At 50.7% G+C, this 115,002-nt stretch carries 106 protein-coding genes, 4 tRNA genes and 1 pseudogene (1 of these 111 only partly in view); 70 read left to right on the plus strand and 41 right to left on the minus strand.

The window, feature by feature from the left end; all coding sequences use genetic code 11:
- From BM185_RS14665 to BM185_RS09625, 6 genes are all read left to right on the plus strand, one after another.
- Positions 1 to 4,306: hypothetical protein (locus tag BM185_RS14665; protein ID WP_177203525.1), on the plus strand; the 4,306-nt coding region annotated here is incomplete at its 5' end.
- A gap of 1 nt (position 4,307) precedes the next feature.
- Entirely contained in the window at positions 4,308 to 4,877 is a 570-nt protein-coding gene (locus BM185_RS09605) for a hypothetical protein (RefSeq protein WP_143089509.1), read from the plus strand.
- Between the two features lie 29 nt (positions 4,878 to 4,906).
- A complete protein-coding gene (locus tag BM185_RS09610; RefSeq protein WP_091962780.1) occupies positions 4,907 to 5,821 on the plus strand; it encodes an adenylate/guanylate cyclase domain-containing protein in 915 nt (304 codons plus the stop codon).
- A gap of 9 nt (positions 5,822 to 5,830) precedes the next feature.
- Positions 5,831 to 6,577, plus strand: coding sequence for a PP2C family protein-serine/threonine phosphatase (locus tag BM185_RS09615; protein WP_218149427.1), 747 nt, complete (start codon positions 5,831 to 5,833; stop codon positions 6,575 to 6,577).
- 15 nt (positions 6,578 to 6,592) lie between these two features.
- Positions 6,593 to 11,017, plus strand: coding sequence for a bifunctional serine/threonine-protein kinase/formylglycine-generating enzyme family protein (locus BM185_RS09620; protein WP_091962786.1), 4,425 nt, complete (start codon positions 6,593 to 6,595; stop codon positions 11,015 to 11,017).
- A 33-nt stretch (positions 11,018 to 11,050) separates the two neighbouring features.
- Positions 11,051 to 11,359, plus strand: a complete 309-nt coding sequence (locus BM185_RS09625; RefSeq protein ID WP_091962789.1) for an SHOCT domain-containing protein — start codon at positions 11,051 to 11,053, stop codon at positions 11,357 to 11,359.
- A 1-nt stretch (position 11,360) separates the two neighbouring features.
- On the opposite strand, the gene BM185_RS09630 is transcribed toward BM185_RS09625, so the two are convergent.
- Entirely contained in the window at positions 11,361 to 12,155 is a 795-nt protein-coding gene (locus BM185_RS09630) for an enoyl-CoA hydratase (protein WP_091962792.1), read from the minus strand.
- A gap of 41 nt (positions 12,156 to 12,196) precedes the next feature.
- Here BM185_RS09630 and BM185_RS09635 point away from each other — a divergent pair, with 41 nt between their 5' ends.
- Positions 12,197 to 12,598, plus strand: a complete 402-nt coding sequence (locus BM185_RS09635) for a CoA-binding protein (RefSeq protein ID WP_091962794.1) — start codon at positions 12,197 to 12,199, stop codon at positions 12,596 to 12,598.
- Here the strand turns inward: BM185_RS09635 and BM185_RS09640 are convergent.
- Positions 12,580 to 13,506, minus strand: a complete 927-nt coding sequence (locus tag BM185_RS09640) for an AEC family transporter (protein WP_091962797.1) — start codon at positions 13,504 to 13,506, stop codon at positions 12,580 to 12,582. The genes BM185_RS09635 and BM185_RS09640 overlap by 19 nt on opposite strands.
- A gap of 110 nt (positions 13,507 to 13,616) precedes the next feature.
- Between BM185_RS09640 and BM185_RS09645 the strand changes: the two genes are divergently transcribed.
- On the plus strand, positions 13,617 to 14,141 hold the full coding sequence (locus BM185_RS09645) for a hypothetical protein (protein WP_091962800.1): 525 nt from the start codon (positions 13,617 to 13,619) through the stop codon (positions 14,139 to 14,141).
- Here the strand turns inward: BM185_RS09645 and BM185_RS09650 are convergent.
- From BM185_RS09650 to metX, 6 genes are read right to left on the minus strand one after another with little or no spacing between them, the layout of a single operon-like run.
- A complete protein-coding gene (locus BM185_RS09650) occupies positions 14,113 to 15,144 on the minus strand; it encodes an extracellular catalytic domain type 2 short-chain-length polyhydroxyalkanoate depolymerase (protein WP_091962803.1) in 1,032 nt (343 codons plus the stop codon). The two genes, BM185_RS09645 and BM185_RS09650, sit on opposite strands and share 29 nt — an antisense overlap.
- Positions 15,141 to 16,349 (minus strand): radical SAM family heme chaperone HemW, encoded by a 1,209-nt coding sequence (gene hemW / locus BM185_RS09655; RefSeq protein ID WP_245751746.1) that lies wholly within the window; start codon positions 16,347 to 16,349, stop codon positions 15,141 to 15,143. The genes BM185_RS09650 and hemW overlap by 4 nt, the downstream gene beginning before the upstream one ends.
- On the minus strand, positions 16,346 to 16,948 hold the full coding sequence (gene rdgB, locus BM185_RS09660; RefSeq protein ID WP_091962806.1) for an RdgB/HAM1 family non-canonical purine NTP pyrophosphatase: 603 nt from the start codon (positions 16,946 to 16,948) through the stop codon (positions 16,346 to 16,348). The genes hemW and rdgB overlap by 4 nt, the downstream gene beginning before the upstream one ends.
- Before the next feature lie 7 nt (positions 16,949 to 16,955).
- Positions 16,956 to 17,411 (minus strand): DUF4426 domain-containing protein, encoded by a 456-nt coding sequence (locus tag BM185_RS09665; RefSeq protein WP_091962809.1) that lies wholly within the window; start codon positions 17,409 to 17,411, stop codon positions 16,956 to 16,958.
- A gap of 18 nt (positions 17,412 to 17,429) precedes the next feature.
- Positions 17,430 to 18,020, minus strand: coding sequence for a methionine biosynthesis protein MetW (metW, locus tag BM185_RS09670; protein WP_091962813.1), 591 nt, complete (start codon positions 18,018 to 18,020; stop codon positions 17,430 to 17,432).
- The gene (gene metX, locus BM185_RS09675) at positions 18,020 to 19,201 is read right to left on the minus strand and encodes a homoserine O-succinyltransferase MetX (RefSeq protein ID WP_091963865.1); all 1,182 of its coding nucleotides are present in this window, start codon (positions 19,199 to 19,201) and stop codon (positions 18,020 to 18,022) included. Before metX ends, metW begins: the two co-directional genes overlap by 1 nt.
- Before the next feature lie 183 nt (positions 19,202 to 19,384).
- Between metX and guaB the strand changes: the two genes are divergently transcribed.
- The 4 genes from guaB to tadA are packed head-to-tail and all read left to right on the plus strand — an operon-like array spanning position 19,385 to position 23,346.
- Positions 19,385 to 20,854 carry an IMP dehydrogenase gene (guaB, locus tag BM185_RS09680; protein ID WP_091962816.1) on the plus strand — a complete coding sequence of 490 codons (1,470 nt, stop codon included), beginning with the start codon at positions 19,385 to 19,387 and terminating at the stop codon, positions 20,852 to 20,854.
- A gap of 12 nt (positions 20,855 to 20,866) precedes the next feature.
- A complete protein-coding gene (gene guaA / locus BM185_RS09685; RefSeq protein ID WP_091962819.1) occupies positions 20,867 to 22,441 on the plus strand; it encodes a glutamine-hydrolyzing GMP synthase in 1,575 nt (524 codons plus the stop codon).
- Between the two features lie 4 nt (positions 22,442 to 22,445).
- Complete coding sequence (locus BM185_RS09690; protein WP_091962822.1) at positions 22,446 to 22,901, plus strand: hypothetical protein; 456 nt, start codon at positions 22,446 to 22,448, stop codon at positions 22,899 to 22,901.
- Positions 22,885 to 23,346: a tRNA adenosine(34) deaminase TadA gene (gene tadA, locus BM185_RS09695; protein WP_342713692.1), complete on the plus strand. Its 462-nt coding sequence runs from the start codon at positions 22,885 to 22,887 to the stop codon at positions 23,344 to 23,346. Before BM185_RS09690 ends, tadA begins: the two co-directional genes overlap by 17 nt.
- Positions 23,347 to 23,348: 2 nt before the next feature.
- Here tadA and BM185_RS09700 read toward each other — a convergent pair whose 3' ends face one another.
- Positions 23,349 to 24,542, minus strand: a complete 1,194-nt coding sequence (locus tag BM185_RS09700) for a GGDEF domain-containing protein (protein ID WP_177203526.1) — start codon at positions 24,540 to 24,542, stop codon at positions 23,349 to 23,351.
- Positions 24,543 to 24,895: 353 nt separating this feature from the next.
- Between BM185_RS09700 and mutY the strand changes: the two genes are divergently transcribed.
- From mutY to BM185_RS09730, 6 genes are all read left to right on the plus strand, one after another.
- Complete coding sequence (gene mutY / locus BM185_RS09705; RefSeq protein WP_091962827.1) at positions 24,896 to 25,975, plus strand: A/G-specific adenine glycosylase; 1,080 nt, start codon at positions 24,896 to 24,898, stop codon at positions 25,973 to 25,975.
- The gene (locus BM185_RS09710) at positions 25,972 to 26,247 is read left to right on the plus strand and encodes an oxidative damage protection protein (RefSeq protein WP_091962829.1); all 276 of its coding nucleotides are present in this window, start codon (positions 25,972 to 25,974) and stop codon (positions 26,245 to 26,247) included. The genes mutY and BM185_RS09710 overlap by 4 nt, the downstream gene beginning before the upstream one ends.
- 78 nt (positions 26,248 to 26,325) lie before the next feature.
- Positions 26,326 to 26,401 (plus strand) — tRNA-Phe (locus BM185_RS09715).
- Between the two features lie 18 nt (positions 26,402 to 26,419).
- A tRNA-Gln gene (locus BM185_RS09720) sits at positions 26,420 to 26,494 on the plus strand.
- A 14-nt stretch (positions 26,495 to 26,508) separates the two neighbouring features.
- Positions 26,509 to 26,584: transfer RNA gene (locus tag BM185_RS09725), tRNA-Thr, on the plus strand.
- Between the two features lie 152 nt (positions 26,585 to 26,736).
- On the plus strand, positions 26,737 to 27,171 hold the full coding sequence (locus BM185_RS09730; protein ID WP_091962832.1) for an OsmC family protein: 435 nt from the start codon (positions 26,737 to 26,739) through the stop codon (positions 27,169 to 27,171).
- Between the two features lie 43 nt (positions 27,172 to 27,214).
- On the opposite strand, the pseudogene BM185_RS09735 reads toward BM185_RS09730, so the two are convergent.
- The 4 genes and pseudogenes from BM185_RS09735 to dsbG all read right to left on the minus strand — a co-directional run bounded on the left by BM185_RS09735 (position 27,215) and on the right by dsbG (position 30,252).
- Positions 27,215 to 28,215 (minus strand): annotated as a pseudogene (locus tag BM185_RS09735) (IS3 family transposase).
- A 189-nt stretch (positions 28,216 to 28,404) separates the two neighbouring features.
- A tRNA-Arg gene (locus BM185_RS09745) sits at positions 28,405 to 28,481 on the minus strand.
- Between the two features lie 67 nt (positions 28,482 to 28,548).
- Positions 28,549 to 29,355 (minus strand): TlpA disulfide reductase family protein, encoded by an 807-nt coding sequence (locus BM185_RS09750; RefSeq protein WP_091962837.1) that lies wholly within the window; start codon positions 29,353 to 29,355, stop codon positions 28,549 to 28,551.
- A 12-nt stretch (positions 29,356 to 29,367) separates the two neighbouring features.
- Complete coding sequence (dsbG, locus tag BM185_RS09755; RefSeq protein WP_091962840.1) at positions 29,368 to 30,252, minus strand: thiol:disulfide interchange protein DsbG; 885 nt, start codon at positions 30,250 to 30,252, stop codon at positions 29,368 to 29,370.
- 93 nt (positions 30,253 to 30,345) lie between these two features.
- Between dsbG and BM185_RS09760 the strand changes: the two genes are divergently transcribed.
- Positions 30,346 to 30,594 (plus strand): hypothetical protein, encoded by a 249-nt coding sequence (locus BM185_RS09760; protein WP_091962843.1) that lies wholly within the window; start codon positions 30,346 to 30,348, stop codon positions 30,592 to 30,594.
- Here BM185_RS09760 and BM185_RS09765 read toward each other — a convergent pair.
- The 7 genes from BM185_RS09765 to BM185_RS09795 all read right to left on the minus strand — a co-directional run bounded on the left by BM185_RS09765 (position 30,555) and on the right by BM185_RS09795 (position 35,922).
- Positions 30,555 to 31,712, minus strand: coding sequence for an NnrS family protein (locus BM185_RS09765; protein WP_091962846.1), 1,158 nt, complete (start codon positions 31,710 to 31,712; stop codon positions 30,555 to 30,557). The two genes, BM185_RS09760 and BM185_RS09765, sit on opposite strands and share 40 nt — an antisense overlap.
- The gene (locus tag BM185_RS09770) at positions 31,709 to 32,212 is read right to left on the minus strand and encodes a hemerythrin domain-containing protein (protein WP_091962849.1); all 504 of its coding nucleotides are present in this window, start codon (positions 32,210 to 32,212) and stop codon (positions 31,709 to 31,711) included. Before BM185_RS09770 ends, BM185_RS09765 begins: the two co-directional genes overlap by 4 nt.
- Positions 32,213 to 32,371: 159 nt before the next feature.
- Positions 32,372 to 32,998 carry a hypothetical protein gene (locus tag BM185_RS09775; protein WP_091962851.1) on the minus strand — a complete coding sequence of 209 codons (627 nt, stop codon included), beginning with the start codon at positions 32,996 to 32,998 and terminating at the stop codon, positions 32,372 to 32,374.
- A 69-nt stretch (positions 32,999 to 33,067) separates the two neighbouring features.
- Positions 33,068 to 33,559 (minus strand): GNAT family N-acetyltransferase, encoded by a 492-nt coding sequence (locus tag BM185_RS09780; protein ID WP_091962854.1) that lies wholly within the window; start codon positions 33,557 to 33,559, stop codon positions 33,068 to 33,070.
- Between the two features lie 4 nt (positions 33,560 to 33,563).
- Positions 33,564 to 34,346, minus strand: a complete 783-nt coding sequence (locus BM185_RS09785) for a thermonuclease family protein (protein ID WP_091962856.1) — start codon at positions 34,344 to 34,346, stop codon at positions 33,564 to 33,566.
- A 3-nt stretch (positions 34,347 to 34,349) separates the two neighbouring features.
- Positions 34,350 to 34,709 carry an SCP2 sterol-binding domain-containing protein gene (locus tag BM185_RS09790; RefSeq protein WP_091962859.1) on the minus strand — a complete coding sequence of 120 codons (360 nt, stop codon included), beginning with the start codon at positions 34,707 to 34,709 and terminating at the stop codon, positions 34,350 to 34,352.
- A 58-nt stretch (positions 34,710 to 34,767) separates the two neighbouring features.
- Positions 34,768 to 35,922, minus strand: a complete 1,155-nt coding sequence (locus BM185_RS09795; protein ID WP_091962861.1) for an FAD-dependent oxidoreductase — start codon at positions 35,920 to 35,922, stop codon at positions 34,768 to 34,770.
- 70 nt (positions 35,923 to 35,992) lie between these two features.
- Here BM185_RS09795 and BM185_RS09800 point away from each other — a divergent pair, with 70 nt between their 5' ends.
- The 4 genes from BM185_RS09800 to phoR all read left to right on the plus strand — a co-directional run bounded on the left by BM185_RS09800 (position 35,993) and on the right by phoR (position 39,526).
- Positions 35,993 to 36,562 (plus strand): chorismate--pyruvate lyase family protein, encoded by a 570-nt coding sequence (locus BM185_RS09800; RefSeq protein ID WP_091962864.1) that lies wholly within the window; start codon positions 35,993 to 35,995, stop codon positions 36,560 to 36,562.
- Positions 36,563 to 36,566: 4 nt separating this feature from the next.
- Positions 36,567 to 37,448: a 4-hydroxybenzoate octaprenyltransferase gene (ubiA, locus tag BM185_RS09805; protein ID WP_091962866.1), complete on the plus strand. Its 882-nt coding sequence runs from the start codon at positions 36,567 to 36,569 to the stop codon at positions 37,446 to 37,448.
- Positions 37,449 to 37,522: 74 nt separating this feature from the next.
- Positions 37,523 to 38,212, plus strand: coding sequence for a phosphate regulon transcriptional regulator PhoB (gene phoB / locus BM185_RS09810; protein ID WP_091963870.1), 690 nt, complete (start codon positions 37,523 to 37,525; stop codon positions 38,210 to 38,212).
- 18 nt (positions 38,213 to 38,230) lie between these two features.
- Positions 38,231 to 39,526, plus strand: a complete 1,296-nt coding sequence (gene phoR, locus BM185_RS09815) for a phosphate regulon sensor histidine kinase PhoR (protein WP_091962869.1) — start codon at positions 38,231 to 38,233, stop codon at positions 39,524 to 39,526.
- Here the strand turns inward: phoR and BM185_RS09820 are convergent.
- Positions 39,523 to 40,338, minus strand: coding sequence for a response regulator (locus BM185_RS09820; RefSeq protein ID WP_091962871.1), 816 nt, complete (start codon positions 40,336 to 40,338; stop codon positions 39,523 to 39,525). The two genes, phoR and BM185_RS09820, sit on opposite strands and share 4 nt — an antisense overlap.
- Before the next feature lie 198 nt (positions 40,339 to 40,536).
- On the opposite strand from BM185_RS09820, the gene BM185_RS09825 reads away from it, so the two are divergent.
- Positions 40,537 to 41,079, plus strand: a complete 543-nt coding sequence (locus BM185_RS09825) for a hypothetical protein (protein ID WP_091962873.1) — start codon at positions 40,537 to 40,539, stop codon at positions 41,077 to 41,079.
- A 155-nt stretch (positions 41,080 to 41,234) separates the two neighbouring features.
- Positions 41,235 to 43,193 (plus strand): methyl-accepting chemotaxis protein, encoded by a 1,959-nt coding sequence (locus BM185_RS09830; RefSeq protein WP_091962876.1) that lies wholly within the window; start codon positions 41,235 to 41,237, stop codon positions 43,191 to 43,193.
- A gap of 7 nt (positions 43,194 to 43,200) precedes the next feature.
- Here BM185_RS09830 and BM185_RS09835 read toward each other — a convergent pair whose 3' ends face one another.
- The gene (locus BM185_RS09835; RefSeq protein ID WP_091962878.1) at positions 43,201 to 44,901 is read right to left on the minus strand and encodes an HD domain-containing phosphohydrolase; all 1,701 of its coding nucleotides are present in this window, start codon (positions 44,899 to 44,901) and stop codon (positions 43,201 to 43,203) included.
- A 76-nt stretch (positions 44,902 to 44,977) separates the two neighbouring features.
- On the opposite strand from BM185_RS09835, the gene BM185_RS09840 reads away from it, so the two are divergent.
- The 4 genes from BM185_RS09840 (at position 44,978) to BM185_RS09855 (ending at position 51,050) form a co-directional block, all read left to right on the plus strand.
- The gene (locus BM185_RS09840) at positions 44,978 to 45,592 is read left to right on the plus strand and encodes a response regulator transcription factor (RefSeq protein WP_091962881.1); all 615 of its coding nucleotides are present in this window, start codon (positions 44,978 to 44,980) and stop codon (positions 45,590 to 45,592) included.
- A 98-nt stretch (positions 45,593 to 45,690) separates the two neighbouring features.
- The gene (locus BM185_RS09845; protein ID WP_091962884.1) at positions 45,691 to 48,354 is read left to right on the plus strand and encodes a PAS domain S-box protein; all 2,664 of its coding nucleotides are present in this window, start codon (positions 45,691 to 45,693) and stop codon (positions 48,352 to 48,354) included.
- The gene (locus BM185_RS09850) at positions 48,347 to 50,494 is read left to right on the plus strand and encodes an EAL domain-containing protein (protein ID WP_091962886.1); all 2,148 of its coding nucleotides are present in this window, start codon (positions 48,347 to 48,349) and stop codon (positions 50,492 to 50,494) included. Before BM185_RS09845 ends, BM185_RS09850 begins: the two co-directional genes overlap by 8 nt.
- Positions 50,495 to 50,573: 79 nt before the next feature.
- On the plus strand, positions 50,574 to 51,050 hold the full coding sequence (locus BM185_RS09855) for a peroxiredoxin (RefSeq protein WP_091962889.1): 477 nt from the start codon (positions 50,574 to 50,576) through the stop codon (positions 51,048 to 51,050).
- Between the two features lie 48 nt (positions 51,051 to 51,098).
- Here the strand turns inward: BM185_RS09855 and phoU are convergent, their stop codons facing one another.
- The 5 genes from phoU to BM185_RS09885 form a co-directional block, all read right to left on the minus strand.
- The gene (gene phoU, locus BM185_RS09860) at positions 51,099 to 51,851 is read right to left on the minus strand and encodes a phosphate signaling complex protein PhoU (protein WP_091962891.1); all 753 of its coding nucleotides are present in this window, start codon (positions 51,849 to 51,851) and stop codon (positions 51,099 to 51,101) included.
- 292 nt (positions 51,852 to 52,143) lie between these two features.
- On the minus strand, positions 52,144 to 52,950 hold the full coding sequence (pstB, locus tag BM185_RS09870; RefSeq protein ID WP_425434206.1) for a phosphate ABC transporter ATP-binding protein PstB: 807 nt from the start codon (positions 52,948 to 52,950) through the stop codon (positions 52,144 to 52,146).
- A gap of 67 nt (positions 52,951 to 53,017) precedes the next feature.
- A complete protein-coding gene (gene pstA, locus BM185_RS09875; protein ID WP_091962901.1) occupies positions 53,018 to 54,694 on the minus strand; it encodes a phosphate ABC transporter permease PstA in 1,677 nt (558 codons plus the stop codon).
- A gap of 21 nt (positions 54,695 to 54,715) precedes the next feature.
- Positions 54,716 to 56,998, minus strand: coding sequence for an ABC transporter permease subunit (locus BM185_RS09880; RefSeq protein WP_091962903.1), 2,283 nt, complete (start codon positions 56,996 to 56,998; stop codon positions 54,716 to 54,718).
- A 123-nt stretch (positions 56,999 to 57,121) separates the two neighbouring features.
- Complete coding sequence (locus BM185_RS09885) at positions 57,122 to 58,093, minus strand: PstS family phosphate ABC transporter substrate-binding protein (protein WP_091963872.1); 972 nt, start codon at positions 58,091 to 58,093, stop codon at positions 57,122 to 57,124.
- A 211-nt stretch (positions 58,094 to 58,304) separates the two neighbouring features.
- Between BM185_RS09885 and BM185_RS09890 the strand changes: the two genes are divergently transcribed.
- The 8 genes from BM185_RS09890 (at position 58,305) to BM185_RS09925 (ending at position 64,595) form a co-directional block, all read left to right on the plus strand.
- Positions 58,305 to 58,727 carry an acyl-CoA thioesterase gene (locus tag BM185_RS09890; protein ID WP_091962905.1) on the plus strand — a complete coding sequence of 141 codons (423 nt, stop codon included), beginning with the start codon at positions 58,305 to 58,307 and terminating at the stop codon, positions 58,725 to 58,727.
- A gap of 73 nt (positions 58,728 to 58,800) precedes the next feature.
- Positions 58,801 to 59,802 carry an ArsJ-associated glyceraldehyde-3-phosphate dehydrogenase gene (locus tag BM185_RS09895; protein ID WP_091962907.1) on the plus strand — a complete coding sequence of 334 codons (1,002 nt, stop codon included), beginning with the start codon at positions 58,801 to 58,803 and terminating at the stop codon, positions 59,800 to 59,802.
- A 191-nt stretch (positions 59,803 to 59,993) separates the two neighbouring features.
- Positions 59,994 to 61,220, plus strand: a complete 1,227-nt coding sequence (gene arsJ, locus BM185_RS09900; RefSeq protein ID WP_091962910.1) for an organoarsenical effux MFS transporter ArsJ — start codon at positions 59,994 to 59,996, stop codon at positions 61,218 to 61,220.
- 99 nt (positions 61,221 to 61,319) lie between these two features.
- Complete coding sequence (locus BM185_RS09905) at positions 61,320 to 61,682, plus strand: hypothetical protein (protein WP_091962912.1); 363 nt, start codon at positions 61,320 to 61,322, stop codon at positions 61,680 to 61,682.
- 16 nt (positions 61,683 to 61,698) lie between these two features.
- Positions 61,699 to 62,313, plus strand: coding sequence for an RNA polymerase sigma factor (locus BM185_RS09910; RefSeq protein WP_091962915.1), 615 nt, complete (start codon positions 61,699 to 61,701; stop codon positions 62,311 to 62,313).
- A gap of 4 nt (positions 62,314 to 62,317) precedes the next feature.
- Complete coding sequence (locus BM185_RS09915) at positions 62,318 to 62,947, plus strand: hypothetical protein (RefSeq protein ID WP_091962918.1); 630 nt, start codon at positions 62,318 to 62,320, stop codon at positions 62,945 to 62,947.
- Positions 62,944 to 63,285 (plus strand): hypothetical protein, encoded by a 342-nt coding sequence (locus tag BM185_RS09920; protein WP_091962921.1) that lies wholly within the window; start codon positions 62,944 to 62,946, stop codon positions 63,283 to 63,285. The genes BM185_RS09915 and BM185_RS09920 overlap by 4 nt, the downstream gene beginning before the upstream one ends.
- A 20-nt stretch (positions 63,286 to 63,305) precedes the next feature.
- Entirely contained in the window at positions 63,306 to 64,595 is a 1,290-nt protein-coding gene (locus BM185_RS09925; protein ID WP_091962923.1) for a tetratricopeptide repeat protein, read from the plus strand.
- 17 nt (positions 64,596 to 64,612) lie between these two features.
- Here BM185_RS09925 and BM185_RS09930 read toward each other — a convergent pair whose 3' ends face one another.
- The 3 genes from BM185_RS09930 to BM185_RS09940 form a co-directional block, all read right to left on the minus strand.
- Positions 64,613 to 66,346, minus strand: coding sequence for a putative bifunctional diguanylate cyclase/phosphodiesterase (locus BM185_RS09930; RefSeq protein WP_091962926.1), 1,734 nt, complete (start codon positions 66,344 to 66,346; stop codon positions 64,613 to 64,615).
- A gap of 103 nt (positions 66,347 to 66,449) precedes the next feature.
- Positions 66,450 to 67,424: a polyprenyl synthetase family protein gene (locus BM185_RS09935; RefSeq protein WP_091962929.1), complete on the minus strand. Its 975-nt coding sequence runs from the start codon at positions 67,422 to 67,424 to the stop codon at positions 66,450 to 66,452.
- Positions 67,425 to 67,490: 66 nt separating this feature from the next.
- Positions 67,491 to 69,764 (minus strand): sensor domain-containing phosphodiesterase, encoded by a 2,274-nt coding sequence (locus BM185_RS09940; RefSeq protein ID WP_091962931.1) that lies wholly within the window; start codon positions 69,762 to 69,764, stop codon positions 67,491 to 67,493.
- Positions 69,765 to 69,957: 193 nt separating this feature from the next.
- Here BM185_RS09940 and BM185_RS09945 point away from each other — a divergent pair, with 193 nt between their 5' ends.
- The 22 genes from BM185_RS09945 to BM185_RS10055 all read left to right on the plus strand — a co-directional run bounded on the left by BM185_RS09945 (position 69,958) and on the right by BM185_RS10055 (position 91,676).
- On the plus strand, positions 69,958 to 71,181 hold the full coding sequence (locus BM185_RS09945) for an ATP-grasp domain-containing protein (protein WP_091962934.1): 1,224 nt from the start codon (positions 69,958 to 69,960) through the stop codon (positions 71,179 to 71,181).
- A gap of 21 nt (positions 71,182 to 71,202) precedes the next feature.
- Positions 71,203 to 73,218 carry a hypothetical protein gene (locus BM185_RS09950; protein ID WP_091962937.1) on the plus strand — a complete coding sequence of 672 codons (2,016 nt, stop codon included), beginning with the start codon at positions 71,203 to 71,205 and terminating at the stop codon, positions 73,216 to 73,218.
- Positions 73,219 to 73,373: 155 nt separating this feature from the next.
- The gene (rplU, locus tag BM185_RS09955) at positions 73,374 to 73,682 is read left to right on the plus strand and encodes a 50S ribosomal protein L21 (RefSeq protein ID WP_091962939.1); all 309 of its coding nucleotides are present in this window, start codon (positions 73,374 to 73,376) and stop codon (positions 73,680 to 73,682) included.
- 46 nt (positions 73,683 to 73,728) lie between these two features.
- A complete protein-coding gene (gene rpmA / locus BM185_RS09960) occupies positions 73,729 to 73,986 on the plus strand; it encodes a 50S ribosomal protein L27 (protein WP_091962942.1) in 258 nt (85 codons plus the stop codon).
- A 116-nt stretch (positions 73,987 to 74,102) separates the two neighbouring features.
- Positions 74,103 to 75,302 (plus strand): Obg family GTPase CgtA, encoded by a 1,200-nt coding sequence (gene cgtA / locus BM185_RS09965; RefSeq protein WP_091962944.1) that lies wholly within the window; start codon positions 74,103 to 74,105, stop codon positions 75,300 to 75,302.
- A gap of 15 nt (positions 75,303 to 75,317) precedes the next feature.
- A complete protein-coding gene (proB, locus tag BM185_RS09970) occupies positions 75,318 to 76,451 on the plus strand; it encodes a glutamate 5-kinase (RefSeq protein WP_091962947.1) in 1,134 nt (377 codons plus the stop codon).
- Positions 76,451 to 76,681, plus strand: coding sequence for a VF530 family protein (locus BM185_RS09975; protein ID WP_091962949.1), 231 nt, complete (start codon positions 76,451 to 76,453; stop codon positions 76,679 to 76,681). The genes proB and BM185_RS09975 overlap by 1 nt, the downstream gene beginning before the upstream one ends.
- Before the next feature lie 51 nt (positions 76,682 to 76,732).
- Positions 76,733 to 78,136, plus strand: a complete 1,404-nt coding sequence (locus BM185_RS09980) for a coniferyl aldehyde dehydrogenase (RefSeq protein WP_091962952.1) — start codon at positions 76,733 to 76,735, stop codon at positions 78,134 to 78,136.
- 107 nt (positions 78,137 to 78,243) lie between these two features.
- On the plus strand, positions 78,244 to 78,513 hold the full coding sequence (gene rpsT / locus BM185_RS09985; protein ID WP_091962955.1) for a 30S ribosomal protein S20: 270 nt from the start codon (positions 78,244 to 78,246) through the stop codon (positions 78,511 to 78,513).
- Positions 78,514 to 78,612: 99 nt separating this feature from the next.
- The gene (murJ, locus tag BM185_RS09990; protein WP_091962959.1) at positions 78,613 to 80,193 is read left to right on the plus strand and encodes a murein biosynthesis integral membrane protein MurJ; all 1,581 of its coding nucleotides are present in this window, start codon (positions 78,613 to 78,615) and stop codon (positions 80,191 to 80,193) included.
- Between the two features lie 134 nt (positions 80,194 to 80,327).
- The gene (locus BM185_RS09995) at positions 80,328 to 80,711 is read left to right on the plus strand and encodes a type IV pilus modification PilV family protein (protein ID WP_091962962.1); all 384 of its coding nucleotides are present in this window, start codon (positions 80,328 to 80,330) and stop codon (positions 80,709 to 80,711) included.
- A 19-nt stretch (positions 80,712 to 80,730) separates the two neighbouring features.
- On the plus strand, positions 80,731 to 81,447 hold the full coding sequence (locus tag BM185_RS10000; RefSeq protein ID WP_091962964.1) for a prepilin-type N-terminal cleavage/methylation domain-containing protein: 717 nt from the start codon (positions 80,731 to 80,733) through the stop codon (positions 81,445 to 81,447).
- A 244-nt stretch (positions 81,448 to 81,691) separates the two neighbouring features.
- Positions 81,692 to 82,156, plus strand: a complete 465-nt coding sequence (locus tag BM185_RS10010; RefSeq protein WP_091962970.1) for a GspH/FimT family pseudopilin — start codon at positions 81,692 to 81,694, stop codon at positions 82,154 to 82,156.
- Positions 82,157 to 82,240: 84 nt separating this feature from the next.
- Positions 82,241 to 83,242, plus strand: a complete 1,002-nt coding sequence (gene ribF / locus BM185_RS10015) for a bifunctional riboflavin kinase/FAD synthetase (RefSeq protein WP_091962972.1) — start codon at positions 82,241 to 82,243, stop codon at positions 83,240 to 83,242.
- A gap of 36 nt (positions 83,243 to 83,278) precedes the next feature.
- A complete protein-coding gene (ileS, locus tag BM185_RS10020) occupies positions 83,279 to 86,134 on the plus strand; it encodes an isoleucine--tRNA ligase (RefSeq protein WP_091962975.1) in 2,856 nt (951 codons plus the stop codon).
- A complete protein-coding gene (gene lspA, locus BM185_RS10025; RefSeq protein ID WP_091962977.1) occupies positions 86,127 to 86,660 on the plus strand; it encodes a signal peptidase II in 534 nt (177 codons plus the stop codon). The genes ileS and lspA overlap by 8 nt, the downstream gene beginning before the upstream one ends.
- Positions 86,661 to 86,775: 115 nt before the next feature.
- Complete coding sequence (fkpB, locus tag BM185_RS10030) at positions 86,776 to 87,225, plus strand: FKBP-type peptidyl-prolyl cis-trans isomerase (protein ID WP_091962979.1); 450 nt, start codon at positions 86,776 to 86,778, stop codon at positions 87,223 to 87,225.
- An 8-nt stretch (positions 87,226 to 87,233) separates the two neighbouring features.
- Positions 87,234 to 88,193: a 4-hydroxy-3-methylbut-2-enyl diphosphate reductase gene (ispH, locus tag BM185_RS10035; RefSeq protein WP_218149428.1), complete on the plus strand. Its 960-nt coding sequence runs from the start codon at positions 87,234 to 87,236 to the stop codon at positions 88,191 to 88,193.
- A gap of 182 nt (positions 88,194 to 88,375) precedes the next feature.
- A complete protein-coding gene (locus tag BM185_RS10040) occupies positions 88,376 to 88,846 on the plus strand; it encodes a DUF3305 domain-containing protein (protein WP_177203527.1) in 471 nt (156 codons plus the stop codon).
- Complete coding sequence (locus BM185_RS10045) at positions 88,843 to 89,352, plus strand: DUF3306 domain-containing protein (RefSeq protein ID WP_091962986.1); 510 nt, start codon at positions 88,843 to 88,845, stop codon at positions 89,350 to 89,352. The genes BM185_RS10040 and BM185_RS10045 overlap by 4 nt, the downstream gene beginning before the upstream one ends.
- Entirely contained in the window at positions 89,333 to 91,036 is a 1,704-nt protein-coding gene (locus tag BM185_RS10050; RefSeq protein WP_143089510.1) for a 4Fe-4S dicluster domain-containing protein, read from the plus strand. Before BM185_RS10045 ends, BM185_RS10050 begins: the two co-directional genes overlap by 20 nt.
- A gap of 19 nt (positions 91,037 to 91,055) precedes the next feature.
- Positions 91,056 to 91,676, plus strand: a complete 621-nt coding sequence (locus BM185_RS10055) for a TorD/DmsD family molecular chaperone (protein ID WP_091962990.1) — start codon at positions 91,056 to 91,058, stop codon at positions 91,674 to 91,676.
- A gap of 6 nt (positions 91,677 to 91,682) precedes the next feature.
- Here BM185_RS10055 and BM185_RS10060 read toward each other — a convergent pair whose 3' ends face one another.
- Entirely contained in the window at positions 91,683 to 92,867 is a 1,185-nt protein-coding gene (locus BM185_RS10060; protein WP_091962992.1) for a GNAT family N-acetyltransferase, read from the minus strand.
- 417 nt (positions 92,868 to 93,284) lie between these two features.
- On the opposite strand from BM185_RS10060, the gene BM185_RS10065 reads away from it, so the two are divergent.
- A complete protein-coding gene (locus tag BM185_RS10065; protein WP_091962995.1) occupies positions 93,285 to 94,049 on the plus strand; it encodes a hypothetical protein in 765 nt (254 codons plus the stop codon).
- Positions 94,050 to 94,114: 65 nt separating this feature from the next.
- On the plus strand, positions 94,115 to 94,618 hold the full coding sequence (locus BM185_RS10070) for a hypothetical protein (RefSeq protein WP_143089511.1): 504 nt from the start codon (positions 94,115 to 94,117) through the stop codon (positions 94,616 to 94,618).
- A 166-nt stretch (positions 94,619 to 94,784) separates the two neighbouring features.
- On the opposite strand, the gene BM185_RS14670 is transcribed toward BM185_RS10070, so the two are convergent.
- The 6 genes from BM185_RS14670 to BM185_RS10100 all read right to left on the minus strand — a co-directional run bounded on the left by BM185_RS14670 (position 94,785) and on the right by BM185_RS10100 (position 98,304).
- A complete protein-coding gene (locus tag BM185_RS14670; protein WP_177203528.1) occupies positions 94,785 to 94,931 on the minus strand; it encodes a hypothetical protein in 147 nt (48 codons plus the stop codon).
- Between the two features lie 135 nt (positions 94,932 to 95,066).
- Positions 95,067 to 95,546, minus strand: coding sequence for a glycine-rich domain-containing protein (locus tag BM185_RS10080; RefSeq protein WP_091963003.1), 480 nt, complete (start codon positions 95,544 to 95,546; stop codon positions 95,067 to 95,069).
- An 83-nt stretch (positions 95,547 to 95,629) separates the two neighbouring features.
- A complete protein-coding gene (locus BM185_RS10085; protein WP_091963006.1) occupies positions 95,630 to 96,325 on the minus strand; it encodes a hypothetical protein in 696 nt (231 codons plus the stop codon).
- 10 nt (positions 96,326 to 96,335) lie between these two features.
- The gene (locus BM185_RS10090) at positions 96,336 to 96,677 is read right to left on the minus strand and encodes a hypothetical protein (protein ID WP_091963008.1); all 342 of its coding nucleotides are present in this window, start codon (positions 96,675 to 96,677) and stop codon (positions 96,336 to 96,338) included.
- Positions 96,664 to 97,254, minus strand: a complete 591-nt coding sequence (locus BM185_RS10095; protein ID WP_091963011.1) for a hypothetical protein — start codon at positions 97,252 to 97,254, stop codon at positions 96,664 to 96,666. Before BM185_RS10095 ends, BM185_RS10090 begins: the two co-directional genes overlap by 14 nt.
- A gap of 87 nt (positions 97,255 to 97,341) precedes the next feature.
- Complete coding sequence (locus BM185_RS10100; protein ID WP_091963014.1) at positions 97,342 to 98,304, minus strand: hypothetical protein; 963 nt, start codon at positions 98,302 to 98,304, stop codon at positions 97,342 to 97,344.
- A gap of 500 nt (positions 98,305 to 98,804) precedes the next feature.
- Between BM185_RS10100 and BM185_RS10105 the strand changes: the two genes are divergently transcribed.
- Positions 98,805 to 99,005 carry a CPXCG motif-containing cysteine-rich protein gene (locus BM185_RS10105; protein WP_245751747.1) on the plus strand — a complete coding sequence of 67 codons (201 nt, stop codon included), beginning with the start codon at positions 98,805 to 98,807 and terminating at the stop codon, positions 99,003 to 99,005.
- 102 nt (positions 99,006 to 99,107) lie between these two features.
- Positions 99,108 to 100,058: a thioredoxin-disulfide reductase gene (trxB, locus tag BM185_RS10110; RefSeq protein ID WP_091963018.1), complete on the plus strand. Its 951-nt coding sequence runs from the start codon at positions 99,108 to 99,110 to the stop codon at positions 100,056 to 100,058.
- Here the strand turns inward: trxB and BM185_RS10115 are convergent.
- The 4 genes from BM185_RS10115 to BM185_RS10130 are packed head-to-tail and all read right to left on the minus strand — an operon-like array spanning position 100,055 to position 103,188.
- Positions 100,055 to 100,828, minus strand: a complete 774-nt coding sequence (locus BM185_RS10115) for a tRNA-uridine aminocarboxypropyltransferase (RefSeq protein WP_091963022.1) — start codon at positions 100,826 to 100,828, stop codon at positions 100,055 to 100,057. The two genes, trxB and BM185_RS10115, sit on opposite strands and share 4 nt — an antisense overlap.
- On the minus strand, positions 100,818 to 101,747 hold the full coding sequence (locus BM185_RS10120; RefSeq protein ID WP_281247340.1) for a bile acid:sodium symporter family protein: 930 nt from the start codon (positions 101,745 to 101,747) through the stop codon (positions 100,818 to 100,820). Before BM185_RS10120 ends, BM185_RS10115 begins: the two co-directional genes overlap by 11 nt.
- 6 nt (positions 101,748 to 101,753) lie before the next feature.
- Entirely contained in the window at positions 101,754 to 102,428 is a 675-nt protein-coding gene (gene trmB / locus BM185_RS10125; protein WP_091963027.1) for a tRNA (guanine(46)-N(7))-methyltransferase TrmB, read from the minus strand.
- The gene (locus BM185_RS10130; RefSeq protein ID WP_091963030.1) at positions 102,421 to 103,188 is read right to left on the minus strand and encodes a ParA family protein; all 768 of its coding nucleotides are present in this window, start codon (positions 103,186 to 103,188) and stop codon (positions 102,421 to 102,423) included. Before BM185_RS10130 ends, trmB begins: the two co-directional genes overlap by 8 nt.
- A 161-nt stretch (positions 103,189 to 103,349) precedes the next feature.
- Here BM185_RS10130 and BM185_RS10135 point away from each other — a divergent pair, with 161 nt between their 5' ends.
- The 7 genes from BM185_RS10135 to zapB form a co-directional block, all read left to right on the plus strand.
- The gene (locus BM185_RS10135) at positions 103,350 to 105,023 is read left to right on the plus strand and encodes an isovaleryl-CoA dehydrogenase (protein WP_091963033.1); all 1,674 of its coding nucleotides are present in this window, start codon (positions 103,350 to 103,352) and stop codon (positions 105,021 to 105,023) included.
- A 183-nt stretch (positions 105,024 to 105,206) separates the two neighbouring features.
- Entirely contained in the window at positions 105,207 to 107,267 is a 2,061-nt protein-coding gene (locus BM185_RS10140; RefSeq protein ID WP_091963036.1) for an autotransporter domain-containing protein, read from the plus strand.
- Between the two features lie 36 nt (positions 107,268 to 107,303).
- Positions 107,304 to 109,301 carry a DUF1302 domain-containing protein gene (locus BM185_RS10145; RefSeq protein ID WP_091963039.1) on the plus strand — a complete coding sequence of 666 codons (1,998 nt, stop codon included), beginning with the start codon at positions 107,304 to 107,306 and terminating at the stop codon, positions 109,299 to 109,301.
- A 34-nt stretch (positions 109,302 to 109,335) separates the two neighbouring features.
- Positions 109,336 to 110,685, plus strand: coding sequence for a DUF1329 domain-containing protein (locus BM185_RS10150; RefSeq protein ID WP_091963042.1), 1,350 nt, complete (start codon positions 109,336 to 109,338; stop codon positions 110,683 to 110,685).
- A gap of 71 nt (positions 110,686 to 110,756) precedes the next feature.
- Complete coding sequence (locus BM185_RS14965; protein WP_091963045.1) at positions 110,757 to 112,754, plus strand: LuxR C-terminal-related transcriptional regulator; 1,998 nt, start codon at positions 110,757 to 110,759, stop codon at positions 112,752 to 112,754.
- A 112-nt stretch (positions 112,755 to 112,866) separates the two neighbouring features.
- Positions 112,867 to 114,783, plus strand: coding sequence for a beta-ketoacyl synthase (locus BM185_RS10160; RefSeq protein WP_091963048.1), 1,917 nt, complete (start codon positions 112,867 to 112,869; stop codon positions 114,781 to 114,783).
- Positions 114,784 to 114,851: 68 nt separating this feature from the next.
- Positions 114,852 to 115,002, plus strand: the 5' portion of a protein-coding gene (gene zapB / locus BM185_RS10165; RefSeq protein WP_091963051.1) for a cell division protein ZapB. 110 nt of this gene lie beyond the right edge of the window; 151 of the gene's 261 nt are visible here — the first part of the coding sequence; the start codon lies at positions 114,852 to 114,854; its stop codon lies off the right edge, out of view.

Here is a 115,002-nt window from a genome sequence, read left to right on the forward strand (position 1 = left end):
CCTGTCCATTGCTGGTGATACCACCTTTAATGGCGCTGTCTCCCAGTTGGATGCACTGGTCATTGATGGCAGCCTGGATTTGCAAGCCAGTTTAGACGCTGCATCCCTGAGTGTTTCCAATACCGCTAACCTGGCTGGTGATGTCACCACCACGGGTACGCAAACCTATTCCGGTGCCGCAACGCTTGAAGGGAATCGCACCCTGGAGGCGTCCTCACTCACTTTTGCAGCCAGTGTCACGGGTGATGATAACGATCTGTCCATTGCTGGTGATAGCACCTTTAATGGCACCGTCTCCCAGCTGAATGATCTGGTCATTGATGGCACCTTGGATTTGCAAGCCAGTTTAGACGCTACATCCCTCAGTGTGTCCAATACCGCTAACCTGGCCGGTGATGTCACCACCACAGGTACGCAAACCTATTCCGGCTCGGTAACGCTTGAAGGCAATCGTACCCTGGAAGCGTCCTCACTCACTTTTGCAGCCAGTGTCACGGGTGATGATAACGACCTGTCTATTGATGGCAACACCACCTTTAATGGCACCGTCTCCCAGCTGGATGATCTGGACATTACTGGCACCTTGGATTTGCAGGCCAGTTTAGACGCCGCATCCCTGAGTGTGTCCAATACCGCTAACCTGGCCGGGGATGTTACCACCACGGGTACGCAAACCTACTCTGGTGCGGTAACGCTTGAAGGGAATCGCACGCTAGAAGCATCTTCACTCACTTTTGAGGATACCTTGACCGGTGATGGCAACGATCTGTCCATTAATGGCAACACCACCTTTAATGGCGCTGTCTCCCAGTTGGATGCTTTGGTCATTGATGGCACCCTGAGTTTACAAGACAGTTTAGCGGCCACATCCCTGAGTGTGTCCAATACCGCTAACCTGGCCGGTGATGTCACTACCGCAGGTACACAAACCTATTCCGGTGCGGTGACTCTTGAAGGGAATCGCACCCTGGAAGCATCTTCACTCACTTTTGCAGCCAGTGTCACGGGTGATGATAACGATCTGTCCATTGCTGGCGATACCACCTTTAATGGCACTGTCTCCCAGTTGGATGACTTGGTCATTGATGGCAGTCTGGATTTACAAGTCAGTTTAGACGCTGCATCCTTGAGTGTTTCCAATACTGCCAATCTGGCTGGTGATGTCACCACCACCGGCACTCAGACTTATGCCGGTATGGTTAATCTGAACGGAAACCGCACTCTTCAAGCAAGCAGTCTGGACTTCCAATCCACATTAAATGGCAATAACAATAGCCTGACTCTGAGTACCGGCTCGGGCAGCATTACCGCCAGTGATGTCTGGTCTGACCTGAACAACTTGACGATCACCGAAGCTCAGGACGTTAGTCTTAAATCAACGCAACTGAATGGCAATTTCCAGGTGGATTCCGCTTCCGGCACTTTAAGTGTCGATGGTGATCTACTGGCCCAGCGGATCTGGGTTCAGGCTGACGCGGCTGAGTTAACCGACAACTCTAGCGTGACTGCTTTGGGAGCAGATACTCAGGATGCTGAAGCCATCGTTGCTCGGGTTAACGCACTGACTTTGGGTGATAACGGGCAATTGATTGCTGATAATGGCAGCTTCCGCTTAGCACCTGTGGATAAAACAGCCAACTTCTCCATTGCTCAGGCAAGTGCAGGCAATTTTGCATCAGCCCAGGCACTGCACTATGACCTGAACGCGATCAGTATCTCTACAGACCACTTATATATTGGTCAGGCTGATCATGAAGGAGCCATTTATGCCGGTCAATTGGATTTAAACAGCCACCTTACGCTGGAAACGACCGGCGAGCTTTTCCTGCGTGATACGATTTCCACTCAGGGTAACAACCAGAACTACCTCAGCACGGTGACACTTGAGAGCGACTTAGTGCTGAATGCCGGTAGCACGGGTGATCTTCTTTTCTCCCAAGCACTCAGTGGCCCTTACAACCTAACCCTGGCCAGGGCCCGCAATATTGACTTGCAACAAGCAAACATTAATGGCGACTTTGCTATTGAGTCCGCCACAGGTATCACCCAGCTAAGTGGAGACGTTTCGGCCACTAGCATTATCTTGAACTCTAGAGAACTGATTTTTAAAGAGGGTATTACGCTTGACACTGCAAACTCTAACGGCGATATCAGCCTAGTGACCGATCAGTTTACAGTCGAAGGTGCCCTAACTGTTGATGCTGGAGCAGGAACAGCTTTACTGGCCGCTCAAGATCGCAACAAAGATCTCTACGTCTGCTTGACCAACTGCAGTGCTGAAGCCGAAGATGTTCTCTACCGCCTGACTGAAGACATTCAGGTCACTGCTGGAAACATCCAAATAGGCAGCAGAGCGAGTGGTGAACGCCACCAGGGGGACATTTATCTTCAGCGTCTGCCATTTGAGTTTGATCTTCAAGTCACCACTGATGCAGCGATCCAGCTGGAAATGCTGCCTAACGCTAACGAATTAAACCTCAACGGCCTCTTGCTGGAAGCTCAATCTATCCTTTTGCTCGGTCTGGGTGAATCAACCCTAACTGGTTATGAGCTTTCCAGTAATCAGTGGACTCTAACAGGAGACAATGAAGGACTCATCAGCAACAGTGACAATATCAGACTGCTCGATGCGAATGGTGACGTGCTTTCTGATGGAGCCGCCAACTACTCAGGGTTTACTCATTTTATTGGCGGCAACGAGGATGACCATTTCCAACTAGAGGGTAATGGTCGAATTACGGGCTCTATCAATGGCCAAGGGGGTAGCAATACCCTGGATATCAGCCAGGCCAATACACGCATTGAATTGGAGTTGGATACCAATTTCAGCAACATACAAACCCTGATTGGTGATGGCGATATCCTGCTAGGTAGTCAACAGCATGCTAATCATTGGGCTCTGACCGGCGCCTCCAGTGGCGAACTCGTCAGTGAAAACTATACTCTGGAATTTACCGGCTTTAATCTTTTAACCAGTGGCAGTGGTGTCGAAAATACCTTTACTTCCAACGGCAGTTATCAGGGTGATCTTGAACTTTCAGGAAATAACCGATGGAACTACACCGCCACCGAAACCCTGGCGCAAGGTCAAGTCAGAGGAGATGGCAGCTTAACTATTGACACACCCGCCAGCGGCACCAATTTGACTTTGGGCGCAAGCGACCTCGTTCTTCCAGACCTGAGCGAACACACGGGTGTTTTAGTTATTGGTGGTCTGCTTGAACCTGAAAATAATCAATCTTTACTTCCATTAGTTGGAACGACCCGAACAACTGTCAACACCAACCGCTTACGAATCAACGAGCCTGTGAATGTCGGTAGCGACCTAATTTTCCTAGGCAGCGATATTGAATTAAACAGCAATATCACAACACAACGCAGTGTTACCTTCATTTCTGTGGGTGACAGCAGTACAACAGCGAACAACCTGACCGGTCAGGGGGACTTGCTTGTCAACGGCCAACGTACCGTAACGGCTAGCAATGGTCGCATCATAGCAGCCAATGGCATTACTAACTCGGACAGCCTGCTACTGAATTTCAATGGTGGTGACTTTGAACTTGCTGTCAGCGCTGAACGTCAAGATGCTTCACAACCCAGTCAGGCATCCAGCGCCGTTGGTGTTGATCTCTCAGATAATACACGGCGTTATATTGAACAAAGCCTCGGCTTAGAGCTGGTCAGTGTTTCGGTTAGCTTTGTCAATCCAGCCGCCGCCATCTTGGGTGTACGTGCCATTGAAGTTATTGATATAGCCCTCTTTGAAGAAGACCTCACCCTCTTCGGTCGCTTAGGTGAAGGTGTTGCTCTTGCCTTTGCCCAGTGTGAAGAAGTTGAAGGCTGTACACCCGATGTCACTCAGGAAGAGCTCACTGCATCTATTGATGAGCTGGATACACGCATTCAACAGTTGGAAGCAGAACTGGAAACAACCAGCAACCCAGAAAGACATCAACAACTGGAAGAGCTATTAGCCGGTTATCGCACCCAAAAAGATGAATTTGCAGCTTATCTAAGTGATTTGCAGGACTTCACTGGCTTTGAAGACCAGTTAGCCGATGAGCTAGGTGATGATCAGGAAATCGACATGGAAGCCATTGAAAGAGAAGTGGCCATTATTGAAACCATTTACACCCGAGTGCAGTTTCTTGAAAGCCTGCAATTCAACAGAGAGCGCCGGGAAATGTTTGCTGAACGCACAGGCCTGGATCTCACTGAAGAAAGATTGGAACAGATTATCGAAAGCACCATGAAAGCGGCTGCAAGAACGGAAGCTTTGATCGAACGCATGCTGGATGGAGACTAGTGTGAAGCGGGTACTAACCTCTTGTATGCTGGCACTGGGAATTTTTTGGGGTACCTGGGTGCTTGCCGAGGACGAATTGACTCTGAGTGATGAGCCTTTAGAGACTCAAGAAGACACCGAAGCAGAGCTGCAGCTACTGGAAGCCGACCCGAATGAAATGTCGCTGCAAGAACTTAAAGAAGAAGTACAGCTCTTAAAAGATTTGCAAGCAGGCCTGGCAATAACTCTGGCAGCCTGTGAAGACGAGCCCCATTGTGTGACCGCCTTCACAGAACAGGAAATTGACCGAATGTTGGACGAAATACAGCGACTAATTGGGAAGCTCGAAGGCCAAGAAAAAGAGTACCATGAGCTTCTTGACGAACTGCAACAAGTTGAAACTGAATACAGCCATTTGCAAACGGAATTTATACAGGTAGCAGCAACAATTGACCGAGATTCCTTAGAAGGTAATTGGGCAGACCAGTTTGTGTTTGACGACTTTGATCTGGGGCCCGACGTACCTTATCCAAACGAACACGTTACACTGAACATGTTTGAAGATGCTCACAAGCCCCTACCCATTGAATAGGGCTTAATTGAAGAAAGGTGATAAACACTATGGCTCTTTTTACCAAAACCAAAAAAATGTCCATTATGTTTGCCGACATTTGCGGCAGTACCAAGCTATACGACTCCCTGGGTGATGAAGCTGCCAGAAAGATAATTGCAGACACCTTGAATCTGCTCACTGAGTCGGTCAAACGCTTTGATGGAACCGTCATCAAAACCATCGGTGACGAAATAATGTGCACCTTTCCAGATGCTGAAGCAGCCCTCAAGGCAGGCGTCGACATGCAGGAAAATCTGGAAGATGCCAACGATGAAGGTTTTGCGCAAGTTCCAGTCAAAATTCGCATCGGCTTTCACTATGGACAAGCTATCATGGAAGATGGTGATGTTCATGGTGATGCCGTCAATGTAGCAGCCCGTATGGCAGCTCAAGCACAAGCCGACCAAATCATTACTACGAGTGAAACTTCTAAGCTTTTAAATGCCGCCCTTCAAGAAGACATTCAATTTGTTGACTATGCCCCCATCAAAGGCAAAGGCACAGTGGAAATTGTTAAATTTGAATGGAAAGAAGACGATGCTACTCAGATGTCAGCCGACATCCCCAATGCTATTGCCAGTATTGGTGAGGCAGTAAAGCTCACTCTGACATACAAGGATTCCGAGATTACCTTGAACAGCGAGCGTGAATTTGCTGTTCTTGGACGCAGTGCAACTTGTGATCTCCCAGTCAAAGAAAGCCTAGCCTCACGTCAGCACATCAAGATAGAGCTACGCCGTGACAAGTTTTTCCTCGTCGATCAAAGCACCAATGGCACCTACATCCAGCAGGCCGATGGTAGTGAAGCTTTTGTTCGACGTGAAGAAGTACCCTTGGTTGGCAAAGGCCAAATTAGTCTGGGACGCGCTTTCAATGACAACCCTCAAGAACTGGTTAGCTTCAGCTATGTAACCAACTTATAAAGGATAGGGATGATGACTGCAGAAACCCTTAACGCCGTTGCTGCCTCCTCGGGTAAAACTGACCGGGGGCTAGTACGCCCAGTCAACGAAGATGCATTTCTTGATCGCTGCGAAGATGGTCTTTGGGTCGTCGCTGACGGCATGGGTGGTCATGACGCAGGGGATGTTGCCAGCCGCATGATTGTGGAAAGCCTACGCAGCCTCCCCATGGAAGGCAGCCTGGCTGAACGTCTGGACAGCATTGAAGATGCTTTGGATCAAGTCAACCAGCATCTGCTCAGAAGAAGTATTCAGGAAGACGGGCAAAGACACATCATCGGCAGTACCCTGGTTTTATTTGTCATTGAAAATGCCCAACTTGGTGCCCTGCTCTGGGCTGGAGACAGCCGTATTTACCGTTCACGCAATGGCCAACTCTCCCAGCTAACTGCTGACCATTCTCAGGTGGAAACCTACATTCGCCAAGGCATCATTAGCCGTGAAGAAGCCAGAAGCCATCCCGATCGCAATATCATCACCCGAGCTGTGGGCAGCCAGGAAGACCTCTACCTAGAAGCTGATCTTTGCGAAATAAGCCCAGGAGACCGCTATCTCCTATGCAGTGATGGTCTAACCCGGCACTTGGAAGATCACGAAATTGAAGATCATCTCAAGCAATCAGCTTCAGCAGAAGAAACCGCTCAACGCCTGATTGATCTAACTCTGAAACGCGGTGCCAAAGATAATGTTACTGCAGTGGTTGTGGATATCCTCTAAGGGCAGGTAGCAAAAATGGTTGATCTGAAACCCACTCTGGAAGCCTTGGCAAACAACGAAATTGCCATTCCAGAGGTGCAGGTAATGTTCCAGAGCCTTCTGCAAAAACAGCAGATAACAGGCCAACAGCTACAGCAGACCTTAACACAGGCGCTGGAGGCGGGACTGATCACCTCTGAACAAGCAAGACGTCTGGATATTTCTGCTGATGTTCAACCCCTACCTGAAGAAGATGAAGATGACGATGCAACCGTCCTAGCCACCCCTCAAGGAAGTGCACCCCAGGCGGACCCGGATGACGAGGATGCCACTGTCATTGCCTATCCTGGCAACCCTCAACCTAGTGATGATGACGAAGATGAAGATGCCACGGTCATTGCCACTCCTCCCAATCAGGATACTCAGCTAACCCGCTATGAGCAGGCAGCCCCAACTGATGATGAGGATGAAGATGCCACAGTCATTGCCAACCCTGGGCAAGCGCCAGACACCCAATTAACTCAATTCTCAGAAGAGGAAGGTGACAGCACGGGACAGTCCACTTCACGGACATCCACCAGCTCCAGAACCTCATCCATAACGTCTTCGACAGGTTACAGTACCACCAATACCTCGCAACGCTCCTGGGACCTTCCCGGTGCCACCAATCCTCAGCTGAAAAAGCTGGGGCCAGGTTCGATTATTAAAGATCGCTTCATCCTGGATAAGGTGTTGGGTGCAGGCGGCATGGGTAAGGTGTTCCAAGCTCGGGATTTGCTCAAGGTTGAAGCCAAGGACAGCAACCCTTATGTTGCCATGAAGGTACTGACGGAGGACTTTAAAGCCCACCCTCAGGCCTTTGTTGCACTCCAGCGTGAAGCCAGCCGCCAACAAAAACTGGCTCACCCCAATATTGCTACGGTCTATGACTTTGACCGGATCGGCATGACCGGCACCCAGGTTTTCATCACCATGGAGCTGCTGGTTGGCAAGCCACTGGATAACTTCATTCGCAAGGTGGTGCGGCCCAAAGGTGGACTGCCCTTTGAAGAAGCCTTCCCACTAATAGAACAGCTGGGCGCAGCTCTCTCCTATGCCCACCAGCGTAATATTGTTCACTCAGATTTTAAACCAGGCAACGCCTTCCTCTGTGATGATGGCACTGTAAAAACCCTGGATTTTGGTATCGCCCGAGCTGTTAACGCCAGCGCTGAAGAAGAAAAAGACAAGCAGGATGATGAATTTGATGCTGGTGACCTGGGAGCCTTGACCCCAGCCTACGCCTCTTTGGAAATGCTTCAGGGCAAAGATCCCTCAACTCAGGATGATCTTTATGCCCTGGCTGTAGTCGCCTATGAACTCCTCACTGGCTATCACCCATTTAATAAAAAATCAGCGCTGAAGGCTCAGGAAGCCAAACTGGTTCCTACGCCCATCAAGGGACTTAAAAAACGCCAAATGAAAGGCCTTTTACGAGGCCTGGCTTTTGAAAAAGAAAAGCGCACCCCAACAGTAGAAAAATTCCTGGAAGAGCTGGAAGGCAAGGCAAACTGGCACAAAAACCCCTGGGTGCTGGGCACCGCCTTCTCAATTATTCTTGGCGTGGCTGCTTATAACCCCGCCATGAATTTTCTTGATGAACTCTACGTCAATCGCTTGATTGACCAAGTACAAACCCAAGAAACCCACTTGATTGAAAACGTCATCGCTGAATTACCCCAACTGGAAGTCAACGCCCGTAACCGAATTACCGACACCACCCGTGACGTACTGCAAACCTATCTGCAAGGCTTAATGAACATGGCTGTCAATGTCGATGAAGGCCGCTATGATTTTGATCGGGCAGCCCATGAACTGGCGCGCATGGAACAGCTTTACCCTGATTCAGCCGCCGCAATCGGCCTGCGCAATCATCTTGACCTGGAGCGCAACCGCTACCTTCACCAACTGGGCCAGCGCCTCAATCTGGCCATTGAAAGTGACCACCTGCTTCCGGGAGAAGATTATCCGGAAAGCATCAGTGAAATCCTGTCCCTCATTATCGCCGTGCGTCCAGATCACAACCTGCTCAATGACCCGCGCATACCTGATGCCTATGCCACAGCCGCTCAGGAAGCCATTAACCTGGGTGAACTGAATGAAGCCAGAACTTTTTTGGATCTCGGTCTGGCCCGTATGCCGGAAGATATTGACCTGATTAATACCCAGGACCGCTGGAACCTGGCCGTTGAACGCCAGGAACGCCAAGCCAGAATTGAGCAGCTACGGGAAAGCTTTGGTGAACAGGAAACCGCTTTCACCAGCCTGGACACCTTTATCAGTGAAAAAGACAACCTAATGGAATTGTCGCGTCTGTCCCCTGGTGATCCAGGACTACAAATTCTTGGCAGCCTGGCCGCCCCTCTATTAGTCCAAGAAAGTGATGCCCTCCTGGAAGAGCATCAAAATCTATGGATGGCACTGGGCCAACAGCTACTATTAATTGAGAGGGGAATAGGGCCTCAGGCCGCCGAGCGCGAACTGGAAGAACTCCTGGAAAATCCTGACATAGGCCGCAGTTGGGAAAGTGATGTCCAGCGTCTGCTGACTTGGCTGGAAGCCAGTCCGGGAACTGACTCCACTACCCTGGCAGGCTATCAGGAACAGCTTCGAGGCATCTATCTGGAAGCCAGTGAAGAGCTGGAAGAAAACAGCCGGTACAACCTGGCTTTAGCACTCATCGACCGGGCAGAAGGCCTGGGGCTCTCCGGAGACTTGCTGACCGAAGCCAGAAACCGAATTGATGAAGACTACCAAGAGTTTCTCAGTGAGCGTGAGGAAGCCGCACAACTCGCCCGTGTTGAAGGGATGCAAAACACCCTGCTGGTCCAGGCCGCTGCACGCGAGGTTGACGAAGCCGAAGCAACCCTGCGTGAACTGCGCCGGTATATGGAAGATGACGACCCCTTCCTAACCATCACAGCTGCCGATGCCCTGGCAGAAGCCTACCTGGAACTCACCAACAACCTGGGTGCGCAAGGCGATTATCGCGACGCAGTTCGTATGGCCGACCGCGGGCTGGATCTGGCACCTAACGATCTTCAGCTGCAAAATGCCCGCGACAACTTCCAGGTTGAAGGTAACATTGAAGAACTCAACCAGCTATTCACCGAAGCTGAACACTTTGATACCCCAGCAGCAGAAAGAATGCTGGATGAAATTCGCACTCATGCCCCAGGGCGCTTTAATGAACTGGAACGCCAATACACCAACATCTTGATTGATCGTATTTTGGGTGTTGCCGACTCCAGTCGCAGTGAAGCCGAAAGTCTGGCCAGCCGGGCCAGCATCCTCTTTCCAGGCAATAATCGCCTGGCCCGCTTGCGTGCCGACCTGGCTCCACCACCCTGGCCTCAAGGCCGAACTGCGCGAGCGGCACTATCAACAGGGCGCCTGACAGAAGCCCAGGCCATGCTGGAAGCCTCCAAAGAGCGCTTGCCTGATCACCCGGAAGTTCTCGATTTTGAAAAGGATTTGACTGCACGTATTCAAGAAGCCGAAAGCACTTTTGCCCGCTTCGAAGAAACGCTCGAAGCTGAAAACTTTGATGAAGCCCGCAGTCACCTGGGTCAAGCCAGGCAACTCTGGTCTGACAACACCACCTACCGGGGTGCCATTGCTCGTTTGAGTGAGCGCATGGCGGCCCAACGCTGGCAAGGCCAAATCCTGCAAAGGGACATGGATATCCGCTCGCTGAGAGCTTCAGAAGAAATTACCGGCGCTGAAGTTGCCGGGCAGGAATGGGACCCGATTGAAAGTAACCGCCCCTGTACCGAGGACTTGGCTGGTTTTGGTCGCCGAGCCCGTGCCATCTGCTTTGATATGCTGCATGAAAGGGTACGCGGTCCCTTGATGGTGGTTGTACCTGGCGATGAAGAGCAAAGCTCTTTTGCAATCAGCAAATATGAAATTTCCAATGAAGACTGGAACAAGTACTGCTTTTTAAGTGGCCAGTGCCCGGTCGATGTTGATCAGGACCAGGACTTGCCCAGAACAGGCTTGTCGATTGACGATGTCCGTGACTACACCGAATGGCTGTCAGCAAGAACCGATAAAACCTACCGGCTGCCCAGCCTTCAGGAATGGCACCACGCTGCCTATGCCCAAGGCCAACAACCGCCCCGAGACTATAACTGCCGGGTACGCCTGGGTGGCCAGGTACTCAAGGGTGATCAGATCAACCGAGTCTCTACCGGCCATCAAAACGGTTGGGGCTTACAAAACTTTATTGGTAATGTTCAAGAATTGACCGTCAGCAATGGCCAACTGGTTGCCGTTGGAGGTTCCTACCAGGACCCTCATGCTGAGTGTGGTATCGATTTTACCCGGAACCATTCAGGGGCAGCGGATGGTGTAACCGGCTTCCGCCTGATTCGCGAAGAGGTTGTTTCGACGCAACTACAAAGCGCCCAGACTGAATAATTCATCAAGAAATAGCAAGAGCAGAGAAAAGCCATGCAAACAAATTTGAAAACCCTATCCCGACAGTATGCCAACGGGCTTCTAACCAAGGACGACTACCGTCAGGCCAGAGCCGACCTCATTGATCAGGCTCAGGATAATGATTACACCGAGCCGCAAACAACCATCCCACTAGATGATACAGAAAGTGGAAGCTCAGAACCTACTGAGCCTCCAAGTTCAGCCAACCAGCGGGTTGATACCAGCAGCGGAGATGACCGCAAATGTCGGCAAAAAAACCAGCTCCTAATGAGCCTCATAGTTTTGTTGGCTGTAGCCTTAGGCTATCTTGCCTGGAGTTAATTCAGGCATTTTTCCACTGGGGTTTGCGCTTTTCAACAAAAGCACTGATACCTTCCCGTGCGTCCAAGCTTGTCAGATTTTCTGCCATGACTTCACTGGTATAGTCATAGGCCTCAGCCAGTGGCATTTCCAACTGCTTATAGAAGGCTTCCTTACCGATAGCTAGGGTTTTAGCTGATTTGCTAGCAATCAAGCGGGCCAGCTCCAGGGCGACTTCATCCTGCTGACCCTCAGTAGCCACGCGGTTAATTAAACCTATTTCCAAAGCCCTGGCCGCAGAAATCATTTCACCAGTCAGCAGCATTTCCATAGCCGCCTTACGACTGACATTGCGCGTCAAAGCCACCATGGGTGTCGAGCAAAAGAGGCCAATGTTAACGCCGGGTGTTGCAAAGCGGGCGCTTTCCTCGGCAACTGCTAAATCACAAGAAGCCACCAGCTGACAACCTGCCGCTGTAGCCACCCCCTGAACACTGGCAATCACCGGCTGAGGCAGATGCACCAACTGCTGCATGACTTGACTGCATTTATTGAACAAGGCCAACTGAGCAGCCTGATCACCCAGATTCCCCTGCACCTCTTTCAAATTATGCCCTGCACAAAATACCGGACCAGCAGCCGACAAGAGCACCACCTTACACTGGCTGTTTGCTGCCACTTCTTCCAATTTAACAGCCAATAAATCCAGCATTGCCATAGAAAGACTATTTCGGGTGGATGGATCCTGAAGCTCCAGGCGCAGCACGCCTTCACCCAAGTCAGTTACAGAAATCAAATCAGTTGCTGAGATGCTCATGTTATCCTCCGAATTATTATTGATAGCTATAAGGATACAGAATGCTTCCTAGCCCTCAGGATATTCTCAAAAACACAAAAACCCTAGCAATAGTCGGCATCTCTAATAAACCAGAAAGAGCCAGCTACCAGGTAGCCGCTTACCTGCAAGCTGCTGGTTATCAGATCTTTCCCATTAATCCTGGCTTGCGTGAGGTTCTGGGCCTGACCTGCTACCCCAGCCTTAGCGCTCTTCCCGGCCCTGTCGATCTGGTTAACGTTTTTCGCAAAGCCGAAGACTGCCTGCCCATTGCTGAAGAAGCTGCGAAGATCGGAGCCAAGGCGCTTTGGCTACAACTCGGTATTTCCAACACCGAGTGCCAACAACTGGCCGAAAAACAAGGGATGGCTTATGTCGAAAATAAGTGTACGAAAATTGAACATGCTCAACTAAACCAAAGCTGATTCAGATAAAGCATCAGTGGCAGAGTCAGCATGGCGGCGAGAGTTTGAGCCGTGATGATCGCCGCCATCAGCGGCGCATCCCCGCCCAGCTGTCTGGCTAAAATATAAGCACTGGTCGCCGTAGGCATAGCCGCAAAAAGGACCAACACCGCCTGTTCTTGAGTGCTCAAGCCTAAAAGCTGACTCATTCCCATGGCCAGCAAAGGCATCAGCAATAGCTTGAGCAGACTGGAAAAAACCAAAGGCCCACCTGCTGAGCGCAGGGCACTCAAGTTCAAAGCCACACCGACAGCCAAAAGCCCCAGCGGCAAAGCAGCCCTGGCCAGAATTTCCATTACCGGCTGACTCCAGCCCGGCAGGCCGATTCCAGTCAGATTTAAAAGAATACCCACCACACAGGCCAAAATCAGTGGGTTCTTAACTACCGCCAGAAAGGTTGAACGTAAATCGGATTTTTGCTCACCGCCATAAACAGCAAAAACCAAAACACACAAAAGATTGAGCAGCGGAATCATCAGTGCCATGATAACGGCTGCCAAAGCCAACCCAAGACTGCCAAAAAGTTCAGCGGAGGTAGCCAAGGCAACATAGGTGTTGAAGCGGAGTCCACCCTGATAAACTGAAGTGAACTCAGCACCTTCGCGGCTGATCAAACGCTTAAGCAACAAAGTAATGCCGGTCATTACCAGCAACAACAGGAAGACAGCAAGAAGCACCCGGCTGACTGCCAGCCCGGAAAAATCAGCCAGGGCAAGACGAGTCACCAGCATCGCTGGGAACAGGAAGAAATAAACCAGGCGCTCGAGCTGAGGCCAAAAGTCATGAGCGGGGAAAGCCAGACGCTTTAAAACAACGCCCAACAATAAAACAACAAACACAGGCCCCAGTGCATGGATCAAAGCAAGCATTGGTTTTTCAGTCTCCTCAACAACCACCTGACAGGGATGCGGCATCCAGCCACAGGCAGGGGATTTAGCCGTTTGTTAAGCTCAATAAAACAGGTGTTCAGGATCTATTGATGACCCAAGATGCTCTAGAAAACAAGCGCAAGTACCCTCTCAAACCTCTGATCTTGATCACTCTCTTGGTGATGCTCTTGGCCATCTGGTACCTCACCAGCTACCTCGGCCAACGCCAGACCGGAGATGTCCACTGGCACGCTGCCGCTGAAGCCTGTGAACCACCTTCAGAAAGCTGTCAGGTTGAACTGGATGCTGGGCGCAGCCTAACGTTTGAAATGCTGACCGCCAACCCCAGACCCGTTGAAGTCTTACCTGTCCAAGTGGTCCTGGAAGGCTTCACAGAAGCAGAACTGGAAGCCCTGACCCTGGAGCTGGATTTACAGGGACGGGATATGTATATGGGCTATAACCGTACCCAATTCGAGCATCAGGGCGAAGGCCTCTTTACAGCAACCCCCTTACTGGGCATTTGCACCGATGAAGTCATGGTCTGGCGGGCCAGCGTTTTGGTTCACCCCCCCAGAGGCCAGAGTTATGGCAGCCATTTCGACTTTACGGTGACTCAGCGGAATAACCGCTGAGCAGAGTTTTCCAAATCCCTCTTAAGGCTTCAACCTGTGGCCCTTCACGTGTATCAAAGGCGCTCGACTCATACCCCCACCAATCCCAGCAACCCTTGGGGTTGGTCAAGCTGCTGTCAATCTGCGGGAAGACCATAACCAACTGACGCGCATCGGCTTCCTGCAGATAACCACTTTTTTCAATAAATGACTGGCCGACTTTTTCAGCGGCTTGCTCACAGCCATGAAGCACCATTTTCAGGCCACACTGGGCTTCTTCCTGGCACTCAGGTGGCCGATAGAGATAACCAAAATCAGCCATACCCCGGCTTGCTTCACTAAAGGGCTTCTGACTGAATTTTTGCAATTCACCCTGGGGTTGATCCCTTAGTGAGTGAGTTCGCTGTCCATCCAGGTGATCCAGACTTTGAGCGGCACCGGAAAAACCGCAAGCATTCACAAAAGGGCTTGCCGTTCTTTGACAGGCAACGCCTTTATCCAGCGTTGGGAAACCATGACCGGCCCGTCGGCCCTGGGTAACCAGCAACTGCTCACCGGGTACCAGTTGCTGGTAGAACTCAACCACGGCTTGGCTTACAGCGGCATGAATCACTGGGTCGGCTTCTGCCTGATAAATAAAGACCCGATGCTGCTGAAGCTGTTGCAAGTCACCAACCTGACCGGCTTCCGAAGTTTCTCTTAATTGCTCCAGTAAGCGCGAGGTGTTGGGCCTGCCCCGAGTAACCGCCATACACTGTAGAAGCGCAGCATTCACTCCTCGCCTGGCACAACCATAGGGGCCGGCTGCAAAAATTGCAGCTCCTTGCACTTCTTCTGGCCAAGCCATTTGCAACTGCTGAGCCATATAGCCACCAGAAGAGAGGCCGGCAACGTAAAAGCGATCCGCATCCAATTCCAGGCTGGGCAGTTGCGGATAAGAATCAGCACCTCGGCCACAGGCACTCAGTAGCCCCAGCAAGAAGACCAGCAACAACCCAGATAAGACTTTTTTAGTCAGCATCATTCTTCATCCGTAATCAAGAACTTTTCCAAAACCTGATTCAACCAGCGCCAGCCCAATTCACTGCACGCCAAACGATCAGGGTCTTGTGTCCATAAACCCTGCTGCTGTAGTGCCAGGATCAAGGGCTTTAAAGCGTCAACGGGTAAACCAGTGCGCTCAGAATAGAGCTGGGCAGCGACGCCCTCTTTGAGTCTAAGTGCGTTCATCATAAATTCTACTGGACGCTGGTCAGCAGTAATCATCTCACTTCCAGCCAGGAAGTCCCGCCCTTCAAGTAGGCGTGACAGATAGGCCTGTGGCTGACGGGTTTTCCAGCGTCTTTCCAACTGTAAGCCGCCTGCTTGCTGGGGGTCGGGGCGAGTCAACTTGCCGTGAGCACCTGCACCCAGTCCGAGATAATCACCAAACTGCCAGTAGTTCAAATTATGCTTGGCTTGAAACCCAGGCAGGGCATAAGCAGAAACTTCATAGTTTTGGTAACCGGCTGCTGATAAAAGCTCAGCACCTGCATCCTGAATTTCTACCAGGAGATCTTCTTCCGGCAATACGGGCGGTCTGCGGAAAAACTCGGTATTCGGTTCCAGGGTCAACTGGTACCAGGACAGATGCTTGGGCTGTAAAGCCAGGGCCTGCTGAAGATCAGCAAGCGCCAGTTCTGGGGTTTGTTGTGGCAGGCCGTGCATCAAGTCCAGATTAAAGTTATCAAAGCCAGCCAGAAGGGCTGCTTCGGCCGCATGAATTGCTTCCTTGCCGGAATGAATGCGCCCCAAAGCCTGTAGTTGAGGGGTTGCAAAGCTCTGCACACCCATCGACAAACGATTGATACCTGCCGCCCGATAACCTGTGAAGCGACTTTGCTCAACGGTTCCCGGATTAGCTTCCAAAGTAATTTCACAGTCAGCGCTCAGTTGCAGGCGTTGCTGCAAGCCCTCAAAAAAAGCTTCATAACCAACTGGTGACATCAAGCTGGGCGTTCCGCCACCAAAAAAGATTGAGGTTAGAGGTCTTTGCTGTAACTCCGGCCAGGCTCGAATTTCATGATCAAGATCGGCCAATAGGGCAAGTACATAGTCTTTTTCTGTTGCCGCATCCAGACCCTCAGTCGCTTCTGATTTGGAGAGAGTATGGGAATTGAAGTCACAATAGGGGCACTTGCGTACACACCAGGGGATATGTACGTAGAGTGCCAGCGGTGGTAGGCTCACTTGGGAGCATGCGCCTGGAGCGCTTCAACAAGAAGTTGGCTGGCCCGGCCTCGGTGAGAAACCCGATTCTTTTCTTGCTTGGGCAGCTCTGCCGCTGTTTTGCCCAGGTCAGGCAGCCAAAACAGCGGATCATAGCCAAACCCGCCTTCACCACGAGGTTCGGTCAACACCCGGCCTTCCCAACTGGCTTGAATAATGATTGGCGTGGGGTCTTCGGCAAAGCGTAAAAAAGCCAGCACACACCAGTAGCGCGCACTACGCTCAGCTTCGGGTAGACCCTTGAGGCTGTTTAAAAGCTTGGTATTGTTCTCGGCATCGGAGCTTCCCGGTCCGGCAAAGCGTGCAGAGTAAATTCCCGGCGCTCCCTGGAGAGCATCCACTTCGATTCCTGAGTCATCAGCCAAAGCAGGGAGGCCTGTTGCCTGGGCCGCATTTCTGGCTTTGATCAATGCGTTTTCTACAAAGGTTAATCCCGTTTCTTCAGCTTCCTCAACCTGGTAGCTACTTTGAGCTTCAACCTGCCAACCCAAAGGCTGCAAAAGCTCAGAAAATTCTTTCAATTTGCCAGCATTGCCACTGGCCAGAATCAAACGCGACATCGGCTAATCACTCAATATATAAACGACGAATAAAGTGCAGTTCTTCAGCGGGCTGCCCCGACTGATAGGTTACTCTCAGATTGAATCGCAAAGGCGTATCATGGCTGTAACGAAAACTGCTGATGGTTGAATAGCCATCCCCCTGACCTACCTCAACTTCCCGAAAACTCAAAGGGTTGATTTGCCCAGCCAGATTACCAACCTGGCCCGCCACTCTTGGCTGCTCCACCGGTAGCAAATTGCCTCCATCATCTTTTTTCATCACGGTAATGCGCAGCAAACCCATCCCTCGGCTGCGCGTCAGCCCATAGGCCTGAGCAAGCTGGGGTTCCAGAAAAGTGGTCGGCAGCACATCATAAAAGATGGTGTAATCTCCCACTTCCCGATAGTTGGACGTTTGAGCTTGAGCCGAAAAAGCCAGGCTTGCAAGTACTGCAAAAATCAGGATGTTGACCCACTTCATATTGAACCTCAATTTAATCTAGCGACTAATACGGTAGATCGCGACTTCACCAAAAAGGTTCGGCCAAAGACGGGCCTTCCAATGACCCTCATAAGCAAAATCACCCACGGCCTGATCCAGAATACGTATGCCTTTTTCTTCACAGAGCTCTTCAAAATCCTTGAAGGTAAAAAGGTGAATATTCGGGGTGTCATACCAGCTGTAAGGAAGCGTTTTTGACATGGGCATACGGCCTTTAAGTGCCAGGTGCAAACGGCAGGTCCAATGGGCAAAATTTGGAAAGGTCACTATGGCTTCGCGGCCGACACGAAGCATCTCATCCAAAGCCAGATCCTGACGTCTGAGCACTTGCAAAGCTTGGGTCATAATCACCAAGTCATAACTATCATCAGCAAAGTTTTTCAGGCCCCGGTTCAAGTCCTGTTCTATGACATCCACACCCAAACCGATACAGGCGGTAATCTTTTCCGCATCAATTTCCAACCCATAGCCTTTCACTTGTTTATGGGTTTCCAGATAATGCAAAAGGGTGCCATCACCGCAAGCCAGATCCAGAACCCTGGTCTGAGGTTTAACCCAATTGGCAATAATCGATAAGTCCTGGCGCATTAACGCTTCTCCCCAGCTTCAACTTCGGCAGCAACCTTTTGCATATAGGTTGTAAAAACAGCTTCATAGCGCTCATCAGGTATCAAAAATGCATCATGCCCATGCGAAGACTTAATCCGCGCATAGCTGACCCTCTGACCGGCAGCCGTTAAAGCATCAACCAACTCTTCCGAGCGTCTGGGTGAAAAACGCCAGTCGGTTGTGAAGCTAACCACTAAAAAGCGACAGCTCGCTTGGGCCAGGGCTTTGGGCAAATCACCTTGAAAATCGCTGGCAGGATCGAAATAGTCCAGTGCCTTGGTCATCAGTAGATAGGTATTGGCGTCAAAGCTTTCCGAGAAGGTGTCCCCTTGGTAACGCAAGTAGGATTCCACTTCAAAGTCAATATCATAACCATAATTTAGATGATCTTTACGCAGATCCCGCCCGAATTTTTCACCCATCGAATGCTCAGAAAGATAGGTAATATGCCCAACCATTCGTGCCAGTCTTAGGCCATAACGGGGAATGGTATTGAACTCCTGATAGCGCCCATCATGAAAATCAGGGTCGGTACGTATCGCCTGGCGAGCCACTTCATTAAAGGCAATATTCTGGGCTGTAAGTTTGGGTGTACTGGCAATAATCACAGCGTGGCGCAGGCGATCTGGGAAACGCAGTGACCATTCCAAAACCTGCATACCACCAAGACTACCACCAACCACTGCAGCCCACTGGCGAATACCCAAGCGGTCGGCAAGGAGGGCCTGAGAGTCCACCCAATCACCCACAGTCAGTACCGGAAAATCAGGTCCATAGGGCTTATTGGTAGCAGGATTAATTGAAGAAGGCCCGGTAGAGCCATGACAGCCTCCCAGATTGTTCAGGGAAACCACATAGAAGTGATTGGTATCTATCGGCTTACCTGGCCCAATATAACTGTCCCACCAACCCGGCTTGCGATCTTCAACCGAATGAAAACCGGCAGCATGATGATGACCGGAAAGAGCGTGACAAATCAGCACTGCATTGCTGGCATCTGCATTCAATTGGCCATAGGTCTCCACCATCAGTTGCCAACTTTCAAGATGGGAACCACATTCCAGCGCCAAAGGCTGGTCAAACTGCAAGGCTTCAGGGGTCACCAGACCGACCGAATCAGCAGGGAACTCGCGGGCAGAGGCAGAGTTGGAAGTCATCATCAGGCCAGAATCCTTTACTTTCAGGGCACGGGTGCCAAAAAACAAATAGCAGGCTAATCTAACATATTATCAGCCTTGCGGGTTAGCAGAGGGGCGCACTGGTTTACCCGCAGGCTAAGCTCAGTTAAAATAGGGGATTAACTTTTTCTCCCTTCCCTCACATTCCAGATTCGCAGGTTATCTATGCTACGTATCGTTGAAGAAGCACTCACCTTCGATGATGTCCTTTTGGTTCCCGGCTATTCCGACATCCTGCCAAAAGACGTCTCTTTGCAAACCCGCTTGAGCCGCAATATTCAATTGAACATGCCGCTGATTTCATCCGCCATGGATACCGTGACCGAAGCGCGTCTGGCGATTGCCATGGCTCAGGAAGGAGGTCTTGGGGTTATTCACAAAAGCATGACCATAGCTCAACAGGCTGCCGAAGTACGCAAGGTTAAAAAACACGAAAGTGTCGTCGTCAAGGATCCGGTCACAGTTGCTCCTACCACCAAAATTCACGAACTCCTGGCCATGGCTGAAGACTATGGCTTCTCAGGCTTCCCCGTTGTCGACAAGGGTGAGCTGGTAGGTATCGTCACCGGACGTGACCTGCGTGTCAAACCCCATGCAGGCGACACGGTTGCTGCAATCATGACGCCACAAGACAAGCTGATCACGGCCCTGGTCAACACGCCACTGGAGGATATCAAAGCTCGTCTTTATGAGCATCGCATTGAGAAGATGCTGCTCGTGGATGATGCCTTCCATCTGCGTGGCCTAGTGACCTTCCGGGATGTCGAAAAAGCCAAAACCTATCCTCTGGCAGCTAAAGATGAAAACGGCAGCCTGCGTGTAGGTGCTGCTGTTGGCACCGGCCCGGAAACACCTGAGCGGGTCAAAGCACTGGTGGAAGCCGGTGTCGATGCCATTATCGTTGATACTGCTCACGGCCACTCCAAGGGTGTTATTGACCGGGTTCGCTGGGTCAAAGAAAACTTTCCCCAGGTCGATGTGATCGGTGGCAATATCGCCACGGCTGAAGCAGCAATAGCTCTGGCTGATGCAGGTGCTGATGCTGTTAAAGTCGGCATAGGTCCTGGTTCTATCTGCACCACACGCATCGTTGCGGGTGTTGGCGTACCTCAAATTTCTGCGGTTGCCAATGTCACTGAAGCACTCAAGCCTTATGGCATCCCCGTGATTGCCGATGGCGGCATCCGTTTTTCTGGTGATCTGGCCAAAGCCATAGCCGCAGGCGCTCATGTGGTCATGGTTGGCGGTCTTCTCGCTGGCACTGAGGAAGCACCAGGTGAGATCGAACTCTACCAAGGCCGGACCTATAAGGCTTACCGGGGCATGGGTTCGATTGGAGCCATGGGACAGACAGAAGGCTCTTCAGACCGCTACTTTCAAGACAAGGATGCCGGTGTCGAAAAACTGGTTCCCGAAGGCATTGAAGGCCGCGTACCCTACAAGGGTGCGATGAGCGCCATTGTCCACCAATTGATGGGTGGCCTGCGTGCTTCTATGGGTTATACCGGCAGCCGCGATATAGAAACCATGCGCACCAAACCCAAGTTCACCAAAATCTCCAATGCCGGCATGCGCGAGTCTCATGTCCATGACGTGCAGATCACCAAGGAAGCGCCCAACTACCGGGTCAGCTAACAGGACAAGCTCATGCAAGATATCCATGCTTACAAAATTCTGATTCTTGATTTTGGCTCCCAGTACACCCAACTGATTGCTCGTCGGGTGCGGGAAATTGGCGTCTACTGTGAAATTCGCGCTTTTGATTTGAGCGATGAAGAAATCCGCGAATTTAACCCCCAGGGCATTATTCTGGCCGGGGGCCCTGAGTCAGTTCCAGAACCCGGCTCACCCCGCGCTCCTGAGGCAGTTTTCACACTGGGTGTACCTGTTCTGGGTATTTGCTATGGCATGCAAACCATGGCTGCTCAACTGGGTGGCTCCGTTCAGGGTTCCAAGGTTCATGAATTTGGCTACGCCCAGATTCAGTTGGAAGCTGAAAGTGGCCTCTTTGCCGATATCAAGGATCACGTTGCCGAGAACGGCCAGGGCCTGCTGGATGTCTGGATGAGCCATGGTGACAAGGTTGATCAGTTGCCACCTGAATTTGTCATCACTGCGGCCACACCTAGCTGCCCCATTGCGGCTATGGCCTGCGAAGCCAAAAAATTCTATGGCGTTCAGTTCCATCCGGAAGTGACCCACACCCTGCAAGGTAAGCGTATTCTTGAGCGCTTCCTTTTGGATATCTGTCAGTGCAAAGCCCTGTGGACACCCGCACAGATCATTGAAGACCAAATTGCGCGTGTACGTGAGCAGGTAGGCAATCGCAAGGTTTTGCTAGGTCTTTCCGGCGGGGTCGATTCTTCGGTTGTTGCAGCGCTACTGCACCGAGCCATCGGTGATCAGCTCACCTGTGTCTTTGTCGATAATGGCCTCTTGCGCAAAAACGAAGGCGAACAGGTCATGGAGATGTTTGCCCGCAATATGGGTGTCAAAGTCATCCGTGCCGATGTTGAAAAGCTCTTCCTTGATCGCCTGGAAGGCACTGCCGACCCTGAAGCCAAGCGTAAAATCATCGGCAACACCTTCATCGATGTTTTTGATGCTGAAGCCAGCAAGCTCAAGGATGTTGATTTCCTGGCCCAGGGCACCATCTACCCGGATGTTATCGAATCTGCGGCAGCCAAAACCGGCAAGGCCCATGTTATTAAATCCCACCATAATGTGGGTGGCCTGCCTGAAACCATGCGCATGTCGCTGGTTGAACCTTTGCGTGAACTTTTCAAAGACGAAGTACGCAAAATTGGACTTGAGCTGGGCCTGCCTTATGACATGGTTTATCGCCACCCCTTCCCGGGTCCAGGTCTGGGTGTCCGCATTCTGGGCGAAGTCAAAAAAGAATACGCCGACATCCTGCGCGAAGCGGATGCCATCTTTATTGAAGAACTGCGTGCTGCCGGTTGGTATGACAAAACCAGCCAGGCTTTTGCCGTTTTCCTACCCGTGAAGTCCGTGGGTGTTGTCGGTGATGGCCGTCGCTATGAATGGGTTATTGCCCTGCGTGCGGTGGAAACCATCGACTTTATGACTGCCCGCTGGGCTCACCTGCCCTATGAGCTGCTGGAAAAGGTTTCCAACCGAATCATCAATGAACTCCCCGGTGTTTCTCGTGTCACTTATGATGTTTCCTCGAAACCTCCGGCGACCATTGAATGGGAATAACTGCATGACCTTCAGATTGTTTTTGCTTGCTTTGTGTTTGCTTGCCTTTTCTTCAACCAGCATAGCCAGCACTCAATCTGAAGGTTTCCACGACCCTTTAGAGCATCGTCTGACCCTGATCAAATCGCGCCTGATGATGACCCGGGAGCACTTTGCTTATTTTGATGGTTTCGAGCTACAACAAAGTGCTTCCGTAGAAGCCAACAACCTCATCCGCGCCCTGCAATATTCTCTCTGCCCGTTGAATGATGACCAACAGCAGGTGCGGCTACACCGCATTGAAACCTTTGGTATTTTTCTACGCATGGTCAGCCTTGCCGAAGGCTGGAGACCTGAACTGCCCGAAAGTGTTCCCGCCAATCAGTTTATGGGTTTACGCCTGCTGAAAGCCTGTCAGGATGGCCAGCATTACCGGGTATTGGAAGCTGCGCTGGAACTGGTGGATGATCAGAAAACCTGAATACTACATGCACCGAGCCTTGGAACTGGCTACCGAAGCGGGTGCAGCCGGTGAGGTGCCAGTCGGGGCCCTCGTTGTCGATTCACAGGGTGAGATTATCGGTAAGGGCCGCAATGCCTGTATCAGCGAGTGTGATGCCTCAGCCCATGCTGAAGTTCAAGCTATTCGTGAAGCAGGCAAGCGACTAGGAAACTACCGACTGACCGGATGCGACCTCTATGTCACCCTGGAACCCTGCACCCAGTGTGTTGGCACCCTGATCAATGCCAGAATCAGAAAGGTCTTCTACGGGGTCAAGGAGCCCCGTACAGGCGCTTTAGCATCAGTATGCAACCTCGCAGCCCAACCTTGGTATAATCATCAGCTGGAGGTCCAGGGCGGGCTTCTAAAGAAACAGTGTCGGGAATTGCTGGAAGACTTCTTCAAGCAACGGCGCTCGCTTTAAACTCAAGCCTCTCGAACAGAAGCTTCCATCACTTCTTCATCCAGATCCTCTTCCGGGCGTCTTTCAGGGAAAGCGGAAGCCTGTAGATCCGTCTCACCGATAATACAGTTGCGACCACATTCTTTAGCTGCATAAAGGGCCTGGTCAGCTCTGGCCATTACGTTTTCAAGGCTTTCTTCCGGAGCATACTGGGCAATTCCCACCGAAGTGGTGAGCTTCACTGTGGGATGATCTTCACCCACCTCAATGATCAGGCGTTCAATATCAGCCCGCAAACGTTCAGCGATACGTAGAGCTTCAAGTTCAGCCGTTTGCGCCAGCACGATTACAAACTCTTCGCCACCAATTCGGGCCACATAATCCACATCCCTCAAGCTATGGCGTATCTCACTGGCAACCTTAGCCAGCACCTGATCACCGACCCCATGACCAAAACGATCATTAACCTGCTTAAAGAAGTCCAGGTCGACAAACCCTATCGAAAACTCGTAGCCACCCCTGTCACTCAAACCTTTTTGGCGCTTAAGGATGCGCATCAAATGCCGCCGGTTGTAAAGCCCGGTCAGTTCGTCAGTTACGGCAAGCTCTTCAATACGCTGCATTGCCAAAGCCAAATGAGCATTGCGGTTTTTCAGAGCCATACGCAACCCACCTATTTCACCACCCAACAAACAGATACCTGTTACCGCCAACAAAAAAACCAAGGCTGTTAGTGTTTCATGAGGCCAATGGATATCAATCGGGCTAAAAGTAACCTGAGCAAATACCGCTAACCCATAGGCAACGACCAGAATTAAAGCAATAACCGGAAGACGGCGAGGGTGAAAACGAAAAACTGCAAACAACATAATTAACAGCAGGTTAATGACCAGCAGGCTACGGATTTCAGGAGCGGCATACATGACGTAGGTGCCAATAGCCAAATGCCAGCCTAACTGAGAAGACGTTAAACTAGGATCGGAGTAACGCAGGTTACGCCCCGAGAAAATAATCCAGGGAAAGAGCAAGTGACCTACAGAAACAATGAGCAGGAAGGCAATCAACTCGATAGGAGACCAGAATACATAGCCCAGATACCAAGCAACCATTAAAACCAAAATACTGGCAAAACCGGCTCCGGCAGCCATAAGTGACCTGCGCAGCCGCAATTTTTGTGCTACCTGCCTAGAAGCTGCCTTGGCAGCCTGAGAATCCATCTCCATTTCCACCTCTGAAACTATGCGACTTTTTGAGTTATTTTAGAGTCGCAAATTTTAATAACCAGGGTTTTCAACAGCAATCTTAAGGTTTGAATCAGCAAAAGCAAGCGCTTTTCACTCATATAACTCAGCTCAGAAGCTTTGCCAGTAATTTATTACAAAGGTTTCAGACAAAATCCATAGCACAAGTCATATTCGTTACATAAAACACACTTTTTATAGAAATCACCTCACAAAGTTGAACCTCTTTAAGTCGCAAGAGTCATAGCTTTTGCAAGGGAGAGAGTGCAAATAGTTTTGGCCCCGAGTTAAACTTCGGGGCCTTTTTTTATTCTATTGCGGGGTCCCCCTTGAAACATGAAAGCTTTGCCGAGCGTCTACTAAGCTGGTATCAGCATCAGGGACGCAAAAATTTGCCTTGGCAACAAAACCCAACACCTTACCGCGTCTGGGTTTCAGAAATCATGCTGCAGCAAACCCAGGTTGCGACTGTTATCGATTATTACCAGCGCTTCATGCAGAGCTTTCCCGATATTTTTACACTGGCTTCGGCGTCTCAGGAACAGGTCCTACACCACTGGGCCGGCCTGGGTTACTACAGCCGAGCACGCAACCTTCATCGCTGTGCTCAAATACTAGTTCAGGAATACCAGGGCCACTTCCCTCTTCAAGACCAAAAAGCCATGGAGGCTCTGCCCGGTATCGGCCCCTCAACTGCTGCCGCCATTATCGCTTTAAGTAGTGACCAAAGGGCCGTGATTCTGGATGGCAATGTCAAACGGGTGGTTGCCCGCTATTTTGCTCTGGAAGGTTGGCCCGGCAAAACGGCAATCAATCGTTTATTTTGGAAAAAAGCCGATGAACTAACCCCCGCTACCCGAGCTGCTGACTATACCCAGGCCATCATGGACCTGGGGGCTACCCTTTGCACTCCACGCCAACCTCAATGCAGCCAGTGCCCCGTTAAAGACCACTGCAAGGGGCTGCTGCAGGATAAGGTCAGTCAGTTACCCTCACCCAAGCCCAAAAAAGCCCTGCCTACCCAAGAACGGCATTTTTTGGTGCTCAACAAAAACTCCAAAGAATTGTTATTGCAGCAACGCCCTCAAGATGGCATTTGGGGTGGCCTCTGGTGTCTGCCTGATTTTACGACAAGAGAAGAACTTGAAGCCTGGCTTACACAAACCTATCCTCAGGCCCGACTTGAACACCAGGGCCTAGAACCTGTAAAACATGTGTTTAGCCATTACCGGCTACTCATTCGACCCTGGCAGGCCCACTTAGCCGACATTAGTGGAATTCAAGAAGAGGCCCAGACCTATTCACCAAGCATGGCACCGACTACCAGCCTCTGGTATAACCCCAGACAACCGGCAAATGTTGGTTTGCCTGCTCCCATCAAGAAACTTCTGGAAGGAATACAACTATGAGCCACACCGTTTTCTGCCGCAAATATCAAAAAGAACTCGAAGGGCTGGAACAGCCACCCATGCCAGGAGCTAAAGGGCAAGAACTTTACAACGAAGTTTCCAAGCAAGCCTGGCAGGATTGGCTGGAACATCAAACGCGCCTAATTAATGAAAAACATTTGAAAGTCTTCGAGCCTGAAACTCGCCAGTACTTACTGGAACAGATGGATAAATTCCTGGATAACCAGGAAACCGATCAGGCTGAAGGCTATGTCCCGCCTGAAAACTCCTAAGCATCTGAAGAAAAAATAAAAAGTTTTTAAAAAAGCGCTTGACGAAAAGCCTTCGGATCTATTTAATATGCACCCGTTGGCCAGATAGCTCAGTTGGTAGAGCAAGGGATTGAAAATCCCTGTGTCGGCGGTTCGATTCCGCCTCTGGCCACCACTTTTTAAGATGATCTGCTGGGGTATCGCCAAGTGGTAAGGCACCTGGTTTTGGTCCAGGCATTCGGGAGTTCGAATCTTCCTACCCCAGCCATCTTAATACCCTTCGCCGACATAGCTCAGTTGGTAGAGCAACTGACTTGTAATCAGTAGGTCCCGGGTTCGACTCCTGGTGTCGGCACCATTAAAACCCTGTATTATCAGGGTTTTTTTGTGCCCAAAAACCAACTCCGGCACCTACCTACCTCATAAACATCCTTCTTACATCTCAACCATAATCGCTCCATTAGAAAAACCTGTTATAGTTCAAGTTTTACTTTCACTCTGGAGCTCACAATGACCCTCAAAACCATCACTGTTGAAGCACAAATGCAGGAAGGCTTTGCCATTAAAAGCAATATCAATGGCCACCAACTCACCATTGATCAGCCTGAAGCAGCCAGAGGCAGCAACCTAGGCCCCACCCCTCTGGAGACTTTCCTTTTTGCTATTGCTGGCTGTGTTGGCACCCTGGGTCGCATTATTGCTATGCAAAGAAAACTAGAACTCAGAGGGATGCAGGTGGAAGTAGAGGGTGATTACAATCCCGCTGGATTACTCGGCAAGCCTACGGATGATCGCATCGGCTTTCAGAAAATCCGTATCAGCGCCCAGATTGATGCAGACATGACTGATGAAGAAAAACAGTCTTTCCTAGATGAAGTCTGCCACCGCTGCCCACTGCACGACAATATTAGTCTGGAAACCGAGGTTGTCCATCAGCTTAACTAAGCCAGGTTTGGACTTACCCCAGTACCATTGACACGCCCCAGCCTCACACAGAGCTGACGCCCCCTAAATGGCTGTGGCGTCTGTTTCTGTTGTAAAAGATTTCAATGTAGTCGAAGACATCGGCCCGCGCTAAGTCACGCGTTTTGTAGATACGCTTTTTGATGCGCTCTTTCTTCAAGCTGCTGAAAAATGACTCCGCTACCGCATTGTCCCAGCAATTGGCTCGGCGGCTCATACTGGGCACCAGAAGATGAGCTTTACAAAATCTGACCCAATCATCACTGCCATACTGCGAGCCTTGATCAGAGTGTATCATCACGGACTGGCGAGGCTTTCTTCGCCATACGGCCATCATCAAAGCGTCGAGGACCAGTTCCCGGTGCAGAGTCAGCTTCATTGACCAACCACCTTGCGAGAATACAGGTCGAGCACGATCACCAAGTACAGCCAGCCTTGCCAGGTGTAAATGTAGGTAATGTCAGTGACCCACACGTGATCCGGCTGATCAACAGTGAACTCTCTCTGCAATGCATTCGGAGCCACTAACGAAGGCCGTCCAGGAAAACGCGGTGAGCGCCGTAGATGCCGCCACTTGCTTCATAGGAATGTCGAATCAAGTCAAGCAGCCGCAGATCTTCAATGGCCCTGTCTGAAAGGGGCTTGTGCAGCCACTGGTAGCATCCCTCACGGGCAACGCTTAAAACCCGGCACATCGTCTTGATGCCGAATTAGGATCGATGCTCCAGAATGAACCGGTACTTTACTCGGGGTTTCTTGCAAAGTACCGAGCGGCATTTTTTAAAATGTCGCGCTCCTCTTCAGTTCGCTTGAGCGCGACTTCAATTTCAGAATTTCAGTTTTACCGGCTAACAGATCAGCCGCATGCTCGTCCGTATTGTCGGGCTTGATGGCTTTCACCCATTTATACAGGCTGTGGGTGCTGACACCCAGGCGCTCAGAAACTTCGGCAACCGAATAGCCTCGATCCACGACCTGATGGACGGCTTCTTCTTTAAACTCTGGGGTAAATCTGGGATGGTTCATGGCATTTCTCTTATGGCTAAATCATAGCTCAGGAGTGTCCACGACACTGGGGTAAGTCCATTTCTCCAGTTTTATCAAAGCTAACTTTAAGGTGCAAGTTTGCGCAGCTTAGCTCGCATTATTTGCGGGTTCAGTCCATTGGATGTTTGATATGGGTTAGTTGGGGGTGCAGCTAGGATTACTTGGAAATGGCCCGCTCGACAGGATTCGAACCTGTGACCTTCGCCTCCGGAGGGCGACGCTCTATCCAGCTGAGCTACGAGCGGTTTAATTCTGAGAGGCAGGCATTGTAGGGGTCTGCCTTTTATTTGTCCAGAGCCAGAAACAGGAAGCCTAGTCGCTTGTCCTGCCGTGGCGGCGAATGAACTGTTCGATCTGGCCGCGGCTGAGTTCACCAAAGTGGCGGTCGACCAGTTCACCTGCTTCGTTATAAAAGAGGGTTGCGGGTAATCCCGGGGCCTGGTAGAGCTGCATGGCTTCTTGGGCTGGGTCAAGGAAGAGGGCTGCGAATTCCAAGCCATCTTCCTGCAGGTATTCCTGAACGGCCAGTAAAGATTCACCCTGGTTGATTAGGACAACTTGTAGGCGATCATCCTCTTCGTAGCTTTCCAGCATGGGCATTTCACGCCGACAGGGTGGACACCAGGTCGCCCAGAGGTTTACGACCAGTGGCTCACCTTTAAAATCCGTCAGCTGAATTTCTTCACCTTCGAGGCTAAATACCTGAAGTCCGGGAAGCTGTTCGCCTGTTCCTGTGTTGGGTAAGAGCAGCAGAGTTCCCAAACCCAGCGCAGCGGCTGAAGCCAGGATGACCGCCCCTTGTTTGCGCAGTTGCTGATGACGGGACCAGTAAAAGCCACTAAAGATTAGTGCAGCCAGTAAGGCAGCCCACCAGCTGTAGCCAGGTTGCCAGAAATATACCAGCGTCCAGGGTTCACTCCAGTAGGCAGAAGGTGTCATGGCGGCGAAGCCAAGCCTTCCTCCCACTGCAGCAATCAGTGCGGTTAGCCATCCCCAACGGGCAATGCCGGGGTATTTTTTGTCGAGCACTTCACTGGTAACCACCAGCGCAAGCAGGGCGAAAATACCAGGCAGACGACTGAAAGGCAGCATCAGCGGCCCCAGGGTAATGGCATCCATAGTCAGCTCAGCTTAGCGATAGCGCATCAGTTCAGTTTCAGGATGCTCTTGCCTTGGCAAGCCGGTAATTTCAGCCAGGCGGGGCAAGCGCGGCATACCCGAGAGGGTTTTCAGTTCATCTTCCTCATCCAGCCAAACCCAGCCAGGCGTACCATTGATACCTAGGGATTGCATCAGGTCCATATTGGCTTGCAGCTGCTCACGGTGGTGATTTTCGATGGCGACATCCAGTTCAGCAACCGACTGACCAAAGTTTTCCATATTCAGGGCCAAAAGCTCTGCAGGTTGCTCAGCATCCAGGAGGGCAGCAGCGCGGTGGCGGCTATCCGGCTTTAGATAGGCAACAGGAATCCAACGAATTTCCGCACCTGCTTCACGGTAGGGTTGCATTGCCACCCAGGCCAATTGGCTGAAGGGGCAATTGGGATCAAAAAACATATAGAGGCTGAAGCGGGTTTCGGTTTGTCCATCTTCATTCTGGTAAAGGCTGGACTCAGTCAGGTAGTGGGCCGTTTCCATATCCTGCCACTCGGGCCGGGGTAGCCAACTGCGTTGATGCTCTTCGGTCAGATCCACGCCCTGAGCATCCAGGATCACCCCATTGATCAAGTATTCACCATCGGCTGTGGTATAAACCACCAAGTCCTTGCCATCAAAACTGACCACCCAACCAACGAGCGAGCGACCGACCGGAAAGTTCCTTACCACTTCAAGCCCTTGGTTTTCCAGGTGCTTGATGGGTTCAGGTTTTTCCAGAGCCGGGGTTACAGCTTCATCAGCCAGGCCAGCAGTGCTATCCTGAATGGCCTCAGGCGCTTGGCTAGCAACAGCCTGGGCTGAAAAGATCAGGCTGCCAACCAGCAGCGTCGCTGGAAGGATACGTGCAAAAATGGACATGTTAAAAGAAAACCTCCGGTAAAAAAGCCGTAAGGTTAGCCAGTTTAAGCCAAGCTGTCACCTGCGTACAGAATTCAACTCTTTGAGGTAAGCATGCTGAAAGATCCCCTACGTTTTTGGGCCATCATTTCCCAGGCTCTAGGTTTTACTTTGATCATATTTTTGGAAACCTGGATGGGTCGGGCTCAGGCGGGTTACTGGCAATTGCGTGTGCTTTTGGTGATGATTGCCATCGCCCTGGTGATCGCCGTCTTGCGCCTTTACCAGAACAAACGCTGGCAGAAGGAGCAAGAACGGCGGCGTCAGTTATTGCGTGAAGAGGAAGAAGACACGTCCGACTGAGTCAACACGGGCCAGTACACGAAGAAATAAATCAAGAGTGCCAGGCTCCACAAGCCAGCGGAGACTTGATAAGCCAGCAGTCCCAGCCACTGCACCGTTAGCACCCGGATGCAGGCCGCAGCCAGCAGCATAAGCAAAGCTAGGACGATCCACGGCGAAGCCTGCAAAGCCCGGCCCGTATGTCCCAGCCCAACGCGACTCATCATACTCAGGGTTAGCAGGCCCAAGCCGCCCACCGTCAAGGCATGAATCCCCAGATAGGGGTTAACCAACTCCAACATTCCCAGACCCCGCAATATCAAGCCAAAAACTAACCAGGCATAGGCCAGATAAAGACTCCACAATAGGGGCTTTTGCCAAACTCCCCGATCCCACCAAAGATAGAGCCGAGGCAATAACAAGGCGGCCAGTAAGAGGTTGATCAAACCAGACCAGGGCGTCATCGGCCAGAGCAGATGCACAGCAACCAATAAACCCAACAGCCAAGGTAGTGGGCGATCCAACCAGGCGTAGCTGTCAAAAGGCTGGCGTTGAAGGCCCAGTTGAATAAAAAACGGCAGCACCCGGTTAGCCACGGTCAGCATGATGATTAAAACTAAATCCAACCCAAGATGCACGCCGAGATGGCCCAGCCAACCGCTGCCCCAACCCAGTTTTCCGGCATGGCTTAAGCCAGCAGCCAGAAACAAGCCGGCCAATAAGAGCAGAAAAACCCGATTGCGCCACTCAGCTGCTTTAAGGGCAGGCCAAAGACTTATCCACAACCCCAGCCAGAACAGCAAATCCACCAGAGCGTAAAGCCAGCTCCAGTTGGAGATCAAGGGTACCAATCTGGCCAACAACCAGGCACCTGCCAATATCAACAAGGGAAGGCCATCCGGGGTTAGCTTGCCGGTCCAGCGCCTTACTGCGGTTAACAGGAAGCCAGCAATCACCGCCCCAGTATAGCCAAATAGCATTTCATGGCTGTGCCAGGCAAGAGGATCATTAACTCCGGGAAGCTGCAGTCCCCAGGTCAGCATCAGCAGCCAGACCAGCATTAAGCCGCTACCCAGAAGGGCTGCCAGTAAAAAGAAGGGCCTGAAACCCAGGCTAAACAGGGGGTGGAGGCTTTTCATGAGACGGCCTGCGCATCCAGGGTTTGGCCTGCAAAGAGCACCTCATTTTCAAGTTGGATATGCTGACTTAGCTCATCAATAAACTGCCCCAGCTCTTCGTAGAGGCTGGCCCAGGTCAGGCAGGCGTTGTTGGGTACTTTTAAAAAGCGGGTCAACGTCAGTAGGCGTTTCATGGATTGATCATGCTCTTGGTGTTCCATCAGCATGACACTGATGGGCCCTCGGGCTCGAGCATGCCCGTTATGACGCAGCATGGGAAAAAGAATTTGTTCTTCCTTCAACATATGACTATCCAGTTCCTGCTCCATGGAAATCAAATACTGAGTCAAACCTGCGGGGCATTCCGGGTGGTCGCCATGCGTTTGCTCTACTTTGCGGGCGAGCTTGATCAGGGTGGGCAGGTGCTCACGATGCCGGGCATGGTAGTTTTCAAGCAGGTGATCGATCAGTGCGGAAGTGGTTTCTTCGCTCCACTTTTGTGGCAAGACACTGGATATCATGAACGCGCTCCAAAAGGCTGAATTAAAAGGCTGGCTAAGTAGCTAATTACAAATAGCATGCCAATACCTTTTATCAGCCTTCCAGAAACTTTAGAGTCTTTTTAACCCATTTAAAAAGGGTGCAAAAGACCCCCTAAAGGTTGTTTCTACCCTGACAGCTTAGCGTGCCTGCAACCAACCCCAGTGCTTAAGGTCTCTTTCCAGGCTAACAGCCAATTGCTTCAAGGCCCCACTACCAGCGCGATCCGGTTGTTGCTGACTACGTGATCTGGCGGTGGCTATCCAGGCTGGAGTGACTGACTCGGCTTCCAACTGAAGGTTGAGTTGATAATAATAAAATTTGTTTGCCGGACCACTGGAACCCAACTGAGTCGCCATACCCATGGAGCTAGTACCGCCAATGCCGGTGCCTCCTCCAATGATAAAGCTGCTCCTGGGCTGCTCAGCCAGCTCGATTCTGTCTCTATCCAGGGTAACGACCAACACGGGGTAATGTTGTTCTTCCAAGGCCAGCAACAGGTCCTTTAGACCCAGGTCTTTCATACGCGTGGGTGTCAGAATGGCACGGGAAAAGGAAACACACTCGTCAAGGTAGGGGCTCAATTGCTCGCACAGGTAGTCTTCGACTCCAGGGCGACGCACCGGATCAAAACCGTCACCGGCCAGCAGGGTGAGGCGCTTCAGGGCTTCCGGGGTCACTTCTGGGTCAAGGGCGCTGTCTATATCCGCTCGACTGGCACAACCCGCAACCAGAACCACCATCAAAAGCAAAAACAATGAGCGCATTACTTACTCCTCCGATGAGACAAAACCAGCAACAGGAGGTTGGACAAGTAAAGTTGCCTTTTGTCTTTTTTAATCCAGCTTTTTACCCAGTATACTCAAGCTAACCGGGTGCTGCTTGATCCAAGCCACTTCAGGCAGCAGACCCCAGTTTTCAAAGCCCCTGGATCTAAACAAACGAACACTTGCTTCGTTATGAGCAAAGACAAAGGCCAGCAAGGAACGCAGCTGTAATTCTTTCGCTGCCTGCAAAGCTTCATCCAGCAATTGCTGACCCAGTTTGCGGCCCTGGTGTTCAGGATGCAGATAAATACTGATTTCAGCAGTTGAGGCATAGGCAGGACGGCCATAAAAATCACTTAAACTCATCCAACCCAGCAGTTGGTCTGCCTGCTCATAGACCCAAAGCGGTCGCTCCGGGCGCTGATGATCCAAAAACCATTGCCGACGTTCTTCCAGGGTCACAGGGTTGGTATCAGCCGTAGCCTTACCCTCTGGAATCGAAGCATTGTAAATGGCCAGGATTTGCGGCAAATCTTCTTCTACAGCCAGTCTTAATGACATAGATTCAGTCCAGGTATTCCAAAGCCAGGCCAGTATTGATGCGCATGCGCCAGTCATGGTGGCGGGAGTTATCTTGAACCATCCAACCACGGGCACGAACCTTTCGACCTTCAAGATTACGCAGTCTGGCTTCATCAAAGGCATCCAGATCAGCCTTGGGAACCTGCAGGGCGACCCGACCTTCCAGATTAATCCAGAGGTTGTCCCGGCTTTCGCCCAGGCGCACAACTCGACCATAAACAATTGCCGCCCCCTGAGTGGAAGCAGGCACTCTGGCTGAAGGAATGCCCGGTTGGTATTCATCCTGTGACCAAATACCCAAGCCCGCATCACGGGCCTGGTCTTCATAAGGGCGAAGGCATTCGGCATAGCTGACATTAGGGGCAATAAACACCTGCATCACATAGCCCTGTTCGAGCAGCAGGCGATTGATATTGCGCCCATCGGGCATAAACAGATAAGCCAGCAGGCGACCATGGCGGTCCCGGCTTTCTTCACCCAGGTGTAAAACCACCTGATGACCGGCTTCATCCATAAGACGGCGTAAGAAATCTCGCCCTTCAAGCGCATAGGGTTCATGCGGTTGACCCCCTCGCCCCAGTTCTGGCGCATCTATGCCGATCAGACGAACCCGGGTGCCATCGGCCAGGGTGAGGGTATCAGCATCATAGACATGGGAAACGGCTGCTGTTTGGTCTTGCTGTTGGATTGGACAGCTTTCTGCGCCAGCCTGGGCGGCAAAAGCAAATACAAAGACGAGTCCAGCAATCAGCAGCCTGAAGTTCACGTGTTAAACCTTCAAATATTTCATCAGCCCTTGTAGCTGAAAGAGTTTTTTAGGATCACCTTCAATTTTAACCTGACCTTCCTGAATAGCACGCATAAAGGCGTTCTTGTCTTTACTAGTCAGAGTTTGCCAGGCTTCAGCAGCACTTTGAAAAATCAGCTTCATTTGCGCATCCGGCAGCTCACCTGCCTGGCTGCTAACCGCTTGCGGCTGCAATTGAAAGGAGCGTCCCTGCCAGTCCTGCGTTTTGATTACAAAGTTCAAAGGCTCATTGCTCAGCTTTTCACGCAGCTCAGGCTGAGACTTATGGGCTTTTTTCAGTAACCGGCCCAGCATCCAAAGCAGGAATTTAAGACGCAACATGGATTCTTACCTCAAGTTAATCACAGAGCAGCCAGATTAAAACATCTGTTTAAAAAAGTCATCCAAGCAGCGGCGGCATCTCTTTAACCAATTGCACCTTGCGTCTGACCGCTTGTCCGGCCAAAGCAAAGCCCAGCAGCTGCCCTTCAGGGCTTAAAAAGCGCCCTTCGACCGCCTGTTCACTCTGCTCATACTCCCACTGACCTTCAGCTTTCTCGGGGGGAGGCGCTGCCACCACCGGGCAGCTGGAAGTTTTCACCAAAACCGGCAAAGCAGGCAGCTCAAGCTGAGCCTCCTTACCTGTCAGATGATCAGCCAGAGTCCGCGCACTGGCCATTAGTGGCTGCACATACATCAGGTTTTGGCCATCAATTTCAGCGCAATCCCCCAATGCATAGATAGCCGGATCAGAGGTTTGTAGCTGGCGATTGACCCTAATACCTCGATTCACGTCCAAACCGGCCTGTTCAGCCAGTTGGGTCCGTGGCCGCAAACCCAGAGCACTAATCACCACTTCGGCTTCCAGCAGCAGCCCTGACTCCAATTCCAAATGCCAGCTACCAGGCTGCCCATCAATTAGTTTGAAGCTTTCTTCTTTCAGCAGGGTTAGGCCCTTGTCGATCAGCGCTTGTTCCAAGGGCTCGGCAACGGGTGGAGGCAACAGACCCGGCAACAGACTACGACTGCGTGAAACCAGGGTGACCTCATAGCCTGCAGTCAGTAAATCCTGGGCCATTTCTACACCCACCAGGCCACCACCGATAACCGCAACCCTTTGCTTGCCCGCCAAATCCTGTCGAAAAACAAAGTAGTCATCAAGATCATTGATCGTGTGCAGGGCACCAGGAGGTGCAGGCAAATAATACGGCTCAGCACCCAAGGCCAAAACCAGGCGGGAGTAGCTGTAGCTTTGCTCATCCAGATGAACTACCTGGGCTTCACGGTCAATCGACTGAACTTCAGCGAAGGTGATGATTTGAATACCCAGCTTTTCCGCCTGTTCAGCAGGATCAGCAATAATCAGCTGCTCGGCTTCCTGCTTTTTAGCCAAGGCTGTGGATAGCAGAGGCTTGGAATAAAAGTGCCCGGAATCACGTGTAATCAGCAGCAGAGGAAGATCAGTCTGCCGGTTACGAAGCTCCAGGGCCAGCTGGTAGGCAGCCATACCTGAACCCAAAATAATCAGGGGATTGCTCTCGGTTGCTGTGGACATTAAATCTCCAGTGCTGTGTTAGAATCCGCTGCATTATAGAGTAAAGCCCTGGGGAGGGTACACGACCAGCATGCCTGTCACCGAAGAGCAACTTCTGCAACTAAACCACTGGCCTGCACCTGCCTGGCAGCCGGCCGCTTTTCTGACTGGAGCTCCCAGTGGTTCTTGGCGTAGCTGGTTGCAGGAAACCGGTTCCCTGACCCGTCGCTTGCAACACCAAGCCACGGGAAGTTTTAGGGTCAGGGTTTTAAGCCAGGGGGTTGCTCCTATTCAGGAAAGTGAACGCCAGTGGCTTCAAGTTCGCCAGCAAAGAGTTTGGGTTCGTCAGGTTCTCTTGGAAGTGGATGAACAACCCTGGGTGTTTGCGCGTTCCCTGTTACCTCTGGATAGCCGTGGCAGCCTGTTAAGACGCCTAACCCATCTGGGCGATCAAGCGCTGGGACATCTGTTGTTTGCCAGCCCTCAGGTTCGCCGGGGCCAACTGAACTTCTGTGCACCCGGTCAGCTGCCCTTGGATAGCCTTTGGGGTCGGGCGTCCTGTTTTTATGCTTCCTCCTTGAAGCTTCTGGTCGCTGAACACTATCTACCCGCCATGGCTGAGCGCCTGCAACTAACCACTACTGGAATTTTTGGAGACTGACAGGATGCCAACTGCTGCCAATACACCCTGGTATCAACGCCTGCCTGCTTTCATACGTTTGATGCGTTTGGATCGCCCCATCGGCACCTGGCTGCTGATGTGGCCCACCCTCTGGGCGCTTTGGTTTGCTGCTGAAGGTCTGCCTGATCTGAATATCCTGGTCATTTTTGTGTTGGGTGTTATTTTGATGCGTGCCGCTGGCTGTGTGATCAATGATTATGCCGACCGTAATTTTGACGGGCATGTTGAACGCACCCAGAAGCGCCCTCTGGCGACCGGTGAAGTTTCCGCACGCGAAGCCCTGATTCTGTTTGCGCTCTTAAGCCTTGCTGCCTTTATTCTGGTACTTTTTACCAATAGCCTGACCTTGCTACTGACGCCGGCAGGCTTGGCCCTGGCTGCCTGCTATCCTTTTATGAAACGCTACACCCACTTCCCCCAGGTAGTGCTGGGTGCGGCTTTTTCCTGGGCCATTCCCATGGCGTTTGCCGCACAAACAGCTAGCTTGCCACCCGCTCTCTGGCTTATTTTTGCTGCCAACCTGGTTTGGACCGTTGCCTATGACACGGCCTATGCCATGGAAGACCGTCCGGATGATCTGAAAATTGGTATTAAATCAACCGCCGTCTTTTTTGGCGATTATGACCGTTTAGCAATTGGTGTATTACAGCTGGCCACTCTGGGCTTGCTGATTGCTGCTGGTCTGACTTTTGAACGGGGTCTTTATTTCTTTATTGGCCTGGCCTGCATGGCTTTGCTGTTTAGCTGGCAACAGTGGCTGATCCGGGAGCGCCAGCGTGGTCCCTGCTTAGAGGCCTTCCTGAATAATCACTATGCGGGCATGTTGGTTTTTATCGGACTGGTTGTGGATTACCTGCTCAATTAAGCCCTGTCATCTTATTGTCATTTTTAAGGGGTGTAATGATGCTGAAACAACCGGATGCATTACAGGAATCCCTTATGAGCAACAAAACTGTTCTGATTGTCGATGATGAAGCCCCCATTCGCGAGATGATCGCTGTCGCGTTGGAAATGGCAGACTATGCCTACCTGGAAGCGGCTGATGCCATTGAAGCCCATTCTCAGGTAGTCGATCAGCAGCCTGATCTGATTCTGCTCGACTGGATGCTTCCGGGCACCAGCGGTATAGAACTAGCCCGCAGGTTGAAAAGAGACCCAGTAACAGCCGAGATCCCAATCATCATGCTGACCGCACGCAGTGAAGAGGATAATAAAATTCTCGGCCTGGAAGCCGGCGCCGATGACTATATCACCAAGCCTTTTTCACCTCGTGAACTGGTCGCCCGCTTAAAAGCCGTACTAAGAAGAACCACGCCACCCGGTGTTGAAGACCCGGTTGAAGTTGAAGGGCTGCGCCTTGATCCGGTCAGCCATAGAGTCACAGCCAACGGCAGTCCTCTGGAAGTTGGACCCACGGAATTTAGGCTCCTGCAGTTTTTTATGACTCACCAGGAGCGTGCTTACACTCGCAACCAATTGCTTGATCAGGTTTGGGGTGGCAATGTTTATGTTGAAGAGCGCACTGTGGATGTTCACATTCGCCGCCTGCGCAAAGCCCTGGGTGCCAGCCACGAACATTTGGTGCAAACTGTCCGAGGAACCGGTTACCGTTTTTCTACCCAGGCTTAATATCCAAGGATTTACTGCATGGCTCCAGCATTACGCAAGGAAATTAAAAATTTCCTGTTTTTTCTTTTGTTTGCTACAGCCATTGGCTGGTTCTTGGGTCTCGCTACCGAAGCTGCTTTAGCAATCAGCTTGTTGTTTCTAAGCCGCCACCTTTACCAACTCGGCAAATTGCTTCGCTGGCAACAAAAAAACCACCAGCTTCCACCTGAAGCTCAGGGAGTCTGGGGGGTAGTGTTTGATAATCTTTATACTTACCAACGCCAACAACAAAATCAGCAACTGCGCTTGAAGCAGGTTTTGGATCGCATTCAGGAATCCAGCCAGGCCCTAACAGATGGCGTGGTCATGATTGATTCCAAAGGTGAGCTTGAGTGGTGGAACCGGGCTGCGGAGCGCTTACTCGGCCTGCGCAGTCCCAGCGACCAGGGGCGGCCTCTAACCCACCTGATTCGCGAGCCCCGGTTTGTCGATTATTTTGAAAAACAAAGCTATCAAGAGCCTTTGATCCTCCCTTCACCCATAGCCGAAAGCCGCACCCTGGAATACCAGATCACTCTGTTTGGAGAAAATGACCGACTTTTATTGGTTCGTGATTTTACCCGGATGCAAAGGCTCGAACGTATGCGTCAGGATTTTATTGCCAATGTTTCTCACGAGCTGCGCACACCCTTAACGGTTCTTTCAGGCTATCTGGAAACCTTCAGCGACCATGCCGAGCAGCTACCCACCAAGTGGCAGCGCGGGCTAACCCTAATGCGCCAGCAATCGACCCGCATGGAGCATTTGGTTGAAGATCTGTTAACCCTGTCACGTCTGGAAACCAGTGATTTGGAAACAGCTGTCGAACCGGTTGCTATCGATCAGTTACTAGACAGCATCCGTTGTGACGCTCTGGCCTTGTCGGGCAATCAGCACGAAATCTCACTGGATGTGGATCGCCAATTACGCATTCATGCATCCGATAAAGAATTACGCAGTGCTTTTTCCAACCTGATCTTCAACGCCATCAAATATACGCCGCCGGGCAGCCATATTCAGATTCGCTGGTACCATGATCGCGCCGGTGCTCATTTGGAAGTAACCGATGACGGACCAGGGATTGATCCTCAGCATTTACCCCGTCTGACCGAGCGCTTTTATCGGGTTGATCAGGGCAGGGCGACTAGCACCGGGGGAACCGGCTTGGGGCTGGCTATCGTCAAGCATGTGATGCTGCGCCATCAGGGACGCTTAAGCATTTCCAGTGAGCAGGGTATGGGCAGCTGTTTTACCTGCCATCTTCCAGTTACCCGTATTTTTCTGGTCAGCCCTTAAGCCTGGGAATTTAAAAGCTGCGTAAAGGCTTCAGTAGTTTCGGTATCCTGCTTTAAAAAGTGAACCCGAACAAACAAATTATCCGTATTCGGGTTGCGCTCCGCCAGCTGCAAACTGGCGACATAGCCTTTTAAACTCAGCTTTTGCGGTGGGTCTTCATCGGTGGTCATCAGCCCCAGCTGTACTGGACTGCCAATTTCGGGCAGCACTTCACTGCGCTTGACCAATACCAAAGCCTCTCGCCGGTCCAGATCCCGTAGAGCAGCAGGAGCACGCGCTTCCCCTTGCATTAACAAAGCCTTCAGACTGTTAGCCTGACGCTTACTGGCCTTGTTAGCAGGCGCCTTACTGGCAGCCAGCACCTCGGCACCACCGGAAGCAGCAATTCTTTCTTTACGAACCAGGCTGGCTGCTTCTTCCTGCGTCAAACGGCCACTTTTAATCAGTTGCTTCATCACCTTGTTAAACAACTGCTCTGGGGTAAACGGCTTGGCAATATAATCATCAACGCCGGCTTCCACTGCCTGAACCACGTTATCTTTTGAATCCAGGCTGGTGACCAATATAAAGGGTTGATCTTTGAGGTTTTCTTCACTGCGCACCCATTTCAGGAGCTCCAAACCATTCATTTCTGGCATTTCCCAATCACAGAGCACCAGGTCAAAAGAATGGCGCTGCAACATGGCCTGACCCCGACGGCCATTATCGGCTTCCATAACCTCAAAAGATGAATACTGAGAGCGCAGAGTCTTAAGGACCAGATGACGTATAAACTTGTCATCATCAATAGTCAGTAGTCGAATTTTTTTCATGGGCACCTGGAAATTGCTGCATTCAAGAACACAATGCTAATGGTTTTTTAACAGCATGTCTTTAGTCGCTCTATGTCATCAAGCTGTATTCCTCTTGTCATTTTTCTGCAACACAGGCTGCTTATTGTTAGCGGCAGGACAAGCAGAACGGCTCTACGTCCAGCTTCTGAAAATGAACCCAACGACAGGAAAAGAATCATGCCCAACAAATTCATTCAGGTAGCCGCTCTTGCCTTAACCCTGACCGGGTTGACGGCTTGTGTAACTCAAGACAGCACTTCTTCAAGTGCCGCTTTAGAAACTCAGTTATTTGAAGTTCATCACGATAACGGCCGCATCTATGTGTTCGATAACCAGGAACTCTATCTGCAAACTGCAGAAGGTCGTACACCTCTCTACCACCGTACCCGGATTGGTGGCGGACCTGATGGTCAAACTATGGTGTTTGGCTTGAACAGCGCACAAAGCCAGAAAACCGGTGATATCGATTTCATTCAGATTTTTGATGGTGAAGTCGAAGTCAGCGGCAACTTTTATGGTGAAATGCGTCGCGACGGTCGTATCTATGTGTTTGAGCGCCTGGAAGACATGCATGCCACTCGTACCAGCAACCCACTTTACTACGTCAACCAAATCGGTGCCGGTCCTGACGGACAAACCGTTTTTTATGTACAAAACAATGATACTTCCGGTAAGCCGGCAGATCACATGATTGAAAAATTTAAAGCAGTCAATGAGTAAGCCTTAGCGCCTATCTCAGCCAACAGTTTTTCTCTTCTCTCTTGCCCCAAAGGATTGGGGCTTTTTTATTTCTTCCACCCTGCCCTCCTGTCAAATAAATGACATATTAATGCCATAAACTTCGCTACACCTGTTTAAAACGGAGTTTTGTATTCATGCCCATCGTTACCATCACTCGTTTAGCAAGCAGCCTTCTCGCTGCATTAGCACTGGGTTTTGCCTTAACCCTCTATTGGGGGCTTACCCAGCTCAATCATGCTTTCATCAATGCTCTGGATTATGCTGATCTGCACCGCCAGGTTGCCGTCGACATTCGTGGCAAGATTAGTGATTATCTGGAAACCGGCAATGCCTCTCAACAACTGGAAGCTGTTAGAGACTTGGAGGCCCTGCAAAAGCAGGTTCTACCCAGCCTGCCTGCAAGTATCGCCCAACAGCTTGAACCTGCTTCAGAAGCACTGATTTCCGGCCTCACCAATGAATACCTGGGTGCTGGCAAACTAGCAGGTGATGCTCAGGGTCTGCTTTATCAAAACGAGCGGGAAACCCTGGCTGAAATTCAGCGCCTGCAAGACTATGCTCAAGAAGCTGCTCTAGAAGACCCTGCAACTGGCTATCAGTATTTGCTGATTGCCAGCTCCCTGTATCGCGAACTAGCCAATATTAAAACCTACCGGGAGCACTTCTGGACTTCAGGCCGTCAAAATCACCTGGATCTTTTGGATGCTTCCCGCTCCGGTTACGATGAACACCTGCAAGCCTTGAGTGATTTACCTCGGCTCGGCATTTATCCAACAACTGAAAGCGACAGCATGGCTGACCTTATGGGTTGGGGAAATCGTCAATCCCAGGCCCAGCAAGAAGAAAAAGGCGATGAAATAGAGCGCCAGCTCAACTATTTGCATAACCGCTACCCTGCCGAAATGGACCGCTCTCGCCAGTGGCGTGAAGACCGAACCACCAGCCTGGCAGCCGTTAATGGACTCATTGATGACTTTGAGCAAGCCATTCTGCAAGGCCAGCAAGAGGTCAATCAAAATAAGGACCAGGTTGAAAAGCAGGTCAAAACCTTATTTTTTGCTTTTGCGCTAAGTCTTTTGGTGATGGCTTTGATGCTTTATTTCTTTCAACAAAAGGTGGTTATCAACAATCTGCACAAGCTGGAAAAAGCACTGACTCTCCTGGTGAAGCAGGGCAAATTGCAGGTGGTGGACATGGAAGCTGACAAAACCGAGCTGGGCCGTATCGCCAAACGCTTCAATCAGCTGATCACTGGCATGCAGAAAAAAGAAGAAGAAAAGAACAGTCAGCTAGAAGAGGTTAATGCAACCTTACAGCAAGTTTTAACCAGCTTTGAACAAATGAGCAGCAGCTTTCTACAAACTCGCCGACAACTGGAAGACTCAGGACAATTCAGCGTGAATCTTCGCGAGATGGCTGAAGAGGTCAACAGCAACTCCACCCAGGTACATGATTTTGCCAGTGAAGCGGCTGAAATGATGCAAGCCAGTGAAGCCAGCGCCTTGAAAGTGGTGACCGCAGGTGACCAGGCCTTGGAGGATATCAAGGAAGGTCAGCAAGCCCTCACCGATCTGGTTCAAGCTGTTGAAGAAGTAATGGGCATTCTGGAAGAAGTCAGTAGCATTTCTGATCAAACCAACCTACTGGCTCTGAATGCAGCCATAGAAGCCGCCAGGGCCGGAGAGCAGGGCCGGGGATTTGCAGTGGTTGCCGATGAAGTGCGTCAACTATCCCAGAAAACTCAGGGCGCAGTAAGCCATTCCACCCGCTTACTTGAAGCCTTACAGCAAACAACCAGTCGTTTAAGTGCGCATATTCAGAATGTTGGCAAGGCGACCGAACATCAAAAAGAATTAGCTGTACACATGCAATCAACGGCCAAAACCCTGAGTCAGCGCTCTGACCTGGCCTCGCAAACGGCCAGCCAAGGCCGGGAGTTATCCACCCGCCAGCACCAGCAGGTTGATGCCTTTAGCCAGCAAATCAAGGAAATGGAAGTTGGCGCAGAACAAACCCTAGAGCGAATCCAGGAACTGCGCCAAGATGTCAGCCATCGCATTGACTGGGTACGCCAAGTTCTCGTACAGGATTAATCGACTTTTAAAACTGCACTTCACCAAGGATTTTTCCCAGAGAGCGAGCATACTGGCTGGTTACCCGCTCACCGGCTACTGGTCCTTCACCCGGGGGCGCTGAAGTCATTAGCTCTACCTCACTGGGCTGTCCTTGGTTATCCACTTGGGTCACCCAGGCGCGGTGGCCTTTTTCAAAGGCAATACAGCTACCCACTGGATAGAGTCCATTCAATTGAATAAAGAGGTCCAGCTTGAATAGGTCATAGGTATCTGGCTGTTGGCGCACCTGCTCGTAAGCTTGTTGCCAGGAAAGCCGCTGCCCTTCTTGATTCGGCTGCGTCAAACAATCCAGATACTTCACCACAGACAGTCCCCGAGTCAGACTATCCAGTTTTTGCCCTTTAAGACCCCGTGGAAAGCCACTGCCATCTATTTTTTCATTGGTATTAACGATCAAGGACTCACCCAGACTACGCGGAATCCACTGCAGCTTTCCAAGCCCTCGAATGACTTGTAAAAGTGCCGTTTTGTGAGCATTACGGTCTATCAGCTCCAAAATATTTAAATTAGCGCAAGTGCGTCCGCCAGCAATCAGGCGACTCATATCAGAAAGCAACAAAGCAGCCATCAAGGCTTGATGATAGTGATGACTAAGCCCCATTTTTGCTGCCATGGGGAAAAAGCGCGCGGCCACCCTAAGAGTATGATGAATCACTGGATGAATATCATCAGACTTACTAAGCTTCAACTGCAAAGCATCACGGTTATGATGTAAGTCATCCACTAAACGTCCCGCCGTTTTTTGTAGCTCAGAACCACTAAAGTGCCCCTTCCCTAACAGCATGAGTGCTTGAGCCCCTACCTGATCAGCGAGTGGGCCAACACTTTTAGTCTTGGGAGCAGCTTGCTGATAATCAGGTTCTTCAAGTTTAGCCGACTGCTCTTCCTTAACCTGAAACAAGGTAGAGGGTAGCAGAGTACGCCTGTGGGTTCCGCTAACACGCGCCACCTCTCTTTCTGTTTCCAAAATAAAGCGCATTAAGCGGCGATTTTGAGTTGTTTCCTGCTCTTCAAAACGGCATCCCAGTAAAGCTTGACTGAAATTTTTATTGGGCAAAAGGGTCACTTTTTCAGTTTTAACAACAAAACTCTCGCCACAAGGAAAAATAATTTTTACCTGTAAAGCCTTCTGCTGAACACCCAGCAGAAGACTGGATTGAATCGGTAAAGCAAGGCGGCAACCTCCAAAAGAAAGGTCAACCAACTCACCCTTATAGGTTTTACCCAGATGGCGTACCTCTGTTTCAACTTTCATGGTTTCAGGCAGGTGCACTCTAAAATGAGAGCGCTGAAAAACCCGGGCCAGATTTTCTGGCAAACAAGTGCGCAGAATCAACCCATCTTGACTAACCTGTGTCTTAATAACCTCAAGGGCTTCACTTTGATGTAGTTGATGCTGATAACGTAAAAACAAAGTCACCAAATGCGAACGTGCCAACAGCTGCAAACTGCTACCTGTGCCCTTGATACTGAGGAGTAGGGTTCCGGTGTCCTGATCAAGTCTAAACCTACTGATGCGAAACTTGTCATCACAGGCAGGGGTACGCTCTTGATACAGCGGTTGAACCCTGGGCTGCATCTCCTGAGTGCAGGTGGTTAAAATCTTTTGAACTAGAGCGCCTGATATAATTTCGTCATACTGGTGATGAATTGCTTGAGTTTTCATAACCAACTCCTGGGCTGCAAATAACAGCTAACAAACCAGACCACTTGTTCACAATATTTAAAGCAAGGATGTTTCCATGCCTACCGAAGCCAATATCTACATTGTTGATGACGATGAGCTTGTCCTTTCTACGCTGGACTCCATCTTCACCTTTGCAGGCTTTGAGGTGTTTACCTTTAATCGGGCCGAAGATTTTCTGGCAACGGACCTTTCAGATGCACCTGGCTGCCTGATTCTTGACCTGCGCATGCCCCATATGAGCGGCCTGGAATTACAGCGCCATCTGGCCAAGCGCCAACTGCAGCTTCCGGTCATCATCTACACCGGCAATGCCGATGTTGCGACCACGGTAAGGGCCATGTCGGATGGGGCCTTTACGCTGATACAAAAACCCATCTCCAATGACCTGCTGGTCGAAACCGTTCGTGATGCCATCCAACAGCATCAAGAACGCTTCCAAAAAACGGCTCTTTACCAGCAAGCTAGGGATCAACTGGCCTGCCTGTCCGAAAAGGAACGTCAGGTTGCGATCCTGGCTGCTGATGGCCTCACTGCTGCTGATATTTCCAAGCAATTACACGTCAGCATTCGTACGGTTGAAGCCCACAAATCCAATATTTTCAAGAAGCTGAATATTCACTCTATTGCCCAGCTCACACGTTTGGTTGTACTTGCAGAACTGACTCACTGATACTGGAAACAGTGTTGACCTTGAGCGCCCAAAAAAACATTCGTGAAAACCACATTTTTATTAGGTAAATCTACCTAGTCAGCAAAGGACCCACTGCCATGAGCCCTCACCAGTCCAGTCAGCAATTGCTTTCTATCCTTATGCTGCTGACCTTCATGGCCCTGATACTATTTAGTGAGCCTTTAACACAGCTCGGCTTTGCTCATGGCTTTCTCTACGTACCCTTGCTATTGCTGGTTCATCGCCTTCAACAAGAACACTGGATTTGGCCGACAACACTGGTGACTCTTGGACTGGTGGTGCTGGGCTATTTCCTGTCACCACCCCCACCTGAAGGTTTTGCACACGTTTATGTCCTGGCCAACCGGTTGCTGTCTTGCCTGGTACTCTTAGCAACTGGCTATCTGCTTAAGCAAATTCACGACCATGGACAAGAGCAGAAGCGCCAGCAGGAAGAGCTGGAAGCAGCCATAAAGGAGGCACAGGAAACGCGTGAATACTTTCTTTCGCTTGCAGAAACCCTGCCTATTAGTATCTGGACAGCCAGCCCAGATGGACGGATTGACTACACCAGCCCACAGATGATTCAAACGGCAGGGATCAGCAAGCAAGAACTAATGGAGAACTGGATCAGTTATCTGCATCCAGATGACCAGGAAAAAACAGCGGCTGCCTGGTCCGAAGCCCTGAAGTATGGTCATAGCTATGAAGTTGAGCATCGTTTTCGCCAGCCGGATGGCAACTACTCTTGGTATCTACTCCAGGCACAGCCGATCAAAGACGAACAGGGGAAAATCAAAAGCTGGCTGGGCTCCTCGGTGGATATCAGTAACCAAAAGCAGCTAATGCGGGAAAAAGATCAGTTGGTTTCAAGATTGAATGCGGTACTGGAAAGTATTTCCGACGGCTTTTTCACCTTGGATAAAAACCTGCACTTCACTTATGTTAACAGCACTGCTGCTGAAACCCTGGGCGTGAATGCATCTGCGTTGCTGCATCAAGCTTTTGTGGACCAGCCTTTGGTCTACAAAAATCCAGAAGTGATTCCTCGCATTCAGCAAACAAGAGCAACGGGACTCAGTAATACTTTTGAACAGCAGATCGCTACTGGAGACTGGTATCTTGTCAGCCTCTATCCTTTTAATGATGGAGTATCGGTTTACTTCCGCAACATCACCAAAGAGCATCAAGCGCAACAAGAGTTAAATCTACTGAGAACCGCAGTTTCCCGCCTCAATGATGTCATTATCATCACCGAGGCTGAACCTATCAGCTATCCCGGCCCTAAAATTGTTTACGTCAATGATGCCTTTGAACGTATAACTGGCTACAGTAGAGAGGAAGCCTTAGGTAAATCCCCCCGCTTTCTACAAGGCCCGAATACCGACCCCATAGAAGTCAAACGTATGGGCGATGCGCTGCGTCTATGGCAGCCAGTTAGTGGCCAGCTATTAAATTACAAAAAAAACGGTGAAGAGTTCTGGTTTGATTTAAATATCGTTCCACTTGCAAATGACAAAGGCTGGTATACCCATTGGGTAGCCGTTGAAAGGGATATCACTGATCAAAAACAGATACAATTGCAGCTGAGCCATGCTCAACGCATGGAGTCTATAGGTCAATTGACTGGAGGTATTGCCCATGACTTCAACAATCTGCTGACTGTTATTTCCGGCAACACCGAGCTCTTGGATGAACAGCTTGCCGATCAGCCTCGTCTGCAGGCATTAGCAAAAACTGCTGTACTGGCTGCAGAAAGAGGCGCCCAACTTACCCGCAGCCTACTAACTTTTGCTCGCAAACAAACTCTCAAACCGCAAACTATTCAGGTTAATCAGTTGATTCTTGATATGCAGGCTTTGATTAACTCCTCGCTCGGTGAGCGCTATCAATTAGAGGTTAATTTAAAAGACGATTTATGGCTGGCCGGAATAGACCCCAGCCAACTAGAAAACACGCTACTCAATTTAATCATCAATGCTCGGGATGCTTCACCACTGGGCGGCAAAATCACTCTGGAAACACGCAATGTCTATTTGGATAGTCACTATGCACAACTCAACCCGGAAGTAACTCCAGGTGATTATGTCGCTATGCTGGTCACCGATGAAGGTAGCGGCATTCATCCTGATATTCTGAGTAAAATTTTTGACCCCTTCTTCACCACCAAAGACAAAACCCGGGGAACAGGTCTGGGCCTGAGCATGGCGTTTGGCTTTATTAAACAATCCGGTGGACACCTAACGGTTAACTCCAAACCGGGAGAAGGCAGCTGCTTTTCTGTTTTTATTCCTCGGGCAACTTCTCAAGAACAAACAGTGGCAGACCTACCTCCGGTCACTCTACCCGAAAATGCAGACACTCAAGGCCAGGAAACTTTATTGGTGGTTGAAGATAATGCACTGGTCAGAAATTTTGCTGCCAGCCAATTGAAAGCAGCAGGCTACCGGGTCACCACTGCCGAAAATGGCGAGCAAGCCCTAGCTCTTTTCCAAAAAGGCGACACTTTTGATTTACTCTTCACTGATGTCATCATGCCGGGACAACTGAATGGTTTGCAATTAGCTGAAGCAGCTCTGGAGCTCCAGCCTGGTCTACCCGTCATTTTTACCTCTGGCTATACTGAAAATGCACTGGTTGATGCCGCGGCTTCAGGTATCGGCATCGACCTGCTCAACAAGCCCTATCATCGCCAGGAGCTCCTGGAAAGAATTCAAGACGCGCTAAAAAAAGCGCAATACAAGGCGAAGCAAGATGACTGACAAGCTGCTTATTCTGGATGATGACGAACTCACCGGAAAAACTCTGAAAAGCCTGGCTGAGTTTGCCGGCTATGAAGTCGAGTTCACCAGCTCTTCAGACATGTTTTTTCGTTTACTCACCAGTTGGCAACCTCAGATCGTTATTTTGGATCTGGTGATGAGCCCTATGGATGGGGTCGAGGTTTTGACAGAAATGACTCGCCTGGAGACCTCCTCGAGCATTATTATTACCAGCGGTGTTGGTAGCCGCGTTCTTGATGCTGCGGCCCGCTCTGCTGCAGCTCGCCAGCTCAAACTCCTAGGCACCCTGCCCAAACCTTTTACCAGCAAAGAGCTGTTTGAATTACTGAACCGAACGCCCGCGCCTGTACCCAGTGTTGATCAAATCGATACTGCCAAGTACTTGCCCAGTCGTCAGGATCTTTTACAGCTAATTGATCAGCAACAACTCAGTCTCGCTTTCCAGCCCAAAATCAGCTGCAGCTCTGGCCAATTGATTGGCTTTGAAGCCCTGGCGCGCTGGCGGCATCCAACCGAAGGCAGCGTGCCACCAGAAAACTTTATCGCTCAGGCCGAAGCCGAAGACCTGATTGATCCGCTAACTGAACAAATTATGCAGCAGGCTCTATCCTGGTTTGGAAGTTTCAAAAATCAGCACACGAAGTTTATTGATCAAGAGCTCAGTCCCAATGATCTCCACCTTTCAATCAACCTTTCTGCAAAGTCTCTAAGCAATGAGCAGCTGTTCATCACCCTGGAGGCTCTTTGCCAGGAACACCAGGTTGCCCCTCATGAAATTGTTTTGGAACTCACAGAAACCGCTGCCATGGAAGATCCCACCTATTCCATGGAAACCCTGACCCGTCTGCGTATTAAAGGCTTTCAGGTTTCCATTGATGACTTTGGCATCGGTTTTTCATCCATTCAACAATTGGTGCGCCTACCCTTTTCAGAACTGAAAATCGACAAAACCTTTGTACTGTCAGCCCTAGCCAGCCTAGAGTCGCGCCTGGTTGTTAAAGCCATTATAGATCTGGCCCACTCTCTGAATATTCGCGTGACTGCTGAAGGCATTGAAGATCAAGAGACACTACAGCTGCTTAAAGACCAGGGCTGTGATGCCGCCCAGGGCTTTTACCTGGGACGCCCTCAGCCCCCAACAGCTATTCCTAACTGGCTGGAAGAGCATGGCCGTTATTTGGAAGAGCAGCGACTGAGAAATCTCCAGCAGCTCAAGATTTTGGATACACCACCAGAAGAGCGCTTTGATCGGGTGACTCTGTTAGCCAGGAAATTTTTTGATGTTCCTATCAGCCTGGTTTCCCTGGTTGATCGTGACCGCCAGTGGTTTAAATCCAAGGTGGGCACAGAGCTACTGCAAACGCCCAGATCCCAAGCCCTCTGCAATCTTGCCATTCAGCAGGATCAAACCTTCATTGCCGATGAAAGCTTTATCAGTAGTTGGGCAGCGAATAAAAAAAATCTGCCCTATGACCCGGAAATCAAGTTTTATGCAGGTCATCCGATCCGTTCAGCAGAAGGCTACAAGCTAGGCACTTTGTGCATTCTGGATCACAAGCCACGTTACTTTTCGGACAAGCAAATTCAACTCCTCGAAGACTTGGCCCGTTTGGTGGAATATGAACTTGCCGCCTATGACAGCCTCTACCAGGACAAAATTACTGAGCTGGTTAGTCGTCCGGCTTTTGAACAAAGGGCCCCTCAGCTTTTGGCACTGGCCCGTGAACATCAATTACCGGTCACTCTTATTGCCATTCATTTGGACAACCTGCGCCTGGTCAACAAGGCAGAAGGTTTACCGGCGGGTGATCAGCTATTGGAAAACTTCTCACAACTGCTCCAAGCCAGCTTTAGAGATACCGACCTGCTTGCCCGCCTTGGTGGTGCTGAATTTGTGGTTCTACTCCTGGATGAAAGCCCTGAAGCCATTACCACCCGCCTGGAGCTTTTGTACATGCTGACCCAGCAAATCAATGGTCAAGGTGAGCCACCCCAGGTATTCACTTACGAGTATGGCCTGGCCAGTGTTCAAAAAGATGATGACTACCAATGGGAAAAGCTCTACCTGTTGGCTGACCAGCAGCTCTACGCCAGTCAGCCGCCTTTGAAAAAATCATGAAAAAACCGGTAGGTTTCTGCTAAGCTTTTTGGGCAATTCCTGACCAAAAGAGTCAACTTAATTCTCAGGAGACGAGACGATGACTATTCAAGTAGGTGACACCCTTCCCGATGTTGAACTGCGTGTGATGGGCAAAGAAGGCCCGGAAGCAGTGAGCACCCAAGCGCTTTTTGCAGGTAAGAAGGTGGTTCTTTTTGCAGTACCCGGTGCTTTTACACCCAACTGCTCCGAAACTCATGTACCTGGCTATGTCACCCATGCTGACAAAATCAAAGCCAAAGGCGTTGACAGCATTATCTGCACTGCAGTCAATGATGTCTTTGTCATGGATGCCTGGGGCAAGACACAGAATGCTGAAGAACTCATCATGCTGGCTGATGGCATGGGCGACTTTGCCAAAGCAGTCGGTTTGGAAAAAGACCTTACTGCCGTTCAGTTTGGTGTTCGCAGCCAGCGCTATGCCATGATCATTAATGATGGCAAGCTGGAACTCTTGAATGTCGATGAAGGCGGTGCAGACAAAAGCAGCGCTGAAACCATCCTGGCTTCTTTGTAAGCCTGACCGGGGGCTGGGCTCCAGCCCCCGGCATTTCAGGGATAGGTGCTAGGTGCTGGATCCTTTCTGATCTTCTTCATCATCATGCTGAAGAACCTGCTCAATTTTGTCCGGTTTGGTATAGCGCACATCCTCACCTTCGACCAGGTAGATTACATACTCAGCCAGATTACTGGCATGGTCACCCACCCTTTCTAGCGAACGCAGCACCCACATAATATTCATGACCTGGGAAATCGAACGCGGATCTTCCATCATAAAGGTAATCAGCGCGCGGGTTGCAGAACGATATTCCAGATCCACCTTGTCATCTTCCCGTAATACCGCCAGAGCTTGGGGCGTATCAAAGCGGGCAAAAGCATTCAAGGCATCTTTAACCATCTGACGTACATGATTACCCAGGTGACGGGCTTCAATATAACCCCGTGGTGAAGTGCCTTCCTCGGCCAAACGCAGGGTGGCTTTGGCAATTTTGCTGGCCTCATCACCAATGCGTTCCAAGTCTGAAGTTGCCCTGATCACTGCCAAAACCAAACGCAGGTCAGAAGCTGCTGGCTGACGCCGCGCCAGGATATGGGTACAGACTTCATCAATTTCCAACTGCAACTGATTCACCGTCTTGTCAGTTTTACGAACTTCACTGGCCAAGCGGGTATCACCGTCGACCAGGGAATCAACGGCATCTTGAACCTGCTTCTCAACCAAACCACCCATTTCCAACAGTTGACTGCGGATTTCTTCCAGCTCTTCGTTAAACTTCTGGGAGATATGGCTTGTATGTGCTTCTTGATCTATTTTCATGTCAGTCGTCTCGATTCATTACGCCAATAAGTTATAAGACTCGGCCGGGTATACCTGTTCAGAACCCACGAACACCTCACCCAAGTCTCTGGTTTGCGCCAGACTGCTGAGCGCAAGCGAGCTTCTTCTCAGCCGGTATGCCTGTTCAAAACGCGTAAGCATCTCTGCAAAGCCCCGGAGTTGTGCCAGGCTGCTGAGCGCAAGCGAGTCAGGGACAGACGAGCGCGGATGTCTATTCAGGAAAGAATAGTCATCCGGCAAGCCAGCGGCTCTGGCAAGCAACTCCTCTACCCTAGCCATAGCGCCCGGTGATGTAGTCTTCGGTTTGCTTTTTGGCCGGGTTGGTAAAGAGGGTGTCGGTGTTGTCGTATTCCACCATTTCACCCAGGTACATAAAGGCAGTGAAGTCAGAAACCCGTGCCGCCTGTTGCATGTTGTGGGTGACGATGACGATGCTGAAACGATCTTTAAGGTCATGAATCAGCTCCTCGATTTTCAGGGTGGAAATCGGGTCCAGGGCGGAAGCAGGTTCATCCAGCAGCAGGATCTCTGGCTTCACGGCAATGGTGCGCGCGATAACCAGGCGCTGTTGCTGACCACCCGACATGCCCAGGGCCGATTCGTGCAGACGGTCTTTGGTCTCGTCCCAAATAGCGGCTGAACGCAGTGCCCATTCGACCGATTCATCCAGAATGCGACGGTTGTTGATGCCTTGAATCCGCAGGCCATAGGCGACGTTTTCATAGATGGATTTGGGAAAGGGGTTGGGCTTCTGGAAGACCATGCCCACGCGGCGACGCAGGTCAGCCACATCGACCTTGCGGTCATAGATGTTTTGGTTGTCGATGTTGACTTCACCTTTGATGGTCACGCCATCAATCAGATCATTCATCCGATTGAAAGAACGCAACAGCGTAGATTTACCGCAACCGGAAGGGCCGATAAAGGCGGTGACCCGGTTTTTTGGAATTTCCATAGAGATGTTTTTCAGCGCCTGGCTTTCGCCATAGTAAAGACTCATATCCTTGACGCTGATGCAGGAGGTTTCCCGGCTGAGCTTCAGTTCTGATGAACCGGCATCCCGGTTCAAGGCTCCCATATTCATACCGTGGGTGCGTTGCTTTTCAGTCGTTGTCATTTCTTTTGCCTCAATAAAATTCAGTCAATTACATGTCCAGAGCGCGGTATTTCTCACGCAGGCGATTACGTATGGCAATGGCTGTCAGGTTAAGTACAGCAATTACCAGCACCAGCATTAGGGCAGTGGCATAAACGAGAGGTCTAGCCGCTTCTACATTCGGGCTCTGGAAGCCAACATCGTAAATATGGAAGCCCAGGTGCATAAATTGTCTATCCAGATGCAGGAAGGGGAAGTTGCCATCCACCGGCAAGTTGGGGGCCAGCTTGACGACACCGACCAGCATCAGCGGCGCAACTTCACCAGCCGCACGGGCCACAGCGAGAATCACACCAGTCATCATGGCCGGGCTGGCCATGGGCAAGACCACGCGCCACAGGGTTTCTGCCTTGGTCGCCCCCAGGGCCAGTGAACCTTCGCGCACTGAGCGGGGAATTCTTGACAGGCCTTCTTCAGTAGCCACGATGACTACGGGTAGAGTCAGCAGCGCCAGCGTCAGGGAGGCCCACATCAAACCAGGCGTACCAAAGGTCGGTGAAGGCAAGGCTTCAGGGAAAAACAACTGATCTAAATTGCCACCGACAAAGTAAACGAAGAAGCCCAGACCAAAGACCCCATAAACTATGGAAGGCACCCCGGCCAGATTGTTGACCGCGATACGAATAGTGCGAGTCAATAAGCCTTGTTTGGCATATTCACGCAGATAGATAGCAGCCATAACACCAAAGGGGGTGACGATCACTGACATGATCAAAACCATCATCACGGTGCCAAAGATGGCAGGGAAAATACCGCCTTCAGTATTGGCTTCGCGTGGATCTTCAGAAACAAACTCCCAGAGTTTGGCGAAATAGTGGCCCATTTTTTGGAAGACATTCATATCATTGGGCTGAAACCCCCTAACGACATGATGCAGACCAATGACACTGCGCTGACCATCGGCACTCATCATCACTAAGGCATCACGGCTAAATTGACCGTAAAGCTCGGCTAGACGCGCTTCCATTTCGGCATACTGGTCATTCCAGTAAGCACGTTCTTCAGCAAGTTCTGCCAGGTTTTCAGGCGTGTCGGTGCCACGCAACTCATGACGACGTTCAGCTAGGCGCAGCTGTTCCAGCTGGTAGTTAACCTGACCGATTTCACGTCTTTCCAGATTATAAATTTCCCAGTAAATGCCTACCGCGCGCTGAATGCGTTTCTGAGCTTCATCCCAAAGGATGTTTTCACCCAGCGGCTGCTCAGCAATCAAGCGGCCGTCTTCCTTGATGCCAATTAGATAGCCATAGTAATTACCCCATTCACGCCGTTCCAAAACCGTGGCATGGCGCGGATATTCGATGTTTTCCAATTCACGCGTCAGAGCCCAGCGGAAGTCAAAGCCGTAAAGATCGCGGTTACCTATCTTAAATAGCTGCCGCTCCAGTAGCTGGATATCTTCATCGACCTGGTAACCGGCATTGCGCAATTGGTCAGCAGTAATCTGAGTGACCTGGACCTGTTCACCCAGAATCATCTGCTGTTGCCCGGAACGGTCAGTAACCAGTGCCTGGTGCAAATCAGCAGGCCAGAAGTGCGCCAGGCCCCGTACCGCGATCAGGCCGATCAAACCCAAAACCATGACGACGCTGATGGTGACTGCACCTGCGTTGAGCCAAATCCACGGCGAGCCGCTTTTGACCCAGTTTTTCATTGAAATCTTCATAAAGTGACCTTTTGATCTCCGTTACAGAGTGCTGTACTTTTTGCGCAGTCGCTGCCTGACCAGCTCGGCCAGGGTGTTCACCACAAAGGTGAAACCAAAGAGCACCAAAGCCGCCAGGAAAAGAATTCGGTAGTGGGTAGAGTCCACTGCGGATTCACCCATCTCCACGGCGATATTGGCGGCCAGGGTGCGCATCCCTTCGAAGATATTGAAGTTCATCACCGGGGTGTTGCCGGTTGCCATCAACACGATCATGGTTTCACCGACGGCACGGCCCATACCGATCATCACCGCCGAAAAGATCCCAGGGCTGGCGGTGGGCAGGATGACGTAAATCAGGGTTTGCCAGGCGGTCGCGCCCAGCGCGAGGGAGCCGTGGCTCAGAGACTTGGGGACACCAAAGAGGGCATCTTCGGCAATCGAATAGATGGTCGGAATAACCGCAAAGCCCATGGCAAAACCGACTACGATGGCATTGCGCTGGTCATAGGTGATGCCCAGATCATTACTCAACCAGGAGCGCATATCACCACCAAAGAAGAGCACTTCCAGCGGCTGACTGACTTCAAAGGAAAACCAGCCAATAAAGAGCACCACAGGGACGAGCAGAATCACATGCCAGCCATCGGGCACCAGATAGCGCAACTTGTCCGGCAGTTGGGCCCATGCAAAACCAAAGGCCACCAGCCCCAAGGGCATTAATAACAACAGAGCAAAAAGCCCCGGCATGTGCATTTCAAAGAAGGGTGCCAAAAAGAGGCCAGCAAAGAAGCCCAAAATAACCGTAGGCAGGGCTTCCATCAGCTCAATGACTGGCTTGACCTTTTTACGTACCGCAGGCGCCATAAAGTAGGCGGTGTACATGGCACCACAGATCGCCAGGGGTACGGAAAGCAGCATGGCGTAGAAAGCCGCTTTTAAGGTGCCCAGCGCCAGAGGGGTAATACTGAACTTGGGCTCGTAATCATTATCAGCACCTGAAGATTGCCAGATGTATTCCGGCTGATCATAGCCTTCATACCAGACCTTGCCCCACAGGGATTTTGCCGAGGTTTCCGGGTGAGGATTATCTACGGCATAGGTCAAAAAGCTGCCGCGCGAGTCTTCCAGAATCAGCAGGCTGGCACGGGGTGAAATCACCGCAGCTACGGGGTGATGATCCAACAAATAGGTATCAATCACCTGGTTTTCAGCCGTGGTGTTGTAAATACCCGTACGGCCTTGAGAGTCCACGGCAACAAAGCCTTTGCGACGATGCTCTGGCTCTAACACTTCAATCGGCTGGTCACCCAGTTTCAGGGTACGAATATTCACCAGTTGGCGTGGCCCCTTACCCTGATCGGTTCGGGCAATAATCCATTGACTGATCTGTCCCAGACTGTCACCAATGAGCAGAGACTCATTACCCAACTGAAAACGAATTTGGGTAATACGCTCACCTTCAGGAACAATTTGCGCTTCCTGCATCTTCTCAATTGAGTTCAGGTTGCGGCTGGAAAAAACATCCAGTTTGCCATCGGCGCGCGCGGCAAAGGTGTAAAAATGATCATCGCTGAACAAGAGTTTTTGATAGTGCTGGTCTGTTGGCAGCTGGGCCCTTTCTTCCCTTAAAGTCACTTCACCGGTCATCATGTTTTCCCGGGCTCTGACCTTAAGAATTACCGGCTTGCCTTCAGCAACCAGGCCACCCAGCACAAAGCCATCGCGAGTTTTCTGGCGGGTTAGATAGTTTAGGCTGCGGCCTTCGACATCCAGTTGCAGAGGCTCCTTACCATAGGGGTAGCTCAAGCGCGGGGCCACACCAATACGGTTGCCCAGATCATCAAACTCAACTCGGAAGCTGATATCAATTTGTAATACCTGACCATCGCTTAAACCCAGTGCCAGGGTGTCTTGACCAGCGATGGTTGGCGAAATGCTGGTAATTTGCTGACCATTCAGCGGCATACTTAAAGATTCCAGCACACGTCCTGTTTCCACAGAAATAAAGTGCACCTTGCCGGCATCAGTAATGCGTGCAAAAATTTCATTTTGCTCTTCCGCCACCAATCTTAGGGTTTGTTCGCCCGTTTGCTGGCTATCCACCCGGTACTCAGCGATTTCTTCAATACTGGCGTTTTGAAAAAGAGGAACCACCTCATAAACCAAGTAGAAAAAAATCAGACTGATTGCAACGATGACGCCCAGCCCACCGGCGCCTATACCATAGCGGGTAAAACCATCAGCAAAATGGCGAAATTTACGTCTTCGCCGAGATTTTTCTGAGTTCAGCTCCCTTTCCAGGGCAGAGGATTCAGTGTTCATAACCTAACCTTTGATGTTGTCTTCAGCGCCAGACTAAGACACTTTTATGACAGACAGATGACAGAAGCGCAGAAAGTAAAAAGGAGAGCCGAAGCCCTCCTTTTTTTGTTGCTGAGTCAGGTATTAATCAATACCCAGCTCTCCGCGTACACGCTCTACAACTGAAGCAGGCAAAGGCACATAGCCATCACGGTTAACAACTTCCTGACCTTGTTTGGAAAGCACTGAGGCCAGGAATTCACGGTCCATAGTAGACAGGGGCTGGTTAGGGCGCTTATTCACGTAAACGTACAAGAAACGGGCCAGAGGAAAATCACCAGAAGCAGCATTTTCAGCATTGGCTTCGTAGTAGGGCTCGCCAGCTTCACGCGCCAGAGGAACGGCACGTACTGAAGAAGTACGGTAGCCGATACCTGAGTAACCAATCGCGTTTAAAGAAGTAGAAACCGACTGAACAACAGAAGCCGAACCTGGCTGCTCATTGACGTTATTTTTAAAGTCACCACCACACAGGGCATTACTACGGAAATAGCCGTAGGTACCGGAAACCGAGTTACGGCCATATAGTTGAATGCTGCGGTTAGTCCAGGAACCATCCATACCCAGATCACCCCAGCGATTAATATCTGAATCACCACCACAACGACGGTTGGAGGAGAAGATGGCATCCACTTCAGGGATGGTCAGGCCTTCGATGGGGTTATCGTTGTGCACATAGATCGCCAGAGCATCTATGGCTACAGGAACCGCAGTGGGGCGGTAGCCGAAGCGGCTTTCAAAAGCCTGAATCTCACTGTCACGCATCATCCGTGACATGGGACCGATATTGGAAGTACCTTCAGCCAGCGCAGGAGGTGCTGTAGAAGAGCCAGCCGCCTGAATCTGAATGTTAACGTTCGGGTAGGTGCGCTTGAATTCTTCAGCCCACAGAGTCATCAGGTTAGCCAGGGTGTCTGAACCGATACTGGTCAGGTTGCCGGACACACCACTCGCACGGGTATATTCAGGCAAATTGGGGTCAACATTGGCCAAAGTCGGCCCGGCAACTAAAGCTGCACTCAAACCGATAGCAGCCCCTAGTGCTTTCATTTTCATCGTCATGGTTTTCTCCGATACATTAATCAAGCCAAAGTGTGCTGCTTGTGCAGCGTTTCGGAAGCATCTTGATCCGATAGCTGGCAGCTTAAGCAGGAAAAATGACAGTTTGATGAAAGCAACAAGGCATTTTGATTTCTGCACAACAGCGATTAAGCTTGTAGAATATCGCAGCTGCAAAACAGCCCTATAACGACAAGAGCGACCCCACATGAGCCCACTAGACGAACTGGAAGATAACCCCCTCCCCGAAGGCCAGCTAATGCTGAAGCTGGTGGCCACCCCTCAAGACACCAATCTGCATGGTGATATTTCCGCTGGCTGGGTCATCTCTCAGATGGAACAGGCCGCCGAATTAGCAGCTGCCCGCCTTGCCCATGGCCGCACAGCAACCGTCGCCGTCAACAGCATGGATTTTCTCTGCCCTGTGCGCACAGGCAGCCTGGTACAGATTCATACCCTGCTGATAGAAACCGGCAATAGTTCGATGAAATTCAATGTTGAGGTCTGGATACTACCGCCCAACGAGCGCGATGAATCTACCCTCTACAAGGTCACCGAAGCCTCCTTTGTTATGGTTGCTCTGGATGAAAAGGGACGCATACGCACCCTGCCCACCCAAAATGGCCACTAGATCCAAGTAACATTCCTGTCATCTTTCTTTTATAATCTGACATGCGTACAAACAGATAAAAAGAGGAGCAGGCATGACAGTCAAAGTAGGCATTAATGGTTTTGGTCGTATGGGGCGCTTGGCACTGAGAGCGGCCTGGAACTGGCCAGAGTTTGAATTTGTGCAGATCAACGACCCCGCCGGTGATGCTGAAACTCTAGCGCATCTGCTCAACTATGACTCGGTTCAGGGCACCTGGGATCAAGAAGCCACTGCCGAACCCGGCAGCATGGTCATTGCCGGTCAACGTCTGACAGTGACCCAGGAAAAAACCATCGAGGCCGTGGACTGGTCTGGCTGTGACCTGGTACTGGAATGCTCCGGCAAAATGAAAACCCGTGCCCTGCTCGAAGCCTATCTAAAACAAGGCGTTAAAAAGGTTGTAGTTTCCGCACCGGTTAAGGAAGAAGAAAGCATTCCCAATCTGGTCGTGGGTGTTAATGATCACCTCTACAACCCTGAAAAAGACGACCTGTTGACCGCCGCCTCCTGCACCACCAACTGCCTGGCTCCCATCGTCAAGGTCATCCATGAAAAACTGGGCATTCGCCACGGCAGCATGACCACCGTGCACGACATCACCAACACCCAAACCATTTTGGATGCACCCCACAAGGATCTGCGCCGCGCCCGCGCCTGTGGAATGAGCCTGATCCCCACCACCACCGGCTCGGCCAAGGCCATCACTTACATCTTCCCCGAGCTTCAGGGCCGCCTGAATGGTCATGCCATCCGCGTGCCCCTCGCCAATGCTTCCCTGACCGACTGTGTTTTTGAAGTCGAAAAAGCAACCACAGCTGAAGAAGTGAATGCTCTGCTGAAAGCAGCGGCTGAAGGCGAGCTGAAAGACATTCTGGGCTATGAAGAAAAACCCCTGGTCTCCATCGACTACAAGGGCGACCCGCGTTCTGCCATCGTTGATGCCCTCTCCACCCTGGTCATCAACGGCACCCAGGTGAAAATCTATGCCTGGTATGACAACGAATGGGGTTATGCCAATCGGTTGGTGGAGTTGGCTCGCAAAGCGCTTCAATAATCCAACTTTGACTCTTCTGCGAAAATCTCTAATGATTTGGCCGCGGTGGGGTGGTGTCTGTTCAGGCTGTCTGCAACAGGATGTTGCAGCCAGAGCTTACATGGACGTATTTACAGCGCCCTGAACGACAACACGCCGCAAAAGCGGCCCTGCTCTGACTTCAATTAAAATCATTTGCATAGGTCGCCGCCATGCTCGCCAACCTTTCGACTGGTGTTAAACAGTATCTGATTATTACCGGCAACTATTGGGCCTTTACCCTGACTGATGGAGCCCTGCGGATGCTGGTGGTGTTGTATTTCCACCAGTTGGGTTATCCACCACTGCAAATCGCACTCTTGTTCCTGTTTTATGAATTTTTCGGTGTGATCACCAATCTGGTCGGTGGCTGGCTGGGGGCCAGGCTGGGGCTAAACCGGACGATGAATATCGGGCTGGGCTTGCAGATTCTTGCCCTAGCCATGCTGCTGGTTCCAGCAGGTTGGTTGACGGTACTTTGGGTGATGGCTGCTCAGGCCTTGTCCGGGATTGCCAAGGATCTCAACAAGATGAGCGCAAAGAGCGCGATCAAGACGTTGGTGCCTGCCGACGCTCAAGGCAGGCTCTATCACTGGGTCGCACTGCTGACTGGCTCGAAAAATGCCCTCAAGGGTCTGGGCTTTTTCATCGGGGCTCTGCTGTTGACCTGGCTGGGTTTTGCCGGTGCGGTATTGGTTATGGCGCTGATGCTAACCCTGGTCTGGATCGGCTCGCTGTTTCTGCTCAAGGAAGAACTGGGCCGAATGAAAGCCAAGCCCAAGTTCACCGATATTTTTTCCAAAAGCCGAGCGATTAATGTGCTCTCCCTGGCGCGTTTTTTCCTGTTCGCTGCTCGGGATGTCTGGTTTGTGGTCGCTCTGCCCGTTTATCTGGCCCAAACCCTGGGTTGGGATTTCTGGCAGGTAGGTGGCTTTATGGCCAGTTGGATTATTGCCTATGGCATCGTGCAAACCCAGGCTCCCCGTTTCACCGGCAAGAAACAAGGCAAGGTGCCCGGACGCACTGCTACCGCTGGCTGGGGCCTGGCGCTAGTGTTCACGCCGTTATTCCTGCTGCTGGGCTTTTATCTCGACTGGCAGCCGGATACCCTGATTATTAGCGGGTTACTGGCGTTTGGGCTGCTGTTTGCGGTTAACTCTTCTGTGCACAGCTTTTTGATTGTCAGCCATGCCCGCAGTGACGGAGTGTCCCTGGATGTCGGCTTTTACTATATGGCCAATGCCATGGGGCGCTTGATCGGCACTCTGCTATCCGGCTATGTCTACCAAGTCGCCGGGCTGGAAGCCTGCCTGTGGATTTCGGCCGGGTTTATTCTTTTGGCTGCATTAATTGCCCTGGCGCTACCCAGACCGGAAGCTGTAACCTTGGAAACGCGTTAAAAAAAAATTTCAGAATTAAGGAACCTTTCTGGGCCTGCTTTCGTTAGTAACAATGAAAGCAGGTATAAAATTCACACCAGAACTGGATAGAGGTTCCTCATGAAACGCTACTCACTACTGCTCGCACTCTTACTCGCCTTTGGCTTGTTCACCAGCCAAGCCGCTTTTGCTGACCAAAATGACAGCATGACAACGGTTGATGAAAGCAGCCAGCCTGAAAATCTTGCCCTGCCTGACACAGCCGCACCCGAAGGCCAGGAAAATGCTCAGCAAGGCCTGGATACAGCCAACCAAGCCCGTGAAAGAGGACGCGAATTTGGTCAGGAGCGTGCCGAAGAAGCACGTAGTCGGGGCCAGGAAGCTCGTGAACGAGGTAAAGAAGCTCGCCAGCAGGGTCAGGAAGCACGTCAAAGAGGACAGGGGCCATCTGATCGAAGTGGCCGAGATCGTAACCCGCGTTAAAGGCAGTTAAGAGCCCATGTCAAAACTGACATCTCTGGCTGCCTGGATACGCCCTTCAGACAGCCAAAAAAAAGCTGATTTTCAAGCCCGGCTACGACCGCATAGCCGGGCACTTTATCAGACGGCCTTTCGCCTGACCGGTAATCAGGCCGATGCGGAGGATCTGACCCAAGAGCTTTTCTTACGCCTCTATCAAAAGTGGGATCACTGGCATCATCTGGACAATCCGCTTCCCTGGTTTTTACGTACACTGACAAACCTGCATATCGATACTTATCGTAAAATCCGTCATACCCATGGGGCTAATGAGCTAACTAGCAATTTTGATCACCTGCCTTTTCAAGTTCCTGCTTTGGATTCGGCCTCCCCCTTGGCACTGGCTCTGGCCAACTCTAGAAAATGCCTGCTCAACCAAGCGCTTAACTCTTTGGAAGCAGAGCACCGCAGTCTGGTTGTTTTGCATTTAATGGAAGGCTATAGCCTACAAGAAGTGGCTGAAATTCAACACTTGCCTTTGGGCACACTCAAGTCCAGGTTACATCGCTGCAAGGACAAGCTGAAAAAAATTCTGCTGCGGGAACCTTTTCAGGAAAACCTTCGTTTTAATAGGGTAAGCAGTCAAGAGGATTAATGGCATGAAATGTATTGATGCCCAAAGACAACTTGAGCATTTAGACTTGCAGCAACAACCCGGTGCGCTACTTGCTGAACACCTGGAGAACTGTAATGAATGCCTGAGTTTCCATCAGGATCATCAACTTCAGCTCCATCTGCAAAGCTTCAGAGTGATTGGACCTGATCCTGATTTTATCAATAAAGCACTCAATGCTGCCTGTCAGGAGCCCAGTATCCAGCCACGCAAATGGACCTGGCCTGCTTCCATGGCTGCCTCTTTTGTTTTGGTTGCCTTGCTGCTAACTGGCTGGTTGGTTTCCAATGAACCGACGAACCCTCTTCCCGCCACCCCTCTCCAGGTTGATTCCAGTCAACCTGAAGGCCAAAGTACCCAGCAGGTCAGAATTCTGATTATCAGTGACCAGGATTATTCGGATGCTGAAATTTCCCTGGCCCTAGCTGGCAATCTACAACTGGAAGGCTATGCCAACCAACGTGAGCTGACCTGGAGAACGCAACTGAAAGCGGGTCAAAACCTGCTGACGCTTCCGATACAAGTTCTGGAGCAGGGTGGTGAACTCCAAGTCAGTTCGCGTTTTGGTGACCAAAAGCATCAAGTCATTGTTAACCTGGAGGATATCCGATCATGAATTCCAGAAAAGCCCTGTTATTCCTTCTCGGTCTTTTCCTGCTGCTAATCGCAATGCCTCTGCTCGCTGGAAGTATGACGGTGATTGATGAAAGGACCCAGGTCGATGAAGTGGCCCACTCTATTGAGCTTCCAGAACCGGATCGTGAAGCAGCCCGTCAAGCCTCAACAGAAGGGCGTGCCCAGGCAGAGGAGGCTCGTCAACGAGGTAGAGAAAGAGGGCAAAGAGCCTCTGAAGCAGCTCGTGAACTATCCAGAGAAAATCCTGCAAAAAATCTGGAGACGCCTCATCAACGCCAAGAACCACCTCAACATCCAGAACCACCCCAGCGCCCTTAACTTGATAACCAAGGAACCCAATGGTTTTAAAAAAATGCCTGTTTAGCTGCATATTTTTACTCTTGATTCATCCCACCCTGGCCAGTGGTTCCACTGATTATCGCCAGGGCATTCATGCGTTTAGAGAAGGCGATTTTCTATCTGCTCTGGAGCACTTTGAGCAGGCTGAAGCAGCAGGCAATTCTCAGGTCACTCTTTTTTATAATCTAGGCTCCACTCACTACCAGCTGAACAACCTTGAGCAAGCCAGCGATTACTTTTCCCGAATTAGTGATGATGAGCAATGGGGTGGCCTGGCACTCTATAACCTAGGCATTATTGCTGAAGATCTAGGCCAAACCCATCAAGCCTTAGCCTATTATCATCAGGCGGCTACTCAGGCTCAAACCAGCAATGTCCAGCAGCTTGCCCAGGCTAAAATCCTTCAGTTTGAAGGCACTAGCTCACACCCATCAAGCCGCCAACCAGGCTTTATTTATATTGCTGCCAGCCTGAGTTATGACGACAACCTAACTTTGACACCTGAAGACCCTGCATTGGAAACCTTTTCAGGCACTTATCTGGAAGCTCTAATCCAGGGGCGACATTACCTGCAAGGCAATCAACATCAAGGCAGCAGTCTTCAAGCCTATCTTTTTCAGCGCCTTCCACAAGATAGCACTCTGGACAAAGAAACCGCCTTCAGCCTGGGTTACCAAATTCATTGGCCTGTTAATGCCTGGGAAAGCAGTTGGGGAATTAGTTTTGGCAGCTATCTTCTGGATCAGGAAACCTACACCCGCGATCTAAGCCTTCAGGCCGAGGGCAGCTATTCCTTCGAGCATTTTGACCTCAGACTGGATAACCAGCTTGGCCTAATACGTGGTGGAGAGACTTTTGATTATCTGGATGGCTGGCAGAACCGCACCAGGATTCGCCTACTGCAGCCCGGACACTGGGAGCTGGGTTATCAGCAAGAACTCAATCAACGCAAAGACTTCACCGAAGACCCCCAGTTTATAAGCTATTCACCCACTCGATTCCGTCTTTTTGGACGCCTGAGTCGGGATATCAATGAACAGCTGGGAGTCAGTTTACGTCTTGAAGGTCGGCTGAGTCTTTATCCAGACCCAGAAGTAGATGGAGAGGGTAATCAAGCTTCCAGTAAACGCCAGGATTGGCGTTGGCGCGCTCAGTTGGGAGGTGTCTACCGTTTGAACAAGACCTTTAGCCTCTTTGCCGAACTGCAGCATTTGAACAACCGTAGCAATTTGGCTGGTTACGATTATTCCAGCAACCAGCTACAAATCGGTCTGGATGCGATTTTTTAAATCCGCTGCAGAAGTCATCAACAAAGCCCGTTAGGCAATAGATGCTTGCTATAGGCTTTCGGTTTCAGCAGCCAATCTTCCAGTATCTCTGGCAACATGGGGCGGGCCAGATAAAAACCCTGAACTTCTTCGCAGCCCAAGCTGACCAGCAGGTCCAACTGATCGGGCTCTTCCACGCCTTCAGCGGTGACTTCCAGGCCCATGCGGTGGGCCATACTAATCACCGCCTGCACGATGGCCGCATCAGCTACATCGGTAGCCAGATCATCCACAAAGCCCTTATCAATTTTCAGTGTATCAACCGGCAGATGCTTCAAATAGCCCAGAGAGGAATAGCCAGCGCCAAAATCATCGATTGCTAGGCTGATACCCATATTTTTGAGGTTTTGCAGCATCCGCACGCTGGTCTGCAAGTCTTCAATCATCAAGCTTTCAGTCACTTCCAGTTCCAGAAAGGAAGAGTCCAGGCCTGCATGGGCCAGGCATTTATCAACGATTTGGCAAAGATCTTTTTGCACAAACTGCTTGGCTGATAGGTTAACGGAGACTTTGAATTCAGGTAGTCCTGCCTGCTGCCAGCTACGCGCCTGAAGACAGGCTGTATGCAGTACCCATTCACCAACCGAAGTAATCAGTCCCATTTCCTCCAACTGAGGAATAAATTCAGCTGGTGAAACCCTGGTGCCATCCGGTTTCTGCCAACGGATCAAGGCCTCAACGCCGCGAACACTGCCATCGACCAGGCTGATACGCGGCTGGTATTCCAAATAGAACTCTTTATGCAGCAAGGCCTGGCGCAGCTGGTTTTCCATCTGAAAACGGCTGACTGCATCCCGAGTCAATTCATCAGTGAAGTAGTGGTAATTCTGACCTCCTGCCTGCTTGGCTCTGTGCAGTGCTATATCGGCATTGCTCAAGAGCTGATCGGTGGTCTTACCATCATGCGGGTAAAGGGTAATGCCAACGCTGGCACTAATATAGGTTTCCGTTTCACCCAGCTCAAAGGGCCTTTCCAACTCATGGATAATTTTGTGAGCTATATAGGCAGCTGCACGAGAGTTTTTGATGTTATGCAGAAGAATAAGGAATTCATCGCCGCTAGAGCGGGAGATGGTGACCTGTCCTGGCAAAATCTGCTGTAGGCGGCTCGCCGTTTGCTGAAGGAGCTCATCACCAAGGCGATTGCCGAGGCTTTCATTAATAGTTTTGAAACGATCCAGGCCCAGGCATAGCAAGGCAAAACTGTCATTCTGGGTAGCTTCACGAATGCGTTGGTCCAGACGGTCAGCCAAAAGACGGCGATTGGGAAGGTCTGTCAGGGCATCAAAATGCGTTAGGTAGGTGAGCTTGTCTTCCTGCTGAAGCTGACGGGTAATATCCTTGCCGATACTGACAAAGTAGACAATTTGCCCTTGCTCGTTGCGAACCGGGGTCAGGGTCTTTTCCTCATAAAAAAGCTCGCCCTGGCGATTCTTGTTGATGACTATTTCCTGAGCGCTCTGTCCACTGACCAAAGTGGCCCAAAGACGAGAGAAAAAGGCTTTATCATGCTTACCCGAGTTCAGTAGTGAAGGGCGTTCGCCCAAAACTTCTTCACGAGAGTAACCCGAACAGCTCTCCCAGGCAGGGTTAACATAAACGATCTTGCCTTCAGTATTGGTGACCAATACCAAATCGGCAGTTTGCTGAACAATTTCAGTAAACAGCCGGTAGCTGTCTAGAAACTGGTGTTCGGGCTCAGGCGCAGACAAATCAACAGCTCTCCGGTAATGGCATCAGAGCTTGGAATCTTCTCATTCAGGCATATTAAAGCATTTGATATTAATCAAATGTGCGGTTTTTATTTAGATGCAGTTAATTTTTTCGTCCCAAGGCCAGATCAGTCAAGAGATAAAGTGTTGAACGGTAGTCAGAGTCAGGCAAAAGCTCCAGATTACGTTTAGCTGCTTCCGAGCAAGCCGCGGCCTGTTCGCGTGTATAATCCAGAGCACCCGTACGCTGAACGATGCTCATCACCGGCTCTAAATATTCCAAGCCGCCTTTACGAATGGCCTTACGAATCAGTTTGGCTTCAGCTTCGCTACCCTGTTGCATGGCGTAAATCAGTGGCAGAGTGGGTTTACCTTCTGCCAGATCATCGCCAACATTCTTGCCCATAGTGGCAGCATCACCTTCGTAATCCAGCAAATCATCAATCAGCTGAAAAGCCATACCCAGGTTTTTACCATAGTCGCGCATGGCTAGCTGCTGTTCTTCACTGGCTTGGGCAAGGACGGCTGCTGTCTGAGTGGCACCCTCAAACAACTTGGCTGTTTTTGCGTGGATGACTTGCAGGTACTGCTGTTCACTGATTTTTGGGTTACGCACATTGGTCAATTGCATCACTTCGCCCTCAGCCAGTACGCAGGTAACCTTGGCCAGGATTTCCATGATTTCCATGGAGCCTATACGTACCATCATTTCAAAGGAGCGCGAATACAGAAAATCACCAACCAAGACACAAGATTGGTTGCTCCACTGGCTATTGGCTGTTGGCTTGCCACGGCGCAGGCTGGATTCATCAACAACATCGTCATGGAGTAGTGTGGAGGTGTGCATAAACTCAATCAAGGCAGCAAGAAGAAGGTGCTTGTCGCCCCCATAATTCAGTGCTCGACTAACCAACAGCACCAAGAGAGGCCGTAAGCGCTTACCCCCTGAGTCAATAATGTGGTGGGCAATCTTTTCCACCAGAGGCACCTGAGAAGAACATTCCCGGATAATCAGCTGGTTGACGGCTTCAAAATCATCGGCAACCACAGCATGGAGTTGAGGAGCACTGGCAGACATTCGAATAAAGTTCCTGGATCTTCATGAAAAAAGCAAAAGGCATCCTAGGCAGGGCCTAGAAAGCTGTCAAGCTTGCAGCCGCCTTTTATCTTCTGCAAAAAAGTCACCCAATGGCTGAGGACGCCCAACACCATAGCCTTGTGCATAGTTGACTCCCAGCTCCGTTAGCATACCAATCAAAGAGCTGCCTTCAACAAATTCAGCAATGGTTTCCAGACCCAAAGACTTAGCCACTTCACAAGTGGCCCTAACCATACTTTGATCTACCTTGCTAGTTTCCAGGTTACGAATAAAGACGCCATCAATTTTCAGGCAGTCGAACTCGTAGGATCTGAGATAATCAAAAGTCGCCAAGCCGGTGCCAAAATCATCCAAGGCAACGCTGACGCCTAGCTCCCTCAATTGAGTGATTATTTGTGCGGCCAGACGGGCATCTCGAATCGTTTCCGTTTCAGTGACTTCAAAGCTGATTTTTTTGGCAGGCACCCCTGAAACCTCCAGTTGGTCTGCAATAAAATTAGCCAAATCCGGACTCGATAAGGAGGCACCCGAAAGGTTGATGCCGCATTTGGCTGTTCTTGCCAACCACTCTGGGTTTGAAGCCAAGGCTTGCAGGGTATTGCGAATCACCCAGTGATCGATTTCCAGCATAAAGCCAAAGGTTTCTGCCGCTGGAAGAAACTCGACAGGAGGTAAAATCTCGCCATCCGGGCTTTGCATACGCAGCAGTATCTCAAAGGAAAGTTCAGTTGCTTCCTTTTGAATGGACGCTATGGGCTGTGCATAAAGTAAAAGACGGTTTTCTGGCAGGGCTCTTTTTAAGGATTCAAATTTTTCAGTGAGCCGCTGGCGGCCTTCAACTAAAGGACGGCTTTCTCTCGCCAGGTAAATTCGCTCCTGACTTTGGCGCCCTAACAAACTGGCCTGGTGAGCCGCACTCAGATAGCGCGCAGGAGTATCCAGCTCTCCATCCATAGGAATAGCCCCTATGGAAACGCGAATACGTGTGGTTTGTCGGCCACTGGTAAACTCCTGGTCGTTCAGGGCCTGATAGGTTGCTGCCAAAAGCAATTCAATTTCGATTCCTGTGCGCTTGCCAAGAGTCAAAGCATAACGTCCTGGACCCAAACGGGCGATTTGCTCATCAGGTTCACGCAGTGTTCGTAACTGGCGGGCAATTTGTTGCTCCAGGCCATGCCCCCCTTCAAAGCCAATCAAATCACCTATTTCTTCAAAGTCCAAAACATCGATATAAATCAGCCAAGGGGTAACCGCCTGTTGACGCAAAGAGCCTTCCTTTGGGTCCAGAAGCTGCTGTAATTCCCGATTGAGTTCACGCTCATTATCCAAGCCAGTCAGATAATCAATTCTTGCCTGACGCTTAAATAACAGAATCAACTTGCCCCGTTCAGTGTTAATAGAAGCGATTAGTTGCGCCATAACAACCATGGCAGCAATTTGCAGCAGAAGACGCACTAAGCCTTGGATATCTTCAATAACCTGAAGGCCGCCCCAGCCCAAGAGTGAAAAGGCCACAAAAAAGCCTGCAAAAACCGGGATTATCAAGACACTGGTTTCTATTCTGGCGGTCATCACCAGCCAGCATAAAAGCGGGAAAAACGTATAGGCCAGCACTGTGGCATAAATATTATGACCTGAGGTTTCCAGCAGTAGAGTCAGTAAAGCTGCACCTGTAGAAACCATTAACCAGATCAATAGCTCAGGCCGTTTAAAGTCAATCCAAACCTTGATCAGATAGCGTTTTCCTTTAAGCAGAGCAAGCACAGCCAAAGGCGTGAACAAGACCACACCCAGCGCCTCAAACCCCCAATAAACCAACCAAATATCATGAAAGGCAAAACCCGAATAACCCACTTCAGAAACCCAAAAACCCAGAGCTCCAAACAGGGAAACCAAACCGCTCCCTAGAACCGCCCCTTTTACATAAAGTGCCATCAGGAATTTGAAGGTCAGCTTTTTAAGTGGGGTGCGCCCCAAGCGTTGAATCAGGAGGGCTGCAACGCTTGATCCCAAAGTCAGTCCAGTGACAAAACTCAAGGCAAAAAACCAATGCGCCTGTTGTAAAAAAAGGGACCAAACCAACATGACAGGAATCAGTACCCAAAGACAGCGCCAGCCAAGAATCAGCAAAGACGCCAAAAAAATACCGGCTGGCGGCCAAAGCGCTGAAAACTGTTGGTCGGGAAGAGTGAAATACCGGGACAGCTCCGCTGAAAGCAAAAGACCCAACCCGAGAAACACCATCACTAGAGGTTTAAAACTGGTCGTTGCCTTCAGTCTCAAAAAGGGTAAAACAGCGGACTGACCTATACTTATCATCTTTGCGCCTGTATACTCGTAAATTCTTGTACAAATCTAGTACACAACTTTTCTTCAGTCCAGCTTTTTCTTTATTCCAAGTCACTTATTTATATTTCGGGTAAAGTTTTTCTAACCTGCTATGCTGAAGTAACTTCCCCACAAACCCAATCTCCAATTGGGTTTAAAATCACCAATTGAGGTTTTCCCTTCTATGAATGCCAAGCAAGAAAAAGGTTATATTGCACTACTGGGCTGGAGTCTAAATGCCATTGAAGCCGCCGCCAGCTTTGATCGTCGCTACCTGGTCGTTGCCCCCGAATGGGCAGAAGAGTATTGCGAAAAACATCAAATCCCTTATTTGGCATGGAATTTTGAACGACTCAATGACCGCTCCATGGAAATAGCTGAAAAGCTAAAAGAAATGGGTGTGGATGTTGCCATCCCCCTGTTTGAAGAAACCGTGGAATGGGCGGGCGCCATTAATGCTGTGTTACTGGATAATCCGCGCCTACTGGGCCAAGCCATGCTGATGCGTGACAAATCCCTGATGAAACGCCGCGCCCAGCTCGGAGGCATCCGTGTCGGTATCTTTGAAGAAGCCCATGACCGCGAAGATGTGGTCCGCTTCTTACGCCGCGTTAACCAGACTCTGCTGAAGTTAGATGGTGACCCCAACGACCCCATTCACTTCAAGGCGTTTGACAAGGCTGGCTGCCTGGGTCACCGGGTCATCCGCACACCTGATGAAGTCGACGGCATTCCGGATGAAGAATTTCCTGCGTTGATGGAATCGCATCTGGATGGCTGGGAATTTGCGGTCGAAGCCTGGATTCATAACGGCAAAATCGTTTTCCTGAATATTTCTGAATACGTGACCCTCGGCTATTCCGTCTACGTACCTGCTTCCCCTGAACTGGAAGCCTATCGCCCGCAGATCACTCAACAGATCAAAAAACTGATCAAAACCTTTGATATCGAATTTGGCCTCATTCACCCGGAATACTTCGTAACCAGCGATGGTGAGATGTACTTTGGTGAAGTGGCCTATCGCCCACCTGGTTTCAAGGTCTTTGAGCTGCTGGAAAAAGTCTACGGCTTCAATGCCTACCAGGCCACCATGCTGGTTTTTGATCCCAAAGCCACAACGGAAGAAGTCCAAAAATTCTTCCCGAAACCCGTTGAAGACGCCAAAGGCTACGCAGGTTGCTTTGGGGTCTATCCACGTCGGCGTGTGGTCAGTAGACTGGAAATTCCTGAAGAAACCGAGGATCATCCTTATTTCGATAGCCATGAGTTGACACCACCGGCTCAGGAAACCGTAACCAAGCGCACCGCTTTTGGCACCCACTGGGGCTTGATTTACTTTGCTGGCCCCGATGCCAAAACCCTGCACGAGCTTCTGAAACGTCAGGAAGATCTCGATTTTTATATTTAAGCGTCCATAAGGACTGACAAGGTGAATCCGATTAGCGAGCAAACAGCAGAACAAAAACTGCAACAGCTGCTGGAAAAACTCGATGACGCACTTCAGCAGTTCGAACAGGCTGCTGACTTTGCCAAGCCAGGAAAGCTACCCCGCCTGCTGGATACAGCCAGGCGGGTTCTCATGCTGGAAGAAGGCCATTCAGCAATGGAAAAACTCAGTCAGCGACTGGAAACGGCCGGAATTTTTGCGGGTACCGACTGGGCCACCCCGCAAATACTGGTGCCATCACTCACCACAGCCTCCTTAAAAAGTGCCGATGCCAATCTGGTTACCATCGAAGCCCTGAATGAGCTGCGTCTTTTGTCTGTTGCCCTGGGTGACTATAATCATCCATTGATCTCCTCAGAACAGGCACACCACCACCTCACTCAAGTGATTGCTATTAATCTGGCTTATCTTTTCACCCCGCCCAATGAAGCTGAACGAGAAAGCCAGGGGCGTTTAGCACGTCTGCCAAGGTATCTCTTTCAGCACCTGGCCAAGCGGATTGGCTATGAACATATCATTGATCAACTGATTGATGAGATCTGGCGTATTTTGCGGCAACGCCCCATTCAGGTGGACGCGGTGAAAAGCATGGTGACCCAAATTGCTATTTGCCAGCAGGACCCCAGCATTGACCTGGGTGTCAGTGGGCAGGGCGCAGACCGTTTGGTCAGTAGTCTTTATGGTACCACCCAGGCTTGCCGCGAAGACCCGGGCACTGAGGTTTACCAAGAGCGCCTTAATGCCATGGATGCCAAAGCCCTGCAATCAGAAGCAACCGGTTTTGCCCGCGCCATGCATGATACCGGTCTGGTCTCACCCTATCATGCTGTTTTAGTCCGCCATCTTCTTGAAGTTGATGACTATTTGATGAGCGAAGCTCTGGGTTTATCTTCGACCGGAAGAGATTGCTTTCTTTGCTATCGCCAACTGGCAAGAGCCATGATTGAGCTGGCTGTGCATCCACAAACAGCTCAAGCCATCTATGGCCTGGCCCTGCTGCTGGAGCGCGGTATTCTCTACCAACCACCAGTAGCGCCTGCCTTGTGGCGACAACTGGGTCTGAACCTCTCACCCTATGCTCAACAACGCCTTCAAATAGCTTATGGTCAGCAGGTAACGCCTGAAGCGCGACTAATGGAAGGGGTCGTGTGTATTCTTGGGCTTCCCTTGGGAGTAGGGCAGGGCAATAATCCTACCTGCCAATCTGCGCGTGCTCTCTCCATGTGGGCCTACAATGACCCCGATTACCTGCTGCAAATGCTAACCTGGGCGGCCAGGGATGATGAAATTATCATGCACTTTGAAGGCCAACCCATCTCGTCACGGGAAAGTGCTGGCGGCCTGGCTCAGGAACTTCCCCTGGATCTGGACCCGGTTTCCCTGCTGGTTGTGCCTCATCTGGATGCCATTTACGTAGAGATGGGGCGCCGCTGTGTTGGCCGGGAAGGTGATCCTCACCGCTGGGTCAATCCTGAGTTTCATGGCTGGTGGTCAGGGCGGGGCTTTCAGATCAACGTCGATGTTGCTACGGGTCAGCTGCAAGAACTGGATGCTTTTCTACGTTCTTTTTATGCCTGCTACCACCCTTACTATAATGGCAACCAGCCGTTGATTCACCCCCAGCCTGCCGGGATTGCGATTACTGATTCAGCAGCACGCTTTATAGGTTGGCATGCGATCACCCTCTTGCGTGTAGCCCTAGACCCGGATGAAGTGATGCGGGTTTATTTCTATAATCCCAATAATGATAGTGGCCAAAACTGGGGTGATGGGGTCGTAGTCAGCACTTCAGACAAGGGTGAACGATTTGGAGAGTCCTCCCTGCCCTTTGCACAGTTTGCATCCCGGCTTTATATTTTTCACCATGACCCTTTGGAAGGTGGGCAAACGCAAGCCGTTTCCGGGGAAGAGCTCGACGAAGTGAAAGGCTTTATTGAACGCAGTTGGGGGGCAGATCGCCACCCTGTAGACAGTCCACTGCAAGCGGCCAAAAACTAGGAGGCCTGCTTGTCAAGTCGGCTGTTTTCCCTTAGAATCACGCGTCCTTTCGCCTGACTGGCTCCCTGTTCGATGGTTACCGAAGCGTTTCCATTCAAAGCAGGTTGTAAGTAGCTGAAAATTCTACAGGTGAAATTCTGCAAGCGGAGAAAAGCATGTACGCAGTTATTAAAACGGGTGGTAAGCAATACCGTGTTCAGGAAGGTCAAACCCTGAAACTGGAAAAATTGGAAGTTGCTACTGGCGAAACTCTGAACTTCGATGAAGTTCTGTTGGTTTCCGATGGCGAAAACATCAAGGTCGGCGCTCCTTTGGTTGACGGTGCCAAGGTTACTGCGGAAGTGATTGATCACGGTCGTGGCGACAAGGTTCGTATTATCAAGTTCCGTCGTCGTAAGCACCACATGAAGCGTCAGGGCCACCGTCAGTGGTATACTGAAGTGAAGATTACTGGAATCAGCTGATTTTTTTCAGCCCCACTTTAAAGATTTTACTCAGAGGTAAAGAGTCATGGCACATAAAAAAGCCGGTGGTAGTACGCGTAACGGACGCGATTCCGAAAGCAAACGCCTAGGTGTGAAGATGTTCGGTGGCCAGGCTGTACAGGGCGGCAACATCATCGTTCGTCAGCGCGGCACCAAGTTCCACCCTGGTACCAACGTTGGTATCGGCAAAGACCACACCCTGTTTGCTAAAGCAGAAGGTGTTATTAAGTTTGAAGTTAAAGGCCCGAACAACCGTCGCTTTGTTAGCGTCGTTCCTGCCTGATTCAAGCTTAAAAGCTTAAACGAAAGCCTGTCGCAACTGCGTTCAGGCTTTGCAAAAGGCTCCGCCGGCAGGTGGAGTTTTTTGTTTATGGGGCTAGTGCTCCGGGAGTCATCATCATGCAATTTGTCGATCAAGCCAGAATTACTGTTGTTGCCGGAAAAGGTGGCAATGGCTGTATGAGCTTTCGCCGCGAAAAATACGTTCCCAGGGGTGGACCTGATGGGGGTGATGGCGGTGATGGCGGCAGTGTTTATTTGATTGGTGATGACAGCCTGAATACCCTGATCGATTTCCGCTTTCAGAAGCATTATCGCGCCAACAACGGTGAACCCGGACGTGGCAAGCAATGTTCAGGCAAGGCTGCGGAAGATCTGCTGATCAAGGTTCCCGTGGGCACCTCCATCGTTGATGAAGACACCCTGGAGGTTATTGGGGATGTGACTGAAGTGGGCCAGAAACTCCTGGTCGCTGCCGGTGGTCGCCGAGGCCTGGGCAACATTCATTTCAAATCCTCAACCAACCGGGCACCCCGGCAAACGACCAAAGGCACTGAAGGTGAAGAGCGCCATCTAAACCTGGAACTCAAAGTGATGGCTGATGTGGGTCTACTCGGCCTGCCTAACGCGGGCAAATCCACTTTAATACGCTCAGTTTCAGCAGCCAAACCCAAGGTCGCCAACTACCCTTTTACCACCCTGGTTCCCAACCTCGGTGTGGTCAAGGTAGGCACCCATCAGCATTTTGTCATGGCCGATATCCCCGGACTGATTCAAGGCGCCTCGGAAGGCACAGGCCTGGGTTTTCAATTTCTACGTCACCTGACCCGCTGTCGCTTACTGCTCCAGGTCGTGGATATCGCTCCTGTTGATGCCAGTGACCCGGTTGAAAATGTCCGCACCATTATTCGCGAACTTAAAACCTACAGCAGCACCCTGGCCGAAAGACCTCGGTGGCTGGTGTTAAACAAGCTGGACATGCTGCCTAAAGAAGATGCAGAAGCACTTTGTGATCGCATCATCAGCGAACTCGACTGGCAGGGTCCGGTTTTCAGAATTTCTGCCATCAGCAACCTGGGTACCGAAAAACTCAGCCAGGCCATCATGCAATGGCTGCTGGAAAGACGTGAAGAAGAAGCCGAGAATCCAGAAACAGCTGAAGCTGAAGCCGAATTGCGTGAGCGCATGGAAGCTGAGGCCGTAGCCCGGGTTGAAGCCTGGCTTAACCGTCGCCACAAACGCAAGGCTGCGGAAGAAGACGAAGATGATGACGATTTTGACGACGATGATTTCGACGTTGATGTCGAGTACGCCCGCTAAAGGAAGTCCACCTTGATGAGCCCAACCAGCAATGAGCGCCAGCGCCTAGTCCGCAATCAACGCATCCTCGTCAAGATTGGCAGCGCCCTCTTGACCAACGATGGTCGTGGTCTGGATGTCAGCGCCATTCAAGGCTGGGTTGACCAGATGGCTGAACTCAGACGCCAGGGCAAAGAGATTTTACTAGTCACTTCAGGTTCTGTTGCCGAAGGCATGGTTCGCCTGGGTTGGAAAACTCGTCCTCACTCCATACACGAACTTCAGGCTGCTGCTGCTGTCGGCCAAATGGGCCTGATTCAAACCTGGGAGTCGGCCTTCAAAAATCGGGGACTGAACTCCGCACAAATTCTGCTCACCCATGACGACCTGTCCAACCGCAAACGCTATTTGAATGCGCGCAGTGCGCTGAGAACCCTGCTGGATCTGGGTGTCATTCCCATTATCAATGAAAATGACACCGTCGTAACCGATGAAATTCGCTTTGGTGATAATGACACCTTGGGCGCACTGGTTGCCAACCTACTGGAAGCGGAAACCCTGGTTTTGCTGACTGATCAGGCCGGGCTCTATGATGCCGATCCACGCAAAAACCCCAAGGCCCAACTGATTTCCGAAGGTCGTGCTCAAGATCCTGCCTTACTGGCTGTTGCTGGTGATGGGGGTGAGCTGGGCCGTGGCGGCATGTTTACCAAGGTGAGCGCGGCACGTCTGGCTGCACGCTCGGGTGCTCGCACGGTCATTCTGGGTGGACGCACCGAAAATGCCCTGATCCGCCTTTTTGCAGGTGAGGATCTGGGCACCCTGCTCTTGCCTGATGATGAACCCATTACCGCCCGCAAACGCTGGCTGGCCGGCCACCTTCAGGAAAGGGGTGTACTGGTATTGGATGCTGGTGCCGTCAAAGCCCTGCAACAAGATGGCAAAAGCCTTCTACCGGTCGGTGTTCGCGAAGTACGCGGTCACTTTATGCGCGGCGAACTGGTGGTTTGTGTCGATGAAAATGAACGGGCACTGGCCAAGGGCCTGGTCAACTACTCAGCTGAAGAAGCCCGCATCCTGGCCGGACAACCCAGCCAACGCATTGAAGAACTCTTAGGCTACATAGAAACGCCAGAACTCATTCACCGCGACAATCTGGTGGTTGTTTGATGAGCACTAGCCAACCCAATAACCCCTTGCACGGCATTACCCTTGAGCAGTTGGTCATCCAACTCCAAGAGCATTATGGCTGGGAAGGGCTGGCTGATCGTATCAATATCAACTGCTTCAAAAACGAACCCTCCATCAAATCCAGCCTGAAATTCCTGCGCCGCACCCCCTGGGCCAGAGACCAAGTAGAGCAGCTGTACCTCCACACTTTCCATAACGATCAGGCCTGATTTTATTGCAGTGCTTGGTTTTCTCAGTCAAATGCGTCTAGTATCTTGGCTATGACTAATTTCCTCACCCAGCAGCTGACCCAGTTACAAACCGCTTTTGCCAGCGAGCCCTATCCCGACTTTGCTGCTCGCAAAGACCGGCTCCAGCGTCTGAAAAAATCATTGAAACTCCACTACCTGCAACTCGTGCAGGCAATGAGTGAAGACTTTGGCAGTCGTTCTAGACAGGAGTCTTTATTGGCGGATGTACTGCCGATTTTGTCGGAAATTGATTTTGTCAGCCGCAGGCTTAAACGCTGGATGCGGCCTGAAAAACGCCAGGTCGACTGGCTTTATCAGCCCGCTCAGGCAAGGGTGATTTATCAGCCGGTGGGCGTCGTGGGCATAATGGTGCCCTGGAACTATCCGCTCCAACTGGCGCTATCGCCACTAGTCTCTGCCCTCGCTGCTGGCAACCGGGCTTTTCTCAAGCTTTCAGAGTGGACCCCAGCAACCAATCAGGCCTTGATCACCTGCTTGCAAGAAGCCTTTACGGCGGATGAAGTCCAGATAGCGACAGGTAAAAAAGATGTCAGCCAAGCCTTTGCTCAGCTGCCACTGGATCATCTGCTGTTTACCGGCTCTTCGGCGGTTGGTCGGCATATCCAACGTGCGGTCGCCGAAAACCTGACGCCAGTCACTCTGGAGCTGGGTGGCAAGTCACCTGCTCTACTGGATGAAGGCATTGCGTTAAAACAGGCACTCGACCCCCTGCTATTTGGCAAAACCCTAAATGCCGGACAAACCTGTATTGCCCCGGATTACCTGCTCTGCCCTGAAGAACGCCTGGATGAAGTTATCGCCTACTTACAAAAACGCTTTACTGAGTTCTTTCCGCAGCTAAAAGACAACCCGGACTACACCTCGCTGATTAACCGGCAACACAAGCAGCGCCTTCAGGATCTGCTGCAAGAAGCTCAGGCCTGTGGCTGTCAAACCCATGAATTGAATCCGGCCAAGGAGGATTTAAGCGATGGAAACAAGCTGGCTTTAACCCTGGTGATCAACCCTGATTCTGAAGCCCGCATGATGCAGGAAGAGCTTTTTGGCCCCTTGCTACCCATTATTACCTATCGGGATTTTAGCGAAGCCATTCAATTTATTCGCCAACGCCCCCGGCCACTGGCTCTTTATTATCTGGGTAAGAACCCAGCCCATCAGCAGCTTGTGGAATACCAGACACTGAGTGGCGGCCTGGCTATTAATGAAACCCTGCTTCAGGTCGCGCAGCATGATCTGCCTTTTGGCGGTGTCGGTGCTTCGGGCATGGGCCACTATCATGGACGTGAAGGTTTTTTAACCTTCTCCAAGGCCAAGGGCGTTTTTCAGCGCCGCCTGTTTAATTCCGCCCGCCTCATCTACCCACCCTATGGCCGCTGGATTCATCGACTGCTGGAGCGCTGGTTTATGCGCTGAAGCCGTGATAAAATTGGCTTCCCCTATCGCTGGGGATTCTGGCTGGTTATCAGTTTACGAATTGAAATCAGTATTTTACGATCTTTGAAAGACTCCAAGGAGTTATCGTGGCCAATATTAAATCTGCCAAAAAGCGTGCACTACAATCCGAAAAGCGTCGTCAGCACAACGCTAGCCTGCGTTCCAAGACTCGCACCAGCATCAAAAAGGTTCTGAAAACCGTTAAAGCCGGTGACTGGGATCAAGCGATGACTGATTTTCGCGCTGCGCAAAAGATTATTGACCAGGTCGCTGACAAGGGTGTTTACACCAAAAACTGGGCTGCTCGTACCAAAAGCCGCCTGAATGCCCGCGTCAAGGCACTGAAAGCTTCCTGATCTGGATTTTCATCCCTTTCAGGTGTAAAAGAACCGGCTTAATGCCGGTTTTTTTATGGAACCAGATACTTTTTAATTTCGCCTGATCGGGCTTCTTTTATGAGTCAGCAGCCATCACCCGAAGAATCCGCCAAAATCCGAAGCAAGCGTGGGCTTCTGGGTTCCGGGTTGCTTGTCAGTGCGATGACCTTCCTATCCCGTATTCTTGGGCTGGTGCGGGACATTGTTATTGCCACCCTGGTTGGCGCCGGGGGTTCTGCTGATGCTTTTTTTGTTGCCTTCAAGATTCCTAACTTTCTTCGCCGCCTTTTTGCTGAAGGCGCTTTCAACCAGGCTTTTGTGCCTGTGCTCGCAGAATACTCTGAAAAACAAAGTCGCGCTGAAGTTCGTCGCCTAAATAATGCGGTAGCTGGGTGCCTGGGCCTGTCACTGGTCGCCTTAAGTGCTCTCGCTGTACTGGCTGCACCCTTGCTGGTCTGGGTGTTTGCTCCCGGTTTTGCCAGTGACCCTGAAAAGCAGGCACTGACAGTAGATATGCTGAGGATTACCTTTCCCTATCTGCTGCTGATTTCTCTAACCGCCTTTGCGGGTAGCATTCTCAACACCTACAGCCGCTTTGCTGTTCCAGCTTTTACACCGGTACTGCTCAATGTCAGCCTGATTGCCAGCGCTATTTTCCTAAGCAGTTGGGCTGGCTCTTCAGCTGAAGCTCTGGCCTGGGGTGTACTCATTGCCGGTATCGTACAACTGGCTTTTCAACTGCCCTTTTTGGCCCGCGAAGGACTTCTGCCTGTGCCTCTTCCTGACTGGAAACATTCAGGGGTCAGGCGTATTTTAAAACTAATGGCTCCGGCACTCTTCGGGGTATCCGTCAGCCAAATCAACCTGCTTCTGGATACTCTGCTGGCTTCGCTCTTGGTCGATGGCAGTGTCGGCTGGCTTTATTATGCTGATCGCCTGGTTGAATTGCCGCTGGGCGTGTTCGGGATAGCCATCGCCACGGTGATCCTGCCGTCTCTTTCCAGGCAGCATGCCAGCGAAGACAAGGAGAAGTTCTCGCAGCTACTGGATTGGTCCGTACGCATGGTGCTTTTGCTCGGCTTACCCGCCAGTCTGGCCTTAATTCTCCTCGCCGAACCTCTGCTGATCACCCTCTTTCAACATGGTGCCATGACCGCCTATGACGTGGAGATGGCGGCACTGGCTCTCAGGGCCTATGCTCTGGGGCTGCTGGCTTTCATGTTGATCAAGGTGCTGGCACCTGGTTACTTTGCCCGCCAGAATACACGAACACCGGTTCGTATTGCGATCAAGGCTATGGTTGCCAATATGGTTTTCAATCTCATACTGATTATTCCTCTGGCCCATGCTGGTCTGGCTCTAGCTACCGCTGCTTCGGCCTTTTTAAATGCGGGATTGCTGGCTCAGGGTCTACGTAAAGAAGGCGTTTTACACTGGACGCCCGGCTGGGGTCGCTATGGCCTACAGCTGGCTTTTGCTTTACTGCTACTGATTGGCTTAATTCTGGGCTTATCACCTTCGAGCGCTGTCTGGCTGGACTGGGGAATAGCTGAGCGTATTCTCCGCTTGAGTCTGATCGTGGTCCTGGGTGCAGGACTCTATGGACTGGCTTTGCTGGTAGCTGGCATACGTATGCGTCATCTGAGGCCTGCAACGTAACCAAGTGTTAAAAAAATCATCTTTTCAGCTGAATTTCTGACCTGACCAGCAATCAACTTGGCTGCATCCTGTTTTCTCTAAAACAGGCTTTCTAAGCTAACACCTGTCTTACTTCGCTATTCTGGAGGGAACCTGTGTTGCTAAGTGATAAAGAAATGTCCGGCTTTACCCTGATGGAGCTACTGGCAGCTCTGCTCATCACCAGTTTTCTCGCTATCGGTGTTGCTCAATACTTGGCAGCGGCAACTCAAGTACGCCTGATCATGCATCAAGATACTCTGGCTGCACGAACAGCAGAAGATTTAGCCCGACAATTGGCCATCAGCCAGTCACCACCGGGCCATTTGAATGCGAGCCGCTGCACCTCCAAGCCTTCATCCAGTTCACTGGACACCTTGCAGCTGTGTCGTGCCTATCAAAAGCTGCCCCAGTTACGTGTTCGCAGTCAGGGTCAGCAGTTAACCTTAAGTTGGCAGGGACCTACCGGGACAAGGGAAGTGCAGCGCCCGCTGTTTTAAAAACAACAAGGAGGTTTCAATGCAGCCAGGGAATCGTGGTTTCAGTCTTCTGGAACTCTTAATCGTTGCCGCCTTGGGCAGTTTACTGCTGCTTGCAACCAGTGAGGTTTTTGCCCGCCTGGTTTTCTATCAAACCGATCTCAGTGCCTGGTTACGCCTGGAAGAAAAGGCGGCTTTGGCAGAAACAGCACTGAAAACAGATTTAAAAGCCGCCCACCAACTGGTTGCCTTAAAGAGCGCTGAGCGTACTTATCCTGACTTTTCTGAGCAAAGCTTCGAGATTACTGAATCTCTAGTGCGAACAGGCTCTTTTCAATCCGCACGCTCATCGGATTGGTTGCTGATCAACCGCTCCTCGGAAGACCCAAATCCTGATTTTAGCCTCTGGCATCTGGATCAGAAAACCTACGGACGGGGCCTGGCACACAAAGCATCTCGCCCGACGGAACCCAACCGGTTAAGCTCCTCCCAAACCCTGATTGCTGGTGTCGAGCTACTGCGCTTTCGTTTTTATTCTGATCAGCAAAAAGCCTGGTTGAGCAGTCAACAAGCTCAGAATAGTGAAGAAAACTTTTCCGGCATTCAGTTTGCAATCCTCTTGGCTTCCGAGCAGGCCCAACTGCATCGCAAACAACCCGCTTTGGAGCTCTGGGGTGAGCAACTGCGACCACCTCAGGATGGACGCTTACGTCTTCTGATAACAGGCAGTCTACCGCTTAGGAGTGAGCAGCCATGAACCCTGCCCATCAGCAAGGTTTTTTATTACTCCCCTTAATGATACTAACGCTTTTGGTCAGTCTATTGATTGGACTCTCTGCAAGGGATTTGAGCACTGGCTATTTGACTCATCGTCTTCAGCTTTATCACAGCTGCCAGGCTCATTTGGACCAGCTTGGCAGCTCTAACCAAGAGCTCTGTCCACCCTGTCCTGATCAAGCCTTTTGCGAACCATGAAGAGGCAGAAGGGGAGTATTAATCTGTTGGACCTTTTATTGGTGTTAGCCATCACGGGCTTACTGTTTGGCGTTGCTCTGCCGAGCTATCAATTCAACGTGGAAAGGCAACAACAAACAGCTGAACTCAATCGACTTCGTGGTGTTCTTCAACAAGCCAGACTTATCGCTAACCTGCTTGGTCAGGAGGTTTTTCTCTGCCCAGCAGCTTCATCAAACAACTGCTCTTCAGCCGCTATCAGTGAAGACTTACTTTTACTAACCAGTGACGGTCAACCACTACGTTTTTATCCGGGGTCCGGCAGAGTGATCGCTTTTCCCAGTCATGACCTGAGCTTCAGGCCTCTACCCAGAAGAGGAGCCGGAGGCACCCTGCTGCCCTGCACCGGGTTTAAATATAATCAACCCAAAGCCATCACCTTCTCAGTCACGGGTCGTTTGCGAATCAACTCAGACCCACCTGCCTCCTTGCAAAACCTCTGCCCCTCCTGAAGGTGCGGCTGTTCCCCCGGCCTTGACTTCTATATAATCACCTGTTGTCTTCCGACACCTTCAATCTAAAAGAACCGAGCCTGCATGGAATTGATTCGCGGCATCCACAACCTTCGACCCCAACATCATGGCTGCGTGGCCACGATTGGCAATTTTGATGGTGTCCACCTGGGCCATCAGAAAATTCTGCAACAGGTCAGAGAAGTTGCTGCTCGCCTACGCCAACCAGCAACCGTTATGGTTTTTGAACCCCAACCCAGGGAGTTTTTTGCTGGTGACCAGGCACCACCGCGCCTTAGCCGTTTTCGGGAAAAGGTAGAGCGACTGGCAGAATATGGTGCTGAGCGTATTGTTTGCCTTCAATTCAACAATCGTTTGCGCCAGTTAACCGGCGAAGAGTTTATTCAACAAGTCTTGGTTGAAGGCCTGGGTGTTCGCCATCTGGTGGTTGGGGATGATTTTCGTTTTGGCTGTGATCGTGCTGGAGATTTCCATTTATTGGAAAAAATGGGGCCAGAAAAAGGCTTTAGTGTTGAGCATACGCATACCTTTTTAATGGACGAAGAAAGAGTTTCCAGCACCCGTGTTAGAACAACCCTGGCCAGTGCCAATCTGGCCGGAGCAGCCCGCCTTCTCGGTCGCCCCTACAAAATCGCCAGCCGGGTTGTACATGGCCGCAAACTGGGCCGCACCCTGGGTGTGCCCACCGCCAACCTGTTGCTAGGTATTCGCAAGCCAGCACTGAATGGTGTGTTTTGTGTTCTCACCCGGCTGCATAATGGTCTGCTTTGGCCCGGCGTTGCCAACATCGGTTTAAGGCCCACCGTGGATGGTGTTTTACCGGCTCTGGAAGTCCACTTGCATGGCTTTGAAGGTGACCTCTACGGCAAGCCGTTGGAAGTTTTCTTTCTAGCCAAACTGCGTAATGAAATGAAGTTTAATGGCCTGGATGAATTGAAAGCAGGCATCAACCAGGATATCCAGCAATCCCTGCAATTTTTCCGACAAGCAGAGAGCAGCTGGCAACTCGAGCGGCCCTGGCCAAACTCATCCTTAGATCATCTATTGGCCACAGCTCCCCTGTAAATTTTCCAGTTAACTAACCTTGATGACACGATAACCATGACTGACAAGAATACGGACCAATACAAAGCAACTCTTAACCTGCCGGAAACCGACTTCCCCATGCGCGGCATGCTGCCCAAGCAGGAACCCAAGCGTCTGGAAAAATGGCAGCAGATGGATCTTTACACCCGTCTGCGTGAAAAGGGTGAAGGGCGTCCCAAATTTGTACTCCATGATGGCCCTCCCTATGCCAACGGCAATATTCACATCGGTCATGCCGTCAACAAGATCATCAAGGACTTTATCGTCAAATCCCGCACCCTGGCCGGTTACGATGCGCCCTATGTGCCCGGCTGGGACTGTCATGGTCTACCCATTGAGCACAAGGTCGAAGTCACCCACGGTAAAAACCTGCCTGCTGATAAGGCGCGTGATCTCTGCCGTGACTATGCCGGTGAGCAGATCAAGGGCCAGCTGCAGGACTTTGTTCGCCTAGGTGTAATCGGAGACTGGAAAAAGCCCTACCGGACGATGGATTTCAGCAATGAAGCCGGTGAAATCCGTGCCCTGGCAGAAATGGTCAAAGGCGGCTATGTCTTCAAAGGCCTGAAGCCAGTCAACTGGTGTTTTGACTGTGGCTCGGCCCTGGCCGAAGCCGAAGTCGAATATGCCGACAAGCAATCCGATGCCATTGATGTCGCCTTCCCCTGTGAAGATGAAACGCGTCTGGCCGAAATTTTTGGCCTGGACCAGCTACCCAAACCTGCCGCAGTCGTCATCTGGACCACCACGCCCTGGACGATTCCGGCCAACCAGGCGCTGAATATGCACCCGGAGTTCACCTATGCGCTGGTGGATACCGGTGAGCGGCTGCTGGTTCTGGCCGAACCCCTGGTGGAATCCTGTCTGGAGCGCTATGAGCTTCAGGGCCAAGTGATCGCTACCGCTCAGGGCGAAGCCTTTGACAAGCTGAACTTCCGTCACCCCTTCTATGATCGCCTGTCACCGGTTTACCTGGCCGACTACGTGGAAGCCGAAGCGGGCAGTACTGGTATCGTCCACTCGGCCCCTGCTTATGGTATGGATGACTTTAATACCTGCCGCGCCGAAGGCATGAGCTTTGATGAAATCCGCAGCCCGGTGCAAAGCAATGGCGTCTATGCCGATGACTTGCCGTTTTTTGGCGGTCAGATGATCTGGAAAGCCAACCCGCAGATCGTTGAAAAAATGCAGGAAACCGGCAGCCTGCTGGCTCACAAAAAAATCACCCACAGCTATATGCACTGCTGGCGTCACAAAACCCCTGTCATCTACCGCGCTACCGCCCAGTGGTTTGTGGGCATGGACCTTAAAGGCGAAGACGGCAAGACCCTGCGTGAAAAAGCCCTGGCCGGTATCGAACAAACCAAATTCTACCCCGAATGGGGTCAGGCGCGCCTGCACTCGATGATTGCCAATCGCCCTGACTGGTGTATCTCGCGCCAGCGCAACTGGGGGGTGCCTCTGCCATTTTTCCTGGACAAGGCCACGGGTGAACTTCACCCCAACACCCTGGAATTGATGGAAAAGGTTGCGCAAAAAGTCGAAGCCGAAGGCATTGATGCCTGGTTCAAAATGGATGCCGCTGAGCTGCTGGGTAGCGAAGCCGACCAGTATGACAAGGTCACCGATACTCTGGATGTCTGGTTTGATTCCGGCACCACCCACTGGCATGTGCTGCGCGGCTCTCACCCCCTGGGTCACGAAGAAGGCCCACGCGCCGATCTGTATCTGGAAGGCTCCGATCAGCACCGTGGCTGGTTCCATTCATCCCTGCTGACCGGCTGTGCGATTGACGGTCACCCGCCTTACCGTAGCCTGCTGACCCATGGTTTCACTGTGGATGCTCAGGGCCGCAAGATGTCCAAGTCCATGGGCAATGTCGTTGCCCCTCAGGAGGTCATGGACAAGCTGGGTGCTGATATTCTGCGCCTCTGGGTGTCGTCCACTGACTACTCGGGTGAAATGGCGGTTTCCGATGATATTCTCAAGCGTACTGCTGACTCCTATCGCCGGATTCGTAATACCGCGCGCTTTTTGCTCTCCAACCTGAATGGGTTTGAGCCGAGCCGTGATGCCCTGCCAGCCGAAGAGCTGCTGGCACTGGATCGCTGGGCCGTGGATGCTGCCCTGCGTCTGCAAAAGCGCATGGAAGAAGCCTATGCCAACTACCGCTTCCTGGATGTGTATCAACAGGTGCACCATTTCTGCGTCAAGGAATTGGGTGGCTTCTATCTGGATGTCATCAAGGACCGCCAGTACACCATGCAGACGGACTCCCGCGGTCGTCGTTCCTGCCAGACAGCGCTTTACCATATTGCCGAAGCCCTGATTCGCTGGGTTGCCCCCATCCTCAGCTTCACTGCCGAGGAAATCAACGAGCACCTGCCTGGTGAACGCCCCGAATCCATCTTCCTGACCACCTGGTATGACGGCCTCTTTGCCCTGCCTGAAGACAGTGGTGAAGAAATGGGTCGCGACTACTGGGAGCAGTTGATGGAAGTTAAAAATGCCGTCAACAAATGCCTGGAAGATGCCCGTAATGAAAAACTGATCAAGGGCTCGCTGAGTGCTGAAATTACTCTTTATGCCTCGGATGCGCTTCTGGCTGATCTCAAGCGCCTGGGTGAAGAACTACGTTTTGTTCTGCTGACTTCTGAAGTCACCCTTAAGCCGCTGGCTGAAGGTCAGGATGCTCGCAGCACCGAGCTGGATGAGTTGAAAGTGGCCATTACCGCTTCTGAACACAAGAAGTGCACCCGCTGCTGGCACCATCGTGAAGATGTCGGCAGTCACTCTGACCATCCTGAGCTTTGTGGTCGCTGCATCAGCAACCTGCCGGAAGGGCCAGGTGAAGAACGCCTTTATGCCTGACGAGAAAAAAGTGCCTAAACTCAAAGAGCTGCTGTCCAGCCTGGGCTGGCAGCAGCGCAACCTGCCCTGGGTGTTGGTTGCCGTGGCAGTGCTGACCCTGGACCTGATCACCAAGGCCTGGGTCAGTAACAGCTTCTACTACGGTCAACGCATTGAAGTGCTGCCGGTGTTTGATCTGGTGCTGCTGCACAACCCAGGCGCGGCCTTCAGCTTTCTGGCCGATGCCGGGGGCTGGCAGCGAGTTTTCTTTGTTGTTTTGGGTATTTTCGCCAGCCTCTTTCTCTGGGGCTGGATGAACCGCCTCAAACCCTCCGAAAAACTCACCGCCCTAGCCCTGGCTCTGATCCTCGGTGGTGCGCTGGGCAACCTGCATGACCGCATCCTGCATGGCTATGTCGTCGACTTCCTCGCCTTCCACTGGAACCACAACTACTTTCCTGCCTTCAATATTGCTGATGCAGGCATCAGCGTAGGAGCAGCCTTGATTATCTGGCTGGCGTTTTTTGGGAAGGAGAGCTCAGAGTAAGTGTCCTAAACGCTTTCCTTGACCTCACACATATCCGAGTAGCGAAGTAGGTTACTGCCTTCCTGTGTGCATGTTAAAATAAATTAATTCACTTTTCTCAGCTACGGATGCCCGCATGAAAGATCTTAAAATTGGTGAAGGTACGCAGGTTACCCTGCACTTTGCCTTGCACCTGGAAGATGGTCAGCCGGTGGATTCCACTTTTGATCGCGACCCTGCCACTCTGGTCATCGGGGATGGCAACTTGCCTGAAGGCTTTGAAAGTTGCCTGTATGGCTTGCAGGCTGGGCAAAAGGAAACCTTTACCGTGCCGCCCGAAAAGGCTTTTGGTCAGCATAATCCCAGCAATGTGCAACTGCTCTCCCGCTCGGACTTTGCCAACATTGATGAGTTGCAAATAGGGATGATCCTCGGCTTTACTGATAAAGCAGGCGGCGAACTTCCAGGGGTAATTGCGGAGATTGATGACCGCCAGGTGAAGGTGGATTTTAACCATCCTTTGGCTGGGCGCACCCTGACTTTTGAAGTTGAAATTATTGATGTGGCTCCCGCATCTGTGCAATAAGGCAGAAAATGATGAATCCAAGCATCCAGCTAGCCAATCCACGCGGTTTTTGCGCCGGTGTGGATCGCGCCATAGAAATCGTCAACCGCGCATTGGATGTGTTCGGCCCCCCCATCTATGTGCGTCATGAAGTCGTTCATAATCGCTTTGTCGTGGAAGCCCTTAGAGAACGCGGTGCCCGCTTCGTGGATGAATTGGATGAAGTGCCCGACGATGTGATTGTCATTTTTTCAGCACACGGCGTTTCTCAGGCTGTTCAAGAAGAAGCCGAAAGACGCCAATTAAAAGTTTTTGATGCCACCTGCCCACTGGTCACCAAGGTGCATATGGAAGTGCTGCGTTATGCACGGGAAGGGCAGGAATGTGTTCTTATTGGCCATGCCGGGCACCCCGAAGTGGAAGGCACCATGGGCCGCTACGACACCAGCCTGGGCGGACGCATTTATCTGGTTGAAAGTGAAGCCGATGCAGCCAAACTTGAAGTCAACGATCCTGACAAGCTGGCCTATGTGACCCAAACTACCCTGTCCATGGATGACACCGCCAAAGTCATTGATGCCCTGCGCCAGCATTTCCCCAATATTCAGGGTCCGCGCAAGGATGATATCTGCTATGCCACCCAGAACCGCCAGGACGCAGTAAAGACCCTGGCCGCAACTTCTGATCTGGTTTTGGTCGTGGGTAGCCCCAATAGCTCCAATTCCAATCGTTTACGCGAACTTGCCGAACGTATGGGCTCCCAGGCCTACTTGATTGATGGTGCTGATGACCTGAAAAAAGAATGGCTGGAAGGTATCAGCAAAATCGGCATTACCGCTGGCGCTTCAGCCCCTGAAGTTTTGGTAAAAGATGTCATTCAGCAACTCACTGAATGGGGTGCTGAGCTTCCCGTTGAGCTGTCTGGCCGCGCTGAAAACATCACCTTTTCAATGCCTAAAGAACTGCGCCTGACTGAAGTCAACGACTAGCCTTAATGACTCGGCGGGTCAAAATGACCCGCCGAGTCCATCCGAACACTCAAAAAGTCTCCTTCAACTCTACTTTTTTGGGTCTTTTCTTCCCAAAATACCTGGATTATTTGGTTTTATTCTCCTTCGCGGGCAGGTACAGGACTTGCTGTTACTTGGCATCAACGTTTCTGGAGAAGCCCGTGAACAGAGAAACTCCTAGTCAACCTTCGCTCAACGCCTGGCCTCTATGGGTTAGGCTGGAAAAGAAAGTCGGTATTTCTCGCGGCTGGGAAAGCATTACCTGGGAAGTTGCCGAAATCAGCCATTTGCCTTTGGAACACCCTGAAAGCGTGCGTCTAGAACTACAACTTTTTAAAGATCTACGCAGCGCCTATCGGTTTAACCTCTCCTCGCAGAACCCCAAGCTTTTTGTGGTTTGCCAGGAGACCGAGCAGGGCTTAGTGCCTCACCAAATCAGTAGCTGCCAGGATGTCGCCGCCGACTATATGGACGCAGGCCAACCCGTCCTGGACATTCCGTTACCCGCTCCTATTCATGCCTGGATGGAAGCCTTTATGGCTCATCATGGGGAAGAAGATCCTCGAGCGGGTAAACGCCGCATGCGCGGAAAACCCAAAGCTGATCAAAACCCTCAGGAGACATCTTCATGAGTGAAGCCTTTCTGTCACGCTGGGCAAAACGCAAGCAGGAACAACAGCTAGGAACGGCGACTACTGAAGCAGAAAGTGAAGCCCAGCCACCTGCTCAGCCGCAGGAAGCAGCGAACCCAACCGTTGATACTGAAGAAAGAGTCCAAGAGCTAACGGATGCCGATATGCCGGACCTGGAAACTCTCAACTCACAAAGTGATGTTTCCATGTTTTTTGCCAAAGGAGTCAGTCAGTCTTTACGCAAACAAGCACTGCGCAAACTCTTTCATCAGCCCGAATTTAATTACCGCTGCCCTATGGATGAGTATGCTGAAGATTATAGCCAGATGCCTACCCTGGCCAGCGAAGCGGTAGAAAAACTTCGCTACTGGGCCAAGGGCCGGGTAGATAACTGGAAAGAAGACCTAGAAACAGAACTCCAGGAAACACCAGAAGAAACCAAGGATCTGGAAAATTCCAACAACCTAGCCAATAAAAAAGAAGCTGATGATGACCAAGCAACCTGAAACTGCGAACAGCCTTGCTCGCCAGCAAGCCCTCAATAGCCTGCCACCTTTGCTGGCTATGCAAGCCGGTAGCCTGACCTACAAAAGCAACGGCCACCTGTTGATTGTTGGTCCAGAAGATTTAGCACGTTTAACCGCTGACCAACTGGAAGATCTAAGCTCTATCACTCTGCTGATACAGGGCGATGTAACCAACCAGGATGACGAGCACCTGGAAAAAGCCTTGGCCGCAGCTCCTGAAGCCAAGCTTATCTATGCCCCCTTAGCCAGCCTTCAAGGTTGGCTGGGTGCCTTTGAACTACAAATTCAAGATACTGAAAAACAGGAAAACTATAATCCTGCCAAGGCACTTATAGGCCAAGAGCACTATGACATCGTCCTGGATTTGACCGGCCAGCAACTCATTAGCAGTGAGCTTTCACCACCCGGTTATTTTGCTATTGACGCCCAATCCAGCCAGCTGCAAGAAGTCATCGAAGAGATCAGCGGTCTTCGCGGTGAGTTTGAAAAACCCAGCTATATCGAAGTTAATCATGCTATTTGTGCCCATGCTGACCGGGGCAAAACCGGCTGTACCCGCTGCCTGGATGTCTGCCCAGCCGATGCCATCATCAGCCACAATCAAACACCCACCCATGATTTTATTATCCAGGTTCAGGATGCTCTTTGCCATGGCGCTGGAAGCTGTACAACGGCTTGTCCTACCGGTGCGCTGAGTTTTACTTCACCCCAGCCGACCAATCGCCTGACCCAAGTACGCCAATTGATACAGGCTTATCGGGATGCAGGAGGCGAACGTCCCGCCGTTCTTATTCATGGTGAAGAAGCTGCACCCCAGTTAGATGATTTACCCGGTTTTGTACTACCCTTGGCACTTGAAGAAGCCGCAGGTGTGGGCAGTGAAATTTGGTTCTCACTGCTCTGTGCTGGGGCCACCTATGTTGCCATTCAAACCAGTAATGACACTCCTGCCAGCCTGGCACAGCTACTCAGCAAAGAAACCCGTTTGGCCGGCCAACTCCTGACCACTCTTGGACACCCATCAGAGCGCATCTCCCTGGTTGATGCCAATACCCTCAATCAGGAACTGGTGCAGCTGGATGAACACCTGGCTCCCTGGCACAACCAACCCGCAACTGATCCTTTCGAATGGGCAGGTAAGCGGGGAACGCTTAATGCTGCGCTTGAGCGTCTTTATGAACAGGCCGAAGCTGTTGAAGAGCCTCAAAAGCTTGCATCCGGCTCTCCCTTTGGTCAGGTTCACCTAGAAGCCGATGCGTGCACTCTATGCATGAGCTGTGTTGCTCTCTGCCCAACAGGGGCGCTACGTGGCGGAGATGAAACAGCGCCACGGCTGGCTTTCCTGGAAGCGGATTGCGTGCAGTGTGGTCTCTGTGAAGCCAGTTGCCCGGAAAAAGTAATCAGCCTGGAAGCACGCTTTATTGCCGCTCCGGGTATTCGTATGGAAGAGCGCACTCTCAAGGAAGAAGAGCCTTTCCACTGCATTAGTTGTGGCAAAGCTTTTGGCAACAGCAGCACCATAAACAGCATCATGAAAAAGCTGGAAAACCACAGCTATTTCCAGGGTGAAGCGGCGAAGCGTCTGCAAATGTGTGAAGACTGCCGGGTCCGTGATTCCTATCGCGAGCTGGCGGCTGACCCTGAAGCCCAGCTGCGCCTTTAATGACCGGAGAAGACAGATCATGCAACAGGAAGAAAATGCTTTAAGAGCCGATATCTATGCCTTGCTGGCCGCTCTCCTGCGTGACGCCCCCAGCGATGAGCTGCTTGAATTTCTGCGCGAGCTGGAGATAGATCCGACGCAGAAAAATGAGCTGCAACTGGGCTGGAAGATGCTGCAAATGGCTGCCCAAAAGGCCAACCATGCATCAGTGGCAGAGGAATATCTGCCGCTGTTTATCGGTATCGGCCAGGGTGAAATTACTCCCTTTGCCTCCTGGTACCTAACAGGCTCGATTATGGAAGCACCCTTAATCGAACTGCGCAATGACTTGAAACTGCTCGGCTTTGCACGCAGCGAAGAGCATAAAGAGCCGGAAGATCATATTGCTGCCTTATGCGAAATCATGTCCCTGTTGATCCAGCAGGGAGCCAGTGACAGCCGACAGGCCACTTTCTTCCACCGCCACTTGGCACCCTGGGCTGAAAATCTCTGCGAAGATATTCAACAAGCTTCCAGTGCGCTTTTTTACCAGGCAGTTGCCACCCTCGCCCTGGCTTTTTTCAAGCGCGAACGGCTGGTTCTGAAGCAAGAAGCCGAAGCGGCTGAAGCAGCAGTGCAAGTCTTCAGCCCAGCACATTAAGCTACTTCAGCTTTTGCGAAAGGGAAGCAGTTGCCTGGCTTGCTCGGCGTAGTCAGCAACTGCCAACCTTTCCCGTCCCAAAAATTCTTTAACGGCGGCAGCAAAACCTGGATCGGGCAGGGCATGCAAAGAGTGCGTCATCACTGGCTCAAAACCGCGCGGAATCTTATGCTCACCCTGGGTTCCCGGATCAAAACGCTGCAGCCCTCTCTCGATGGCGTATTCAATGCCTTGGTAATAGCAGGCTTCGAAATGCAGACAGTCTGCATCCACCAAAGCTCCCCAGTAGCGCCCATACAGAGTTGTGGCATCCTCAAAAAACAAAGCCCCAGCAACCTTTTGGCCCTGATATTCAGCCAACACCAACATTAAAGAATCCGACATGCCCTTGAGCAGCTCGACAAAGAACTCTTCAGTCAGATAGGGGTGCTGGCCACGCAGGTGATACGTCATTTGATAAAACCCAAAAAACTGGCGCAGCATCTGCTGGGTAATGGCAGCACCTGAAAAGCGCTCCAAAGTCAGCTCCTGTGCTTCAACCTTGCGTCTTTCCCTACGAATTTCTTTGCGTCTTTTACTAGTCATCGCAGCCAGAAAAGCATCAAAGTCTTCATAGCCCCGATTAAACCAATGAAACTGACAACCATGGCGTTCAAGTAATGTTTCGGGCCAAGTCGCTTGTAAGCTAGCAAGCTGCTGTTGATCAGGAAACAACAGGTGCCAACTGGAAAGACTAGCACCAGGTTCACCTATAGCTGTCAGTTGCTGCTGAATAGCTTCCAGCAAACATTTCAAAACAGCTTGTACTTCAACACCCTTAGCCATCAGCAGCCGAGGACCCGATGCAGGCGTAAAAGGAACTGCTGTTAGCAACTTGGGGTAATAATCTCTACCCCTTAGCCCGGTCATCGGATCAGGAAAGTGGCGGTAGGCTTCAGCCCACTGGAAATCAAAAACATACTCACCCCGTGAATGGTATTTACGGTAACTCGGCATAACAGCAAGCAACTGATCGCCTTCCCAAACACTGGCATGCCAGGGCTCCCAACCTGTCGCACGACTAACACAACCACTGGTTTCCAAAGTCTCTAAAAATTCCCGACGCAGAAAAGGATAACCACCTGAAGAATCCAACTGCTGCCAGCTAGTGGTCGGCAGCTCACAAATACTGGCATGCCATCTACAAATCATAAGAAGAACCTAATTCAATAAAATATTATAAAATATGCTTTTTTAATGCAGTGAACCTTTTCACATTTCAATTAATCATTAAGAGCCCAGCTTGACACCTGAAGACTGCTTGCCACACTAAAGCCTTACAAAGAATAAGCATTAAAAGAGGAGTCTAGGATGAAATAAATAAAAACTTATTTATTTTTATTAAGTATTGCTACTGCCAGTCTGATTACAGCGGGTTGTGACTCCAGCGATGACTCTGATGATACCACCCAAACACCTGGCAATGGCCCTCAAGATACCTGCTCAGGCCAGATAAATCTCGTCACTTCCGGTAGCGGCCTTGACTCTGATGCGGGCTATGAAGATCTGCATTTTTTTGGCTTTCAAGATCAGCTTTGTGCACTCAACCCACAAACGGGTGAACTCTTGATGGTCCACCAGGATTCAGATAATGAAACCCTGGAGCCCCTTGTAACCGTTTTCACTGGCGGCACTGAAACAGAAGACCTCGGAATTGCTGGTGTGGCCTACCGCAACGACCAGGAGATCCGCTTTGCTTCTTCCGACCCTGATGCAGAAAATATCCATGAAACTCTCGCTGAAGTGACTTCAGGAAGTATTGATGTGCTTCGCTTAGGCCGTGACCGACAAAACTGGGAAGCTTCTACACTGCTTTATCGCACGGTAGAGGATGGAAATGCCCGCTGGCACAGCGTTCAACTCAATGGAGAAAATGCTTTCAGCTTTGCAGAAGGCAAGGTTCCTTTGGGGCCAGTTCATGATCCAGCCTCAGGTGAGCTGAAAGCCTGGGTGGCTCACTCGGCGACTGACAACAACACCACCTACAAGGTTAACCTGGATGGTACTACCACAGCCACTCAGGGGAGCTTAAATACCATCTTAGGCGCTATTTTCCCCACATATCTGGCTCAGCTAGGTAACGGCAAGATTTTCTTTGCCGAGCCAACAACCAATAGCACTACTAAGCTGAGCTTATATAACCCTTCTGACAATAGCTTTACAGCTAAAGGTACCATCAACTTTGAGCTTAATGCCTTTGGCGCATCACTGAAGATGACATCGACCATTTGGACACCAGTGGCATTGATGATACTTGGCCAAACTTTATCCAGACAACAGAGCAGGGCGTTGCTTGGGGCTGGTCAAAAAATGGCGGCGGAGCCTATGGTGTAACCGCTCTGGATTCAGACGACACTAAAATTGAGCTCTTTCAAGGCAACACGGAAGATGCAGATATAGTGCTTTCCACATCGATTTCAGGAACTGAACATAACTGGGTCTTCTTCAACTTTATGGATATCAGTGAACCACCCATGACCTTTGAAGCCTATGCTGTCAAAGCCAACGACCCTAACAACCAAGTTGTTCATGACAATGCCCAATGGCAGCTAGCATCCAGTCCGGCCTCAGCTGGCTATAGCCAGGATCACTTAGCGCCCGATGTAGTATCTGAGCGTTATCTTAGTAAGCATGCTGATGGTCAGGAATTGGTTTATGCCGCTTCTGTCCAAAATCCAAGCCAAACCCACCTGATGGGAGAGCTTAATGTCGAAATTAATAACCCTTTGGGTATTCCTCAAGCCCTGCTTAGCTCTGATCCGGGCATAGGCTTAGGCCCTTTCCGCTTGTTCACCCTGAGTGACAGCCTCTGGCTGGTAGATAGCCGGCATGAGAGCTCTCTAGCCCGCATACTAAAAGACAGTGAAGGTACGCCTAACCTAAGAACCCCTGCAGGCTTTTAATCCTGATAGAAAAAACCAGGCCCTTATGGGCCTGGCTGCTTTTTTTCTCAATAACAAGCTCCTTTTGTAAGATGCCAGCCTGAATAGTGAGGGCACTGGTAGGCCCTAAGCGAAATCCCCTTTTCTTGCCTGATGACTTCAGCCCTGTTCATCGCATCTTGCTGAGTTAAATATAAAGCTTTGGGTCTTCCTGATCCGCTGGAACAAATACATTTTCTGCTGGGCGTGTGGTTTTTTCGTGGAGATAAATGCCAAAAACCACAACTGCTGCACTTATATGGAACCATGTCACTTTCATATCTTGCATATGCATAGTCAGCACCTTGTTGGGCTTCCCGCTCACTTTCATAATAAACAAGTGCCTTACCCGTATTTCTGCTGAAGCATGTACTACTTTTCTTGCTCATGAAATTCACCATTGATCAATATGTGGTAGCTACTCTGTTACCTACTTGCAAGCACCGGACACGCGGCAGGCGCAGGTGGTGGGTACATGACAGGCATGGCCTTCGCAGCGTGCTGCTTCAGGATTGCTACCACCTGGGTAGGGACCAAAATGACGCTGATAAAGCTGTTTTGTTTTTTCAAAGGTGGCCTGCAGCAATTGCTGGTCATCTTCACCATAGATACCAAAGTAGGGGTAGTGATCGATGAAACGTCCGAAGATTTTTCGGCAGTCTTCACGGTAGGCGCGGGTGTCCAGCAGATGGGCATGCCAGACATAGTCAACCATTTTGCTCGGCACCAGAGATGCTGCAGGATAAGCTAGTTTTAGTGCCAGGAACTTGCGGTATTCCTTTTCAGCAAAGGCCCACTCATCTGGGGTTAGCTCGGCTTCGCTGGATTCTGTGTACTTGTGCTGCAAGCGACGTAGATCCAGTTCGGCAATTTTGCGGGGTAAAAGATCAAAGCTGTTTACGTTAGTCATGGCTTGACTCCTGTTGTTTAACAAAGCGTCGTTGTTAACGCCAGGGTCAGTATTTTTCTGTGGATTCCACAACCAAGCTTTTTTTAGCGAATAGCATCCAAAAATTCATCAAAAGCACTCAGCTCTTGATACTCATTAACAATCAGCGACTTATATCGGCCAATCAGTGTTTCAGGGCTATCAGGTAGCTGCTGGGCAGCCTGATAGGCCGCCTCAATATTATTATTCAAGTAGTGGATCATCATGGATTCGTCCACTGAAAGCACACTCAACTGAGTTGTCATGGCACTCAAAAGACTGTCTCGACCATCCAGCGCCAGTTGTGGTAATTCCATAAAGGGATTGGGCAGCTTTTCTTCATAGAGATCGACGTCACTACCCAGAAGCTCAACAAAATCACGCAGCTCAGGTGGCAGCAGACCAATTCCCACCACACTCTGGCGGTTGACCAGCAGCTCCTGAACCCAGGTTGCCAGTTTCTTACGCTCAGCAACGGCCCTGGAATCGAAGAATTTCATCACCTGCTTAGGCATGCCAAAGATGCCATGAATCAACACTGCGTTGTGTAGCTGGACTAACTGAGCTTCACTGTAATAGCTGCGACTGCGGCTACCACAGCCACCACCCAGCCGCTCTTCTTCACGAGGCTTAAAGAAGAGCTTTTTATCCGGCATTTTCGCTTTAAGGAGGGTATTCACAGCATTACGAAAGTTCGGGTAGCGGGCACTGTCGATAGCAAACAGCTCCCAAATAGCTTCGGGCGCTGTGTAAGTTTGCATCCTTGAATCACTATTCACAGGCATTTCTTAACAACCCGAAGTGAGACTGCCCTGTTAGTTGTTCGGTCATGGCAATGCGTGTAGCTACTTCGTACCAATCCCGATTACAGTAGTTACTACTCTTATAATACTGAACTACACCAATGCAGTACCCCGCCTGTACAGCCTGCTGCATTGAACTCAGTTGACCCGCTAGCAAACGGCTTCTCTCTCTGGCCTTATAAAGTGTCACTACCTCGGTACATCCCTCAACTAGGCGTTGAGCAGACAAATCCCCCCGAGCACTGGCAGACAAAGGAAAAACTAAAGCCAACACTAACAACAACCCGGCTATTTTTCTAACGTGGATCATCTGACAGCTCCTTACCTTCTGATAATACCTGCACCGGTTCCTTTTCAACTGGCTTCTCTGTCTTTAGTGCAAGGAGCTTGGGTGGCCTGTGTAGGTAGAGTTGAAGCAATACAAAAAAATGTGAGATATAGAAAAAAACCAGGAAGGACACACCAAAAGCCAAGTCAATATCTTCTGCTGGTACCGACCTTGCTGATCCATAGTTCATCTCCCACCAGAAGCCAAGCACAAAAAAGGTAACGCCGACTAGAGATAAAAAAGCAAAGAGCCCTATACCATAGGACCGCAATACCAGCGCTAACGCTGAATGCCATTTTTTTCCAGCTTTCCGCGTTCTTAAGAATATTTGAATGGTCAAAATCAAGCTAACGACTAAAAAGATCAGCTCCAGATTGGAAAGTGTCGTAAAAGAAAGCCTGGACTCAAAAACAAAGTAAAGGGTATATATTGGGAAAAGGATTGCGCCCAGGAAGACATAAAAATAATGTGCCAGTCGCTGACTCCAGCCCTGTATTTTTTTATGCAGCCGCGAATGCTCTCCCACTAATGGCTGCTCCTTTTCAATATTTTTTTCCATGGTTTATCCTTGTAGTTTTTTCAATTGCTCAACGCAGAAAAGCCCCTCTGGGGAGGGGCTAATTAGCCTTAACTTGGCAGTGAAGAGTTAGTCGATAGAACATCCATCTGGCAACTCTAGCTCGTCATCAATGCCGTGACCAGTAACCGTACAGCCTTCAATCTCGTTACCATCAGCACCATGAAGAGCAACGGTCACTTCGTCCGTACCAGTTACTTCAATATGAATACTTAAATCACCTGCGCCAGTCAGTTTTAACTTACCTTTTGTCATACCAATAAAGCGGCTAGTCAGCGCATCATCAACCAGCAGTTCAAATGCACCATCAAGCTCATGTAAATCCACTATCATATCAGGCGAACCCTGTAACAAGCTACCAAGCCTGCTGTCATCCCAGCCTGACCAGGTTAAGTCATGGATGCGCAACCAACTTTCGTCATCACCTTCCTTGCGATCAATGCTAAAGGCCTTTGCAGACAGGCTTTCCAGATCACCGCCAGCATCCCGCTTGATTTTTAGGGCACCGTTGTAAGTGTGAGTAAGCGTGTCATCACTTTCATCCGTTACTGCCAGATCATCAAAGGCAAAGGTCTCAAGATGGCCATCTCCTTCTTCTTGAAGGTCGTATACAAAGCCGCCATTCAGGATATCGCTATCAATATAAAACCCATCCAAATCGCAGTTGGTAAAAGTCTGGGTATTACGACCCAAGTCCATATCACTCAGGTCATAGTCGGCCACATATTCCCCAGTAATACTGAAAGTGTAGCTTCCACCGCCATCACATGCCTGCTCACCAGAGGACTTGTCATCCAAATAATCATCAGCCCACATCAAGTCATATGCTGCGTCGTCAGCCAGATTCTGGGTAAGGTAGCGAGCCTCATCATCTACAATACCTAAAGCTTCCGTCGCGGCCTTGAATATTGCAGGCACATTTTCTGCATCAATAGTTATCAGGTCTCGAGCTGCTTCAACAGAACCACCTGTCAAATTACCACTGTTTAAACCTGAACCACCATTCGAACCTGAAGAACTATCACTGTCCAAACATCCTGCAAGCACAAATGCAGACGCTGCAACGGCAAGAAGTCCCAACTTGAAAGTTTTTTTTATTTTTCATCTATTAATTCCTTTAATTTCCATGATTAGTGCTGTATCCACATAACACAGCACTAGACATTCTTACTTCAAAAGGTCATCTTTTGAATAGCTCTACTGAAGTTTTTTGTACCTATTGTTACATTACGTAGGATTAATAAAATTACATTCCTCTGCTTCCTGAACTTATAACTATTCCCAATTCAATTAAACTATTATCCTATTTACCTAGCCGAGCAACTGTTGTTTCTATCAGAGAAACTTAGCCACCCAATGAAGAGTTAACCACTTTGGAAGACACGATTGCTTGCCGTAATCGTAAGGTCTGGCAAAAAGGTCAGCAGGATTTATAGAGAATCAAGGAAGCAGCTATTGCTGGAACCAAATCCTGCTCGGTTTTCAAACGAACTGCTATGCTTCAGGTGTACACCCCGACTGGAGGTAGCCCTATGAACGAAGCCATGCTCACCAGCGTCAAGGATACCTGCCCTTATTGTGGAAGCGATTTGGAGCTCGCTGTGGATATCTCATCCGGCAGTCAGGAGTTTATTGAGGACTGTGAAGTCTGCTGTGCTCCCATTACTATTGTCACTGAAGTAGACCTAAGCGGTCATTTGCTGAGTACACAGCTTAAACGCGAATCAGATTAGACCTTGTAATCTGCTCTCTAGATACCCATGTTATCCAGGTTAGAGCCTCTCTCCTGATTTGAGGATTGAGGTTTGCCACCTTTCCAATCTCTAGGAGTGATGATGTCTGCATCCCGACATAGCAAACTGATTATTCTGGGCTCAGGTCCTGCAGGCTATACGGCCGCTGTTTACGCAGCCCGCGCCAATCTTAAGCCTCTACTGATTACCGGCATGCAAATGGGTGGCCAGCTCACCACCACAACCGATGTCGATAACTGGCCCGGTGATGATCAGGGGGTACAAGGCCCTGAATTAATGGAACGGATGCGCAAACATGCAGAGCGCTTTGAAACTGAAATCCAGTTTGACCATATCAACCAGGTTAACCTGAAAGAAAAGCCCTTCACCCTAACCGGCGACCAGGGCACCTATACCTGTGATGCTTTGATTATTGCAACGGGTGCCAGTGCTCAATACCTGGGACTGCCCAGTGAAGAAGCCTTTATGGGGCGCGGGGTATCAGCCTGTGCAACCTGTGATGGCTTTTTTTACAAAAACCAGGAAGTGGCCGTTATCGGTGGCGGTAACACTGCAGTGGAAGAAGCGCTTTATCTATCGAATATCGCCAAGAAGGTCACCCTTGTACACAGACGCGATAGCCTAAGGTCTGAAAAAATTCTGCAGGATCAACTCTTTGAAAAAGTCAAAAATGGCAACATTGAAATTCTTTGGAACCATCAATTGGATGAAGTACTGGGAGACGAACAGGGTGTAACCGGGTTGAAACTGAAATCCACCACTGATACCAGTGAAAAACAGCTGTCCGTGATGGGTGTATTTATTGCCATAGGCCATAAACCCAATACCGATCTCTTCGAAGGGCAACTGGATATGGAAGGTGGCTATATCAAGATTCAATCAGGTCTTCAAGGCAATGCCACGGCCACCAGTGTTCCAGGTGTTTTTGCTTCAGGCGATGTCTGCGACCACGTCTACCGCCAAGCCGTTACTTCTGCGGGAACCGGCTGTATGGCTGCTCTGGATGCTGAGCGTTACCTGGACGCTCTCTAATTACTCTGCTGGTAATCCAGCAACCATTGCATGGCTTCGCTAAGGTCCGCCTGCTTTTGCCGGCGGGCCGCAGCATAACCCTGATTGAAAACAGCAAAGTAGTTTTCCAGCACCTGAGCCGCTTCTTTATCACCCGCCATTTCCAATAATTCGATACCCACTTCCGCTGTGCACAGGTGGGCTTCGGATGCCGGTTTGCGCAGTTGGTAGCTGGTTTTGCGATTGCTTCTAACCGGTAGTACCGGCAGCTCTTGCAGGTACTCACTCTGGCGAAACATTTTACGCGCCTGTCGCCAGGTACCATCAAGCAGAATAAAAACCGGAATTTTATGCTCCTGGTTTTTACGGGCTTGCGGATAATCCTGCACGACTCTGTCCTGATAGTCAGGCTGATCATCAGGAAAGATGATAAAAGGTTGGTAACGCTCGTCCTTCAGGAGTTCAATAAACGCCTGGGGTGGGCTCATTCGCTGCCAGGGGAAAACACGGGTCGAAGGCAGAGTGTCGCCTATCAGCCGGGCCGTATTGGTCGGCTTATTAACCTCTTCAATATGCATCAGTACCCAGAACTCTGCATCTGAACGGGTTTCAGTACGAAAGCGACAAATGCAGAAGTCTTCCGGCATGCGACAACCACTGCAACGGCGTATAAAGCTGCCCCTGGCAGTAAAGGGCCGACGCGGGTGCTGAAAGCGCTCAGGAGACTCGGCAATACGCCGAACCTCCTGTTCAAAAGCGGAAAGCGGCTTACGCAGAGATTCAGCTGCCATCTTTGACTCGAACCCGCTTCCAGTGGCCGGCCAGCAAGGCCCCGGAAATATTGTGCCAAACACTAAAGAGTGCACCGGGAAGGGCGGCAGAGGCACCAAAGTACTTGGCAGCCAGGCCTGCGGCCAAGCCCGAATTTTGCATGCCCACTTCAATCGCTATGGTGCGGCATTCCCGCTCATCACATCTAAGCAGTTTTGCACCCCAGTAGCCTGCGGCCAAGCCAGCTAAGTTATGTAGCATCACCGCCAAGGCCAGAATGGGACCCAAGCTGGCGATTTGTGATTGATTCAAACTAACCACGATGGCAATCACCAAAACAATACCGGCCATAGAGCCTGTAGCCAGCCAGGGCTCATGTTTGCGCAGAAAGGGTTGAATCAAACGGTTAACAACAACCCCTGCAAAAATAGGCAAAAGAATCACCCAAGCCAGGGTTTTCATCATATCAACAACGGGTACTTCCAGAGATTGGCCAACATACAACCGCGTCAATATGGGTGTTGCTGCCACTGCAACCAAAGAAGAGAAGAGCGTCATGGTAACTGAAAGAGCTACCTTACCACCCGCCAGGTAAACCATCACATTGGACGCTGTTCCACCGGCTGTTGCCCCAACCAATATCATGCCCACCGTGAGTTCAGGACCCAGCAGCAGCGCCTTGGCGAGAATCCAAGCAATCAGCGGCATCAATAAGAATTGTATCCCGGTGCCCAGCAGAATTTTATCGGGCCGTTTGAAAACCCGCAGAAAGTCTGCGGGTGTCAGAGTTAGCCCCATAAAGAACATGATGGCTGCTAACAAATAAAGAATATAACCGCCATAGCCATTAAATAGCGACGGCTGGAAATAGGCCGCTGCTGCAAAGAGCAGTGCCCAGACTGGAAACATCTGGTTAGTGTTATGCAAAAGTTTTTTCACGTCTTGTCATCCCGTGGCAAGTTCATTCAAATTAGCTTTCAGCTGCCATAAATCCTGGCCACTGAGGTGGTACTTCCTTTCAAAAGGAGTGATGGGCTCATCCATGTCCAGTGCAGTGATTTCGGCTTCCACACCGAAAACCTTAAGTGCTAGTTGCATTTCTTCCAGATAAATCCGCCAATTACTGCGACTTTCCAGCTGGCCGCCCAAAGCTACCAGGCTGGGAAACACAGGGTGTCCATGCCAGCGCTGCTTCAAATCCTTTTTCTTGGGAGTAGGGTTGGGATAAAGCAAAAAATGATATTCCGGCTTCCAGCCTGCTGCTTCTGCCAGACGCCAAAAGTCCACCAAATCAGCCCTAATCAACACCGCGTTAGCTGGTAGTTCTCCCAACTTGCGGCTTAAACGGTCTTCGGAACGGTCGACACCGATAACAAAGTGCTCCGGGTAACGACTAGCAAGCTTACGGGTACTGGCACCAACACCGCAGCAGGAATCCAGAATTAGCCGACCCCCAAAAGCTTGCCAGGCTGCTTCGGCCTCTTCAAAGGCTTCTCGGTTAAAAGTCGTAATCGGTTTTTTAAAAAGACTTTGCCGATGTTTCTCCACGACCTGCAGCAGTTGATCATGGACACCGAGCTGATTACTGGTGACCTGCCGCGAGTTTCCCTGTTCAGCCATGCAATAACTCGAATAGCTCCTGAAACTGCTGGGTCAGTTTGTGTTTGGGTGCGTAGTGGTTCAGGGGTCGGGAGACTTGGTGAGATTCACGCATTTTCACTGAAGAAGACAAGTGAACCGGCAGTACGGGATGCTCTTCAGCCAAGAGTTCTTCAATCAACACACGGGGCAAGCGTGCCTGGGCATTAAACTGATTCACAATTATGCCCTCAATTTGCAGAGCGTCATTATGATCAGCACGCAGTTCATCAATGGCTTCTTTCAGCGAATAGAGCGCTTGGCGGGAAAAGGCATCACAGTCAAAAGGAATCAGGCAGGTTTCAGCAGCAATCAACGCCGAGCGCGAAAAGAAATTCAACGCAGGTGGTGTATCGATCCAAATTTGAGGATAAAGATCAGTTAGTTCCAGCAGCGCTTCTTTCAGCTTGTAGATTTTATAGCGCGACTCCAACTTGGCTTCCAGGCTTTCCAGTTCCGGGTGAGCAGCCAGCACATAGAGGTTCTCATAGGGCGTGGGCTGAACCAGATCAGCCAAGGACTTACGCCCTCCACCCAAAGTCAGCGACTGTTCAAAAAAATCAAACATGCTGTCGTCCAGGTCCTGGGCGGGCTGGCCGGTTAAATAGTGGGTGCTATTACCCTGGGGGTCGAGATCAATCACCAGCGTAGGCTGGCCTGAAGCTGCACTGATGGACGCAAGATTACAAGTAATACTACTTTTACCAACACCACCTTTTTGATTGAACACGACTCGGCGCATACCGGTTGCTCCCATTTTAACCGTTATAAAGCCGCGATTTTACTAAAAGTTGCAAACATCTGCCATGAAATAGCGTTTGAAAATTCATTCTTAAGAGTGATGGTCAGTTCCAAGGCTTAACCGCACACTGCAAGTAAACCAACAATAAGAAAGGTTTTAGCATGTCAGGCTCAACAAACTCCCCCAGTGACTTTCTTGCGACCACCCATCAGGTTGAAAACCAGCCACCGCTACTGGTGAACTACAACCCTTATCTTCAGGACCAGGCACTCCAGGAAGGTGTCCGGCGCGAAGGTGCCAGCTGGGCGGAAGAAGATCTAACCCACTTTGGTGCTTTCACCGGCCAAGAAGCCATTATTCAACTGGGGTTTGAAGCCAATGCCCATAAACCGACGTTTGAAAGCCATGATCGACGCGGAGAACGGGTGGATCTAGTGCGTTTCCATCCGGCTTATCATCGGCTAATGCAGATTGCTGTCCAAGAAGGTCTGCATGCCGCACCCTGGTCTGATCCCAAACCCGGTGCTCAGGTTGCGCGTGCAGCCAAATACTATCTGCATACCCAGGTGGAAGCCGCTCACGGCTGCCCCATTACCATGAGCTTTGCTGCTCTGCCGACACTTCTCAAGCAAGAAAACGTCACCGCCCCCTGGATCAAAAAACTCTTTAGTCGTGACTATGATCCCAGCAACCAGCCTTTTGAGCAGAAAACGGGAATCACTCTGGGCATGGCTATGACTGAGAAGCAAGGCGGTTCTGATGTGCGCAGCAATACAACCCGCGCTTACCCTCTAGGTCAGGAAGGCCCGGGCCAGGCTTATGAGCTGGTGGGCCATAAGTATTTTGTATCTGCACCCATGAGTGATGGTTTTTTAGTGCTTGCCCAGGCTCCAGGTGGCTTGAGTTGTTTTTTGCTACCCCGCTGGAAGCCGGACGGCACCAAGAACCCGCTGCAAATTCAGCAGCTAAAAAACAAGATGGGTAATGTCGCCAATGCCTCCAGTGAAACCGAACTGCTCGGTGCTCTGGCCTGGATGCTTGGCGAAGAAGGCAAGGGTGTTAGAACCATTATCGAAATGGTCGCCATGACCCGTTATGACTGCATGCTTGGCTCCTCAGCAGGAATGCGCCAGGCCACCGCTCAAGCTTTACACCACACCGCTTATCGTCAGGCTTTTGGCAAGCCACTCAATCAGCAGCCACTGATGCAAAATCTGCTTGCCGATCTGGCTCTGGAAAGTGAAGCCGCACTTGCGCTCACCCTGCGTCTGTCCCGAGCGCTGGATAACCAACAGGATGAACACGAACAAGCTCTGCTCCGCCTGGCTACGCCGATTGGCAAATACTGGATCTGCAAACGCACCCCCAATCATGCTTATGAAGCCATGGAAATCATTGGTGGCAGCGGCGTTATGGAAAACCACATTATGCCCAGGCTGTTTCGTGAATCCCCCATCAACTCCATCTGGGAAGGCAGCGGCAATGTTCAGTGCCTGGATGTACTTCGTGCCTGGCACAAATCACCTGAAAGCCTGGAGGTCTACCTTGATGAAGTCTCTCTAGCCCAGGGTAGCAACACCTACCTGGACCACTTCTTACAAGAACTGCGAAAAGACCTTAAGGACACCAGCAACCTGGAGTATCGAGCCAGAAATTTGGTTGATCGCCTAGCCCTGGCGTTACAAGCCTCACTACTGGTTCGTAACAGTCCTCATGAAGTCAGTGATGCCTTCTGCGCCAGCCGCTTACAAGCCGGGGGAGGGCTCAACTACGGCAATCTGCCTCCTGGCGTCGCCTGCCAAACGATCCTTACCAGGGCGACACCACAAATTTAAGTGTTACCTCTCTACACAGGCCACCCAAAATGAGAAGAAAGCTGTTTGAAAATTCACTCTTTAGGGTGATAGCCCAGGCAAACGAGCAAGACCAGACTTAGGGTACAGAAATCAAACACCTGTTTAGTTCGATTTCAGGAATAAACAGCTTAGCAGCGACAACAAAAATAAATCAGGAGAAGCATGATGAAATTCAAGCTTACACCTCTGGCAGCAGCAGCCCTTTTGGGCCTGTCAGTAAGCGGGGCACAGGCAAGCAGTTTTGATGGCATCGTGGTTTTTGGTGATAGTCTGAGCGATTCAGGCCAATTTCCCGATGGCACCAACCCCCAGGCAGCCGATTTCAACCTAAGCGGCACCCGTCTGACCAATCGCACTGGCGAAGATTTTGATGGTGAATACGGCCAGGTTGCCACGCAATTTTTAACTAACCGTTTAGGTTTGGGTCCGCTACTGCCCTCGACCTCGGTGGTCAGAAACAACATTGGCCTGGAAGATGGCAGCAACTATGCGGTTGCTGGTTTAACTTCAAAAGCTATTCTGAGTTCAATTGTTAATGAGCTAAATATTGCCAACCCTGGTACAGCTTATGACCCTGACAATGATACCGGGTCCATTGTTGCCAATCCCAATTTTGATGATACTCAGCAGCCCTCACCAACCAACCCACCTTATCTGCGCTCTAAAGATGGTTATCTAGTTGCCAACGGTGGACAGGCTGATGCCAACAAGCTCTATTACATCAACGGCGGCGCCAATGACTTTATTAATCTGATTCGAGCTAGCAATGTCACACCGACCTCACTGAACACTGCTGTTCAAGAAGCCTCTGAGAACATCGGGACAGCTGCTATATCACTCGCTAACGCGGGCGCTAAAAACCTGGTGGTTTCTGATATGCCAAACTTGGCACGCACACCGCTGGCCGCGGGGGTTGCAGCAGGTTTACCTGATGATGGCACTCGCCAAGGCTTTTTAGACGGATTAACTAATTCCAATACTGGCTTTAACAATGCGCTGGGCCAGTATATTGATAACATTGATACTTCGGTCAATGTTGTGCGCCTGGATGTTAATCGTCTTTTTGATGAATTCCTGGCTGACCCAGAAATTTTTGGTTTTGCTCCCAATACAGGCAATCAACTGACTTCCAGTTGTTTTGATGGCAGTGCTGGCACCTGCGGTGAAAACCCAACCTACGGCATCAATGGTACCGACCCTGACCCTTCTAAGCTGCTCTTTAATGATGCCGTTCACCCAACCGAAGCGGCTCAGGAAATTCTTGGTGATCATGCCGCTTCTTTCTTGATTGCGCCCCAGGAAATTTCTCTGATTCCACAAATGGGTCAGCAGTTTGTGCGTAATCAGCAAGCTTATCTGTCACGCCAAGCCGACTATAGCAACCAAGTCACTGCCGGTGGCTGGCAGGTTTTTGGTCGGGGTGGTTACAGCCAGTCTGATTATTACCAGGACCTAAACACTGCTCGCGCTGAAGGTGAAGGCCATCAGGTCACTATCGGCGGCCTCTGGCGTGTTGATGATGCCCTGACTGTTGCCCTGGCAATCAGCCGTGCTGAAGATGAAATCACTACCCGCTCTACTGATTCCAAGTATGAGTCTACAGGTCTCCTACTTTCTGTTGGTGGTAGCTATACCTGGGAAATGCTGAACTTCAGCGCCCAAGTCAGCTATGCAGATCTGGATATTGATGCCCAGCGTGGCGTCAAGCTTGGTCAGCACACTCGACTTGAAGAAGGCTCAACAGATGGCTCCGTTCTGGGCGCCACCTTCAAGGTTAAAGCCGATCTGCTCAGTACTGATTCAGCAGTGGTGCTATCACCTTTTGCTGGCCTGGCCTACTCCCAGTCCAAAGTGGATGGCTATGAAGAGTCTGAAGTCACTTCCACCAGCTTGACTTATGGTGATCTGGAGCGCACTTCATTTACTGGCGAACTTGGCATAGGTCTGCGCCAAAATGCGACCAGCGGCTTTAATGCTGAACTGGCTTTCGTCAGGGAGTTTGATACCGATGCAACGGAAGTCAGCATGTATCAGCAATCCTACGGCGAAGATGCGCGTCAGCTGAACTTCACTGGTTACACACCAGAAGAAAACTACAAGCGCCTGGCACTGGGTTACCGCCTGGGTCTGACTGACGCTCTGGTTATTGATGCTGGCTACAACTTTACCTATGGCGATGAGCGGCATCACAACTTCAGCCTTGGCCTTGCCTTCAGCCTGTAATACGAACAATAAAAAGCTTCTATCAGAGGTGTAACCATGAACAGATTGCATAAGAAAAACTTTGTCGGCAAGACCACTTTGCCGCGTATCAGCCTACTAGCCCTGGCTATTGCAGGCATCGCTGCGCCCGTTCAGGCAGCTAACTTTGAACTGGGTGATTTTAACCTACAAGTCAATTCACAAATTTCTGCCGGGGCGAGTTTTCGTACCCAAAGTCGCGAAAATGACTATATAGCAGGCGGCACTCTGGCTGCCCAGGGAAAAACCAACCCAGCTGCAGCTAATGCTTCTTATCAAGGTAACAACTCCAGCAACACTGATGACGGCAACATGAACTTTGACCAAGGTGATATGTTTTCACAGGTCATTTCCGGCAACCATGAGCTGCGCTTCGGGCACAACCAGTACCGAAACTTTGGTGCCAACCTAAGTTTCCGCTATTGGTACGATGGCGCATTAGACGGGCTCAACTCCCCTAGCGATGCTGACATGGTCGATGATTGGAAAGGCACAAGCGCTTATGAAGACGCCAAATCCGGCATCGAGCTTATGGATGCTTACGTTTATGGCGACTTTGATGTTGCCGGAAGACCAGCCCAGATTCTCCTGGGCCGGCATGTTCTTAACTGGGGTGAAAGCACCTTTATTCAAGGTGGTCAAAATGCCGCCAACCCAGTCGACGTGCCAGCTTTACGACGCCCTGGTGCAGAAATTCGTGATGCCCTGCTACCTGTTGCAATGATTTCTGGCTCTATCGCTTTGGACGAAATGGGTGATTTCACCTTGGAAGGCTACTACCAGTTTGAGTGGCAGCGCACTCGTGCTGATGCTTGTGGCTCCTTCTTCTCCAACAATGATTTTGCGGCAAAAGGCTGCGGCCCTGTGTATTACCAAAGCGGTGCTTCTGAACAAGCTAATGCTGATGGCCAACCCCCCGGACTACTTGCAGGACTTGGCAATGTTGGCCTTGGTGAGTATGTCACTATTGCAGAACGTGCCGATGACAAAGAGCCCAGTGATACTGGCCAGTGGGGTGTCGCTCTGAAATGGTATGCCGAACAGCTCAATGGCACTGAGTTTGGTCTCTACTTCCAGAATATTCACAGTCGCCTGCCTGTAGCAGGAGGCATTGTCAGCTCAGGTACGCCGGCAGGCCCAGCTTTAGCTCAAAGCCTTGGCCTACCCGCAGGCAGCTTGGGTGATGGCAGTGATGAAGCAACCCGATACCAGATCGACTTTCCTGAAAACATGAAAGTCCTCGGTGCCTCTTTCGCCACCCTGTTGCCTAGCGGCACGGCTTGGTCCGGTGAGTTTACCTACCGGCCTGACGCACCCGTTCAAATCAATGCCAATGATGTACTTGTTCGTGGTTTGCTTGGTAACCTAGGCTATGATCCAGCAGTGAATGCTGCAGGACTTTATGACGGGACAGCACTGGCTGGCTTTATTGACCGCCTACCTTCTGAAATCCAGGACCTGGAAGCTGGCTCTCAGAAAGGCTACCGAGAATTTGATGTTTTCCAATTTCAAAGCACCTTTATCCATGATATCAACCGGGTATTGGCAGCTGACAACCTGCGCCTAATTGGTGAGGTTGGCTTTACTTACGTTAACGATCTGCCAGATACCGATGAAATCCGTTTTGGACGTTCATCCATCTATGGTTCTTGGGGTGAGTTCCAAGATGACTTTAATGGAACCAATATAGATCCTGACAAAGTCTTCGCCGACAACGGCTATGTGACTGACTTCTCCTGGGGTTATCGCTTGCTGGCTCAATTGGAGTACAACAATGCCTTTGTGGGTGGTCTGACTCTGAAGCCGTCTTTTTCCTGGAGTCATGATGTTAGTGGTTATGGCCCCGAGCCCGGCAGCCAGTTTTATGAAGGCCGCATGATTCTGGGTACTGAATTAGCAGCTGAGTATATGAATACCTATTTCGGCCGCATTGGTTACACTCACTACTTTGATACTGACTACTGGGATCTGGATGACCGCAACTTCGCCAGCATCAGCGTTGGCATGAACTATTAATTTGCGGCTAATCAACAAGAACAAGGTGAATTTTATGAAGAGCAACAAGACTAATCCCGCTTTGCGTCTTTCCGGTCTGGCTACTGCCCTGGTGGCAGCAGGCCTGCTGGCTACCACTGGCTCGCTCTATGCAGCCGAGCGTCTGGGCGGCAGTGAATTGACCCCCATGGGTGCCGAGCGTGCCGGTAGTGCTGATGGTCGCATCCCTGCCTGGGATGGTGGCCTCCAAGAAGGTCCAGGTAACTGGCGTGACGGCTATGGTCATCCCTTTGCGGATGAAGAGCCTCTCTACGTCATCACTGCACAAAACTATCAGCAATATGAAGAGCGCTTGGCGCCTGGGCAAATTGCCATGCTGCAGGCCTACCCGGATACTTTCCGTATTCCTGTATATCCAACTCACCGTACCGCTGCTTACCCGGACAGCGTCTATGAGAAAGTTAAATCCAATGCTTCTTCGGCACGTCTGGTTGATGGCGGTAATGGTGTGGAGAACTTCACTGAAGTCACACCTTTCCCCATTCCCGAAACCGGTGTTGAACTGGTTTGGAACCATTCAACCCGCTATCGTGGCCCAGGTGCTGAGCGGGAAGTAACTCTGGCTACACCTCAAGCAAGCGGTGCTTATACACCAGTAACCATCAATGAAGAGTTTATGTTTATTGCCGATGCTGAAGAGAATACACTTTTTCACTTCCTGCAATCGGTAACCGCACCTGCACGTCTTTCAGGCACCATTCTGTTGGTTCAAGAAACCATGAACCAAGTATTGGAGCCTCGTCGGGCCTGGATTTACAACGCTGGTCAGCGCCGTGTACGTCGTGCTCCTCAGGTTGCTTATGACGGACCAGGTACCGCAGCAGACGGTCAGCGCACTTCCGATGGCCTGGATGTATTCAACGGTGCACCTGATCGCTATGAATGGAATCTGGTTGGCAAAAAGGAAATGTATATTCCTTACAACGCCTACAATCTACTGGATACTAACCTGAGCAATGATGACATCATCATGGCCGGTCACCTAAACCCTGACCACCTACGCTATGAGCTGCACCGTGTTTGGAAGGTTGAAGGCACCCTTCGCGAAGGTCAGCGCCATATTTATGAAAAACGTGTCATGTACTTCGATGAAGACACCTACCAGCTCGCCCACGTTGATCAGTATGATGGTCGTGGCAACCTCTGGCGGGTTTCTGAAGGCCATACCGTACAGTTCCATGATGTCCAGGTACCCTGGTACGCTGCTGAAACTATCTATGACCTGGTCAACAATCGCTATATTGTTTCCGGCCTGATCAACGATACTTCTGGCTACAACTGGGATTACGAAGCACGTTCAAGTAACTTTACCCCAGCCGCTCTGCGTCGTTCTGGAGGTCGTTAAGACCTTTGGCCCTTGCTTCAGCAATCAGCCTCGCTTAATTTAAGGGGTTGATTCCGAGGCAAGGGCCACTAATGACCAGTCGTTTACTCACATCGCGACTCCACCCCCCGCTACCACCAGCCACTCAGCTGGTCCGTAGTCGCCTGCTTGATCAACTCAAGGATCAGACTTTTCAGCTCCTAGTGATTGAAGCGGCAACCGGTTATGGGAAAACACTCCTCGCCGATCAATGGCTATCCAGCAGCCAGCTGGCCTTCACTTGGCTGAACCTTGCCGAACAAGATCAAGAGCCTGAAACCTTTCTGGCTTACTTGCAGGCGGCCCTTTGCGAACTGCCTGGCTGCCAACAACTGGCCCCAGCTGCTGACCAAGACCCCCAAAAACAATTACTGCACTTACTGGCTGAGCTGGAAAACTTATTAGCCACTGACGTTTTTTTGTGTATTGACTGCTTTGAAAAGCTTCCCCCGTCATCACCAACCTTGGAGCTGCTTCAATTACTTCTTGATTACCGGCCCCCATCCTTACGGCTAGTGCTTGTTGGTCAAAGCATTCCCGTGCAATTTAAAGCCTATCAATTGCGTGATCAGCTGGCTTATTTGCAGGCGACTGACTTGGCCTTAAACCCCGAGGAGTTTACTGATCTGGTAGGGCAGTTAAATCCAAATCTCAGCTGGCTGGAGAAAGCCAGACTTTATCAACACACCCATGGCTGGCCAGCACAGGTTAAAATTCAGGCCACCCAGCTCCAGCAGGCTAGATATGAAGACCAACAACTCTTAACACCGGAAGATCAAAAAGCCCTACCTATTTGGCCACTGGTACATGGGTATGACAAAAGCCACCTTCACCAGGAATTAACCCAACTGACCCAACTGAACTCAACCCAAACCGACCAGGTGATGCGCTGTCTGCGCCGACTCAGTTGGCTTCACTGCCACCTGGGTCAACCGAGAGCTGCGCGGGGCTATAACCGTGAAGCCATCACCCTGGCCAGCAATCAACGAGACAATCACTTCACTGAAGCCTTGCAGTTGGATTTTGGTTTGATTGAGCTGCACAAGGGTCATCTGAAGCTGGCTGAAAGGAAGCTGCATGCCCTGGACAAAAAGCTGGCCCACTTAACGGAAGAACTCGTCGCCCAACAGCAATTGCTACTCGCCCGAATTTACTGGTTACAAGGAGAAGATGAACTCTGCTGGCCCTTGATTACTCACGCTTTATTAGTCAGTGGTGACCGTAATCTTCAGGTTTTCTTGCAAGCTCTTTTATTTATGGCGGAAATTCACTTTCAGCACCTACAAACAGATCAAGCTTTTGAGCTTCTTGATGAAGCCGAACAGCATCTACTGGTCACTAAGCTGGACATCAGCCCCTGGCAGGCCGCCATAACCTGTTTAAAAACCCGCTTATGGCTACAGGAAGGTAAGCAGGAACTGGCTTTGACCTGGATGAACCAGTTGGTCAATCAGTTCCCTGTCAAGGGCCCTTCGTCACTGCAATTGCATCTTCATTATCTGCAAACTCTCTTGCTTGCCCATAAACCAACAGAAGCCTTGAGCCGGTTAGAACAGCTACCTGAAGTCAATGCTCACTACCCAGCTGCCGCTGAAAATATTCATCGTAAAGTCACCTGGGCTTTGGTTTTAGCTGCCAAGCGCCAACCCGTTGATGCGCGAGCCCAGTTACACCAAGCCTTGGTTCTTGCTGAACCTCAGCAGATTAAGCGTCCTTTTCTGCAAGCGGGTACGGCTTTGCAGGAGCTGCTACACGAAGTGATCAAACACTTGGCACCGGGTTCAGATTTATTACTTTTTGCTGAAACCCTGGTACCCAATCAATACAGCGTAACGCAAGCTCTGGTGCAGCCTTTGGACAACAGCCTATCAAGCCGCGAACAGGAAGTTTTAATGCTGGTTGCCGAAGGCCTTTCCAATCAGGAAATCGGGCAAAGGTTATTCATTTCACTGCACACCGTAAAAACCCACCTCAAGCATCTTATGAAGAAGCTGGGTGTGCGCTCACGTACCCAGGCGGTAACCCGAGCAAGGGAATTGCGCTTGATCTAAGTCTTCGCCTCAGCATGGCCCGTTTCTCTGAGCAGTGTTAAGATACCGGTAACGTTTAAAACATTGCGGGCAAAGGTCTTAATTCACCTGGCCCTGGTTAGAGGAACTACTTTTGTCTCACCTACCTGTAATTATTGGCATGGGCGGGGTCAGCCCAGCAGGACGCACTTCTGGTCATCATGCATTCAAACGCATGCTACTGGATCAACTGCCCAATTCCAGCCAACAGACTACCCTTTTATCACTGGCCAGCTTGACTGGCTTGGCTCATCGCGTTGCCGACAATCAATGGCGAACGCCTGAAGGCCAGCTATCTAGTGAAGCTGTAATTGCCCGCTATGCGCAGGAGCTGAAAGACGCCACCCTAATACGCCGCATCCATCCAGATTGGTTTGATGTCCACGCCCAGCCCTCAACGCGCAGCTTGGAAATCAAACCTGCGGCTCATCCAATTCAATTTCGTTTGCGCCGTCGCCACCTGCCCGAACAGCTTCCTTTGGGCTGGTCGATAGAGGACCTACCCGGCAATGAGGTGGAAGTCACTGTCAATCAGCCTTTTTCGGCAACTCTTTCAACGCCCAAAGAAGCTTTGGTGCAAGCTGCTGGCATGCTACCAACGGGCTTTAATCCAGGCGCCCATTATCGTAGTGCCAACCATCCGCGGGCTTTACAGATGGCTGTGTTTGGCGCTTCCGACCTTTTGGGTCAAACCGGTATTAGCTGGGAAACCATCAGCAGCCAAGTTCGCCCAGATCAAATTGGTGTTTTTGCCAGCAACTCCATCGGCCAGCTCGACCAGGAAGGCTGGGGCGGCCTGCTGCAAAGCCCGGTAACCGGTAAAAGAACCACCTCCAAACAGATGCCTCTGGGTTATGCTCAGATGACGGCTGATTTTATCAATGCCTATGTACTGGGTAACATTGGTCAGTCCAGTGGTCTACTAGGTGCTTGTGCAACCTTCTTATATAACTTGCAGGCTGCTACTAATGCGATTCGATCCGGGCGCTTGCGCGTAGCACTGGTCGGCACTTCTGATGCCCCCGTCACTCCGGAAATCATTGAAGGCTTTAGAGCCATGGGTGCTTTGGCGGACGATGCCAGCCTCAAGGCTTTGGATGAACTGGATCAGCTCACTGACCAGGACTATCGCCGGGCTTGCCGCCCCTTTGGTAATAATTGTGGCTTTACCATTGCCGAAGCAGGTCAATTCACCTTACTGGTTGATGACCAGCTGGCTGTAGAGCTGGGTGCTCAAGTGCTGGGCAGTGTTCCTGAAGTTTTTGCTAATGCCGATGGCTTTAAGCGGTCAATTTCAGCACCCGGCATTGGCAACTACCTAACCCTGGCCAAGGCAGCTGCTTTGGGACGCAGCCTTTTAGGTGAGCAGGCTCTGCAGGAGCGCAGCTATGTGCATGCGCATGGCACCAGCACACCCAAAAACCGGGTGACTGAATCCCATGTCCTTAATGAAGTCGCCAAAGCCATGGGAATTAGCCGTTGGCCAGTAGCGGCTATCAAAGCCTTTGTGGGTCATTCTCAGGGAACTGCAGGCGGTGATCAGTTTATGGCTGCTTTGGGTAGCTGGGCCGAAGGGTGGCTACCCGGTATTACCACTGTCAGAGATGGCTTTGCCGATGACTTGCATGCTTCTAATTTGTATTTATCCAATCAGCATCGTCAGGTCGATCCAAAGCAATTGGATATGGCGCTGATCAATGCCAAAGGCTTTGGTGGCAATAATGCCAGTGCTCTTCTGTTATCTCCAACGGTAACTCAAAGGATGCTGGAAAAACGCCATGGTCAAGCAGCCATGCAAGCCCATGCCAACAAGCTGGAAGCCACCTTGGAAGCTAGCCATCAGCATGAGGAAGCTTCGCTTGCGGGCAACTTCAGGCTGACCTATCAATTTGGTGAGCAGGTACTGGAAGGTGAAGAGCTGAGTTTAAGCAGTGAACGCCTGGAAATTCCCGGTTATTCACAAAGTGTTAACCTCAATCTGCGAAATCCCTTTACAGATATGTTTGAATAGTGGCTTACTCTTGCCAAAATATGTGCAAATGCTTTAAATAGTGACATCCATTCGATCAGGAGTGCCCTATGAGCCTGGATTTGTTGAATCAGCTCGAAGAAAAAGTCGCAACCACTATCAATGCACTGGACAAGCTTCGCCAGGAAATTGATCAACTTAAGGAAGAGAATGCTGACCTACGTGCAGAAAAGCAGGTTTGGGAAGAAAAACTGAACGGCT

Origin of the sequence: Marinospirillum celere (assembly GCF_900112235.1) — a bacterium.
GTDB lineage: Bacteria > Pseudomonadota > Gammaproteobacteria > Pseudomonadales > Halomonadaceae > Marinospirillum > Marinospirillum celere.

What these genes read in the sequence shown, in the direction of transcription:
- BM185_RS09610 (WP_091962780.1), top strand. Translation starts at nt 4,907, where the DNA reads ATGGCTCTTTTTACCAAAACCAAAAAAATGTCCATTATGTTTGCCGAC.
- BM185_RS09615 (WP_218149427.1), top strand. Translation starts at nt 5,831, where the DNA reads ATGATGACTGCAGAAACCCTTAACGCCGTTGCTGCCTCCTCGGGTAAA.
- BM185_RS09620 (WP_091962786.1), top strand. Translation starts at nt 6,593, where the DNA reads ATGGTTGATCTGAAACCCACTCTGGAAGCCTTGGCAAACAACGAAATT.
- BM185_RS09625 (WP_091962789.1), top strand. Translation starts at nt 11,051, where the DNA reads ATGCAAACAAATTTGAAAACCCTATCCCGACAGTATGCCAACGGGCTT.
- BM185_RS09630 (WP_091962792.1), bottom strand. Translation starts at nt 12,155, where the DNA reads ATGAGCATCTCAGCAACTGATTTGATTTCTGTAACTGACTTGGGTGAA.
- BM185_RS09635 (WP_091962794.1), top strand. Translation starts at nt 12,197, where the DNA reads ATGCTTCCTAGCCCTCAGGATATTCTCAAAAACACAAAAACCCTAGCA.
- BM185_RS09640 (WP_091962797.1), bottom strand. Translation starts at nt 13,506, where the DNA reads ATGCTTGCTTTGATCCATGCACTGGGGCCTGTGTTTGTTGTTTTATTG.
- BM185_RS09645 (WP_091962800.1), top strand. Translation starts at nt 13,617, where the DNA reads ATGACCCAAGATGCTCTAGAAAACAAGCGCAAGTACCCTCTCAAACCT.
- BM185_RS09650 (WP_091962803.1), bottom strand. Translation starts at nt 15,144, where the DNA reads ATGATGCTGACTAAAAAAGTCTTATCTGGGTTGTTGCTGGTCTTCTTG.
- rdgB (WP_091962806.1), bottom strand. Translation starts at nt 16,948, where the DNA reads ATGTCGCGTTTGATTCTGGCCAGTGGCAATGCTGGCAAATTGAAAGAA.
- BM185_RS09665 (WP_091962809.1), bottom strand. Translation starts at nt 17,411, where the DNA reads ATGAAGTGGGTCAACATCCTGATTTTTGCAGTACTTGCAAGCCTGGCT.
- metW (WP_091962813.1), bottom strand. Translation starts at nt 18,020, where the DNA reads ATGCGCCAGGACTTATCGATTATTGCCAATTGGGTTAAACCTCAGACC.
- metX (WP_091963865.1), bottom strand. Translation starts at nt 19,201, where the DNA reads ATGATGACTTCCAACTCTGCCTCTGCCCGCGAGTTCCCTGCTGATTCG.
- guaB (WP_091962816.1), top strand. Translation starts at nt 19,385, where the DNA reads ATGCTACGTATCGTTGAAGAAGCACTCACCTTCGATGATGTCCTTTTG.
- guaA (WP_091962819.1), top strand. Translation starts at nt 20,867, where the DNA reads ATGCAAGATATCCATGCTTACAAAATTCTGATTCTTGATTTTGGCTCC.
- BM185_RS09690 (WP_091962822.1), top strand. Translation starts at nt 22,446, where the DNA reads ATGACCTTCAGATTGTTTTTGCTTGCTTTGTGTTTGCTTGCCTTTTCT.
- tadA (WP_342713692.1), top strand. Translation starts at nt 22,885, where the DNA reads ATGATCAGAAAACCTGAATACTACATGCACCGAGCCTTGGAACTGGCT.
- BM185_RS09700 (WP_177203526.1), bottom strand. Translation starts at nt 24,542, where the DNA reads ATGGATTCTCAGGCTGCCAAGGCAGCTTCTAGGCAGGTAGCACAAAAA.
- BM185_RS09710 (WP_091962829.1), top strand. Translation starts at nt 25,972, where the DNA reads ATGAGCCACACCGTTTTCTGCCGCAAATATCAAAAAGAACTCGAAGGG.
- BM185_RS09730 (WP_091962832.1), top strand. Translation starts at nt 26,737, where the DNA reads ATGACCCTCAAAACCATCACTGTTGAAGCACAAATGCAGGAAGGCTTT.
- BM185_RS09750 (WP_091962837.1), bottom strand. Translation starts at nt 29,355, where the DNA reads ATGGATGCCATTACCCTGGGGCCGCTGATGCTGCCTTTCAGTCGTCTG.
- dsbG (WP_091962840.1), bottom strand. Translation starts at nt 30,252, where the DNA reads ATGTCCATTTTTGCACGTATCCTTCCAGCGACGCTGCTGGTTGGCAGC.
- BM185_RS09760 (WP_091962843.1), top strand. Translation starts at nt 30,346, where the DNA reads ATGCTGAAAGATCCCCTACGTTTTTGGGCCATCATTTCCCAGGCTCTA.
- BM185_RS09765 (WP_091962846.1), bottom strand. Translation starts at nt 31,712, where the DNA reads ATGAAAAGCCTCCACCCCCTGTTTAGCCTGGGTTTCAGGCCCTTCTTT.
- BM185_RS09770 (WP_091962849.1), bottom strand. Translation starts at nt 32,212, where the DNA reads ATGATATCCAGTGTCTTGCCACAAAAGTGGAGCGAAGAAACCACTTCC.
- BM185_RS09775 (WP_091962851.1), bottom strand. Translation starts at nt 32,998, where the DNA reads ATGCGCTCATTGTTTTTGCTTTTGATGGTGGTTCTGGTTGCGGGTTGT.
- BM185_RS09780 (WP_091962854.1), bottom strand. Translation starts at nt 33,559, where the DNA reads ATGTCATTAAGACTGGCTGTAGAAGAAGATTTGCCGCAAATCCTGGCC.
- BM185_RS09790 (WP_091962859.1), bottom strand. Translation starts at nt 34,709, where the DNA reads ATGTTGCGTCTTAAATTCCTGCTTTGGATGCTGGGCCGGTTACTGAAA.
- BM185_RS09795 (WP_091962861.1), bottom strand. Translation starts at nt 35,922, where the DNA reads ATGTCCACAGCAACCGAGAGCAATCCCCTGATTATTTTGGGTTCAGGT.
- BM185_RS09800 (WP_091962864.1), top strand. Translation starts at nt 35,993, where the DNA reads ATGCCTGTCACCGAAGAGCAACTTCTGCAACTAAACCACTGGCCTGCA.
- ubiA (WP_091962866.1), top strand. Translation starts at nt 36,567, where the DNA reads ATGCCAACTGCTGCCAATACACCCTGGTATCAACGCCTGCCTGCTTTC.
- phoB (WP_091963870.1), top strand. Translation starts at nt 37,523, where the DNA reads ATGAGCAACAAAACTGTTCTGATTGTCGATGATGAAGCCCCCATTCGC.
- phoR (WP_091962869.1), top strand. Translation starts at nt 38,231, where the DNA reads ATGGCTCCAGCATTACGCAAGGAAATTAAAAATTTCCTGTTTTTTCTT.
- BM185_RS09820 (WP_091962871.1), bottom strand. Translation starts at nt 40,338, where the DNA reads ATGAAAAAAATTCGACTACTGACTATTGATGATGACAAGTTTATACGT.
- BM185_RS09825 (WP_091962873.1), top strand. Translation starts at nt 40,537, where the DNA reads ATGCCCAACAAATTCATTCAGGTAGCCGCTCTTGCCTTAACCCTGACC.
- BM185_RS09830 (WP_091962876.1), top strand. Translation starts at nt 41,235, where the DNA reads ATGCCCATCGTTACCATCACTCGTTTAGCAAGCAGCCTTCTCGCTGCA.
- BM185_RS09835 (WP_091962878.1), bottom strand. Translation starts at nt 44,901, where the DNA reads ATGAAAACTCAAGCAATTCATCACCAGTATGACGAAATTATATCAGGC.
- BM185_RS09840 (WP_091962881.1), top strand. Translation starts at nt 44,978, where the DNA reads ATGCCTACCGAAGCCAATATCTACATTGTTGATGACGATGAGCTTGTC.
- BM185_RS09845 (WP_091962884.1), top strand. Translation starts at nt 45,691, where the DNA reads ATGAGCCCTCACCAGTCCAGTCAGCAATTGCTTTCTATCCTTATGCTG.
- BM185_RS09850 (WP_091962886.1), top strand. Translation starts at nt 48,347, where the DNA reads ATGACTGACAAGCTGCTTATTCTGGATGATGACGAACTCACCGGAAAA.
- BM185_RS09855 (WP_091962889.1), top strand. Translation starts at nt 50,574, where the DNA reads ATGACTATTCAAGTAGGTGACACCCTTCCCGATGTTGAACTGCGTGTG.
- phoU (WP_091962891.1), bottom strand. Translation starts at nt 51,851, where the DNA reads ATGAAAATAGATCAAGAAGCACATACAAGCCATATCTCCCAGAAGTTT.
- pstB (WP_425434206.1), bottom strand. Translation starts at nt 52,950, where the DNA reads ATGGGAGCCTTGAACCGGGATGCCGGTTCATCAGAACTGAAGCTCAGC.
- pstA (WP_091962901.1), bottom strand. Translation starts at nt 54,694, where the DNA reads ATGAAGATTTCAATGAAAAACTGGGTCAAAAGCGGCTCGCCGTGGATT.
- BM185_RS09880 (WP_091962903.1), bottom strand. Translation starts at nt 56,998, where the DNA reads ATGAACACTGAATCCTCTGCCCTGGAAAGGGAGCTGAACTCAGAAAAA.
- BM185_RS09885 (WP_091963872.1), bottom strand. Translation starts at nt 58,093, where the DNA reads ATGAAAATGAAAGCACTAGGGGCTGCTATCGGTTTGAGTGCAGCTTTA.
- BM185_RS09890 (WP_091962905.1), top strand. Translation starts at nt 58,305, where the DNA reads ATGAGCCCACTAGACGAACTGGAAGATAACCCCCTCCCCGAAGGCCAG.
- BM185_RS09895 (WP_091962907.1), top strand. Translation starts at nt 58,801, where the DNA reads ATGACAGTCAAAGTAGGCATTAATGGTTTTGGTCGTATGGGGCGCTTG.
- arsJ (WP_091962910.1), top strand. Translation starts at nt 59,994, where the DNA reads ATGCTCGCCAACCTTTCGACTGGTGTTAAACAGTATCTGATTATTACC.
- BM185_RS09905 (WP_091962912.1), top strand. Translation starts at nt 61,320, where the DNA reads ATGAAACGCTACTCACTACTGCTCGCACTCTTACTCGCCTTTGGCTTG.
- BM185_RS09910 (WP_091962915.1), top strand. Translation starts at nt 61,699, where the DNA reads ATGTCAAAACTGACATCTCTGGCTGCCTGGATACGCCCTTCAGACAGC.
- BM185_RS09915 (WP_091962918.1), top strand. Translation starts at nt 62,318, where the DNA reads ATGAAATGTATTGATGCCCAAAGACAACTTGAGCATTTAGACTTGCAG.
- BM185_RS09920 (WP_091962921.1), top strand. Translation starts at nt 62,944, where the DNA reads ATGAATTCCAGAAAAGCCCTGTTATTCCTTCTCGGTCTTTTCCTGCTG.
- BM185_RS09925 (WP_091962923.1), top strand. Translation starts at nt 63,306, where the DNA reads ATGGTTTTAAAAAAATGCCTGTTTAGCTGCATATTTTTACTCTTGATT.
- BM185_RS09935 (WP_091962929.1), bottom strand. Translation starts at nt 67,424, where the DNA reads ATGTCTGCCAGTGCTCCTCAACTCCATGCTGTGGTTGCCGATGATTTT.
- BM185_RS09940 (WP_091962931.1), bottom strand. Translation starts at nt 69,764, where the DNA reads ATGATAAGTATAGGTCAGTCCGCTGTTTTACCCTTTTTGAGACTGAAG.
- BM185_RS09945 (WP_091962934.1), top strand. Translation starts at nt 69,958, where the DNA reads ATGAATGCCAAGCAAGAAAAAGGTTATATTGCACTACTGGGCTGGAGT.
- rplU (WP_091962939.1), top strand. Translation starts at nt 73,374, where the DNA reads ATGTACGCAGTTATTAAAACGGGTGGTAAGCAATACCGTGTTCAGGAA.
- rpmA (WP_091962942.1), top strand. Translation starts at nt 73,729, where the DNA reads ATGGCACATAAAAAAGCCGGTGGTAGTACGCGTAACGGACGCGATTCC.
- cgtA (WP_091962944.1), top strand. Translation starts at nt 74,103, where the DNA reads ATGCAATTTGTCGATCAAGCCAGAATTACTGTTGTTGCCGGAAAAGGT.
- proB (WP_091962947.1), top strand. Translation starts at nt 75,318, where the DNA reads ATGAGCCCAACCAGCAATGAGCGCCAGCGCCTAGTCCGCAATCAACGC.
- BM185_RS09975 (WP_091962949.1), top strand. Translation starts at nt 76,451, where the DNA reads ATGAGCACTAGCCAACCCAATAACCCCTTGCACGGCATTACCCTTGAG.
- BM185_RS09980 (WP_091962952.1), top strand. Translation starts at nt 76,733, where the DNA reads ATGACTAATTTCCTCACCCAGCAGCTGACCCAGTTACAAACCGCTTTT.
- murJ (WP_091962959.1), top strand. Translation starts at nt 78,613, where the DNA reads ATGAGTCAGCAGCCATCACCCGAAGAATCCGCCAAAATCCGAAGCAAG.
- BM185_RS10000 (WP_091962964.1), top strand. Translation starts at nt 80,731, where the DNA reads ATGCAGCCAGGGAATCGTGGTTTCAGTCTTCTGGAACTCTTAATCGTT.
- ribF (WP_091962972.1), top strand. Translation starts at nt 82,241, where the DNA reads ATGGAATTGATTCGCGGCATCCACAACCTTCGACCCCAACATCATGGC.
- ileS (WP_091962975.1), top strand. Translation starts at nt 83,279, where the DNA reads ATGACTGACAAGAATACGGACCAATACAAAGCAACTCTTAACCTGCCG.
- lspA (WP_091962977.1), top strand. Translation starts at nt 86,127, where the DNA reads ATGCCTGACGAGAAAAAAGTGCCTAAACTCAAAGAGCTGCTGTCCAGC.
- fkpB (WP_091962979.1), top strand. Translation starts at nt 86,776, where the DNA reads ATGAAAGATCTTAAAATTGGTGAAGGTACGCAGGTTACCCTGCACTTT.
- ispH (WP_218149428.1), top strand. Translation starts at nt 87,234, where the DNA reads ATGATGAATCCAAGCATCCAGCTAGCCAATCCACGCGGTTTTTGCGCC.
- BM185_RS10045 (WP_091962986.1), top strand. Translation starts at nt 88,843, where the DNA reads ATGAGTGAAGCCTTTCTGTCACGCTGGGCAAAACGCAAGCAGGAACAA.
- BM185_RS10050 (WP_143089510.1), top strand. Translation starts at nt 89,333, where the DNA reads ATGATGACCAAGCAACCTGAAACTGCGAACAGCCTTGCTCGCCAGCAA.
- BM185_RS10055 (WP_091962990.1), top strand. Translation starts at nt 91,056, where the DNA reads ATGCAACAGGAAGAAAATGCTTTAAGAGCCGATATCTATGCCTTGCTG.
- BM185_RS10060 (WP_091962992.1), bottom strand. Translation starts at nt 92,867, where the DNA reads ATGATTTGTAGATGGCATGCCAGTATTTGTGAGCTGCCGACCACTAGC.
- BM185_RS10065 (WP_091962995.1), top strand. Translation starts at nt 93,285, where the DNA reads ATGGTCCACCAGGATTCAGATAATGAAACCCTGGAGCCCCTTGTAACC.
- BM185_RS14670 (WP_177203528.1), bottom strand. Translation starts at nt 94,931, where the DNA reads ATGCATATGCAAGATATGAAAGTGACATGGTTCCATATAAGTGCAGCA.
- BM185_RS10080 (WP_091963003.1), bottom strand. Translation starts at nt 95,546, where the DNA reads ATGACTAACGTAAACAGCTTTGATCTTTTACCCCGCAAAATTGCCGAA.
- BM185_RS10085 (WP_091963006.1), bottom strand. Translation starts at nt 96,325, where the DNA reads ATGCAAACTTACACAGCGCCCGAAGCTATTTGGGAGCTGTTTGCTATC.
- BM185_RS10090 (WP_091963008.1), bottom strand. Translation starts at nt 96,677, where the DNA reads ATGATCCACGTTAGAAAAATAGCCGGGTTGTTGTTAGTGTTGGCTTTA.
- BM185_RS10095 (WP_091963011.1), bottom strand. Translation starts at nt 97,254, where the DNA reads ATGGAAAAAAATATTGAAAAGGAGCAGCCATTAGTGGGAGAGCATTCG.
- BM185_RS10105 (WP_245751747.1), top strand. Translation starts at nt 98,805, where the DNA reads ATGAACGAAGCCATGCTCACCAGCGTCAAGGATACCTGCCCTTATTGT.
- trxB (WP_091963018.1), top strand. Translation starts at nt 99,108, where the DNA reads ATGTCTGCATCCCGACATAGCAAACTGATTATTCTGGGCTCAGGTCCT.
- BM185_RS10115 (WP_091963022.1), bottom strand. Translation starts at nt 100,828, where the DNA reads ATGGCAGCTGAATCTCTGCGTAAGCCGCTTTCCGCTTTTGAACAGGAG.
- trmB (WP_091963027.1), bottom strand. Translation starts at nt 102,428, where the DNA reads ATGGCTGAACAGGGAAACTCGCGGCAGGTCACCAGTAATCAGCTCGGT.
- BM185_RS10130 (WP_091963030.1), bottom strand. Translation starts at nt 103,188, where the DNA reads ATGCGCCGAGTCGTGTTCAATCAAAAAGGTGGTGTTGGTAAAAGTAGT.
- BM185_RS10135 (WP_091963033.1), top strand. Translation starts at nt 103,350, where the DNA reads ATGTCAGGCTCAACAAACTCCCCCAGTGACTTTCTTGCGACCACCCAT.
- BM185_RS10140 (WP_091963036.1), top strand. Translation starts at nt 105,207, where the DNA reads ATGATGAAATTCAAGCTTACACCTCTGGCAGCAGCAGCCCTTTTGGGC.
- BM185_RS10145 (WP_091963039.1), top strand. Translation starts at nt 107,304, where the DNA reads ATGAACAGATTGCATAAGAAAAACTTTGTCGGCAAGACCACTTTGCCG.
- BM185_RS10150 (WP_091963042.1), top strand. Translation starts at nt 109,336, where the DNA reads ATGAAGAGCAACAAGACTAATCCCGCTTTGCGTCTTTCCGGTCTGGCT.
- BM185_RS14965 (WP_091963045.1), top strand. Translation starts at nt 110,757, where the DNA reads ATGACCAGTCGTTTACTCACATCGCGACTCCACCCCCCGCTACCACCA.